Below are 81,796 nucleotides of genomic sequence, written 5' to 3' on the forward strand. Positions count from 1 at the left end.
TTTTTGACGCTATTTTGCAGTTCGGCCACGACGAAGACTATTCGCCGCGTGTGACCGATGATTTCACCCCGACGGACGCTCCTGCCGGTTCCAATGCGAAATTGGATTGCTTGGCTCGGCGTATCGCTTTGGGCTTGCCGCTGTGGCACCCTGAAGATCGTTCGGATTACAGCGGCCTGACCGGCGCCGTTCGTCCGCGCGAGTAGTGGTGACTGGCCCGACTCGGATGGATTTCGGTTAACGAATAGGTTCAGTTAAATCGTCGAGAGGCCGCCGTAGCGCCTGCCTCTTGCCGCTTGGAATAGTGACGATATAAAGCGAGCGATGGTCCGAATTTCGGATCATCGCTCGTATCGTTTTAATAAGGCCGAGACTTGCAAGGCTTGATTCGGATTGCGCGGATCTTGTTCGCCCGCCTACCACCAGCCGCGGCTCGGGTTCCAGGGCCAATAGTTCCGTTTGCGTCCGCCGCCGAAGCGGGCCTCGATGCCGGCCGTGAGCGACCAGTTGTGCATCGTAGATTCCTGGCCGCTGGCGAAACCGATGTTGTCGACGAGGTCGACCCGCATGGCGATGCGCGTACTATGCCGATACTTCATTCCGAAGCCGATCGGAAGTTGTAAAACCGTGGAATGATGCCGTACGGAAAGCGCGTCGGAGAAGTCGATGTCGAACAGGCCGGTGCCGATCAACGCGAATGGCCGCCAGCGCGTATCGCCGGTGAAATACCACAGCCAGTCGATGTCGGCGTAAAAGATCGAAGCCGGAGACAGGCTCGTTCCTAGAAGCTGATCGACAACGCCGACGGACGCACCGCCGAGCCTGGTTTCGATGCCCCATTTGGGAGCGAAGTCCCAGCTGAAGCGGCCGCCGTAAGTAATGCCGGTGTCGCCGCCGACGAGCCCAGGGATCGGATTGTCGAGCGCTAGTCCGCCGACGAAGTAGCTCATTGCATACGGGCGATTGAGCCAGCTTTCGTTCTGCAGCGGAAGCTGTCGCGGGCGATTGTCGATGTAGCTGCGCACCCGATCCGCATGTCGCTGCAAATGTCCGCCGGGCCCCGCGGCTCCATAAGAGCCGTCGTCGTACGGCGGAGCATCGCCGGGATATTCGGGGCCGAGCTCGTCGGAGTAAGGCTGCGCCGCAACCGCGCCGCGGCGCGAACTCGGACTGAACGGTTTCTCTTCGAGATCGTCGCCGAATCGAGGTGTTTGCGGCGGTTTCGGAGATAAGTCGGGGGCGTCGGCGGGCTCTAACGATGGAAGATCACTCGTCCGCTCGATGCCGCTCGAATTCGATTTCGCGACCAGCTTGAGCGAGGAGGATCGATCGTCGGCGGCTGCGAGTCCATTCGCCAAGAGGGCGAAGATCAGCAGCGTCGAAAGTCGCGCCGGTTGGATCATGTGTCGAAAAAGGGGCGGCATGTGAGTCGAATCGAAGTCATTCACTTCGCTCCGTCGGCAGGCACTCGCAAGTCGCCGGAGGGGCGGGGATTATGACGAGAGTGGCTTGTTGCAGCAAGGTCGGTGCCGGAATCGAATGAATGGCCGGCAAACACGCCCGGTTCGTTGACAGCGTCAAAAGCCATCATTACGCTAAGTTCGTTCGACCTCTCATCTTCGCATTTCGCGAACGCCCGGCTATTTCTCCCGCGTTGTCGCTTTTTCCCAGCGGACCTATATGCCCGATTTCATCGAAATCCTTGTCCGCAACAAGCTGCTCGACGAGAAGAAAGTTGCCGAGGCCAAAAAAGCGGCTCGCAGCTCGAATACCAAGCTGAGCGATGCCATCGTGAAATTGGGGTTCTGCTCGGTCGAATTCGTGACCAAAGCGATAGCAAAATCTCAGGGGCTGGAGTACGTCAAACTCGAGGGAATCGAGGTTCCGCAGCAGGTCGTCTCGCTCGTTCCCGAGTCGTTTGCACGGGAACACGGAGTGCTAGCTCTGTCCGACGACGACGGCGTTCTCAAGGTCGTGATGGCGGATCCCGACGAATTGGAGACGATCGATAAGCTCCAGTTCATCCTGAATCGCAAGATTAAGGTGGCTCTGGCACCGAAAGAGACCATCGTTACGGCTGTGAACAAGCTCTACAACCGGGGCGATGAAACAGCCCGGATGATGCAGGAAGTTTCCGAGCAGGCGATCGATTTCAGCGAAGAGTCGGTCGGGCCGAACGACGAAGCGGTCGACGAAAATAGTGCGCCGGTGATTCGCCTTGTACAGATGATCATTACGGAGGCGGTAACGGCACGGGCTTCCGACATCCATGTGGAGCCATTTGAAGATCGAGTGCGGATACGCTACCGGATCGATGGGGTATTGAGCGAGCGCGATAGCATCCCCAAGCGATTGCTAGGTCCCGTACTTTCGCGGCTCAAAATTCTGGCAAAAATCGACATCGCAGAGCGCCGGCGTTGCCAAGACGGCCGGATTAAGGTCACGGTCGGAAAGAAGGATCTTGACCTTCGTGTCAGTGTCATGCCCACCAACCACGGCCAGTCGGTCGTGATGCGGTTGCTCGACAAAGACAACATCAAGGTCGGTCTTAAGCAACTGGGAATGTCGGAAGAAATCTTCCGGCAGGTGAACCAGCTGATTCGCCGGCCGAACGGAATCATCCTCGTTACCGGTCCGACCGGCTCCGGCAAAACCACGACCCTTTATGCCGGTTTGAACGATTTGAACCGGCCGGATCGTAAGATCATTACGGCGGAAGATCCCGTAGAATACTACTTGCCCGGCATCAATCAGGTCGAGGTGAAGCACAGTATCGGGCTCGATTTCGCGCGCATTATTCGAGCTATGTTGCGCCAAGCGCCAAATGTGATTCTTGTGGGAGAGATGCGAGATTCTGAAACGGCAGAGATGGGAATCCAAGCTTCTCTAACTGGACACTTAGTTTTCAGTACGCTACATACGAACGATGCGCCTAGTGCTATTACGCGCATGATCGACATGGGCGTGCCCGCCTATCTGGTTGCCAGCAGCATTATTGCCATCCTTGCTCAGCGTCTTGTTCGCAAGGTTTGCGAGAAATGCAAGTACCCTTATAGCCCCCCTGAAGCAGTGCTTGAACAAGCTGGGCTGACACCTGAGCAGGTGTCGAAGGCGCAGTTCATGAAGGGGAAAGGGTGCGCGCATTGCAACCGTCAGGGATACCGCGGTCGGGTGGGTATCTACGAGTTGAGGATGATGACCGCGCGGGTTCGTGAGCTGGCGTTTCAAGGGACATCTTCGCAGCAATTGCGACGAACAGCCGTCTCGCAAGGGATGCATACCTTGTTTGAAGATGGGCTCAACAAGGCGATGCGTGGTCAAACGACTTTGGAAGAAGTCTTCCGAATCGCCAAGCGGGCAGAAGAGTAAATACCGCTACGGTGGGTGGATCGATCTTTGTAGCTATGGGGTCCAATGTTCGGTTCGTGATGGTCGAGAAATCAACTTCGATAGTCATGTCATAAACGCCTCCTTTTCAGTTGCGAATCTGAACGAATCGGTATGCACCGTTGGGACAAGCCGGTTCTGCAAATGGCCTCAAATCCTCGGCGGTCAGTTTTTTCCTTTCAATTTTTTGAGTTATCTCGGAAGGCTGCGAATAATCCTCGTGCATAGGTCGGAGCCGGCTACTCCGCCCCCAACACATCTCACGCAGGTCATTCGACGGCGCTCCGGGTATTTCGGCTTCGGTTCTCGCATCCTCATACCTGGAAAGAGTAGGGACGGTTCGGCATGGGCACGATTCTCATCGACAAATTGTTGCAGACCGTCGTCAATCAAGGGGCGAGCGATCTCCATATCTCCGTAGGCCAACCGCCGGTCATTCGTTTGCATGGCCGGATGCGTCGTTTAGAGACGAAGTCGTTGACGGCCGACGACACCGTGGCGCTGATGAAGAGCATCACGCCCGAGCGCTGCCAAACCGAGCTTCAGGAAGCGGGCGGTAGCGACTTCGGTTTCTCTTTCGGAACGCAAACTCGCTTTCGCGTTTCGATCTTCAAACAGCGCGGCTTTATCGGGATGGTGCTGCGGCAGATCCCGAATAAGTTTATGTCGATGGAAGACCTAGGGCTTCCGCCGGTCTGTAAAGACTTGATTAATCGCCCTCGCGGTTTGTTTTTGGTGACCGGGCCGACCGGTTCCGGCAAGACGACCAGCCTCGCGAGCATGATCAATTGGCTCAACGAAAACACCGATCGCCACATCATTACGATCGAAGATCCGATCGAGTTTCAGCACGAACATAAGAAATCGACGGTCAATCAACGCGAAATCGGCGTCGATGTCGGTTCGTTCTCCGAGGCGATCCGCCGTGCTCTGCGGCAAGATCCCGACGTAATCCTCGTCGGTGAAATGCGCGACTTGGAAACGATCGAAGCGGCGATCACGGCCGCCGAAACCGGCCACGTCGTGTTCGGCACGCTCCACACGACCGGTGCTCAAGGAACCGTCAACCGAATCATCGACGTGTTCCCGACCAATCAGCAGGAGCAGATCCGTACTCAGCTTTCGACGGCGATCATCGGTGTGCTTTCGCAAACCTTGGTGCCGAAGATCGGCGGCGGCCGACGCGGCGCTTATGAAATGCTCGTCGTATCGCCGGGCATCGCGAACCTGATTCGTGAGAACAAAACGTTCCGCATCAACTCGGCGATCCAGACTGGTGCGAAGGTCGGAATGCGATTGATGGATGATTCGCTTTACAACCTGTGGCGAAAGGGAGACTGCACGAAGGAAGATGTTATCGAACGATCCGTGTATCCCGACGATCTAGCCGCTCGCATCACGAAAGCCGAGCGAGGCGTTTTCGACGACGAGGAATAAGCAAACGCGAATTGAGCTACAGATGGTCCGCAAGACTCGAACTTCGATTAGTCCGTGTAAGAAGATTTGAAGATGGCATTCAAACGAATCGGTCAGATTTTCGTCGACCGAAAATTCATGACTCGCGATCAGCTCGAGATGGTGCTCGAAGAGCAACGCTCGCGGCCGGGGGAATTGCTCGGCAAGATCGCCGAAGAAATGAATTTGATTACCGACGAGCAGCTTGTCGAAGCGCTCGCCGAACAGATGGGAATGCCCGCCGTTGCGCTGGGCGAAATCACGATCCCGATCGAGGTTTTGGCGCACGTTACCGAACCGATGGCGACGTTGTACCGGATCATTCCGTTGAGCTTTCGCGACGGCGTTTTGACGATCGCGATGTGCGATCCGCAAAAGCTGCAGATTCTCGATGAGTTGCGCAATTTTCTCGGCTATGAAATGCGCGGCGTCGTGGCTTCGGAGCGAGAAATTCAGCAAGCCCTGACGCGTTATTATTCGACTGCGGAAAGCGTCGAAGACATCATCGGCGATCTCTCGGGCGACTCGGAACTGATGGCTGCGCTGGAAGGGGCAAGCCGCGAAGGGGCCTACGATCTGACGAAGTCGGAAGAGCTTGCCGATAGCGCGCCGGTTCGCAAGCTGCTCAACATGATCATGCTGTTGGCGATCAAGGATCGTGCGAGCGATTTGCACTTCGAGCCGTTTGAAGACGAATTCAAAGTCCGAATCAAAGCCGACGGCGTGCTCTATGAAATGGTGCCGCCGCCGAAGCACTTGGCATTCGCGATTACGACGCGCATTAAGGTGATGGCGAACCTCGATATTGCGGAGCGCCGGTTGCCGCAAGACGGACGCATCGAATTGACGATCGGCGGTCATCCCGTCGACTTGCGCGTGTCGGTGCTCCCGACGATGTTCGGCGAGAGCGTCGTTATGCGGGTACTCGATCGCTCGGCCGTGAAGCTCGACCTGGAAGGGGTCGGGATGTCGCCCGAGACATTGCGGAGCTTCCGTGAGGTGATCGAAAAGCCGAACGGCATCGTGCTCGTTACCGGTCCGACGGGATCGGGGAAGACGACGACTCTTTATTCGGCGATCAGCGAGTTGAACGAAATCGCCGATAAGGTCATCACGACGGAAGACCCGATCGAATACGATATCGACGGCGTCATTCAGGTGCCGATCGATTCGACGATCGGAAACACCTTCGCCAATTGCCTCCGGGCGATTCTACGGCAAGATCCCGACATCATCCTCGTCGGTGAGATTCGCGATCCCGAGACCGCGGAAATCGCCGTGCAGGCTTCGCTGACCGGGCACATGGTGTTCAGCACTTTGCATACGAACGATGCCCCGAGCTCGGTGACGCGGTTGCGCGATATGGGTGTGCCGCCGTTCTTAATCACGGCGACGGTCGAAGCGATTTTGGCGCAGCGCTTGGTGCGGCGCGTTTGCCAAAAGTGCCGACACGAAGTGAAGGCGAGTATGGATTTGCTCGCTGAACTTCAACTTACGCCCGACGACATCATGGGAAAGAAATTCTATCGCGGCGTCGGGTGCGATGTCTGCAACGGCACCGGTTACAAAGGACGGGTCGGGCTGTTCGAGTTGATGATCTTCAACGACGACCTGCGCGAAATGGTGATGCGCAATGCATCGACGGACGAATTGCGCGACAAGGCTCGTAGTTACGGAATGGTAGCGCTTCGCGATGCCGGTTTGGAATTCGCATATCAAGGTTTAACGACGATCGAAGAGGTAGTGCGCGAAACGGTGCTTGAAGGTTAAGCGGCGCTTGCCTTCCGGCATGCGCCACCGAACGACATACATCGATTCTCGCTCGCGGTCTTCCAGTTATAAGGTTTACGACGATGCCTACGTTCCAATTCGAGGCGATGGATCCGACCGGCAAAGAGATCAAGGATGTGATCGAAGCCGTGAACGAGGAGGAAGCCCAGGCGACGATTCGCCAAATGGGCTACTACGTCACGAAGATCTCGGCGAAGAAGGTCCGAAAAGGGGCCGCGAAGAAAAGCGATAAAGGAAAGAATCGCAGCTTCGTGATCGGTGGTGTGAAGTCGAAAGATCTCACGACGTTTACTCGCCAATTATCGATCTTGCAGGACGCCGGTTTGCCGATTCTGCGCAGCCTGAAAATCTTGGAGACTCAGTCGAAGCCCGGCAAGCTCAAGAATTCATTGATGGACGTTTGCGAAGATATCGAATCCGGGTCGACGTTGTCGGAATCGATGTCGAAGTGCCCAAAGGTGTTCGATCGCTTGTACGTCAACATGATCAAAGCGGGAGAAGCGGGCGGTGCGTTGGAAGTGATCTTGCGCCGTCTGGCAGAGTTTCAAGAAAAGTCGCAATCGTTGAAGCGCAAAGTCAAAGGGGCGATGGTTTATCCGGTCGTCGTCGTGCTTGTGGCCGTCGGCATTTTGGTCTTTATCATGATCAAGATCGTGCCTGCGTTCGAGAAGATCTTCAAAGACTTCGATGCCGAACTTCCCGGCATGACGCAATTGCTCATCAACTTGTCGAACTGGGTAGCCAACTACTGGTTTCTCATACCGTTGTTTCCGATCTCGATCGTGTTGATGGTGAAGTTGATTTGTAAATTCAAAGCCGGCCGTATGGGCTGGCATTTATTTACCTTGAAGTTTCCGGTCTTCGGGCAGATCGTCGAAAAGAACATCGTCGCTCGCACGACGCGCACGTTGGGGACGTTGGTGTCCAGCGGCGTGCCGATTCTCGAGGCGCTCAATATCACGCGCGAAACGAGCGGCAACGCCGTATTCGAACAACTCTACGGCCGCGTTTACGACTCCATTCGCGAAGGAGAATCGATCGCCAAACCGATGCGCGATTACTCACGCACGAAATTCAACATCATCGCCGCATTCTTTTGGGTTGCGTTCGTACCGGTCGTCGGCATCTTGATTTACATCATGCGGGCCACGCAGCGCATCATCGACGATCTCGTGGTCAATATGATCGACGTCGGCGAAGAAACGGGCGAACTCGATAAGATGCTTTATAAAGTCGCCGACAACTACGACGAAGAGGTCGATGTATTGACGGAAAGCCTTGTCAGCTTGCTCGAGCCGTTGTTGATCGTGGTGTTGGGAGTCATGGTCGGCTTTATCGTGATCGCATTGTTCTTGCCGCTGGTCGCGCTGATTCAAAAGTTGAGTTAGTCACGGGATTCGATCGAGGGTTTGGTTCGGAAAACATTTCTCGTATTAGACGCGTTAGATTTCGGTCGTGCGACGATGTCCGCAGCGGTCGAGTTTTCAAGGAGATAGAGACATGGCGGCGCAGCAAAGTGAGTGGTTGGAAAACACAAGAATGCAAGTCGCGACCCAGAGGCGTCGCCGCGCCGCGAGCGGCTTCACGCTCGTCGAACTCCTCATGGTGATCGCCATTATCGGCACGCTGATGGCCATGCTCAGCGTGGCGGTGTGGAAAGTGCTCGATTTTGCGAAGCAAGGCAGGATCATCGTCGAAATACAGCAGTTGCAATCGGCGATGCAAGCGTACAAGGAAAAGAGCATTCAATATCCTCCTTGCCTCGGCGAGGCGCAGGACACTACCGCCAATCTCAATATTAGAAAAGTGCATTTTATGCGGCATATTCAAGCCGCTTTCGCGAACGCCAACTACGGCCCGACCGCGGGTAACTTCGACACGCTTCGAAATCAAATCGCATCGACAGCTTTCGGCACCGGAACGCAGATCTACCGCTATAGAAAAGCAGTAGGAACTATCACGGCTCTCGATCTCAATACGTTGGACCAAGCCGAGGCACTTGTCTTTTGGCTCGGAGGAATGCCGACTCCCGTCGATGGGACTACCGGACTTCCTATCGTCGCGAATCGGCTCTTCGGTTTTAACCGAGATCGAGATAACCCCTTCCGTCGCGATTCTACGGCGCAAGAACTGGTCGACGCGATGCGGTTTCGTACGGACTCGTTATTCGACTTCGTGCAAGATCGCTTGATCGACAACGATGACGACGGGTGGTTGGAGTATTCACCGACGAGTTATCGCGACGGAGAGTATTCGGCCCCTTACGTGTACTTCGATGCTCCCACTTATGTAGCTTCGACGACCGCGCCGGGAGTTTTGCCTTTCAATATTCCCAATCTTACCGGCTATCCTCGTTCCGGCGAGTTGTTGGCAGCTACTTTCTCCAATAGATGGGGGATGGCCGTTCCCATGGCGGACGTGTATGTGTCGGGTACCAAAACCCCGATTCGATGGAAGCGTCCTGAGAGTTTTCAGATCATTGCTCCCGGAAAAGATGGAATGTATTCGACCCCGACGAATGTTACTTCCAATGACCTGTCGACATTGATGCGTATGCCTCTTTTTCCGTCAGGCGATACCTACTCGAAGGCGACTTCTTATACGGCGAAGACTTCGTATATGAACCAAGAGTTAGATAACCTGACGAACTTGGCGGATAGCACTTTAGACGAAGCTCGCCAGGCGGTGAGGTAACGATGTTCGACTCTCGAAAAAGTCCGAAGCGTGAAAATCATCGGTATCGTGGCCGCCGCGGTTTCACGTTGATTGAAATGCTCGTCGTGATCGCGATCATTGCGATTCTGACTTCGATTTTTCTTGGCGCGCTATCGTCGTCGGAGCGACTTGCGAAAGCTTCGCGCACGCGCGCTCTGATCCAAAAGCTGCATAACGTGATGATGTCCCGTTGGGATGCCTATCGCACGATACGATTGCCGATTTCATTGGAGTCCAACGGTGCCTCGGCGTCGGCAGGCTACGCGGGAAGCGAGTCGACTCGGTTTCGACAGGACATGGCTCGGCGCAAAATGCTCGCCCTGCGTGAACTGGTGCGAATGGAAATGCCGGATCGATACGATGACATCCTCTTCGACTCGGCGAACTTCCCGGTGGTTTTGAAGTCGCCTTCGGGGGCGGCTATCCGTCCGTTCTTGTGGAGCGCTTATAATCGTAAGATTCTTTCCGTGAAGGCAGGTTCGACCGATCCGACGGTTTCAGGCATGTCTTCCTCGCAATTCATCAAAATGCTTGCGGAGCGTTATCAGTCGGCCGAATGCTTGTACATGATCGTGACGCTCGGCGTCGAAGACTCCAGTACTTCGACGGAGCACTTTTCCGCGAAGGATATCGGAGACGCCGACAGCGACGGCATGTTCGAGTTCGTCGATGCTTGGGGTATCCCGATCGAATTCCTTCGCTGGGCGCCGGGCTTCATTTCACCGATGCAGCCGATGTACAGCTATCCGATACCGGGTGCCGGTTCGTTCTTTGATGCTTCGAGCCAGCCTCGTGATCCCAGCAATCCCAACGCGGTGCTTAGTCATTGGAAGGTTCAGAACGAATACTTTAACGATACGAACGCACCTGCCGGAGCACTTAGTCAGAGATGGGTAGTGATCGATCAAGACGACCCGTTCAACCCGATGCGCGTCGGTCCTACACCTGATACGGTCGTTAACAAGGCATTAGTTAAATCGACTCGCTGGCAGCCGGGATATTCCGCGCCGGAACACGGTTTCATCCTCATTCCGCTGATCTATTCATGTGGGGGAGATTTCAAATCCGGAATCGACCATTGTTATGCGAGCGAAGGGTATACGCTCAAAACAAGTCCTACGGCAAGCTTAGGACCCATTAAAGACAGCGATCCTTACAATATCTACAAAAGCGCGACTGCGGACGGGAGTTTTCGCGGAACCAAGGTCGGCGGAGAACGTCTTGTCGTAGGCGAGGGGTACTACCCCGGGGACGGAAATAGTCTTGATAACATTCACAATCAAGATATTGGATCGCGATGATGTACGAAGCTAGTTTGATTACGTTGCGAATCAAGCCTCAAGCCGGCCGCAAGCCCGCTGCGCAAATTCGATTACGGTCGGGTTTCACGTTGATGGAGCTGATGGTCGTTATCCTGATTCTACTTTCAGTGACGGCCGTTTCCATTCCCTTGGTGACTCCGGCATTGTCAGGTCGACAGGTGCGTGAAGGAGCTCGGATGGTGAGCACCTTTTTTAATGCGGCTCGCAATCGAGCGATCGAAACGGGCCGACCGGCAGGCGTGTGGATCGAGCGAATGCCGAGCATGCGAGAAGCGGCCTCGACCATGTACTATGCCGAAATTCCCCCGCTCTATTCCGGCGACTTTCTTGATTCTCAAGTCGAGCTGTTTAATGTCAACGGCACCCCAAACGGCGATGTGATAAGTGGCGCGCTCTTTAAGGGAGAGAGCACCGACCCTACTTGTAAAGATTGTTGGAATATCGTGGTGCCTCGTGGTAGGACGACATTCAATTCCGACGCGTGGGCGAGTCCCGACCCTAAGGATCAGCAAATCGTTCGTCCGGGCGATTTGATCCAGATCGAAGGGAGTGATCTGCGTATTCCATTGAAGTCGGTAAGAATTAATTTCGGCAGTACAAGCGTCAGTACTCAGACGACACACTTGTGGTGGTATCTCTATCGCGGACGAAATTGCAATGCCGGCCCTGACGGAACTTACTCCGATGAACGGCGCATCGGCGGAGAATGGGTGATCAATTGGTTCGATCGAGCTTATAGCGTCGGTAGAGATGTGGTTCGCTCTACCACGAACTTTCCGATGAACCCGGGCGTCACCGGCTTGAAGTATAAGATTTATCGACAGCCTGTGAAGCTTCAGGCCGGATCGGTGAAGTTGCCGGAAGGAATCGTCATCGATCTCGGTTTTTCGGCAATTACGAACGGCACCACCACCGACCCGGGAATCCCCTTTCATCCCCGCTCGGAGATTGCGTCTCCTTACTACGGAGCCGAGGCCGTCCCGCAAGATGAAACTCCGGTCATTCTCGTCTTTTCGCCCGGCGGTCATGTCGAACGGTTGTATTTTCGCATGAAGGAAAACAACGCCGGAACGACGAATCTTCAATGGGTGTGGGGTGGGAACGAACCGTTCGGTCAAATTCATTTTCTGATCGGAAAACTAGAAAAGATCCTGAAGGATGAGTATTTCAGCTCGGGATATACCGCGACCGACAATTTCAACATTCAAGTAAAAAAGAACTGGCTCGACCTTGAGAACATTTGGGTAAACGTGAATCCGCAAACGGGATTTATTTCAACCAGCCTCATCGATGAATTGAATACTAATGCGTATTTCCTTAGTACGGACAAGACGGTCGGTGCATCGAATCCGGCGAATATCGCAGCCACGCGATCTAATGCGCGCTACGGTCGCGTCATAGGAGGAAATTAAAGATGACGACGGCCTTTCGAAATTCCGCTCGACCTCGTTTCAGTAGCGTACGCCGCGGGGTGACGTTGCTCGAAGTTCTGGTCGCGATGGGAGTCATGATCGTAGGTCTGTTGGGCATGGCGGCGTTGATTCCTTTGGGCCGTATGGAGCTTGTCGAAGCGGAAAAGCTCGACAACGCTTCGACGGTCGGTCGTTGGGCATTTCGCGACGTGACCATTCGAGGATATCTCCAGCCGGAAAATTGGATCGATCCCGCGAACGGCGAGCCGGTTTTCGGCCCAGGAGGGGGTGGCTACGATCTTGTTTCCGGAAGCATTGCTCCGATGAGAAGCTTCAAAATCAAAGGCGCTCCCAACGCGACCGTTCCCCCGTATGCACCGATCGTCATAGATCCGCTAATGATTGCGCCGCGAAAACTCTCGACTGCGAACGATCAGAAGCAGCGGGAGATTTGCGGTCTCTTTCCATATAGCTTGAATTTGCCCGGCGCTACGGCGGGAATGCCGGAACTGGCTGGGTTGGTGCCGAAGATCGCCCGCGTTTCCTTGCGAGCATTTCCTTCCGACATAACGGCACTTCCGGCGGCCCGGACGAAGCTCATCATGAATAGCGATGTGGCGAGCCGTTTCTTTCGCTCGACCGATGATTTGAATTTCCAGGTTCCTCAAGATACCACGCGTCGCCCGATTCAAATCTATTCGCAAACGAGTTCGTCGGACACTTCCTTTTACACCAACGACGGCTATACGACCGAAACGCAATTGACGTCGAGTGTCGCTGCTCGGCAGTTTACGGGAGCTTATAGTTGGTTTCTCGTTGCCGAGCCGAGCTTAGCGGAGTTTTATTCTTCCGCGCCTAATGCACCTGCCATGGGAGGCCCCAACGCGTCTGCCGTCGGTATCCGACAATTCCGGGTTTGGGTAGTAGTGTGTCATCAGCGAATTCTTAACCCCGTAGCCGAGCAGTCGTTCACGGACCCGCAGGGTATCAGCGAACGGCTTGTTTACGTGGACTTCATCGATCGTAATACCGCACGCATCCGAGTGAATGGAATTACCGATGAAGCGGCTGCCGCTAATGCACTCAACGTAAAAGCGAACCAATGGATCGCCGTCGTAGGGCGTTATAAAGAGCCGCTACTGGGTGACGACAATCGCTATGTCATGGAATGGTATCGCGTAAGCGGCGCTGCCGAGCGACCGACGCTTCTCCCGGATTCGCAATCGCAATGGTATCGAGAGGTAACGCTCGTCGGTCGCGAGTTCTCCGGACTCGGGTTTTCCTTCCTCGATGAAGATACCGACACGACGTACCCGGATCTTGCTACGACGTTGGCGGGCAACACGGGCGATGTTCCGCTAATGACCGGGTGGGGAATCATCGTGTCCGGGGTGCGAGGAGTTTACGAGAAGTCGATTTATCTGGATCGCCCCTCTATTTATTCGGTTCGGTACTAAATGCTTTCGTATGCCGATCGATAAAGATCGCTTCCTCGATCGAACTTGCGGCTACTCCATGCATCAAACAAATAACGATCCCATGCCGACGATGCGTCATGCAGGCGACGCGAATTTGCGGAGAAATCAGGATATGAATCGCCATCGGAACTTGAACGCGTACCGGAGGCCGATCGTGCGCAACCTGCGAAGCCCTTCAAAGGGCGTCATCTTGCTCGTCATGCTCGGGCTCCTCTCGATCTTTACGCTGGTCGCGGTGACCTTCGTCGTGTCGTCCGGTCATGCGCGTCGGGGAGCTGCGGCGGCATCGCGCGTCGAGCAAGTGGGCGATCCCTATGATGTGCTTTTAAACCAAGCGATGTTGCAGATCGCCCGAGGTTCGAACCATCCGCAATCGGCGATCGGGCATCATGGTCTGTTGGAGGATATGTACGGCAACTCCGACGCCGTATCGGGTTGCGTATACTTCGACCCCGACAACGGCTCCGTCGGCACAAGCATCTATTCAGGAGCGCCAAAATCGTCGCAGCGTTCGCAGTACAACGTTTCTGTTTCGGGCGAAAACTATTCTCCGCCGATGTTGATCGAAATCGGTGCCGTCAGTTTTGGCTGGGATCGCGAGCCCGGAATCGCGCTCGTAGACGACAACGGTAATTCAGTAGTGGATGACGTCGCCGAGAAGTTTGGCGGTAGCGACGGTAGTGACGATTGCTTCCTCGGGATGACAAGAGCCCATCCCGCCACGATGGGAATTCCTTTTGGGTCTTGGAGCTTGAGCTCCATGCCGATTATCGACAACGTCGACAACTTTTACGCCGGCCGCGTCATTACTTTCGTGACCGGAGAATGCGCAGGCCAAAGTTCCTATATCGTGCGCTCTAAGATCGCAACGGACGCGGATACCCCTACTGATTTTCGCACGGTGCTCTTCGTCAGCCCTGTCGGTACCGGGCACCAGCCGCAAAACGGCGATCGCTTCGTGATCAACGGTCGCCCCTTTAACGGGGCTGGAATCGGTTACAACCCATATCAAGTGGGCTCGGACGGGAAGCTAACGAGGAAAACCAACAAGGCGCTGTTGCGCGCATTGGATATGCCCTATAGCCCTAATTACATTTCCACGGCGGGGTACGGCTTCGACGAACTTGCCGATGATGTCGATCCGGAGCCGATTGCGATGTTGCCGAATCCTACGGATAGCGGAATTCGCGACTATCTGAATCGCTACGCTTCCATCGTCGATGCCGACGAGGACTACGACGCACCTGATGAACAGAATATGTTGTTGTCGTACACCGTGGCGACTACAACCGGATATAAAACACTCTTTCCGTCGCTTCACCGTCCCGATCTCATTCGGTATCACACGAATGAGCATCACATCACCGATCATCATGGTCCGCGGTGGCTGGATGTCGCTCCCTATATCCGACGTCGCTATATTCTGCGTCCCGATCCTTCCGACCATTTCGACTATGTACAAGACCCGAGCGGCGATGGTTGGACCCCAGGCGAACCCTATACGGATGTAAACAAGAATAGGCAATGGGACGCATTCACCGTCGATAGTGCGGGGAATGTGGGGCCGGAAGAGCCTTATGAAGATCTTCCGACGAAGAACCAAGCCTACGATGTCGGAGACCGGAGTTTCTTCAATACCGGTTTCGATGCGATGGACGGCCCTTGGGATATCGACAACGACGGCGACGGTATTCCGGATAGCATCTGGGTCGATCTTGGTTCACCCGTATCGACGACTCCCGAAGGTCGTTTCGTGAAGCCGCTTTACGCCATTATGGTGCGCGACCTCGACGGCCGCATCAACGTCAACGCGCATGGCTCGCCGAAGCACTATACGCATATTCATAACGACGTTTATAAAGCGGAAGGGGCGTATACTCCTAAGAATCGTCCTGGTTTGAGTTCCGGAACAGGGAAGATCGTATCCGAAGAGCGCGTTCGGATGGGCATGCATACCTACGCGCTGAATCAAGACAAGATTGCAGACACAATTCCGTCCGTTGTGATCGTAAAAACGCATTCCACCGGCGAAATCGATACCGACTTTCATAAGATGAGTCCGCAGGATGTCACGTTTAACCTCAACAAGCTCTTCGCTTTGTCGTATTACGGCGATAAGCCTGGTTCCAACTCCGGTCTCGCCGCCAAGGCCGCGTACCTGTTCGACCCGAGTTCGATAGGCGCTACCAGCGCTTCCACGACTTTTGATTACAGCAAAATCATTCGGGGATTCGAACCCGCCGTCGGCCAAGGTTATTCCGTCGCCGATATCAATATGGCGCAAATTCTCCCTGAGCTTCCAGCGCTCGGAGGCTTATTGCTGCCGACCGGTGGGTTGTCGGGATCGGGGCCATTCTATCGCATCAATTCCTATCGTCAGTTGTTGGAAGGGCAAGGCGATCACTCCGGAGATTCGGCTCCGAAGTTGGGGCGCTATGGCGAAGGACATTTACTCCGGCCGGACGGAGCGATTCCGGCGAACGATCCTTCAGGTTATTACCCGGGACTGGGGCTCGTTCCTCGCGCCGGAACGACCGACGTATTTATCCCGCGTAGGGATTATTACTCCGCTTGGAATGCCGATACGACGGCACCTTATTATGTGTCCACGGGGGCCCTGGTTCTCGATAAAACCGGTTCCGCAGGTGCCACATTAGCATCGTCGTTTTATCCTACTTCTAAGCCTCCTTACCGTGGCGACGACGACTACCCGCCTCTTCCGTTTACCAGCGAACGGCTCCAGAACTCGGTGTCGAACGTGAATTTCGTCTTAGGCTCCTCGGGTCGCAATTCATTCCGGCAAAGCGGTGAAACGGATTTCTTCGGCGATTACGGAACACCTGGCGATTTCGATTCCGACGGTTTCGTTGCGCTCGATATCATGGGGAATCCCGTTTATGAAAAGATGGGCACGTTGTATGAAGACGTCGATGCCCCGACGGAAATCAATTTAAATCGGCGCTATTTCGCTCAGACCTATTACGGTGCTACGGCGAATGTTACTACCACTGCCGGAAGGCCCATCACTGCCGATATCGATGCACAGTACACGCCGGCCGAATTGGAGAGGTTGCTTCGGTTTCGCGATTCAGCAGCCGCGTCTCTACCCACGCGTTTGGCGACTTATGTGAGTAACACCGCCGAATATAGTGCTCGTTCGCTTACTTCGGAGAGTTGGGATATTCCTTGCCCGCACATCGCGCCGACACCGGAACTTTCCGATGGTCTGCGGGTATTGGGTTTGCCGCTCAACAATCCGTCGCTGGGAGACCTGTTGCGAGCCCGGTTCTTCCTAGCCACCGGAAAAACAACCCTTTCCGATGGAGCAGCGTTTCAAATTCAATCGGCAAAGTTGGCGACGATGGCTATGCGCAGCTATCGGCTTGCCACCGCCGATATCGGCACAGCTCCTTATACGAGCGGACAGTTAACTCCCGAAGCGCGCAAGCGGTGGCAGACTCGTTTGTTGCAGCCTGATCTGGGAATGGGCTTGAGAATGGATTTGAATGCTCCCTTCGGAAACGGCAACGACGACGATAAAAACACGGTCGTCGATGAACCGAATGAAATTCCCGGAACCACCGGTTACAACGAACCGCTCATGGGGTCGTCGGGGTCGACTTACTTAAATTTCGACGGTAACCGCGACGGCAATTCTCTTCCTGTTCAATTCGGCGAAGAAGCGAGGCAGCAATACGCCAAAGAGTTGTATTGCTTGATGATGTTGCTCGTCGACCAAAACTACGTCGAACCGTTGCCGACTTCGGTAAACTCCCTCGGATCGGGTCCTGGTGCCGAAAGCGACACTGTTGGGAGGCTACCGACCTTAAAGGAGCCGAACAAAGTATTCCCCGGTCTCCCCGACAATAAGAAAACGCAGCGCTGGCTCTTTGCTCGCAAGATTGCGCAATGGGCCGTGAATGTCGTCGACTTCCGCGATCGCGACGCAATCATGACTCCCTTTGAATTCGATGTCGATCCTTTTTTCGATAACGACTCCCCTTCTGACACCGGTACGTTAAACCTCATGCAACCCGTGAGTAACGGCACTTGGGATGTCGACGGTTATCTGATCAAGAAAACATCGACCGGTGCCGTCGATCTCGCCGGCGACCCAGACATCAACCAGCCTTGGCGCGGATTGGTTTGGGGATGCGAATATCCCGATCTCATCCTCACGGAAACGATCGCATTCCATGATCGGCGCACTCAGAATCTGCGCGGAGACACGACCGCCGGCAGCAGCCTCAGCGGCTTGATCTTCTCGCCTAAGAACGAACTCTCCGATACTTCTCCCGCTACCGTGCCTCCGATCACGCCTACCCCCGACCCGCATTGGGATCAGCGTCGCGTTCCTCAAGGGACCGCGATGTTCGAGCTTTTCGCCACCGGCAATCGACACAACGCGGCGCTTCCTCGGGAACTGTATACGCCCGTCGGCAATGACTTGAAGCTTGATTTGGGACGGCTAGCCGGCCCCCCCACGACCGGCCCGACCGGGAGCGGTACGTGGTATCCCGTCTGGCGCCTGGCGATCACAAAGTCGCACACTCGGGGTGCGACTGATCCACTCGATCCGAATCTGAGCGTTGCCGAGCGCATCCAACAGTGGCCCGCAACCTGTTCGCTCGAACTCAACGATCCGGGCCTGTCACTTCTGAGCTCGACCACGTTCAACAATGTTTACAGTTTGCCGATGGCGATCGAGCGCGTCGTCCATTTCTCGACGAAAGACCCGACCAAAGTCAACATCGGTGCTGTCGCCGGTCTCAATCTCATCTCGACGACGATCGAAGTCTTCGCTAATCAATCAACCAATGCGTTAAGCGCCTTGTTGAGTCCCGGCGATTATGCGGTCATCGGCCCTTATCGTGCGTCGGTAGGAGGGCCGAAAAATATCACGACGATCGGCCGGACGGAAAAAAGAATGGTGCAACTCGTCGGGGGTGCGCCTAAGGATGTCGACTACACTCAGCCGCATGCGATCATCGATCTGGGAGATTTCGCCGCCGGTCGACCATTTCTGGCAACGAGCGTTAACGGGGTCGATGAGTATCCGATTACCGGGCTTTCCTCCGGCTTGGGTAATCTTGTTAAGGCCCCCTCCGGCACCGGCGCTGTTGATAATTCTGCGCTCACCGCAGCCGCGCTCTTGGATGCGCAACAGATTCGCCCGCCGTTGGGAATTGCCGTCGGTGCCAAGATCGTCAATCCCGCCGCACCTCCTCTCGTCTTGGTTGCCACGACGCGGACGGTGGGGCTGAACGTTTCTGAGCCTATCACAAGCAATGGTCCGAATTTTTATTATCCCCCTCCGAACGTCCTTCGCTCTGACGATTGGTTAACAAGTCTGACGACGACGGATCAGTATAGTCCCGTGCTGGACATACCGCTCGATATGGATTGGGACGGCAAAACTCCGATCGCCGCTACGAATATAAATCCTAATCTTCCGGTGGATGTTTCGGATCAAACGATTCTCAATTACAAGACGGTCTTCTTGCAACGACTCGCCAATCCCTTACTGGATTGGCATCAGTATGAGAACCCGTACTTAACGGTCGATTGGATGCCGATCGATCTGACGATTTTTAACGGCGAGCCATACTTCTTCAAGACAGGTTCGACGACGTCGGAAGTCGCTGGAAATCTTAAGTATTATGGCGAGCCCGGCATATCGGAATTTCGAAACCTAGACGCAACGGGGAACGTTTCGAATGCGATTCGCTTCGGTTCGCGCCAGCGCGGCGCTCCTCGGTTTCCGGTTCGCGGGCTTTATTCGCTGTTCGATCTTTGGTCGCAACCGAATTGGTTGGATCAATCGCCGGAATTCGATACCCGTCCGCCGTCGACCGGTAAAGTGTCGAATAGTCCGACCACGATTGCCGGGACGACGACTCTCTATAGCGACTATTACGCCGTCGGTCCGGTGAAGTGGCAGGATCCGCTCGACCATACGTTGGGCTATCTCAATCTCGGCTACCATGTATTGCGCGACTTGCCGAAAGAACCTACTCAGTCGCTTCAATTGGTGCCGGTTCGCGAGCCGATTCGCAGGCCTATGGGCACGGCCGGACCGACGACCGGTTGGTACACGGTAGCGGACGTAACCAAGGAAAATGATCGCTATATCGGTGCTCCACGCCGGCCGTTTAATTGGTTGACCTGGAACAATCGACCGTTTGCGGGATCGATGGAGCTCATGCTCGTGCCCGCGACGAGCCAAGCGCGGCTGATGCATGAGTATTCGATGCGTAAAACGATCACGCCGACCGTTCCGTATAGCGGCTCAACTACGGTGACTTCCGATGCCTATCCGGGTAGGCTTGCGCCGTTCGATGGTCGTCGTGCGGCGAACCACTATATGCCGAGCATACCGGTGCAGGGAAATACCAACTGGTACGTCGGAACCGGTGCCGAGGCGGCAACCCGAACAGGAAGAAATGCCGTTGGTTATTCCGTCACGGCGCCGTTTGCGCATCTGCTGAATTTTTTCGAGTCGTCGAAGTCCGTCGTGAGTGATTCGGCCTTGCCTAATTCGCAACTAGCGGCGAATTACTACCGGTTATTCGAGTTCGTGACCGTTCCTTCGCGATTTTCCGGCACCAAGACGATGCACCTTGCGGGCTCGTCGGGTACGGGCCGCAACAATGCGATGACTCCGCGGAGCGGTAGCGTGTCGGCTCCGAATGGAGGCGACTACGAGCACTACGGCTGGCCGTTCACGGCACCTTTCAATTACATTCCGCTCTACCGCGAGCCCGGGCGGATCAATATCAACACGATCATTCCTCTCACGGAGCGTGGAGTCTCGCCGGGAGGTACGCATCCGACTGAACGGACCAGCGACAACGGTGCGGCCATTTGGCGCTCGGTGACGAACGACTTCCATCCGAGCGTTCGTTGGCTAGTTGCGGTCGATGGAGCCGGCCAAAGCGGCGCCGCCGCCCTTCACTTCGACGCGTCGAATATTTATCGAGCCCGCGATATGGTTGGTGCGACGAAGTTTCAGCAACATAAATACTTTTTCAACCCCAGCGAAGATTACTCGGATAATTTTTACTCCGCGTTCGCGAGTATGTTCAGCGACAACCCCATTTACGACCCACGTGGGACGGACGGGGCGTTCGGCGCTGACGATCCCAAAAGCACCAATAATCCCGTAACCGATAATAGAGACGATGCATTTAACGAACCGTTTGCGGATTTCGCCACGAGCTCAGGTAAATCGCGCCATGATAAAAGCCGTATTTCTTTGTTCACGAACCCCTTCCGATCGTTTATGTCGGACTATTCCGATGTGATCCCAAGCGGGAATAAGCATCTCTCCTCGTCGGGAGATTCGCTCTTGGCAGTCGATGCCACGCTCTTGCGGCGTCGCGATACGACGTGGTCGCCGTGGAACACGAACTGGATGCCGACTTCCGCCGATAGTAATAATCCGACGGATGGCTTTGAAACAGCTTCTACGACGGGGCCTTCGAATAAGCTCTTTACTCCTGCGCAAATCGACCCGCGTTTCGACCCCATGTTTACCCTGAACTATCCGCGGCCGTTCCGGCAGCCGGGCCTTACCGGTCCGGCATGGTGGCAGCATTCGGGATATTCATCTCCGTTGATCGATGCGCGCTTGGGAGTCGATACGACTTACGGCGGCACGGCCATCCCAACGATGCGGGTCAGAGATACCGACTATCGCAATACCGATCGAAGCCCGTTCTTTCGATACCAAATGTATACGAAGCTTAGTAACACGGTTACGACTCGATCGAACGTATACGCGATCTGGGTTACCGTAGGCTATTTCGAGTGCGAACGGGTAAATCCGAACGGACCAACGCCTCCGGTGCAAACTAAATTCAGTAATGAATATAATCCGAAGCACCGCTATCCGGACGGTTTCCGCATCTTGAGAGAGATGGGAAGCGATAGCGGCGAAGTTCAGCGACATCGCTCATTCGCGATTTTGGATCGCACGATCCCGGTTGGATTTCTGCGTGGCGAGAATTTGAATGTCGAGCGAGCATTCATCGTCAAGCATGTTCTCGACTAGCGCATTCACGGAAATGAATACGCGTTGAGACCGTTCTCTAAGCCCGATATGAGTAAGGTACTTCGATGAATAAAATATCCCGAGATGTCAATCACGATCGACGATGTTCATCGTGGGTTCGTCGTGCGCGGAACGGATTTACCTTATTGGAAGTCGTGGTCGCTTTGACGATCACTTTGATTTTGATGGGGTTAGTCGTCGAGATTTTTTCCAAAATCGGAAAAGGGGTGAATAATAGTCGCGCCAATATGGAATTGAACGATCAGCTTCGTAATGCCAAGCATCGTCTGATTCAAGACTTGCGCGGTGTAACTGCCCCCATGACTCCGCCCTTGAGTCCGTATATGAATCACGGCTATTTCGAATATGTCGAAGGCCCTCGTTGTGCATCGACTCAAACCTATGCCGGTTCGTCGGGTGGGGACATCGGCGAAGAGCTTGGCACTGTCGGCACGAATGCGCACTACGTCAATTCCGTCATCGGCGACTCCGACGATATTCTGATGTTTACGACACGAAGCGTCGACGACGAGCTATTTATCGGTCGTGGAGGAGCGAAAAACGGTCTCGGAATCGCCGCCACTTCTCGCTATGCCGAAGTGGCTTGGTTTTTACGGCGAGTAGGGTCGGAATTCGTGGTTTCGAAAACCAACGATGTTCATCCGGAGTTCTTCAATCTTCATCGTCGAGCTTGGCTGATCGTTCCCGGAGGGACCCCCTACGGAGGAACGACCTACGACCAAGTCGATCTTTCGATGCGGCCATCCGGTGGAAATTTCGATTCGACCGATATGCCTCCGAACAGCAATATGATTACGAATAACTATAAAGACGCTCGCAAGATCGCTCCCTCCGCTCTCAATAATTCGCTCGGCGATCTGACACGTCGAGAATGCCGCTCGTTGCATCAACCATATATTTGGCCTTATGAGATGATGTATGTTCCCAATCTGGATGCGAGCAAAAACTTCTTGATTAATACCAGCTATCAGGCTTGGGGGCGATATGCCCATCTTTCGTTGCCGACCATGGCAGAGCAATCCAACGGCACTTTTCCCGGTCCGGCTATGGAAAAGTCTTCTCCGACGAGCACGGGCGTGGTCTATGTTCCCAAGAACTTCGTTACGGCCAACGCGGCTCCGGTCGGTATCGCATTTCCCGGCGCGATGACGACGACGAACGTACATTCCCAACTTAGCGCCGGCACTCGCATCGGCGAAGACATCATTCTTACCAACGTCGTCAGCTTCGATGTGAAAGCATGGGATCCCGGTGCCCCTGTGTTCTCAGGTCTGCCGCCAACGAATAGTGACACATCGAACGTAATCACATCTCTCTTGGTTCCAGGTGATGGAGGTTATCCCGGTGCGGTGGATAAATTCAACGGTAATGCAAGTAACACCATTTATCAGCCGGTCGCCTTCGGAGCTTATGCCGATTTGAACTACATGGGAACGGACGCTTCTTATAGTTCGCCCGATTTTCTAGCGGTGGATCGTTACAATAAGTATTGCGTGAATTCGGGCAACGCATTGCGCACGATGGAAACGGGATCATCTTTTTCAGGAAGATTGCCTCGCCCTCATTACGCTCATCCCGGAGAAGGGGCATTGGCCGGGTTGCCGAAGGTTATCGCTCTTGCTGCCGCAGCAGATTCTTCATTGCCGCGACCGTGCGTCTACGACACATGGTCGACGCACTATGATTTCGATGGACTTGACAACGACGGCGACGGAAGCATCGACGAACTGACGAATGGAGCGGATGACAATCTCAATGGCTTAATCGACGAGCCGAATGTCTACAGCAACGGCACTCTCAGCGGCGAACAAGATGCCCCGCCTCCATATCGCTCTTCGTTGCGCGGTATAAAGATTACGATTCGCGTGATGGAGCAAGAAAGCAAACAAGTGCGCGAAGTAACCATCGTTCAAGAGTTCATTCCGCTTTAATGAGACGGATCGATTCAAGTCGGCAGATGGACTTTTACGACTTGCCGTTCATCGCATGTCCGCGTTGCTCCAACGCCGATTTTAAGTCTCCCAACGCCGCCTCCAAATCGGCTTGCTCCGTCGCGCTAAGCGCTTGGCTACCGAAACGAACCCGATAGTAAGCATCGACGATCATCCGAGGAACTGCCGTAACGCTCTTCGATCCTGCATTGCTCGCGAGCTTGTCTCCGGCTGCCGCGGCGAATTCTCGCTGCGTCTGATTCCCGGGACGTCCGAAAGGGATACTTTGTAGCGCTTTTTCGAGCCGCACGTAAAAATCGACCTCGGGGCTCGACACAGCCCCCTTTCTATAAGTTCGTCCGGGTGGCGAAGTCGATTTTCGTCGGATGCGAATTTTGCGACCGTAGATGATCGCGAAGAGAACGAACAACGTGATAAGACCCACGATTGCGCAATAGAGTCGGGCGTCGTCGAATGTCCTGTTCGAAGGATCGAGAAAATCTTTCGTCTCGACAAATCGTTTTTCCCAGGCGGCGCTGGAAGTGAGCGTCGACCACGATTCCGAAGCGGTCTCGATCAGCGGTTGATAAATCGATTCCTGTTGCAGCATGGAATCCATGCCCACGACGTAATTGTTCCATAAGTAGCCGATGTAATCGCTCATTTGGATCAATTCGAACCAGCGAGAATCCGTGGTTCCGCTTTGCTCGACGGAAGCGCTCGGCGTGCCGTCGAGTTGTAGCCAAGCACCGAATTTTTCTCCGTCTTGAATCAATGCGGCGCTGGTTAATCGTCCGGGCGGAACGTTGTCCGGCGGCAGATATGCTTCTACCCAGGAATGAGCATGCAGTTGTTGAAATTGATAAAAGCTTCCGACGACGTTGAATTCTCCTCCTCGATATCCCAGCACGACCCGAGCGGGAATATTTACGGATCGCAACATCAGCGCGAGTGCTCCCGCAAAGTATTCGCAATGCCCTCGCGGACGATTCGTGATGAAGTCTTCCAACGGATCGATCTTTTTAGGGCGCTCTTCGGCAGATAGTGAATAAGAAAACCGGCCGGAGTCTCGCAGATAGGACTCTAAGCGTTTCGCTCGTTCGTAAACCTTTTCCGGAGGAACATCGGCGACGATCGCGGCCGCCGTTTCTTTGAGCCCCCGTAGCGGATCTTCGTTTCCCGCTATGGGCAACTGCAGCAGGTCGGCATAGGCGCGCGTAAAGAATCGGGAGCTGATATCGTGGGCCAATGGGACGATCGCGACTTGCTTGTGCAGCGAGAAGCCCGGCGTAATGAGTTCATATTGAAATCGCTTCGTTCGCAGGCTGTCTTGCCGGGATATTTGTCCTGTGACGGAGTTATGCAGCATCGATTTCAGGGCATCGTCGCGCGTCGTCGCATAGGCCGGTGCGCTGGAAAATAGTGTGTTCGACGATAGCGGTTCGATCGTTACGATCTGTCGAACAAGTTCTCGGTCATAAGCCGGAGTTGCCGCATAGGTCGGAAGTCCCGGTTGCGTGAACGAGCGAATGGTGCTCCGCTCCCACCGGCCTTGGGAATAGCGCGAGACCGTGGTCCCGCGCATATAGAGATCGCCGTCGATCTGATAGGGTTGGTTCGTTCTCACATCGACGAAGCGTACTTGCATCACCATTTCCGGATCTTCGATAATCTCGCCGCTCCGAGCCAAATTGATTTCCGGTGAGAAGCCGACGGTTCGCTCGCCGACGATTCCGCCCGGAGACCAATTCGATTGTCCGACGCGCGGCACGGCGACGAAGAAGATCGCCGATAAGACGATCGTTCCTAGAACGATGCCGGTCATGCGGCCTGAGAAGTCGCCGCTTAATGTTCGGTTGGTTTGTTTGGACCCGAGATTCCCCGAGAATCCGTAGCCTCGTTTCCCGAGGAGCGTCTTCGCTTTTTCCGATTCCGCATCGAAGCGAATTTGTTCGCGATAAAAGTAGAAATAGCCGAGAAAAAACACACCACAAAACAAATACATCGTCAGCATCACGGCAAAGGTCACGCCCATGTGCAAGGCCGCGGCCACGCACGTCTGCAGGAAGCTGACGAGCAGCAGCAGCCAATAGTTGCGAACCGTCTTGACGCGAAATTGCAACACGAACTGGAGATATCCCAGGAGGTCGGCCATCACCAAGACTCGCCCCTCGGCGACTGTCGTGCGAAGTTGCCCGATGGCGATCGCCAGCATAAGCATCGCGGCGATATTGGAACCGACGGTATTGAGGCGGAACCACTTCTTAAGATCGCACAGCACCAGCGCGCCGACCGAAACGATCACGGCCGCGAAGGTGAGGGTGTAGTTCTCCTCACCGATGCCGAGCATCGCCGTCCCCATGCAGGCGATCGCAGCGGCGACGATTTGTAATGAGCGTTCGACGTTCATGGGGCACCGGGATCGAATAATTCTCGCCACCGTGGTTCGACGGGAGACACCGAAGTGATTTTGTTTAGCGATGCTTGCGTTTCCGTTTGCTTTCCAAGCAGTGCGAATCGCTCATGGTCCATCAGGTCGTTTCGTCGGGTCGCCGCGATCACGACCCCGGCTCCGCGGTCCCCTTGTTCGGTTACGCCGATCAAGATTTTCGGTAGGCGATCTTCTCGAGTCGGTTCGGCCGCCGCCAGTAATTTAAGCCCCTCATGCAAAGCTTGTTGAGTCGACGTTGCTTGCAAGGTTCGTGGCGTCTTGCCGACGATTTCCAGCCGCAACTTCCGACTCGGCTCGCGACAGAGTTCATGTAAGACCGTCGCCGCGAATCGGATCACTTCTTCGACGCGATGTCGGTCCTCGGCGTTTGGGTTCTTGGGCTCCCATAGATCGACGATGAGCACCAATTCGCTCTGGCGTCGACGTTCGAATTGTCGAACGGTCAGGCTTTGTCGTCGGGCCGAGGTGCGCCAATGGATCCGGCCGCGGGAATCGCCGGCTCGCCATTCGCGTAGGCCGTAAAAATCGCCGTCGGCCGAGCCTTGGCTTCGCTGTCGGCCGTTCGGAGCGTCTCCGTCGGTCGCCAGCAAGCGATGCCACACCGGAGATAGCTTGCCGATGCTCGGCAAAACGACGAGTCGCTGCGGCTTATCGACCCGAATCATTGTGCGCAGCAGGCCGAGCGGAAATCGCGACGAAAGCTTCACGGGCTGGAAGTCGTATACGCCGCGAATGTTGAGGATGCCTTGATAACTCGATTTTCTCGATTCACCGGCGGGAACATACGGGAAATATAAATCGGTTGCGATCGGCTTTTCGGAACCGGCACTTCGGCGCTGTAATTCGTCGCGGATCCAAACCGCGAAGCTGCCGCCGCGTCGCTTCTTGTTCGTGAGTTCCAGTTCGATGGAAAACGGCCGGCCGGCGAACACCGTTGGCGGAAGGTGCCTCGCGATCTCCAGGTCTTTTACGGCCTTGCGAACCAATCGCCACGACAGCAGCAGCGGTCCGGCCATCACGCCGTACAAGATCATCAGCAGGTTGATTTGCCTAGTCACGGCCGCAGTAAGAACCACGCCCATCACGAGGAGGTAGATCACCCCTTCGAAGGAAATCGACATGTGCTGTAGACGCCGCATCGATCATCGACCTCGGAACCGGAAGTCAGCGCGGTACGGTCGTTTCGCCCACGATTCGGCGCATGATACTTTCAAGATAATCACGACTGTTGCCGTGTTGAAAGCCTTTCGCAATGACACGGTGTGAAAGGACGGGCACTGCCAATCCTTTCACGTCGTCGGGCACGACGTAGTTGCGCCCTTCGATAAAGGCAGACGCTTGAGCGGCCCGATACAGAGCGAGCGCGCCGCGCGTACTCACGCCGACGTTTAAGTCTTCGCAACTGCGAGTCGCTCCGACTAGGTCCAACAAATACTCATGGATCGAGTCTTCCACCGCGACCGTCCGAACCGCTTCCTGCATGCCGACGACCTGCTGGGTATCGACCACCGACTTCAACTCTTCGACCGGCTCGCCGCTCCGGTGGCTCGTCAGCACGCGCAGCTCGTCGCTCCGCTCGGGATAGCCGACGCTGGTACGCAAGAGAAACCGATCGAGCTGGCTTTCCGGCAGGGGGTACGTTCCTTCGAACTCGAAGGGGTTCTGCGTCGCGATGACGAGAAACGGCTTCGGCAACGGGTAGGTGTGTCCATCGGCCGACACTTGGTTGTCGCTCATCGCTTCGAGCAGTGCGCTTTGTGTTCGCGGCGTCGTCCGATTGATTTCGTCGGCGAGGACGATGTTGGCGAAGATCGGGCCGTGGCTGTAAAAGAATTCGTTCGTCTTACCGTTGAAAATGCTACTGCCGATAATGTCGCTCGGCAGCAAGTCCGGCGTGAATTGGATCCGGCAGAACCGTGCATCGACGCTCTTCGCCAGTGCTTTCCCGATCAGCGTCTTCCCGACGCCGGGGACGTCTTCGAGCAAAATATGCTCTCCTGCAAGCAAAGCGATGACGCACAGGCGTATCACCTCCCGTTTGCCGAGAACCACTCGTCCGATGTTTGCTTCCAACGAAAGAACTAGCTGATGCAGCTCAGGCGACATTCCGCTTCCCTAGGTGTGTGTCCATAGTATGTCGGCTGCCGCGGCTGATCTCGTTCGGCATCGGCGAACCAGGGGAAATGCGTAGGGTTTCCCGGTCGTTCGCTCAGACTCGTTCAGTCTAACCAAATGCGGCTGCCGAACAACTCTAAGCCGCTTGCTAAGTCTATTTATTGCATAACACTTGCTCGCCGCTGTAGACTGAATAGTGTTCGACACTTCCAGCCAATTCTCGGCAGCGATTTCATGGCGTCGACGAGCGGTAGCGATTCGTCCGTAGATCGGCGCATGATCGGCGACTCGTTCGCGCGATCGCAGCCGACGAACGTACCGCATGCCTCTCAAATTTGGCTCGACGGCGAAGTGCTTTCCTGCGCGTGTCCCGAGTGCGGCGCGCCGATGTCGATTCGGGTTTGGCTCAGCCTCGCCGAATGTCGGATGTGCGGCGCACAGGTCGAGCTTACGGAAGAGCAAGAGCGGCTTGCGCGGCAATTGTTAGCCGATCGTGAGTCGTCGAAGGGGCCTCTCCCACCGGCGGCTCGAACTAGCTTGCCGGTCTGGGCGAATCCCGTGGTTCGCGATGCCCCTCAGCCGAACCTAAGACCGGTCGAGATTCTTGCGCCGCCGCCCGCGTCGCCGTCACCACCGGCGATGCCGAGTAAAGGTGCAACTCCGCCTCCTGTGCCGCGGCTCGTCCCGCCGGCGATCCCGAAGCCGCTCATTGCCGAAGTGGTCGACGCGCCCCCGCGGCTGTTGATTGCGCGACCGGCCGACGCTCTCCCGCTGCCGACACCGCCCGAAGAGGAGAAGCCGCGACTGTTCGGCCGAGGTTGGCTTCAGCACGCGATCGCCGCGCTCGTGAGCCTGATCGTGAACATGATGTTCATCATTCTCTTGGGCCTATTCCAGTTTCAGTTTCCGGCGAAGCCCGACCTCGTGATTCTCGAGGTCGACATGAAGCCCGCCCCGGCCGGCGCAGTCGGGGGCGAAGTCTTTTTGAAGGCCCCTGCCAAACAACCGGCCGTCGCCGAACCGAAAACCAATGCGCCGCTTCAGCCCAATACGAGTGAGAAGCCGCAGATGCTCGCAGCGGTAACGGCCATCGAGACGAAAGAGTTGATCGAGAAGCTGCGTCCGGCCATCGAGCCCGCACCGCTTCCTTTGCCGTCGTCGGCGTCGGGCGGAGGAAGCTTCGCCATCGGTACTTTGCTCGCCGGTCGCGACCAGAGCGTGCGCGCGAAAGTGCTGAATATCGAAGGGGGAACCGAGCGTACCGAGATGGCCGTCGCGATGGGATTGAAGTGGATTGCCTCTCATCAGAATCGGGATGGAAGTTGGAGCCTCGATGGCTTTCCGACCGCGGGGGAATGCCGCGGCCGTTGCGAGCATATCGGTCTCTCCAGCGACACGGCGGGAACGGCCCTCGCGCTCCTGCCGTTTCTGGGGGCGGGGTTCACACATCGGGGCGAGCATGAGTATCGCGAAACCGTCGACAAGGGCCTCATGTGGCTGGTCTCGCACCAAGAAAAAGATGGCGACTTGCGAGGCCCAGGGGGCGGTCGCATGTATTCCCATGGTCAGGCGGCGATTGCGCTTTGTGAAGCGTATGCCTTGACGCACGATTCTAAATTGCGAGAGCCGGCTCAGAAGGCGATCGATTTCATCGTCAAGGCACAGCACGCGCGCGGCGGTTGGCGCTATTCCCCGGGCGAGGCAGGCGACACCAGCGTCGTCGGCTGGCAGATTATGGCCTTGCGCAGTGCTCAAATGGCGAAGTTGAACGTGCCCGACGCGGTCTTGAGAAAGAGCGACCTGTTTCTCGCGTCGGTACAAGCGAGCACATCGCAAGGACGGTTCTCGTACATGCCCGGCTCCCACATTAGCGAAGTCATGACCGCCGAAGGCTTGCTCTGTCGATTGTACTCAGGCTGGAGAACGAATTTCCCGCCGCTCGTCAACGGCGTCGATTGGCTGCTGAAGAGCCATCTGCCGACCGCCGAGAACATCAACATGTATTACTGTTACTACGCCACGCAAGTCATGCATCACATCGGCGGCGATCGCTGGAAAAAGTGGAACGAGCGCACGCGCAAGGTGCTTGTGGAATTGCAAGCGACGGAAGGACACATGGCGGGAAGCTGGGCGCCGATGGAAATACACGACCGCGTCGGCGGACGGCTTTATATGACGGCGCTCGCGGTCTGTACTCTCGAGGTCTACTACCGGCACTTACCGCTGTATAAAAACGCGGTGACGATGCAAGGGAAATGAGTGCCGCTCCGGAGCCGTCGCCGGAGGAGAAGTCTCTGTCGAGCATCGCGGCTCCGCATGCTCCGGTCTCGCCGTGGCGCGGTTGGATTCCGTTGTGGCTCCTATCGCTCGGCGTTGCGAGTTCGCCGCTGCTGCCGTTCGGCTATCCGACCGATCGGCCTCGCTGGGAGCTGGCGTGGCTCTACGTGTTCGCGTTCTTCGGCGCAATGAAGTGGCTCACGTGGCGTCGAACCACGGCTCCGGCGGCATCGCGGCTCCGTCACCTCGGATACTTGATTGCTTGGCCGGGGCTCGATGCTCCGACGTTCCTTAGGAGTACGGCTGCTCGCAACTCCGTCGTCGATCCGCGCGAAGGAGTCGTCGCGTTCGGCAAGATATTCTTAGGGGCGACGCTGTTTTGGGTAGCGGCTCGTTGCGTTCCGCCCGACTGGCCGATCGTGCAAAGCTGGGTCGGCCTCACGGGACTCGCGATCGGTCTGCTCGGCGGCTTTTTTCATTTGCTGAGTTGGCTTTGGCGCGCCGGCGGAATCGATGCCCAGCGTTTGATGATCGCGCCGCTGAGGTCGGTGAGCTTGGCGGAGTTTTGGGGGCGCCGGTGGAATACGGCCTTTCACGATTTCGTTCGTCGCTTCGTGTACCAGCCGATTGCGTTGCGCTTCGGCTCGCTGAGCGGCACCACCGGCGTGTTTCTCTTCAGCGGCGTATTGCACGACGCGGTTCTTTCGCTTCCCGCCCAAGGCGGATACGGCCGACCGACTCTGTACTTTCTAATCCAACTCGTCGGGCTCGGCTGCGAACGCTCGTCCCTCGGACGACGGGTGCGCCTCGGCCATGGCTTGCGCGGTCGCATATTCACGGCGCTCGTCGTCGTCGGGCCCGTCGGGTTGTTGTTTCACCGGCCGTTCGTCGAGCACATCTGGTTGCCGTTCATGCAAGCCGCGGGTGCGTTATAGCCTTGCGGGGCGGGGTTAAAAAACGGTTGATAATCCGCTCCGGAAGCTTGCGGCAGGGCGTGGCTCTTGCGATGCTGTCGGCATTCGGATCGTCTCACCGTCTTGGAGAATCACGCATGGCCCGTTCTCGTTCCGCAAAGCAAACCTCGTCGCGTCCGTCGCGCCGCGACTTCTTGAAGACCTCGGCCGTCGTCGGCTCCGGATTCTTCATCGCCGATAGCTACGCTCAGGTTCCCTCGAAGTCGGCCAACGAACGGGTGCGTCTCGCGTGCATCGGCGTCGGCGGCAAAGGGGGCAGCGACACCGATCAAGCCGCCGACTTGTGCGATCTGGTTGCCTTGTGCGACTGCGACGAAAACACTTTAAACGGCAAGGCCAAAGCGCTCGCCACGAAAGACAAACGCTTCGCCGATGCCAAGCTCTACACCGACTACCGCAAGCTGTTCGACGAAGTCGGCAAGAGCATCGACGCCGTGACGATCAGCACGCCCGACCACACGCACGCCGGCCCGGCGATGCGCGCCTTGAAGTCGGGCATTCATACCTACGTGCAAAAGCCGTTGTCACACACGGTGTTCGAGGCTCGCATCATGCGCGAGACGGCCGCCGAGAAGAAACTCGTGACGCAGATGGGGAACCAAGGTTCCGCCGAGAATGGTTTGCGCGAAGCGGTCGAGGTGATTCAATCGGGCGCGATCGGACCGGTGCGAGAAGCCCATATCTGGACGAACCGACCGATTTGGCCGCAAGCTCCCGACGTCATGGCGCGACCGGACTACACCGACGAAATCCCTAAGACACTCGACTGGGAATCGTTCATCGGCCCGGCGCCGATGCGTCCGTATGTCGCTCGGTATCGCAACACCGAAGGCCCGCTCAAAGGGAAGAACGTCTATCATTCGTTCGCTTGGCGGGGTTGGTTGGACTACGGCACCGGCGCGCTCGGCGACATGGGGTGCCACACCGCGAACATGACGTTCCGGGCCTTGAAGCTCGGTTCGCCGATCAGCGTCGAAGCGCAAGCGCTCGACGTCAACGGCGAGACGTTCCCAAGTGCATCGACCGTCACGTTTCAATTCCCGGCACGCGGCGACATGCCGGCCTGTAAGGTCGTGTGGTACGAAGGCAAAGTGAAAGATAAGGAAGGGAAGCTCGTCAAGAATCTGCCGACGCCGGAACTGCTCCAAGGCGAAACTCCGCCGGGAAGCGGATCGCTGTTGGTCGGCGATAAGGGAACGTTATATTCCCCGAACGACTACGGTGCGGCCTACGTGCTCTATCCGAAAAAGGAATTCGTCGGATATCAAAAGCCATCGCCGACGATTCCGCGCAACGGCGGCGGCGACAAAGGGATGAAGCAAGAATGGGTTACTGCGATCCAAGGGGGCCCGGCCACTTACTCCGGTTTCGATGTGGCGGGCATGCTCACCGAGTTCATCTTGCTCGGCAACGTCGCCGTGCGCACCGGCAAGAAGCTCGAATGGGACGGCCCAGGCTGCAAGGTGACGAACTGTCCCGAGGCCGAGCAATATATCCGCAAGGAATATCGCAAGGGCTGGGAGTTGTAAGCCACGATCGTCGATCGTTTCGCGACATCAATAAAAAGGGAGGAAGAGGCGAACTGCCGCTTCCTCCCTTTCTTTTTTTACTAACGGAACGCCGGGCGATTACTTCTTCGCCAGTTCCTTTTCGATCGCCGCGATGACTTCCGGCGCGTCAGGGCTCACGCCCGTCTTGAAGCGAGCCACGACTTCGCCGTTGCGACCGATCAAGAACTTCTCGAAGTTCCAGCCGATCGGGCCGGGGAACTTCGATTCCTTCGTGATGTACGCATAGAGCGGGCAAATGCCGTCACCCTTGACGACGACCTTCGACAACATATCGAATTCGACGCCGTAGTTCGACTTGCAGAAGGTCGCGATCTCGGCATCGCTGCCCGGCTCTTGCGCGCCGAACTCGTTGGCCGGCACCCCGACGACGGCGAGCCCTTCGCCGGCGTATTTCTTGTGCAAGGATTGGAGTTGTTCATATTGCGGAGTGGCGCCGCAAGCGCTGGCGACGTTCACCAGCAGCACGACCTTCCCTTGATATTGCGACAGCTTGACCGGCTTGCCGGTGAGCGACTTCATTTCGAAGTTGAGACTGGCAGGCACTTTGTCGGCTCCTTGAGCTGCTGCGGCAAGACAGGACAGCAAACAGACGGCGATGGAAAAGCGAAAAGACATTCGTAAATACTCCGAGTCTAAGCGTGGAAGGAAACCCCGAGGCGGGACCGTTACGTTACTTGCTCCGGCATGGCGAATCAACACTCCGCGCGGAGTATCGGGACCGCATTATCAAACCATTTCGCACGCCGTGAGCAGCGCCGTTTGCACGGCAAGATCATGGTCGAGCGAGTAGTCGGGCGTTTTCCTACCGGACGCAACGGCGACGAACTCCCGTAAATCACGGATCTGCAGCGTCGCTTGCGGAAGCGGGAGTCGTTCCCAAGTCGAGGCTCCGCGCGCGAGAATATCGAGCGGTTGCATGGCCTCGTTCGTGAGATGTCCGGACCCGAGATGCGGAATAATGAGCGCTCCCTCGGTGCCGTAAACTTCGACTCGTCGCTGATCGGGCGTGACTTCGAGCGCCGGAACTTCGACGATGCCGACGGCGCGCTCGAAGCCGAAGATCGCGGTGCCGGTGTCTATGAAATCATTTGTAGAGGCGGCACTTTGCGTCGGATGATAGTGCCCGACGATCGACTTTACTTCGCGCGGCGGACCGAGCAGCGCGCACATGAAGTCGATCAGATGCCCGGCCATCTCGAAGAAAATCCCGCCGCGATAGCGGCCGAGCGTAGCGACGTGCTCGTCGTAAAGTCGCAGGTCTTTCGGGAGCCGGCCGCGAAATTCGTAGATGTGCCCGAGGTCGCCGCGACGAGCGCGCTTGAGCATTTCTTCGACCGCCGACATGTAGCGAAAAAGATAGATCAGTTGCAGGTGCAAATTTTTGCGTCGCGCGAGTTCGTAAACATCTCGCATTTCGTCGAGCTTACAGCCGGCAGGCTTTTCCAGAAGCACAGGCAAGTTGCGCTCGAGCGCCATTCGCGCGTACGAAAGATTCTCGGAGATCATTCCCTCGACGACGACGCCGTCGAGCTGTTGATCGAGTAAGTCCGCCGGCCTCGCGAACACCCGCAGGCCCGGAAACAACGAACTCCATTCGATTCGCCGACGTTCGGAAACTACCGGATCGGGATCCCACACGCCGCATAGCTCGAACTCGTCCGGGTGCGCCGCGATTTGCTGCGCGAGCCCAGGAGCGTGAACATGCCACATGCCGAGCATCACTAGACGAAACGGCATGCAACGACCTGCTAAATCGAGATCGAGGAACGGATTTACTTAACGTTGAGCATGCGCTCGAGCGCGGTCAGCGACCAGCGAGTCGTGGCGTCGTCGACCCGTACGATATTCACCGGCGTACCGGCGGCGAGATTTTCCAAGCTCCAGCAAAGATGTGCTAAGTCGATGCGGTACATCGTGGCGCACATGCAGACGAACGGCGAGAGAAAATAAATCTCTTGCTCGGGATGTTCTTGCTTGAGCCGATTGACGAGATGCAGTTCGGTGCCGATCACCCACTTCGTTCCCGGCGGTGCGGCTTCCACTTCTTTGATGATCTTTCCGGTCGAGCCGTAGACGTCGGCCATGGCGACGACCTCGCGCGGACACTCCGGATGCACTAGCACTTTGATGCCGGGATGCTTGGCGCGGAACAGGTCGACATGCTCCGGCTTGAACACGGCATGCACGCTACAGTGCCCTTGCCAAAGGAGAACCTTCGAGTTGCGGATCGCGTCGGCCGTATTGCCGCCGAGTTCTTCCGCATGCGGATTCCAGACCGGCATTCGCTCCAGCGGAATTCCCATCGCGAAAGCCGTGTTGCGGCCGAGATGCTGGTCGGGGAAGAACAGGACGCGGCTGGTGCGTGCGAAGGCCCATTTCAAGACGGCCGCGGCATTGCTCGACGTGCAGACGATGCCCCCATGTTTGCCGCAAAACGCTTTCAGCGAGGCCGCCGAGTTGATGTAGGTGACGGGCGTGATGTCGCCGGTGTCGATCAACTCGCCGAGTTCTTCCCAAGCCGATTCGACTTGCTCGATGCCTGCCATATCGGCCATCGAGCAGCCGGCGGCCATGTCGGGCAACACGACCGGCACGCGCTCGCCGGCGCGCTCGGCAAGTCGCTCCGGGCGATTGACGAGCATGTCGGCGGTTTCGGCCATGAAGTGAACGCCGCAAAACGCGATCTGCCGGCAAGCGGTGTTCTCCGCCGCCATCTGGCTTAGCTGATAGCTATCGCCGGTGAGGTCGGCCAGCGCGATCACTTCGTCTTGCTGGTAGTGATGGCCGAGGATCAAGAGCTGTTTACCGAGGTCCGCCTTCACGGCGCGAATCCGCTCCGTGAGCGTCTCGTTGTCGAGCGACTTATACGGCTTCAGCTCGTAAGCGGGGGCCTCGGCGGCAGGTGCAGACACTCGAAATGATCCTCAAGGGGGAGATGACGGCTCGCGAACTCGGTTCGCCGAGCGACCAACTTCACTCGTATTATAGTCTTCCATCGCCGGCGGGGCCGGCCGCTGCCGAAACGACGTAAATCCGGGGCTTTTTCCCGACTCTCTCGCCGCAGCAACTCGCCGCGGTACGCAAGCGGCGACGTTACCGACTTCGTTATCGGAAAATCCGGCGTCTTGAGCAAAGTCTGCCGCCTGCCGATCCGATGAACAACGATGACGGCTTCTCCGGCGCGTAGGTTCGCGATCGCTGCCGTTGCAGGCAGCAATAGCTATGTCCGACGAAAATCTTCTGACCGAAGCGGATCTCGCGGCGCTCCAAGCGTCTGCCGTGGGAAGCGCCGTGCTTGATGAAGGAGTCCGAGTCTCCGCGGAAAAGCCGGCGGGGGTGCTGCGCGGCGACGACGCCGTTCGGGCCGTGGCGAAAGCGGCTGAAACGATTGAGGCGGAGACGCACCCCGCGCACGCAGCACCGGCTACGGCCGAGAGTCTTTCGAACTACACCAAGAATCTCTTGCGGATTCGGGTGCCGGTGATGGTCACGTTGGCGCGAAAGAAACAGCGCGTGTCGAGCATCATCGAGCTGGGGCCCGGCACCATCCTGCAGTTTCAAAAATCGTGCGAGCAACTGCTCGAGATCGAAGTCAACGGCCATGAGATCGGGCAAGGAGAAGCGGTCAAAGTCGGCGACAAGTTCGGCCTTCGCGTCTCGAATCTCACGCTGCCCGGCGAGCGGTTCAAAGCGATCGGCAAAGACGAATAGTGCCGCTCAGCGCCGGTAATTCGGCGCGCCGCCCCCTAGAAGCCGCGCCTCTCGCGGCGGTAAAATAGCTTTCGTTCACTGAACCGACGCGCATGCCAGGTGTCGTGTACATTGGCTCCCAGTACGATGCTCCGGCCGTGCCCGACATGATTCTTCTGATCGACAACTACGATTCGTTTACCTACAACCTCGTGCAACGGTTGGGGGAGATCGACGCTTCGCTCGAGCTCGAAGTGCATCGCAACGATCAGATCTCGCTCGATGAAATCGAACGGCGTAAACCGAGTCGCATCATTATTTCGCCGGGGCCCTGCACACCGACCGAAGCCGGAATTTCGTGCGACGTGATTCAACGGTTCTATCGCACGGTGCCGATCTTGGGCGTTTGTCTCGGTCATCAATCGATCGGCCATTCGTTCGGAGCCGACATCGTGCGCGCGAAGCGTTTGATGCACGGCAAGATCGACAAGATTTATCACGACGGTCGCGGGCTGTTCGAAGGGATCGAGAGCCCGATGCAAGCGACCCGTTATCACAGCCTGGTGATTCAACCCGGCACATTGAGCGCTGAGTTTGAGGTCTGTGCTTGGGCCGATGGGCCTGACGGCGAACGGGAAATCATGGGGGTGCGGCATAAGTCGTATCCTTTGCACGGCGTGCAATTCCATCCGGAAAGTTTTCTCACGCTGCGCGGCAATGAAATGCTCCGACGGTTTCTCACGCTCTAAGCGCTCGAGAACGACGCGGCAGCGAAAGCTTGAGGAAGTCGCGATGCTTACGGTTGCCGAAGCGTTGGAAGCGGTGCTCGCTCATGTCGCGATGGGGCCGCAGCGCCGCGTGCCGCTGGTTGAAGCGCTGGGACTAGTGTTGGCCGAAGACGTGGCGAGCGATATCGATTCGCCGCCCCACGATAAATCGGTCGTCGATGGCTATGCGATTCGCTTCGACGACCTTGTCGAAGGGCGGACCGAACTGCGCGTGCTCGAGGAAGTAACGGCCGGCCAAGTGCCGACGTGGCCGCTCGCCGCCAGCCAAGCGACTCGCATCATGACGGGAGCCCCGATTCCGGAAGGGGCCGATACCGTGGCGATGGTCGAACGCTCGACGCTCGTGGCTGCCGACACGGTGCGACTGGTGGATCCGAAGCTGACGCGCGGCCGCAATATCACGCGGCGCGGTTCGTCGATGCGCGTCGGCGATGTCGTGCTGCGGGCCGGCGCGACGATCCGAGCGAGCGAAATCGGCTTGCTGGCCGAAGTCGGCCGCGCGACGGTCGCCGTGGTCGCCGCTCCGCGCGTGGCGGTGCTTGCGACGGGGAACGAACTCGTCGCGCCGGACACTAAGCCTGGACCCAGCCAAATTCGCAACTCCAATGGTCCGATGTTGTGCGCGATGGTCGCCGCCGCCGGAGGCGTGCCCGTCGATCTCGGCGTCGGGCGCGATGATCGTGAAGAGCTGCGCCGCGCGATCTCGGCCGGCCTCGCGGCCGATATGTTGATTCTTTCGGGAGGTGTTTCCGCCGGGGTGTTGGATTTGGTGCCGGGCGTGTTGGCCGAGCTCGCTGTGCGCGAGGTCTTTCATAAGGTGAGCGTGAAGCCGGGGAAGCCGATCTGGTTCGGACTTTTCGAGGTCGATGGTCGCGCGAAGCCGGTATTCGGCCTGCCGGGGAATCCGGTGAGCGGATTGGTTTGCTTCGAGTTGTTCGTCAAGCCGGCGTTGCGAAAGATCGAGGGCCGCGACATCGCTGCGCAGCGCACGCTCCGGGCTCGGCTTACGCAAGCGTTTCGGCATCAGGGGGAACGTCCGACTTATTGGCCGGCGGTTCGTAATTTGGTCGGCGCTGCGGAGGGCGTCGTCGAAGTCGCTCCGCTGCCTTGGCACGGCTCGGGAGATTTGCGTGGAGTCGTGCCGGCGGATTGTCTGGTCTGTTTTCCATCGGGCGATAAGCAGTATGCCGTGGGAGACGAAGTCGAAGTCCTGCCGCTCGACTAAGGGGCAAGCCTAGCGGGCTTTCGGCATTTACTCGCTGCGCGCGGCGTCGTACTCTTGCGGGCTATGAAACCCGCCGCCAAAAAAGAGCCGACCGAAAGCGTTCGCGAGGACGTCGTGAAGCAGTCGCGCCTGGCGAAGCTCGCGTCGGATGAGACGTTACGCGTCAGCTTGCTCGGGGCGGTCTTGATGTGGGCCGCGCTTCCTCCGCTCGGCATCGGCGCACTGGGTTGGATCGCTCCGGTCCCTTGGCTTTGGCTGGCGCGGCAGCGCGAAATGTCCGGCCGACACCCTTATCGGGCGTTGTGGTTTTCGAGCCTCGTCTTCTGGCTTGCCGCGACGCATTGGCTCCGGCTTCCGCATTGGGCGACGAGCTTCGGCTGGGTGGCGCTTTCCGTTTATCTGGCTTGCTATACGCCGCTTGTCGTGGCGCTGGCGCGGGTAGCTGAGCGGCGATTGGGCGTCGGCATCGTTCTGAGTGCGCCGATCTTGTGGACTGCCTGCGATCAAGCGCGCGCGTATGTCTTCACCGGCTTCAGCATGGCGAGCTTGTGCCATAGCCAGTATCGCTGGACGAGCATGATTCAAGCAGCGGATCTATGCGGCGAGTTCGGAGTGACGTTTCTCATGGTGCTCGTCGCGGCTGCGGTCGCGCGGGCCTTGCCGATGCGTGAGACGAAGGCCTCGTGGCACTGGCTCACGGTTGCCGTCGGTGTGATGGTATTGATGTTCGGCTATGGAGAATGGCGTCTCGGCGACGTCGCAGCGCGAACGAAGCCCGGCCCGAAGATTGCTCTGATCCAAGGTTCGATCGATACGGAATTCAAATACGATCCCGCGGCGCCGCCGAAAATTCACGAACACTACATGGACCTCTCGAAGCGGGCTGTGGCCGCGGAGCCCGACGTGCAATTGGTCGTTTGGCCGGAAACGATGTTTCCGTTTTCGACGTTGTCGTGGAGCGACGATGCGGAGCCGGGGCCCGACGATACTTGGCTGATGGAAGATGTGCGGAACGCCGGACCGATTTATCAAGAGTGGATCGCCTCGACGGCGGAAACGCTCCGCAAGCCGCTCTTGATCGGCATCGATGCGACACGCTTCGTCAAAGGCCGTGCCATGCGCTGGAACGCGGCACTCTATACCGATGCGCGTGGCAATGCCTTGGGACGGTACGACAAACGCCATCCCGTGCTGTTCGGCGAGTACACTCCGTTTGCGAAGACGCTGCCGTTTCTGTATGCGCTGACGCCATTGACCGGCGGCATCGAAGAAGGGGAACGGGCCGAGGCGTTCGACCTCGCCGGGACGAAGCTTGTGCCGAGTATCTGCTATGAAACCGTGTTGGCGAGATTGATCCGACGGCAAGTCATCGAACTGCGCGAGCGAGGGATCGAGCCCGACGTGTTGGTGAATGTGACGAACGACGGTTGGTATTGGGGCACGAGCGAGCTCGACATGCACATGATCTTCGGCGTGTTTCGAGCCGTCGAGTCGCGGAAGCCGCTGGTCATCGCCGCGAATACCGGTTTTTCGGCCCAGATCGATGCCGATGGCCGGATCGTCCGGCAAGGGCCTCGCCGGGAAGCGGGGTTCATCAACGCGGCGGTGCTGCTCGATTTGCGGAGAAGTCCCTATCTGGCCTGGGGAGACTGGCTAGCGAACGGCTGCCTGATTTGCCTGGGGCTGGTCAGCGCGGTCGCGCTTTATTACCGAGGTAAGAAAACGGTTTGAGCGGCAACATACAGATTGAGGTCGGATCTTGCCGACAACTTAGGTAGCATCGCTCTAATCGCTCTATTTACCGCATCCTAAACGCCCTTCTTTCTCTAGCTTCGCGATTTTCCCGTCGATTTGTTGACTTGGCTCCCTGGGCGAAGTTATACTCAATGGACTTATCTTGCGATCTATCTTGTTTGATAGTAGTTGTTTGAGTCGTGCCGCAAAGGACGAATTTGCGGGTCGTAGCTAAAATAACGGCTACGATAGATTTCCCGTCCGTCGACACCGTTCGACGCCGAGCAAACTTTTGCATATCGCGATTTTTGCGCCGGTCCCTAAGTGCCTCGATCTGAGGATTTCCCATGAATTTGTTCGGTAAGATTCTCGTCGCGCTCAACTTAGTGATGAGTCTCGTCTTTATGGGATTCGCCGTTGCGGTCTATTCGACGCACCAGAATTGGCGCGAGGTCGTGCAGCGCGATCCGGCCGTCGCGACTCCTTCGCAACCGAAGGGGTTGATCTTCCAAGTCGAAGAGGCGCTGACCAAAAACTTAGCGTTGAACGAGCGGATCAAAGCGCTGACGAGCGAGATCGCGCAAGAACGTAAGTTGCGCGACAATCGCCTCGCGCTCTTGGAAACCGAAAAAGAAAAACTCAAGACGGAAGTCGCCGGGAAAACCGCGGAGATCGTCACGATCACCGAAGACAAGACGAAGACGACAGCCGCGATCGAAGCGTTGACGGCCGAAGTTGCTAAGAAGACCGCCGACAACGACGTGCTTGCGAAAGCGGTCGACGACGCGAAGTTCCAAGCCGAGAACTTCTATAAAGACGTCCTCGTACGCACGGACGAACTCGCCAAGCTCGGCGCCGAAATCGCGAAGGTGAAGAACCAAACGAAAGACGTCGTCGGCGAGAACACCCGGCTGAAGACCGTGCTGACGGCCTACCATATCGACCCGAACGCTCCGATCGCGAACACGCCGCCGAAGGTAGACGGCTATGTGAAAGCCGCGACGACCGATGGCCTGGTGGAGATCTCGCTCGGTTCGGACGACGGCCTGTCGCGCGGCCACACGCTTGAAGTTTATCGACCCGGCCCGACGGCCGGTGCGACGAAGTATCTCGGACGGATCGAGATTTTGCAGACCAAGGCCGACGTCTCCGTCGGGAAGGTCATTCCTCAGTTCCGCCGTGGCAATATCGAGAAAGACGACCGTGTCGCAACCCGATTTAATTAACGCCGGCGGCATCTACGAAGATAAGCCGCGAAGCAACATCTACACCGCTCTGCTAGGCATCGCGTTCTTGTCGCTGTGCGTAGCCTCGACGTTGTTGTCGTTAGAATTGCAACACTACGACTACGACTACAAGGCCGAGCAAGCGAAGAAAGTCACCGTACCGACGGTCGCGCCTTCGAAGGTCGTTGCAGCTCCGGTGGAAGCCGAAGCGACTCCGGAAGCGACGCCAACGGCCACGCCGACCGCTACACCGTCGGGCACGGCGCCGATGGATCCTGACGCCGTACCGGCCACGCCGGCCGCGACACCTACCGCTACTGCGGCTGCTCCGACCGCCACCCCCTCGGCGACCCCAGCGGCCATGCCTGCGGCGACCCCTGCCGCTACGCCCGCGTCCACACCGGCCGCGACTCCTGCGGCCACGCCCGCGGCTACCCCGGCTGCGACGCCGGCCGCAACTCCCGCTGCCACGCCGGCGGCGACCCCTGCGGCAACTCCGGCCGCCACCCCTGCGGCAACGCCCGCTGCAACTCCTGCGGCCACGCCCGCCGCGACTCCGACTGCCACCCCGACCGCAACTCCCACTGCGACTCCTACGACGTAGTTTCGCAGGTTGCAATTAGGGACGGACGACGAGATGCATCGCGCAGCTGTTGAAGCCCGACGGCTTCGTCAGCGCGTGGCTCCCTTCGCTATTCTTCCGCGAAGTAGTCGGCATCGATCCGCTTGATCGTGCGTGTCGATTGCGGCGCGACGCCGACATCGTGTTCGATCATGAGCTCGGCGAGCAAGCCGCCGTCGATCAGCACGATCTTGGCCTCGAGCGACGTCGCGTACCGGATCGCGTCGCCGGTGAACGACGAGGTGGTAATGAAGACTCCCTTCTTGGAGCGATTGCCGGCCAGCGCGCCCATGAACTTCTGAATCTCGGGGCGCCCTACGGTTCCTTCCCAGCGTTTGGCTTGGATATAAATCAAGTCGAGCCCGAGCTTGTCTTCCTTGATGATCCCATCGATGCCGCCGTCGCCGCTCTTACCGAGGGCGCGACCGGCGTCTTGAAAGGAACCGCCGTAGCCCATTTTCAGTAGCAAATCGACGACAAGACGTTCGAAGAAGCCGGGAGTGCTTTGCGCTATCTGATCGAGTAATTCGCGGGCGAGATCATTTTCGAGTTCTTCGAACGCGCTATCGATTCGTTCTTCAGGCGTGAGGTTTCCCTGCTCGGCTTTGCTCGACGATGTCTTCCCTGGAGTCGAATTCCAGTTTTCCTTAAAGCCCGGAATTTTGGTCAAATCCGCTATCGTTAGCGCTCGAGGCTTCGTTGCGAGAAACGCTTTTCCCTTCGGAGTGAGCTTCATCAGACCGTGCTGCGGGTAGTTCACCAACTCCGCCATCTTTAGATAAGTACGAGTCCAACCGACGCGATGCGCGATGACGCGTTGACCGGATGGAAAACGGAGCCGGCGCTCCGATTCCGAAAGGCCCACATGATTTTCAATATAGTCGACCGCTTCCTTAAGCGAATGCGCTTGTTCGTCTTTGAGGAACTCCAGCAACGGCAGGAGCAAGGCTTGATACGTCGGAATCGGCATAGGGTGGGCTCATCCGAAGCGGAAGGCGAGTGGGATGCGCCAATGTAACGAGCTGGAGCCTGGGCCGCACGTGAGTTAATTCAAACTGCCCTGATGCAACGAAAAACGGCGGGCCGGTTCTTGCGAACCGGCCCGCCGCCGCTTTTCCAGATCGATCTTCCGACTTACGATCCTCGGGGGAGAATCGTTACTTCCAGAGTTACTCCGCTCCGCACGTGTCGCAGCAATTCGGCACCGGGCAGCAAACCGTGACCGGAACTTGTTTGCAGACGACTCGCGGGCAGCAGCGCGTCACCGTGTACGAGACTTGCTTCGGCACGCAACGCTTGACCATGATGGTCTTCGTCGCATGGACCGGCTTGCAGACCGTATACGGAACTTGCTTGCAGACCTTCTCGCTGAGCATTTGGCAAGTCGTGTAGGGCACTTGCTTCGTGCAGCATTGCTTTTCCATCCGGCAGGTCGTGTAGCAGACCGTCTTGCAGCGTTGTTCGGTCGTCATGTGGCAGACCGTGTAGTTGCAAGTCCGAACGCGTTGCTCCGGCACCATCTTGCAGGTGGTGTAGCACACGTTCTTCACGCGTTGCTCCGGCACCATGCGGCAGACCGTATAGTTGCAGGTACGCATCCGTTGTTCCGGCACCATGCGGCAGGTCGTATAGGTGCAGGTCTTCGTCCGTTGTTCCGGCACCATGCGACAGGTCGTGTAGGTGCAGGTCTTCACACGTTGCTCCGGCACCATCCGGCAGGTCGTGTACGAGCATTGCTTGGTCCGTTGCTCGGCAACCATGCGGCAGGTCGTATAGCAGCAGGTCTTCGTCCGTTGCTCGGCAACCATCTTGCAGACCTTGTAGGTGCAGGTCTTCACGCGTTGCTCCGACACCATCTTGCAGACGGTGTACGAGCATTGCTTCACGCGTTGCTCGGGCACCATGCGGCAGGTCGTGTAGGTGCAAGTCTTCGTCCGTTGTTCCGGCACCATCTTGCAGACGGTGTAGGGGATGCGCTTCTCGCGGCATTCCTTGACCATCGTGCAAACCTTGTAGGTGCAGGTCTTCACGCATTGCTCCGGCACCATCTTGCAGACGGTGTAGGAGCATTGCTTCACGCAATTCTCGCGAACGTAGCGGACGCACGTGATTTGCTTCTCACGCGTTTCCGGAATCCAAACTTTCTTGCAGCAGCGAACCGGCGGGCACTGCACTTGGCACTTGCGAACGCAGCCCGGCTTGTAGACGCAGCGGCAGCAGCAAGGATCCCAAACCCAGCAGCCCGGGTCTTGGACGCACTTGGTAACGACCGGGCCCGGCTTTTCGCAGACCTGAGTTTCCCAGCGGCCGCAGCAGACCTGAACCGTCTTGGTTTCATGAACCGGCTTGCAAACGGTGTAGCAGATGTTCTTCGTGCGGGTCTCCATCACCGGCTTGCAGACCGTATAGCAAATGTTCTTCGTGCGAGTTTCCCAGACCGGCTTGCAGACCGTGTAGTGGCAAACTTTTTCGTGCGTCTCATAGACCGGCTTGCAGACCGTATAGCAAATGTCTTTCGAGTGGGTCTCGTAGACCGGCTTGCAAACGGTGTAGCAGATGTTCTTGGTATGGGTCTCATAGACCGGCTTGCAGACCGTGTAGCAGATGTCTTTGGAACGGGTCTCCCACACCGGCTTGCAGACGGTGTAGCAGATGTTCTTGGTGTGGGTCTCGTAGACCGGTTTGCAAACGGTATAGCAAATGTTCTTGGTATGGGTCTCGTAGACCGGTTTGCAAACGGTGTAGCAGATGTTCTTGGTGTGGGTCTCATAGACCGGCTTGCAGACCGTGTAGCAAATGTTCTTCGTGTGCGTCTGATAGACCGGCTTGCAGACGGTGTAGCAGATGTTGCGCGTGCGTGTTTCGTAGATCGGCTTGCAAACGGTGTAGCAGATCTGACGCGTGTGCGTTTGGTACACCGGCTTGCAGACCGTGTAGCAGACTTGGCGCGACTTCGTTTCATAGACCGGTTTGCAGACCGTGTAGGTGATCTGCTTTTGGCAGGTCTGGTAGATCGGCTTGCAGATCGTGTAGTTCACCGTTCGGTAGTGGGTCTCATACACCGGCTTGCACACCGTGTACTCGCAGTTCCGATAGCAAACTTCTTTGACGTAGCTCACGCAGTTGATCGTCTTCGGCTCGCAAACCGTTTCATAGACGGTCTTGCAGCAGGTGTACTGCCGCTGGTCGTAGACGACTTCTTTGCAAGTCTTCATGACCGTGTGGCACTGCTTCTTGCAACCGGCGTACTCCACCGGATCGCAACTTGCCGTGCAGGATTTGTACCGTGCCGCGCCACATAGGCCGGCCTCGGCTTTCCCGACGCTCAGCGCCGTTAATACGGCAATGAGGATCGGAATTCCCCGAATCGCTTTCATTGTTGGTGTCTCCCCGAAAAACATCGATCGATTGGAAAAGTCTGGAACGGCGATCTGGTTCGCCATAGCAATCTTCGTCCCTCACAGACTTCGTGCGTTAGCTGATTTGCCTAGGCAATACTGCCTTTGCACGTCAACTATAGGAGCCAGTTAACGTATGCTCTCAATATTTCGACAATGCCGGCAGCGGAAGCATAGGTCCGGGTGGAATCGGCGGAGAAGCACGGTCGTCGGTGTTCTAAGGAGAAGGCCCGTAACGCCGATTGCGTCGGCTACGAAGAGCGCAGGCGACGAGTTGCTTACCCGCGAAACGATATGAGCAGCGGCTCATCGACGGTCCGGATCGAAGTGAACGATCGTCCGGATCGTGCCGGTTATGCGGCCGTGAAGCGGCATTCGAGCGGTTTACTTGCGGCTCACTGGCCTGCGAAAAACCGTATTCACTCTGCGCCCCGCCATTTTTTTTGACCGACCGTTTATCTCAACCTAGGTATCTAAGACGAGTTTACCGATCCGTCGTTCGGGGTACTTCGAGACCGACGAGACGATTGTGGTAACTCGCCGAGATTTGGTTCGCACCATGTTTCGCATCCGATGATTCCGTTGCAAAACTTTTCGAGTACTTTATCTAAAGGAAGCCGCTCTATGTCGAAGGCAAAGAAGCAAGGGTTTACGCTGGTCGAAGTTCTGATCGTCGTCGTGATCATGGCCATTTTGGCCGCGACGATCATTCCGCAATTCTCGGACAGCACCAAAGACGCGAAGAACAACACCAGCAAGTTCAATCTGCACACGATCCGTTCGCAGATCGAATTGTATAAATCGCAACACGACGGCAAGGTTCCGGCCGCGTTGAGCGATCTCACCGTGAAGACCAACACTGCCGGCACCATCGGCACGACGACTGCGTTCCCGTACGGTCCGTACTTGAGCACCCTGCCGGCCAACCCATTTACGGGCAGCAACACGGTTGCGGTCGCCGCCACGAATCCTCCGACTGCCGCCACCGGTTCGACTACGGCCGGTTGGCTCTACCACGCTGCTTCGGGTAGCGTGTACATCGACAACACTGATTTGCTCACGCAATAACTCGGTTCGGACTTTCTCACCAAGTCCTCGCCGCTCGAAGTTTTCGCAACGGACCCCTCGGACGAATTTCTCGTCCGAGGGGTTTTTGTTGCTATCCGAGGTCGCTTCGCCTTCGATACGGGCTTGTGAATTCTCGATCGTTGCGATAAAAATCGTCGTAACCGTCTTTCCCACGAAGGGGATACGCTCTGTTTTTAGCGACAAGGTCATGAGCGATTCGCAGTCCAAGTCGAACGCAGGCGAGCCGGAATCCACGGTGCCGAAAGCGGTCGTGAGTCGGCTGAGCCTGTATCTTCGTCAGCTTCAACAAGAAGTTCGCGACGGCCAGGCGACGATCAGCTCGAAAGAACTCGGCCAGCTACTCGGCTTCACCGACGCGCAAGTACGCAAAGACTTGGCCTATTTCGGCCATTTCGGCTATCCCGGCATCGGCTACCGCTGCGACGAACTCATCGCCGCGGTGAAGAAGATTCTCGGCACCGATCAACAGTGGCCCGTAGCATTGGTCGGCGTGGGCAACCTCGGCCGCGCGCTATTGGGCTATAAAGGTTTCTCGCAGCGCGGCTTCCGCATCGTCGCCGCATTCGATAGCGATCCGGCGGCGATCGGCTCCGAGATCGAAGGGATTCCCGTTTACCATTTAGACAGCTTGCCGGAAGTGGCGAGAGAAAATAGAATACGCCTCGGAATGATCGCCGTGCCCGGTGCGTCCGCCCAAGCGGTGGCCGATCGGTTGACGGCGGTGGGAGTAGATGGAATTCTGAACTTTGCTCCGGTTACGATCACGTTGCCCGACGGCGTCAGCCAAGTCGGCGTCGACCTCGCGATCGAACTGGAGCAGTTGACGTTTTCCGTCGTCAATCGAACCTCTTAACCGAGGCCGATTCTCAAGAAGCGCCGAACTTCTTGCGTCCGAAGTCGCTCATAATGAGCGACGAACCTGGGAAAGCAACTTTCCAGCATGCGATACCCGATGGTGTAACGGTAACACTGGAGATTTTGGCTCTCCCATTCTAGGTTCGAATCCTAGTCGGGTAGTTTTTCATTCGCAGTTGCGGATCTGCCGTTTAAGACGCATATCCGGCTGTTTCTTCATCGCCACGCGCGAATTGCGTGGCTCGAAAGCGTCTCTGCCGATGATCGGCGTGTTACGCGGCTCTTTTCGGGCGTCGGCCCTTTGAAAATTGAAGCCCGGCTTCGCGCGCGATCTTTAATAGCGTCGAGACGGAGACTTGCCGACCGGAAGCCTCGCGTGCGCCCCGTGCGCCATGGATGCGAATCAGCTCCAAAAGCCGACTTCGTTCTTCCGGCAGAAAGGTCGGCGGTCGGCCTCGCTGTTTCCGTTCCCAACTCGGCTGCGCGGCTTGATCTTGTTGGGGCATCGATCGCAATTCCAGATACGAAATAAGAGCCGTCCGTTCGACCGATTCAGTGGAATCCGTGCCCTTTACCAGCGCCAGCAGAAGCCGGTTCCTCCGAAAAAGTCGTCTGCCGCCTGATTTAACCCCACTCCGGCGTGAATATCGATTTGCACGTTCGGCATGAGGAAGATGTGAACGCCGGCGTGTTCGTAGTATTGAGTCGCGGCGGCCAGCGCACCGTTCGGCCAGATGAGCACGAACTCGTTGAACAACATCAATCGTTCGCACAAGTCGTACTCGAAATTGAACGTCTGAAAGACTTCGGTGTAGTAGTGATCGAGACCGAAATCGCCGCGGCGATTGACGTTCGTATTCGCTTCCAACTCCAGCTTCTCGGTCACCATCCAGGCATACACGAAGTTCATGCCCGGCAAAACTTGGCCGGAAGTAAAGTTCGGGTGCCCACTCGGCACGCGCATCTGCGGAAACACCGTCAGCTCCGGCAGAATGCCCGATTGCTTCGTCAGCGCGACCTTCGCCCCGAGGTAGATGTCGTCGCTGCCCCCCATGGTCAAGCTCTGCCCGGTGAGCGTCTCCTTCTCGACGAAGTAGTTGTATCCCAAGCGAAACTCGAACCACTCGCGAAACATGCCGACGCGCAATAACGTCTCCGGAAAGGAATGCGTTTGGACGCGTGTTCCACCTTGGTCGTCGCGGTAGTAGGTGTAACCGGTCTCGACTTGCACGCGGCCGAGCCCGACGGTCGTGGCCGCTTCGGCGAAGTGCGGCCGATCGGTGATGATGCGAGGATTCGGATCTTCCGGTTCTTCTTCATGGGGCACACCGCTCCATTCCAGCAGCGTCTTAGGATAGGAGCGTCCCGCCACGGCGAAGTAATCGAGAGGATCCGCAGCTGCCAAGCTCGGTGTCGACAGAAGTGCCGACAGCGACAGAACAAGCAGAGAATTATGGAGGTTTTTCATAGGTGCAATCTTCGCGCTGGCGTGCTGCGGTTGGGAGGCGGAAAACAGCATGCAGGAATCGACTAGTACGAACTGATGGTTAATTTATCGACAGATTTTATGACTAAGGGGAGCTAAAAAAAGATTTTTGGGCAATCAAAAATCTTGAGGTTGCTAGCATCGGCTACTACTTGCTCATGCCGCGAAGATTCGGCAGCGACTTCATCGCGTTCACGGACGAACGCGTGGCTCAAGGACTGCAAACCGAGGCGTCTTTTGCCGCGGCATTAGATGCGGCTCAAGACCTCGGCCGTCTCACGGCAGAGCCTGGCCGCTTCCTCTTCCGTAGGTGCCTCGGCGATCGCCCGCACGACCGGTTCGGTGTTGCTTGCGCGAACTAGCAGCCAGCTCTTCGGCCAGTCGAGCCGGAGGCCGTCGAGTGTGTCCACCTCGGCATCGGAGAAGTGCTTTCGCAGTGCCGCCAAGCCCGGAGCGAGTTTCTCGGCCGGGAGCGTGATCTTCGTTTTCACGATCTCGTAGCGAGGCAATTCTGCTGCGAATCGGCTCAGCGAAAGTTGTCGCGAGGCCAGCGCATCCAGCATCAGCGCCATTCCGGCGAAGCTGTCCCGCACATAGCCGACGCGCGGATCAATGACTCCGCCGTTTCCTTCGCCGCCGTAAACGGCACTTCGCTTTTTCATTTCATCGACGACATTCGCTTCCCCCACCGCCGAGCGCGTGAACGTCGCACCATGTTTCGCGGCGATGTCTTCGATCATCCGACTCGTCGAGCAATTCGTCACCACGGCGCCGGCCGAGCCCGAGTCTCGTTTGAGCTTGGCAAGCACGTGCTCGGCGCAAAGGGCGGGCGTATATTCCTCACCGATGTAGTTGCCCAGCTCATCGATGAGTGCCAGGCGATCGGCATCGGGATCCTGACAGAAGCCGATATCCGCCCGAGCTTCGACGACCTTCGCTGACACCCCGACCAAGTTCTCCGCCGTCGGTTCCGGCACATGCGCGAATTGCCCGTCGGGCGTGCCGCCGAGAATCGTCGTCGTGCAACCTAGTTCGTCCAGCAATCGCTTGCCCAGCACGCTACCCGAACCGTGGTTCGCATCGAGTAGCACGCGAAACTTCCTCGCCCGGATCGCCGCGACGTCGATCGTCGCCAGCACCGTTTGCAGATGTGCGGTGGTCGTGTCTTCCAGCACGACGACGTCGCCGAGTCGGTCGTGCGCGACCCAAGCCGGCTCAATGCCGCTTCGATAGCGCTCCAGCACGAGCAAGCCTGCGTTCGCGGGAGCGACGCGCCCTTCGCCGGTGAAGAGCTTGATGCCGTTATATGCCGGCGGGTTGTGGCTGGCGGAAATCTGAATGCCGCCGGCGGCACGATGCGTGCGCACCAGGATACCGGTCGTCGGCGTGGCTGCGACTCCGCCGTCGAGGCAGCGTCGTCCGCAGGCCGCGATCGCCGCTCGGATGGCGTCGCACAGCATCGGCCCGCTCGCGCGGCCATCGCGCGTCACGACGATCGGACCTTCCGGAAGCGTGCCGACAAACGCAGCGACGTAGCGCATCGCCGTCGCCGGCGAAAGGCTTTCACCGATGATTCCTCGCAGGCCGCTGACGCTGATGATCGGTTCCGGCATCGTGATTTTCCGAAGGAAGTCGCAGGTGTTTAAAGTCGGAATCGCTCACGCGAAGTATACGAATCGGCCGCGGCATGTAAACGCGAACCTCATGCCGACGCTCGGTCGCATGCCGCGGCACACGTTTCCCGGTTTCGCTCGCCGATGCGTCGCCGGCCCTTTTCGCTTCCGCGATCATCGGCCACAATACCGACTTCTCTCACTCACGTCGCACGAGGAGGCTCGTCCTAGGCCATGTCGCTCGATCTCAAGTCCCTGACGTCGCAAATTCAACAGTCCGTCGAAGCGGGCCGGCTTACGAAATCGGCCGCCGAAAACATCCACGTGTGGCTGACGGAGCCCCGCTACGGTGAATATGCGGCCGAAGTTGCTTCGCATGTCGTGGCCGGCAAGTGGAAAGAACTCGACGACGCGTTTTGGACGATCATCCCTTTCGGAACCGGCGGACGCCGCGGTCGAATGTATCCGATCGGTTCCAATGCGATCAACGACCGCACCATCGGCGAAAGCGCGCAAGGGCTCGCGAACTACGTGAAACGGCACATGGCTCCGGGCACGAAGCAAGCCTGCGCCATCGGCTACGACACGCGGCACCGCTCGCGTCAGTTCGCCGAACTTTGTGCCGAAGTGATGGTCGCGGCCGGCTTCCAGGTTTTCTTTCTTGATGGATATCGAAGCACGCCCGAGGTGTCGTTCACGGTTCGCTACAAGAACTGTGCGTGCGGTCTGATGGTGACGGCGAGCCACAATCCCCCGAGCGATAATGCCGTGAAGGCCTATTGGGCCGGCGGCGTGCAGGTGATCCCGCCGCACGACAAAGGGGTGATCGACGAAGTCATGGCTTGCACGAAGATCGAGCGCACTCCTTTCAAGGAAGCGCTCGCCGCCGGCACCGTCGTTTATTGCCAAGACGAAGTCGACGCGGCCTATTTGCAAGCGGCGCATACGCAAAGTTTCGCCGGACCGCGCGAGCTCAAGATCATCTACTCGCCGCTGCACGGCGTCGGCGCAGCGACGATCATGCCGCTCTTAGATCGAGACGGTTTCAAAAACGTCGAGTTGTTCGCACCTCAGGCCGAGCCCGACGGCGACTTCCCGAATGTGCCGGGCCATGTCTCGAATCCGGAGAATCCGGCGGTCTTCGATTCGATGATCGCGCGTGCGAAGGAGACCGGCGCCGAGTTTATCCTTGCGACCGATCCCGACGCCGATCGAGTTGGCTGCGCCGCGCGAGTAAAGGCCGGCGGGGAATGGCGCACGTTTACCGGCAATCAGATCGGCGCACTGCTGACCGATTACGTGCTCGAACGTCGCAAAGGGGCCGGCTCGTTGTCACCGAAACACTATGTCGTAAAGACGCTCGTCACGACCGACATGGTTCGCCGCATCGCGGATAGCTACGGAGTCCGTACGATCGGCGATCTGCATGTCGGCTTCAAGTGGATCGGGCGGGCGATCGATCTCGAAGGCCCCGCCGAATTCGTGCTCGGTACGGAAGAGTCGCACGGTTATCTCACCGGCACGCACGCACGTGATAAAGACGCCAACGTCGCGGCCATGCTCTTGGCCGAGCTCGCCGCGCGCGTGAAGTCGGAAGGAAAGACGCTGCATGAGAAGCTCGACTCGCTCTATTGGCAACATGGTTGCCATGTCGAACGGCTTTACAACCAAAGCCTGCCCGGCAGCGAAGGAATGGCGAAGACGCGCAAGCTCATGGAGACCTTGCGAACTACGCCTCCGGCCACGCTCGGGGGCTTGAAAGTGCGGCAGGCGCGCGACTATCTTAATCTCACGATCAAGACTCCGTCCGGCACGTCGAAACCCCTCGTCGCGGAAAAGGGAGATATGATCGTGCTCGATTTCGCCGACGAAGGAAACTTCGTCGCCGTTCGCCCGTCGGGCACGGAGCCGAAAGTGAAATACTATATGTTCGCGTATGAACCGGCCGAGCAGTTGGCGAATTTAGAAGTCGCGAAGCAAGAGCTCACGGAGCGATTGATCCGCATCGAAAAGGATTTCCAAGCAATCGCCGCCTCGCTTTGATTATCGAGCGCTTAAGCAATGAAAAAGGGAGCGGAAAGCCTCGGCTTTCCGCTCCCTTTTCTTATCGGCAGTACGCGCAGCGCGTTTAGCCTTGCTGAACTTTCTTCGCCGAAGCTCGCGCCACGGCGAGGCATTCCTTAATGTCGGCGATCGGATCTTTCGGGTTCTCTTCGTACTCGAGCGACAGCGCTCCGTCGGCCGGGAACTTCACCTCGCGCAAAGCGACGAAGGTTTGATCGACGTTCATGTGCCCCTTGCCGAGGATCACCCCCTTGGTCTTGTCCTGCATGTCGGCGAAGTCCTTGAGATGCACGCCGTAGAGCCGGCCCTTGAGGGCGCGGATCACGTCTTCCGGCTTCTCGCCCGAGCGGATGTAGTGGCCCAAGTCGGCACAAGCGCCGATCCGTTCGTCGTGCTTTTCGATCGCATGCAAGACGTCGGTCACTTTGTTGTAGCGATGCGTCGGGCCGTGGTTGTGGATCGCCACGCGAATGTCGAACTCCTTGACCAGCGAGTCGAGATTCTCGAACGAATCGGGATCGGGATCGGCCGTGATGTTGCGGATGCCGGCGGCCTTGGCGAACTGGAACAACTTCTTGTTCTTTTCGTAGTCCTTCGTCAGCCGGTTCACGCCGTGCGCCGAGATCACTTGGCCGTATCCTTCGAGCTTCTCCTTGAGCGCCGCGATTTGCTCTGCGGTGCTGTCCGGGCTGAACATGCCGCCGAAGAATTCGATGTCGCGAACTTCGAGATCGTGGCAATGTTGCAACGCATTGTCGAGGGCGTAGCCGCGGAGCGAGTAGATCTGCAACCCGACTTCGAAGCCCTCGAAGTCGGCAGCTTGTAGCACGCGCGACATGAACGAAGAGGCGGCCAATCCGCCCGCAGCGACCGCCGCAGTTTTCAGAAAGCTTCGACGTGGGACGTTCCGCGACATAAGGACGACTCCGAGTGCAAGAGAAATGGACTGCTGGGATGCAGCGAATGATTGGAGAACTTACGAATCGGCTGCGGAATCGCAGCCGACCGGCCGATCGTGCCTGAAAGCCGAATCGGAAAGTTTCCCTATACTAACGCGCCAAGATCGCATCCGCCGGCCGCGCAGGTCGAGGAATTGCGGTACGCTAGAGATCGCGATTCCGCGCGGCGGGCTTCAACACGGCGGGATGCAACGGGCCGACGCGGCGGTGCTGCCGACGGCGCTCGAAGCGCTGTGGCGCAGCGGAAAGAAGGGGATTGCGGCGAGGCCGTCATGCCCGGCCGATCCGGGGCACTACCCTTGCGGGCGTGGGGCCGTGATCAGGTCGAGCGAGAGAAGAGCCAAAACGCCCATTCCGAAAAACAATACGGCCGACATCGTTAATCCTTAGCCCCCGCGGGCGGTAATCCATTCGTCGAAACAGCGGCAAATCACACTGAGCATTCCGCTTTCGACTTCTCGTTAGGTATGTTGCCGTCGTGAAGACGAGCGTCACACCTATTTAGCAACTTCCGAATAATCTAGAAGTGCTAGCACTCGAAGCCGGTGAAACCCGAGCGAACTCGCCTTCCGAAACCTCTCTCCGATAAAAACCGCATATCCGTTGCAGCCGGTCTTTCTCGGAGCAGTCGGATAGAATGCGCTATATCCTCACAACACGCAAGTACAGCCCTAACAGTTTTTTCGAGGGAATCGTGGTTGACGACGGTCCGATCGAAGGGGAGCCGAAAAAGAAAAAAACTCGCGGTAGCCGCGCGTCGGATCCGGCAGCCCAACTCTCCGCAGAAACACCGGCCGAAGAAGCCGTGATCGCCGACGATGTGACGTTGCCGAAGCCTGAAGAACAAGCCACGGCCGACGCGGTTGATTCCGAGACTGTCGATCCCGAAACGAAGTCCGTGATCCTCGAATTCGGCCTAGGATACGGCCGCGCAGCCGCACGCGTGAAGGAGTTTCCGCACAAGCCGGGGGTCTATCTGATGAAGGATAGCACCGGTCGGGTCATCTACATCGGCAAAGCGAAAGACCTACGGAATCGGGCTTCGAGCTACTTCCTCAAGGTCGCCGCCGTCGAACGTCGGACGGCGGAACTAGTCCGCGAAATCTGCGACATCGACTACATCGAGTGCGACAGCGAAGTCGATGCGCTCTTGGCCGAGTCGCGGTTGATCAAAGACATTCAACCGAAATTCAATCAAGACCTGAAAGACGACAAGTCGTTTCCGTATCTCGAAATCTTCGTGCGCGAAGACTTTCCTCGCGTCGAATTCACGCGCGAGCCGCAAGACCGCGGCACGAAGCTTTACGGGCCGTTCGCCTCGGCCGGAAGCTTGCGCGGCGCGATCGCCGTGCTGCAAAAAGTCTTCAAGTTCCGCACCTGCTCGCTCGATATCGCGGCCGACGACGATCGTTGGCGTTGGTTTCGGCCCTGCCTCTTGGCGAGCATCGATCAATGCACCGCGCCATGCAACATGCGGATCTCGAAAGAGGAATATCGCAAAGACATCGACCGGCTCCGGATGTTCTTAGACGGCAATAAGAAGAAGCTTTTGACGGAAATGCGGGCTGAAATGGCCGTAGCGGCGAAAGGCTTGTTGTTCGAGAAAGCCGGCCGCTTGCGCGATGAGATCCGCATGCTGGAAACTCTTGACGACCGGGGCGAGCTCGATACGCATGAGCAGCCCGAGGTGTTCTTCATCGATCCGAAGAAGGGGCTCGCCGGATTGAAGAAGGTGCTCGGCATGGACAAAACTCCGCGGACGATCGAAGGAGTGGATATCGCACACTTGCAGGGAGGAGAGACGGTCGCTTCGCTCGTGCAATTCATCGACGGCCTGCCGTTCAAGCCGGGCTACAAGCGCTACAAGATCCGAAGCGTGACCGGCATCGACGACTTCGCGAGCATCCATGAAGTCGTCGCTCGGCGCTTCAAGCGGCTCGAAGACGAAGGAGGATTGTTTCCCGATATCTTGCTCATCGACGGCGGCAAGGGACAACTCAACGCCGGCCTCGCGGCGTTTCGCGCGCTCGACATCACGCCGCCGACGATCATCTCGCTCGCGAAGCGCGAAGAGGAGATTTACATTCCCGGCGCCGACGAGCCGCTCAGGCTCAGTCGACATGCCTACGCGCTACGGCTCTTGCAATACGTGCGCGATGAGGCGCATCGGTTCGCGCAGCATTATCATCACATGCTGCGCCGCAAAACGACCTTCGGCGACGACACGAAGTAGCACTGCAAAGTAGCGGCGCATGCGCTCGCTTGAATTGTGCTTCTTCGTTCGCTTCGGCAGCTTGTGAAGTGGCCCGACCACAGGCTTTCGTGCAGTCTTCCGATGCGCGCAAAAGGCCACGATTTCGGACTTTTTTCCCAGCGAAGCTTGCAATAACGAGATCCGCCGATATGATCTGAATCCGTGGGAAACTTGCCCATGCAGTTTCGGTAAGCTGAGACTGTGTGGTTTTAGAGCCCATTGCTCTTAGGCAGTTCGGAAACGGAGTTCCGCAATAAACCGTCGACTCGGTTGCCGTAAGGCATCCGGCTCGACGATGACGGGCGCTTCGATCTCGAGTACGTCGACCCATGGCCGCTTCGGCAGCAGACTTGATCCTCGGAGAATTTTCCCGCACGCTCGATGAGCGCTTTCGCGTGGCGGTGCCGAGCGAAATGGTCGCGCTGTTGGGAGCGACGGATGGTCGCTGTGTGCTCGCGAAAGAACGGCCCGGGTGTCTCAGCCTTTGGGAAGCGAAGGCTTGGACCGAACGCATGCAGGCCGGCGTCGAATTGATTCGGGCCAAGATGCGGGCAGGGAAGTTGGATGGGCGCTCGTCGCAAGTGCAAGTGCTCGGGCGCTTGCTTTCGACCCGACATGCCGAAGTGCAACTCGGCGATCGAGGGCGTTTGTTGGTGCCCGACGGTTTCCGCGGCTTTCTTAAAGCCGTGGGAGGAGGAGAAGTGATGCTCGTCGGCGCCGGCGTCTGTATCGAGATTTGGCATCCGCCGTCGTGGCTCGATTATCTCGAACGGCGCATGCCTCGCTTCCGAAAACTATTCGATCAACTCGCCGATTGATTTTTGGCCGATTGATTTTTGATTGTGCGATCCGCAATCGGTTTTTAACACGTTTACGATATCCGGCTCGGTGCGGAGGGTTTGCTCTTCGTTTTGCTCCCGTTGTCACCCGGTGCAGCTTGGCGAATCCAGGGATTGGAAAATTGGCTAGGACGGCCTCAGAGTCTCCTCCCCCGAGCCGGATACTTTTTCAAGCAGTGGTCGGTGGTCAGTTGTCAGTGATCAGATAGGAAGTTCGCTTCCCAAGCTGAACACTGAACACCGGCCACTGACCACTTCCCGCAGCACTCAATCGATGATCGTTTGCGTTTCCAGTTCTTTGCCGCGTGGGTCGCCGCCGCGGCTGTTGCGGCGTTGAATCGCCGCCGCGATGAAGTCGCGGAACAGCGGGTGTGCGGCGATCGGCTTGCTCTTGAATTCCGGATGGAATTGCACGGCCAAGAACCACGGATGGGCCGGGTATTCCAAAATTTCGACGAGCGCTCCGTCGGGGCTTTTGCCCGTGAAACGGAGCCCGTGTGCCTCAAATTGCTGACGGTAAACGTTGTTGAACTCGTAGCGATGGCGATGGCGCTCGGTGATTTGCGCCGCGCCGTAAGCCGCTTCGGCCTTGCTGCCGGCTTCGAGCATGGCGGGCTGCGCGCCGAGACGCATCGTGCCTCCCATGTCGGTAATCGTCTTTTGTTCGTTGAGCAAGCAAATCACGGGATGCTTGGTGTCTTTGCTGAACTCGGTCGAGTGTGCTCCTTCGAGACCGATCACGTTACGGGCGAATTCGATCGCGGCGCATTGCATGCCGAGGCAGATGCCGAAAAACGGGATGTCGCGCATCCGCGCAAAGCGAATCGCCTCGATCTTTCCTTCGATCCCGCGCTCGCCGAAGCCGCCGGGAATGAGAATGCCGTCGTAGCCCGACAGGAGGCGTTCGGGCCCTTCGCGTTCGACTTCTTCCGCCTGAATCCGTTGGATGCGCACTTGCGCGTGGTTGGCGATGCCGGCATGGTCGAGCGATTCGTAGATCGATTTATACGCGTCGCGATGCTCGGCGTATTTGCCGACGACGGCGATGCTGATCTCTTCGCGCGGATTGCGCAAGCGATGCAGTAGCTCTTTCCACTGGTCGAGCTTCAATCGACCGGCTGGCAGGTTCAGCCGTTTGCAGATCAACTCGTCGAGTTTGTTTTCGACCAAGCTGAACGGCACTTCGTAGATCGAGAAGTCTTTGTCTTTCTCTTCGATCACGGCTTCGAGCGGCAGATTGCAGAACAGCGCGATCTTTTCGCGGTCTTCGCGGCTGATCGTCCGCTCGGTGCGGCAAATCAGCACGTCGGGCTGGATGCCGATCTCGCGCATCTGGCCGACCGAGTGCTGCGTCGGCTTGGTCTTCAATTCGCCGGCCGCTTTGAGATACGGAACCAGCGTGAGATGGATGTAGAGGCAATTCTCTTTGCCGATATCAAGCGAATATTGCCGGATCGCTTCGAGAAACGGCAGGCTTTCGATATCGCCGACCGTGCCGCCGATCTCGGTGATGACGACATCGACGTCGTCGGCCGCGAGCTTCGCCACGCACGACTTGATCTCGTTCGTGATATGCGGAATGACCTGCACGGTCTTGCCGAGGAACTCGCCGCGCCGTTCCTTATTAATGACCGAAAGATAGATCTGACCGGTCGTGTAGTTCGAGTCGCGCGTGAGGGGGCCGTTCGTGAAGCGCTCGTAGTGGCCGAGATCGAGGTCGGTCTCGCTCCCGTCGTCGAGCACATAGACTTCCCCGTGCTGATAGGGGCTCATCGTGCCGGGATCGACGTTGATATAAGGGTCGAACTTTTGCAAGCGAACCCGTAGGCCGCGCTGCTCGAGCAGCATGCCGACCGACGCGCTGGTCAATCCTTTTCCCAACGAACTGACGACGCCGCCGGTTACGAAAATATGTTTCGTCATGCGATTATCGGCCCCTTGCGTTTCGGCTTCTGGGTAAAAGCCGATTCTATCAGCTAGCGGAACTTCCGCCATGAGGCCCACGGCGCTTCGACGGAAACACTGTTAGCCGCAATACTTCGGAAGTTTTACGGCGAGTTTCACTCGCCGCAAGCCAGGCCATTCGCTTAAGGCCTGTCGCGTTAGGCTCGGCCGGCGCGCGCCACGAACGCCGCGTAGTCGGCCGGGGTATCGATGCCGCGCGTCGGTTCGTCGACGACCCCCACGCCGATTTCGTAGCCCGCTTCCAGGACTCGGAGCTGTTCGAGCTTCTCGATCTGCTCGAATCGCGACGGGGGAAGCGCCGCGATTTGCATTAAGAACTCACGCCGATAGGCATAGAGCCCGATGTGTTGCAGGAACGGCGCAGGCTCGGCTGCCAGGAGCGCATCGTCCCATTCGCGCGGATGCGGCACGACGCTCCGGCTGAAATAAAGCGCGCGGCCGCGCCGGTCGCACACGACCTTCACGACCGCCGGATTTTCCAGCATGGCCCGAGTCCGAATCGGAGTCGCCAGGGTCGACATCACGAGCGATGGATCGCGCTCTAAGATTTCGATCGCCAGATCGATCGAGCTCCCCGCGATCTCCGGTTCATCCCCTTGCACGTTGACGATAATCTCGACGTCGTCCGGGAGTTGCCGTGCCACCTCGGCCACGCGATCGGTGCCGCTGGCGCAATCGACGCTCGTCATCTGCGCAAGGCCGGCAAACGCGACGACCTCGCGCCGAATCTCTTCCGCGTCGGTCGCCACACAGTAGCCCGACGGGCGTCGTGCTCGTCGCGCCGATTCATAAGTGTGTTGAATCAGCGACTTGCCGGTCTCGCGAAGCAGAAGCTTTTGCGGTAGCCGAGTCGAAGCCAACCGCGCGGGGATCACGACGAAAGATTTCACGAACCGGGCTCCTGAAGGGCAGAGGTATCGGCATCGAACCGCCACTCGTATTTCGAGAGTGTCTCGTCGCACGGTGTCGATGCCCAATGTCGATGCATCGACGTTAGCTGGTGTAAGCGAGAAAATCCGCTTAATCCGAGGCAAAGCCGCGATTGTAGCCGTCGACAAGCAGCGGTCTACGGCATTTACCGCCGTTCGCGCGTCGACTGCCGGCATACGGTTCTCTAGCGGCGATTCCGCGGGTTTGATACAGTCCGCGGCCCAATCGGTACGTTGGGATCGGGAATTTATTTTCTACGTCGAGCAGTGAGGTCGATCATGTGCGGCATCGTCGGATATGTAGGAAGTCGCGAGTGCATCGATTTTCTCGTGCATGGCTTGCGCCGGCTTGAGTATCGCGGTTACGACAGTTCCGGCGTGGTGACGCTCGGCGATGCGACTCCGCTGACCGTCGTGAAGGCGGCCGGCCGCATCGACAAACTCGTCGCCAAGCTCGCGCAGACGCCGACCAACGGCACGACCGGCGTCGGGCACACGCGCTGGGCCACACACGGTCCGGCGACCGACGTAAACGCGCATCCGCATCTCGGCGGCAACGGCATCGTGGCCGTCGTGCATAACGGCGTGATCGAAAACTTTCGACCGTTGAAGCAACGCCTCGAATCGCTCGGCTACTGCTTCCGTTCCGCGACCGATACGGAAGTGGTCGCGCATTTGGTCGCCGAACAACTCACGAAAGAATTGGCCGCGGAACCGATCGCGACGATCGAAGAGATGGCGGCGCGAAACTACGAACCGTTGGTCAACACGGTCCGTGCCGTCTTGTTGAAGTTGCATGGCACTTACGGGTTGGGCGTCGTGTTTCGCGATTTCCCCGGCGTGATCATCGCGGCGAAGCTCGGCAGCCCGCTCGTCGTCGGCGTCGGACAAGGCGAACACTTTCTCGCGAGCGATGCCTCGCCGCTCGTCGGGAGCACCGACAAGATCGTGTACCTCAACGATCACGAGATCGCCGTCGTCACGGCCGACTCGCTGCGCATTCTTCATCGCGACATGGGAGAGACGACGGCCGACGTTCGTACGCTCGACGTGCGCTCGAACGATGTCGACAAAGGGGACTTCGAGCATTTCATGCTCAAGGAGATCTTCGAGCAGCCCGACACCTTGCGCAACACGATGCGCGGACGACTCTGCGTCGACGAAGCGACGGCACATTTCGGCGGCCTGAATCTTACCGCCAAGGAACTTCGCTCGGTGAAGCGCATCGTGCTGACCGGTTGCGGCACCAGTTGGCATGCAGGACTCGTGGGTAAGTATCTGATCGAAGAACTGGCGCGCATTCCGGTCGAAGTGGAGTATGCGAGCGAGCTGCGGTATCGCAATCCGCCGCTCGACGACGGCACGCTCGTCTTCGCGATCACGCAGTCGGGCGAAACCGCCGACACGTTGGCCGCGATGCGCGAGATGAAGCGCATGGGACACATGACCTTGGCGATCTCGAACGTCGTCGGTAGCACGATCGCCCAGGAAGCGCACGGCGGTATCTATCTGCATGCGGGCCCCGAGATCGGCGTCGCTTCGACGAAGGCTTTTACTTCGCAATGCGCCGCGCTGACGATGCTCGCGCTCTACCTCGGACGGATGCGGCACCTGAGCCATACGCAAGGTGCGCGGATCATCGAACAGTTGCAAGCCTTGCCCGAGCATGTTCGGCAAGCGCTCGAGACCGATGCCGCGATTCGTCGGATCGCCGCGAAGTATGTCGACTGCCGGACGTTCCTCTATCTCGGCAGGCAGTTCAACTTCCCGGCTGCTCTCGAAGGGGCCTTGAAGCTCAAGGAAATCAGCTACATCCACGCCGAAGGTTATCCGGCCGCGGAGATGAAGCATGGCCCGATCGCGCTCGTCGATGCCGAGACTCCGAGCGTGTTCATCGTGCCGAAGGGTGCGCTGTTCGATAAAGTGATGTCGAACATGGAAGAAATAAAAGCCCGCGGCGGACCGGTGATTGCGATCACTTGTCCGGAGGGGGCGAGCGCCGTCGAATTGGCCGACGATGTGATCGAGATCCCGGCGGTTGCCGACTTCTTGCAGCCGATCGTTTCGGCGATTCCGCTCCAGCTTTTGGCGTACCACATCGCGGTTCTCCGCGGCTGCGACGTCGACAAGCCCCGCAACCTCGCGAAGAGCGTGACTGTCGAGTAGCTCTTCGAGAGGCGGGCGAATCGACCTCGGGCGCTTGAGCAAACCACACGATCTGCCATACTAACGGCTCGATCGGCGACGGCCTCTATAAACGCCGCCGATCCATCAGGGCCCGTAGCTCAGCGGTTAGAGCAGGGGACTCATAATCCCTTGGTCCACAGTTCGAATCTGTGCGGGCCTATCAAGAAAACCCTCGTATTCTTTGGTGGATACGGGGGTTTTCGTTTTTCACGGCTGAAGCGTCGTTGGCCGTTGAGGCGTGTCGGACGCGAGGCATCGCAGGGCCGCAACGGAATTTGCGGGAGGCGGTGAACTTCCTCGGCGCCGGTATGCAATTTCCATTCATACCGACATGGAGTCGTCCTGGTTCACCAGACTTCGCCGCAGGCGCGGGCAATGCATGGAGTTTAACGATTGTAGCAATTGTATGGATTCTCCGGGCTTCGCCAGCCGATGTGGTCCCTGTCGGTCATGGTTGTTGAATGTTCATACAAGGCGGGGCTATTGATGTTGATTCGATTGGGCAGGTCGGTACTTTGCACGGCTGCGTTGTTCCTCTGGGGGGCGATCTCGGGTCCTGCGGCATCGAACGCTCAGGAGCAGCCAGTGGAAACTCCGGCTGCTGTAGCCCTGCCCAGTCCAACCCCGTCCGTCGAGGCCCCAGCCGTTGAAACACCGCCGGTTGACGTCCTGCCGATGCTCCCGGACCCGACGTATGCTGCACCGTCGCGCGTCGGAGTTCCATTGTCGGTCTACGTGCCGAACCTAAATCCCGGCTGGGAATTCACTGCCGGCGCGTTGTTGATGAAGCCGAGTGCCGACAACCTGGGCTTCGCGACCATCACGACGTTTCTGCCACTGCAGAATCCGCAGTGGGCCGTGCAGTCGCTGGATCCGGGGTATCAGCCCGGCTTCAATGTGGGAGCCCGATATGTGATGCCCGGTTCCGGCACCGACTTCCGGATGAATTGGGACCACCTCCGCACGAGCGACTCCCGGTCCGTGGCGGTCGGCAATCCGAACACGCAATGGATTTCTCCGTTCAGTCAGACCGGGCCGTCTACGTCGGAGGCTCCGAACAACGTCGGGATCTTCCACTTCAAGTCGGCCGATGGGCAAGTCGACTTCGGCTATGACATGGCTAACTTCGATCTGGGACAGACCGTGAACGTCGGACCGCATTCCCAGTTTCGGATCTTTGCGGGCTTGTCGTACACACGACTGAAGGAGCGCTTGGTCTCGAGATTTTATAACAACCCGAACATCAACCCGGTGCTTCCGGTCGTTGCGATTCCCGACCCGACGCTGCAGTACATCTCGCTCGATAATACGTCGACTTATTCGGGCGTGGGACCGCGCCTCGGCCTGAGCACGGACTACCGACTGTTTCGAGGGCTCAGCTTCATCGGCGAACTAAGCGGCTCGATTTTCGCGGGCCGGATGCAGCCCGCTCAATACAAATTCGCGGGCGTTTTCCAGAGTCGAACCGACAATGAGCAGATCGCCGGCGATGCCGTGACCCAGGTCGTGTACGGCGGCGATGCGAAAGTGGGGCTCGGCTACAAGCGCCCCGTGCTCAACGGTTCGATCTTGAATGTCGAATCGGGGTTCAGGGCCGCGATGTTCATCAACCCGTTCTCCACGTACGAGACAAGCACTAATGTCTTGCCTCTCGATATCGGTTCACTTTCGACCAACAGCATGCGGCATACGACGAGCAACTTCATGCTCAGCGGCTTTTACTGGAACTGCAGTTTGCAGTGGTGACCGGCATGGTATTGTCTCTCGTTTCGATGCCGACCACGACCGACGAACGATCGCCCGCGAAACCGGCGCTGAGGCGTGTTCGTCGCCACGCATCGTAGCGGCGTCGTGGTTAGCTATTTCCCTTCTTTCTTCTCGGTCGAGGCTGGAGCGATACCTGCTTTGGCGGCGTCGGCGGCTTTCTTTTTGGCTTCTTCGTTCATCATCAAAAACGGATTGGGCTTGAGCTCGATCTTCTTGACCGTTTGCAGATAGTCGAGCACGCTCGCCGATTGATCCCCGCCGACTTGCGCATGAAAGTGCAGCGAGAAGCCATGCGGTCCTTTCACGTCGATCAGCTTCGGCTGGTGCGTGATGAGCGTGCGGATCACATCCACTTGGCCCAGCATCGCCGAGCAGAAGATGTCGGGACGCGCTCCCCGTTCGAGTAACAACTCGACGATGTCGTGGCGGCCGCAATGGGCCGCAGCGCCGAGTCCGCTTTCCCAATCGCCGGCGCCCCAATTCATGATCGAGAGCACCAGCGCCGCCTCTTTCTCCAGTAGCTTTTTCACCATGTCGAGATCGGTGTGCGCAAACATCACGAAGTCTTGAATCAGCAACCGATTGATCTGCGCGTTCTTCCACTTCGGCTGAAACGTAGGGGCCGGGTAATCTCGCTCGAACGGCGCTTCGCGCGGCCCCGGCGGCGGTGCCTGAGCGGCCGTTGACTTCGGTGTAGCGTCCTTCGGTGCGGCCGCCGGCGTCTCTTCCGCTCGCAGCGTGGAAGCGGAAGAAACGAATGCTCCGGCCGTCAGCGCGGCGAACGAGCGACGGGTGTACTTGTCGGTGGGCATGAAATCCGATTCCTTCAGCAGGAGACGAGCGGTGAGATCAATGGGCGAGCCGGCGATTTCGAACTTCGTAAACCTGGTATCAGAGCAATTCGTGAATTTACCATGCTGCGAACATAGAAGCGACGAAGCACCTGGGGGAGATTCCCGACTCGTTCCGGACGGACGATCCCAGTCGGCTGCGGACGGCGAGTGCTCTAACATCGGACTCTCGACTTTCCCCAACCTGAGCGAAATCGATCGTTTGACGCAACGCTGACTTTGATCGATGATCCAGGGAACGATCGATGTTGCTCGGCGGGCCTTCACCGAAGTCTCTTTTCGAGCAGCATCCCGCTGAGTGTGTCGGACCATCCGCAGGCTTCTTGTCCGCAGCCATCCTTGAGCAGCGCCATGAATCGCAACTCTCGTATCGTTTCTCTCAGTGTGCTGCTGTTAGGATTAGTCTTGTCCGCTAAGGCCGAGGAGGTGGGGGCGCCGGGTTCTTATTCGGCAGCGTTTGTCGTGCCACTCGAGGCCGGTTGGGCTTGGCTTCGCGAAGAGCCGCAGGGATGGAGAGTTGAGCAGGGGAGCCTGGAGATTCTCGCGCAGCCGGGGCATGTGTTCGCTAAGTACAACGATGCTCGCAACGTATTGTTGCGCAAGGCTCCGGAGTCTGCGAAAGCGTGGTCGGTCGAGGTGTTCGTCGAGAGCCGGCCGACGACGCAGTTCGAGGAGGCGACTCTCTACTACTATCTCGACGACGACAACTACGTCGGGCTGTTCCGAGAGCAACTCGGCAACGGAACGTATGTGCGGATGATTCGCGAGCAGGCGGGAACGGCGTCGTTTTTGTTCGAGAAGAAGTACGACGCGCCTGGCGTCTGGTTTCGCCTCGTCGTCGACGGCACGAAAGCGACAGGCTTCTATCGACAAACGGAAAACGATCCGTGGCTCGCGATGAGCCGTACCGAGTTGCCTGCGAAGGATGGTGTGAAAGCCGGCGTGAAGGTCGGTGTGAATGCGTCGGGCGGGCCGAAGGGAACGAATCGCTGGGCGAAGTTTCGCGACTTCCGAGTTCGAGTCCCAGCGGAGTAGCTGCACTACTCGCGAAACCGGTAGCCCAGGCCACGTACCGTTTCGATGTGGCCGCTCCACTTGCCGAGCTTCTTACGAAGGCCGCTTAGCTGCACGTCGACCGACCGCTCGGTAGCCGCATGCTCTTCGCCTTGCACCGCGTCGACGATCTGCGCACGGGTGAAGGCCCAACCGGGCTTCGAAGCCAGGAAGTGCAGCAGCCTGAATTCGATATTCGTCAGCGCGATGGGTTCGCCGGCCGCAGTCACTTCGCGCGTGATCGGGTCGATGATGATTTCTCCGACGCGCAGCGGTTGCTCGCTCTTCGCCGAACCGTTCGCCTTCTTGCGAAGCACCGTTTTAATCCGCGTGCCGAGCACCTTCGTGCTGAACGGCTTCGTCACGTAATCGTCGGCGCCGCATTCGAGGCCTGCGACGACATCGTTTTCTTCCCCTTTGGCCGATAGCATGATGATCGGAATCGCTTGGGCCACGGCATCGCTCTTCAGCAGCCGGCAGATTTCCAAACCGCTGAACGTCGGCAGCATCACATCGAGCACGATCAGGTCGGGACGTGATTCCTGCACTACGCTCACGGCTCGCTGGCCCGAGTTCTCGCAGATTACTAAGTACCCTTGCCGCGTCAGGTCGTACATGAGCAATTCGAGAATGTCGTCGTCATCGTCTACAACGAGAATTTTCTCGCCGGCCATGGGTTGGTCGATTCATCGAAGTTGTGTCGTCACGGTGCGCCTATTACCAAAATAGCACGCTCCGAACGAAATTGATCGCTAGCGTATTGTTAGGGTTTCGTGAGCGCGCTCGACGTCGGAGTCGTTGACACTGCGGATCTGCTTTTCGTAACGGCGCTCATCGAAATCTAACCGCTTGGCGAACCGCTCTAGGCATAGAATCGGCACGGTTCGCCACATCGACGTACGTCTTACAACAGGAGAATGGTATGCAACTTACACGCCTAGCATGGTCGGTCATCGCACTGGTTGCGACCTCGACGGTCTATGCCGAAGACCAACTCGTGAAGATCGACGGCTCCAGCACCGTGTTTCCGATTACGGAAGCGGTCGCCGAGGATTTCCAAGCCGAATCCGGCGGCAAGGTCAAAGTCACGGTCGGCATCTCCGGCACCGGCGGCGGCTTCAAGAAGTTCGTTCGCGGCGAGATCGACATCGCGGACGCTTCCCGGCCGATTCTCGCTAAGGAAATCGCGGACGCTCGAGCCAACGGCATCGAATACATCGAACTGCCGATCGCCTTCGATGCGCTCACGGTCTTGGTGAGCCCGGCGAATACCTGGGTCGATCATCTGACGGTCGACGAATTGAAAAAGATTTGGGCGCCGGAAGCCCAAGGGACGGTCAAGAACTGGAATCAGGTTCGCGACGGCTTCCCCGACGCACCGTTGACCCTCTTCGGTGCTGGTTCCGATTCGGGCACGTTCGACTACTTCACCGAAGCGATCGTCGGCAAGGCGAAGTCGAGCCGCGGCGACTACACCGGCAGCGAAGACGACAACATCATCGTCCGCGCCATCGAGGGAGATAAGAACTCGTTGGGCTATTTGGGTTACGCCTACTACGTGGCGAACAAAGACAAGCTCAAGGCCGTGCCGATCGTGAAGGGAACGGCAAAGGCAGTCGGTCCCTCGCTAGAGACGGTCGTCGACGGCAGCTACCAGCCTTTGTCGCGGCCGATCTTTATCTACGTGAATAAGAAATCGCTCGAACGTCCGGAAGTCCGTAAGTTCGTCGAGTTCTACTTGACGCACGCCGAAGCCTTGGTGAAGGAAGTCTCGTATATTCCGCTCCCTTCGGAGAGCTATAAGAGCGGTATGGAGCGCCTCACGGCCGGCAAGACGGGGAGCGTCTTCGGCGGCAAAGCCGAAGTCGGCGTCCACATTTCCGATCTCTTCTCGCGAGAGTTGAAGAACTAGAACGGTCTGCGAACGAGCATGATCGGCAGCGATTGTCTACGAGGGTTGGTCGAGACGAGAACGTCTTGACCAACCCTCATTTTTTACCCCGGTAAGTCGGGCCGAATGCTCAAGCCGGCAACGCGCGCAGTTGCTTAATTTTGCAAGCTCGCTGCACCTTGCGATCCGGCTTGCTCGCGCCTGAGGGGGCAACTACACTTCTCGCCCCTCCCAGCGAGCGGCGTGCCCGATGGTTCGGCATCGCGCGCGTGCTTGGTATTTCGTGAGAGCGATTCCCCGATGAATTATCGACCCGACATCGACGGTCTTCGCGCCGTGGCCGTGGCGAGCGTGGTGCTGTGCCATGCCGGCCTGGGGTTTCCGGGCGGCTTCGTCGGCGTAGACGTCTTCTTCGTCATCTCCGGCTACCTGATCACCTGCCTGATGCTCAAAGATTTGGATGCGGGCACCTTCTCGCTCGCGCAATTTTGGCAGCGGCGCATTCGCCGCATTCTTCCGGCGCTGGTCTTCGTCGTCATGGCGTCGTTCGTCGCCGGCTGGTTTCTGCTCGGGCCGACTGCGTATCATGCGTTCGGCTGTTCGGTCGATGAGTTGGTGATCCTTAAAGCGAACATTCACTTCTCGCACGACATCGGCTACTTCGCCGCTTCCGCCGAGGATAAGCCGCTGCTGCATACATGGTCGCTGGCCGTCGAAGAGCAGTTCTATCTCGTCATTCCGCTGCTGTTTGGGATCGTCGTTCGTTTCGGTCGACGAAGTTGGTTGGAGCCGATCGTCGCCCTGATCACGATGCTCAGCTTCGCGGCCGGTTTCTATGGAGTGTTCAGCGAGAACCAAGCCGCGTATTTCAAACTCTCGACCCGAGCCTGGGAGCTCTTGGCCGGGGTAGCGCTAGCGATTCGTTTGTACAACCGCTCGCCCGTCGCCGGCTTCCCTGTCGCTATGCGGTGGCGCGAAGCTTTCGCGGCTCTCGGCCTGGCGGGGATCGTGCTGCCATGCTTGTGCTACGACGCTCGGACTCCGTTTCCCGGCTTGGCCGCGCTGCCGCCGGTCGTCGGCGCGATGTTGCTCATCGGCTTAGGAGCCGATACCCAGCGCAAGACCTGGGTGCATCGGCTGCTCGAGTCTCGCAGCGCCGTGTATATCGGGTTGATCTCTTACTCGCTCTACCTTTGGCATTGGCCGTTGATCGTTTTCTTTAAGCAAGGAAACGTCGCGCCGCCGACGAACTTCGAGCGCGTGTTATTGGTTGCTATGTCCCTGGCGCTGGCCGTCGTCACGCAGCGTTGCATCGAAACGCCGTTTCGCCAACGACGCTGGCTCGCCTCGCGATCCAGCCTGATCGTAACGACTGCCGTGGTGTTGATCGCCTTGCATGCCGGTGGAAAAAAGCTGCGCAGCACGAACGGTTGGGTCGAGCGCTTGCCGCCGCATGCCCGAATCATCGCCGACACCGGAGTTTGCGATCCACGGTTTATGACCATTCACTTCGCCGCACACGTGCCGGATCAGTTGCTCAAGGTCGGTGCCGAAGGATCGGAGCCGGAGTTGCTTGTGTGGGGCGATAGCCATGCGATGGCGATCATGCCGGGAGTCGACGAAATCTGTCGAGCGTCGGGTGTCGTCGCGCGCGGCGTCGTGCATACCGGACTGTCGCCGATCGCCGCGCATCTCGCGTCGGATTCGCCCCGCATCATCGCCGACACGAACGCTCTGAGCGATGCAGTGAAAAACTATCTCAAGTCGAGCAGGATTCGGGCAGTGATCTTGGCGGCTCGCTGGGGCGTTTATCAGCCGCATCCTCGATTTACCGAATCCCTTCTGCAAACGGTGGACGAACTCAACTCGTTCGGTTGCCATGTCTATTTCATGAAGGATGTGCCGGAGTACGACTGCGACGTCGTCGCCAGGCTCACTCAATCCGCTTGGCACGGGCATGCCTCAGCGCCCCTTTCGGTTTCTGTCTCGCCGCAAGAGTATGCAACCAAGAATCCATTTTATGAGACCTTGCTTCCTCAGTTGATCGCGCACGGCGCGACGATCCTCGATCCCATTCCGGTCTTGCAGGCTCGGACGAACTCGCTCGAAATTCCTGCGAGCGACGCCGGCGGATTATTCTATCGAGATACGCATCACCTGAGCGGATACGGAGGTAAGGCGATCAAGCCGATGTTTACGCCCGTAGTCGATACGCTGCTCGCGCAGCGCTCGATCCCTCCGATACAGTCGACGGAAACGGCGCAGCCGATTCTCACAGCGGACGGGGCGCGCGGCATGACGAAGCAACGGTGACCTGTTGAAGTATGTCCCACCTCGCCGCTACTCGTTCGCCGGCGATGACACCGGCCGGCCCTCTGCCTCTCTCGATTCCCACGCCGAGAATTTAGGATCTCGGGAAGCCGAACCGAGTCGCGATTACGAATTACGGGCGAGAAGCATATCGTCATCGTTGCGGTACTGCGAAATACCCGCCTGTTTCCGGTCACGAGAGTTGTGGTAGAATGTCTGCGACCCGATCGATGCGAGAGTGGCGGAATTGGCAGACGCGCTGGACTTAGGATCCAGTACCGCAAGGTGTGCAGGTTCAAGTCCTGTCTCTCGTACTTTAACCTGATAAGCTCCGCGAGCATCGCTGGCCGCGACTTAGCGCGCTCCCTGAGCCACGTCGCTTTTATCTTTGGCCGCGTCCTGTTTTTTCGCGTCTTCAGCGACGGCCGGAGGCGCTTTCTTGCCATCGTCGGGTAGGCCCAGCACGAGCCAACCGTCGTGGAAGTCGACGTCCATCGCCGCTTGAGTGCCCGAGATCGGCAACGCCAACGCGGTGAGGATCTTGGTTTGCGCGAGCAACGGAAGCGGCACCTCGGGCTTGATCAGTTTCAACAGGGCCGCGACCGGTTCGCTCAAGAGCGAGGCGTGGACCCAGATCTCCATCGGAGCCGGCTTGCCTCGGCTCGCCGGCATTTCGGCCATCGGAGCATACTTTTCCCCTTCCGGCCCGACGCCGATGTAAATGAAATCCTTGGTCGACTTGGCGTGGAGTTGCAACGCCTTCTGGTCTCCGAGGAAACCGTTGACGTAGCGGACGAGATCGAGCCCTTCATTCGCCGCCTTGATTTGTTGATCGGATTCCTTAACGAACGATTCGGCCACTTCCTTTTTATTGTCGCGATCGGCGATCAGCCGCGCTTGCTCGGAAATCTGATAAGACTTCTTTTCCGTGATCCGCGTAATCAACCGATGTCCCAAGTTGCGCGTTGAGCCGAACTGGTCGTACACAAGCTTGGTTTTGGTTTCGATTTCATTTTCTCCGACGACCACGAACCCCTTACGAGGTTCGAAAATGATTCTTCGCTTCGATACGAAGTCGGTGAACGTCCGGCTCCAGACGACGCCAGGCTCTTGCACCGCCTTGGTTTTGGAAACCGTGCGCCCGCGGAAGTACATGTCGAAAGCCGCTTCTTGCGAGTCGGGCAGAAGCTCCGCTCGAATCGTGCCGGTGGTGTGGCTGTCTCCCGTGCAGTGCGACCCTAAGACCATCTTGTTAACTTCACCCTTGCGGTCGATATCGCTATCGGAATAGCGGGTGAGAGCCGTCTTGTCGATGCGCAGGACGAGCGGAAACGGCGATTGCTCGGCCGGCTTCGTGGGAACTTCCGCGGCCGGATCGAGCACGGCGTAATCGTTCAAGCGCTCGGCGGCCGTTGCGACTTCAAAACTTGCCGCGGTCCATAGAAATCCGAATAGCGCGAAGATTGATCGGTATGAACGCATTGTAAGCTGCCTTATCGAAAATGGGGCGTTGCGCGGCGATTGTGTGTGCCGACGATTCAATGCCAATTCGTAAAGCAATTGCCGTGCCGCATTCTTACGGCCTGCTGCATCTTCCGCTCGATAAGGCATGGAAGCGTCGGCGTCCTTGTTGATGAGAACTGATGCTGAGTGCCCGATGCGTGGTAGCACACGCCGCCTATTCAAACGGCCGGCGATGACATACGATCGATAGCCACATCGACGCCGGACGTTCGCGAGCGCGGCGTCTCTGATTCGCAATCGACCTGAGGAGAACAACGAGATGACCGAGGCTCCGGCACGCTTTGCGCCGCCGAAGGCCTACGCCGTCGCCCTCTTGCTGTCGGCGATCGTGATCGCGATCCGTTTCGCGGCCGATCCTTGGCTCGGAGTGAAGTCGCCGCTGTTGGCGTTTCAATTGGCGATCTTCTTGGCCGGCATCTACGGCGGCTTCGGGCCGGCCATCACGGCGACGTTTCTCTGCAGCCTCACCGGTTGGTACTTTTTTCTCGAGCCGACGTATTCGTTCCGCATTGCAGCATCCGAAGACGTCATGCGGCTGCTGATCTTCGCCGCTTCCGGCGTCGTCATCGGGTATTGTTGCGGCCGCATGCTTTCCGATCGCCGGCGGGCCGATGTCGTCGAGCGTGCCTTGTCGGACAAGATCGTCGAATTGCGCAAGTCGCAAGCTACGCTCGCCATTCAGGCCAGGCTTATGGAGTCGATGGCGGAAGGGGTCAGCTTAGCGAGTGAAGACGGATACTTGGTGCATACGAACGCGGCGCACGATGCGATGTTCGGCTACGATCGAGGGGAGCTGATCGGCAAGCACATCTCGATCCTCAACGACTATCCGCCTCAGGAGAATCTGAAGCGCGTGGCAGGCGTGATCGAAGTTTTACGCAGCGAAGGAACGTGGTCGGGCGAGTTTCACAATCGCCGCAAAGACGGCAGCGGTTTTTTTACGTTTGCGCGCATCTCCACGTTGAAGGCCGACGGCACGACGCATTGGCTGTGCATACAAGAAGACATCACGCAACGGAAAGCCGACGAGGCCTCGCTGCAAGATTTGAACCTCGACCTGCGCCGCAAAGTGGCGGAGCTCGAAACGCTGCTCGAAGTGCTCCCGATCGGCATCGGCATCGCCGAAGATCGCGATTGTCGTGTCATTCGCGCGAACCCGAGCTTGGCCGAGATGCTCAAGATGCCGACCGGCAAGAACGCTTCGCTCACGGCTCCGGCCGAAGAGCGGCCGACGACGTTCAAAGTCTTGCAACGAGGCGTTGAAATTCCTTCGGACGAACTGCCCATGCAGCTCGCGGCTTCGGCCGGCCGGAGCGTTCGCGATGTGGAAATCGATGTCGTGTTCGCAGACGGGCGCATCACTCGCCTGTTGGAATCGGCTTCGCCGTTGTTCGATGAGCAAGGGAGCCCGCGCGGCAGCGTCGGCGCGTTCGTCGATATCACCGATCGGATCGTGGCGCACGAAGAGCGTCAAAAGCTGATCGTGCAACTCACGCAAAGGAGCAGCGAGCTCGCGGTCCTTTCCCAAGCGACGCAAGACGTCAATCAGGTGCTCAATGCCGAGTCGATCTTGCGCACGCTCGTCGCCGCGGCGTTGCAGATGACCGGGGCCGAAGGGGGCATGGCAGGACTCGTCGAGAACGACGTCGTCCGGTTTTCCGATTATCATCGTCGCGGCGAGCGCATCGCGATCGACTTGGAGTTCCGCAGCAACGATCCTCGCGGCGTGCCGACTTGGATCATGCTGCATCGCAAGCCGTATCTCAGCGAAGACGCTTTCGCCGACGACGTGATCCGATCCGACGTGCGTGCGGCTTACGGCGTACATGGCTTCGTCGCGGTCCCCATCTTCGGTCGCGACGATCGCCTGCTCGGTTGTCTGGAGTTGCACAATAAGCCTGCTCCCGAGCAGTTCACTCAGCACGACATCGAGAAGCTGCAAGGCCTTGCCGCCGGGGCCGCGATCGCGCTGGAAAACGCCGGCTTATTGCAGCAGGTGCGCGATGCCGACCGCCGCAAAGACGAGTTTCTCGCGATGCTCGCCCACGAATTGCGCAACCCGTTGGCACCGGTTCGCAGCGCCTTGGATGTGATTCGCTTAGACGAACGCCCGGACGATCCCTCGCAAGCGTTATTCGAGATCATGGATCGTCAGGTCTCGCACATGGGCCGGCTGATCGACGACTTGCTCGACGTCTCGCGCATCACGCGCGGCCGGATCGAGCTGCAGCGCAAAGAACTCGACCTGACGGCCTTGGTCAATGCGGTCGTCGTCGATCATCGGCAAGTCACGACCAACGCCGGGCTCACGCTCGTAGCAAATGTCGCTGCGGAGCCGCTGTGGATCTCCGGCGACGAAACACGGCTCGCGCAAGTGCTTGATAACTTGTTCTCCAACTCCGTGAAGTTCACCGATCGTGGCGGCAAGATCGAAATCACGCTCGCGGCAAGTCCCGACGACGGTGAAGCGGAACTTTCGATTCGCGACACCGGTATCGGCATCGGCGCGGAAGACCTGCCACGTATCTTCAACGCGTTCGCGCAGGCGGATCGCTCGCTCGATCGCCGACGGGGCGGCCTCGGGCTCGGCCTCGCAATCTCGAAAGGGATCATCGAGCTCCACGGCGGAAGCGTGCAGGCCGCGAGCACCGGTCTCGGCAAAGGGAGCACGATCACGTTGCAATTGCCGCTGATTCAAAAGCAGGCCGTCGCAATGCCTACGCCCGCCTCGCCGCAATCGGCTTCACATGCATCGCTGCGCGTGTTGATCGTGGAAGACAATCGCGATGCGGCGGATACGCTGCGATTGCTATTGAAAGCGCATGGCTATGCGGTCAGCGTCGCTTACTCCGGACCGGAAGGGGTCGAGGCCGCCGCGCTCTCGAGGCCCGAAGTCGTCTTATGCGACATCGGGCTCCCCGGCATGGACGGTTACGCCGTCGCGTCGGCCTTGCGCGCCAGCCCCGACAACGCCCACCTGCGCCTGATCGCGTTGAGCGGTTACGGCCGCGAAGAAGATCGCCGGCGAGCCCTCCAAGCCGGGTTCGACGACCACATGACGAAGCCGGCCGACGTCAGCAAGTTGCTCGTGAAGCTACTGGCTTATGGTTCACCGGCCCCCGAAAGCGCCGAACCGGTGGGCAACTAATGCTGCTTGCGCGTACAATCGGTCTGTGATGCATACCGAGTTGCTTACCGTCGACCCGCAGCGGCCCGAGCCGGAGCGCATCGCGCGCGCCGCGGCGATCATTCGCCGCGGAGGGCTCGTCGCGTTTCCGACGGAGACGGTCTACGGACTCGGAGCGAACGCGCTTGATTCCGCGGCCGTGCAAAAAATCTTCGCCGCTAAGGGCCGGCCGAGCAACAACCCGTTGATCGTGCATGTGACGACGCTTGCCGCCGCGAAAAGCCTGGCTTCGGCCTGGCCGGAAGTTGCCGATCGACTCGCCGCCCGCTTCTGGCCGGGACCGTTAACCTTCGTCTTGCCGAAAAGCGATGTAGTTCCGGCGCTCGTCACGGCCGGAGGACCGACGGTTGCGTTGCGCATGCCCGCGCATCCGGTGGCGCGAGCGCTCCTCGATGCCGCGGCGACTCCGCTGGCGGCACCGAGCGCGAACCGTTCGACACAGGTCTCGGCTGTCCGTGCCGAGCATGTCGTTCGCGCGCTCTCAGACCGTATCGAGATGGTGCTTGACGGAGGCGCAGCGTGGGACGGCTTAGAGTCGACCGTCGTCGATCTGACGAGCAATGTGGTTCGTATTCTGCGGCCCGGTCCGATCGATTCCATTTTGCTTGGCGAAGTGCTCGGCTATGAGCCGTCGCAAGTCGAGGTTCGCGCCGAGGAACGAGATGGTGCACTGTCGTCGCCCGGGCAACTCCGTAAGCATTATTCTCCTTCGGCGACCGTCGAACTCACGCTCGACGACGGTCGCGCGAGCGCCCTCCGTTCGGCAACTGCCGGGCTGCGCGTCGGGTGGTTGCCGATGCCGAGAGAAGATGCGCCGCCGAAAGAAGCAGCGAATGTCGTCTATTGCCCGATGCCGCGCGATCCGGCTGCGTACGGGCGACTGCTTTACGACGTGTTTCATCGTCTCGAAGCGGCCGAAGTCGACGTGATCGTCGTCGAGTCGCCGCCGATGACGAGCGCTTGGGCCGCGGTGCTCGATCGCTTGACGCGCGCCGCCGCAACGTAGGTCCGGTTCGTCGGCTCGATTCGTCCTCCGGTCGTGTCGTTGCCGGTCGGAAGCGTTGCCGTTATTATCGAAGGCGGATCGTTCGCTCGGCCCCCATAGCTCAACTGGATAGAGCAGCCGCCTTCTAAGCGGCAGGTTCCTGGTTCGAACCCAGGTGGGGGTATTTGTTATAATGCCTACGTACAACTTGGTTTCTGAGTCGGGCCGCATGTCTTTTGTCCGACGCAGTTCTCTTCGGAATCTTGGTAGTCCTACCAAGATTGGGAGGATTCTGTGTCTAGACGGAAGAATGACGTTCCCACCTATGGCCTGCACAAGCCCTCGGGCCAAGCCCGCATCGTCGTCGACGGGCAATCGATCTACCTTGGTAAGCACGGCTCGCCGGAGAGCCTGCAGGCCTATTCTCGCTGGGTCACGAAGCTGGCCGCTGCACCGGCGGCCGGCCGTGCCTCGAAAGCGAAGCTCCTCGCGGAACCGGCCGACGACCTCACGATCAACGAGTTGATCGTTCGCTATCTCCATTTCGCCGACGGGTACTATCGGATCGACGGCAAGCGGACGAGCGAATACAAGTCGATGGTCGAAGCCGCCGGTCCTTTGCGGCGACTTTACGGACTCTCGCCGGCGCGCGAGTTCGGCCCGAAGGCCCTCAAGCAGGTGCAAGAAGCCTACGTGCAACATGGCCTTTGCCGGAAATCGGTCAACAAGCATGTGTTTCGCGTTCGCCGGATCTTCCGTTGGGCAGTGGCGGAAGAGTTGGTCCACGAGTCGCTCGCTCACGGTTTGGCTGCCGTCGAAAGTTTGCGCCGCGGCAAGACGGCGGCTCCGGAGACGTTGCCTACCGCGACCGTCGATCTCGCCGATGTCGAAGCAGTGATTCCCTTCGTCAGTGACGAAATCGCCGCGATGATTCGCCTGCAGTACCACGCGGCGATGAGACCGGCCGAAGTCACGATCATGCGGCTCTGCGACATCGACCGCAGCGATCCGGAGCTTTGGCTCTACCGACCCACAAGCCACAAGACGGCTTATCGAGACGGCGACCGAGAGATTTATCTCGGCGAGGAGTGTCGAAAGGTCTTGGGACCGTTCATGGATCGACCGGCCGATGCCTTCCTGTTCAGCCCGGCCATCGCGGAGCGGCGACGTAATGAGAAACGAAACGAGGATCGGGATCCGAATCGCAAGACGAAGATCTTCGACTGCGAACTCCGGCATCGAGTGCGTCGTCGCGAGGCGGCAGCGCGCCGGCAATCGATGCGCCCAAAACGTGACCACTACGACGCCGACTCCTACCGCCGAGCGGTTGCGTATGGAATCAGGCAGGCCCGGAAGCACGGGATCGAAGTTCAGGAATGGTCACCGCGCAGACTTCGTCACACGATGGCGACGAAGGTCCGAGAAAAATGGGGCGTCGAAGGAGCGCAGATCTATCTAGGTCATAGCAAGTGTTCTGTCACGCAGGTCTATGCGCAGCGTGACCGCAAGCTCGGTCGCGAAGTCGCTCTCGATGTCGGATAAATATCCATGGCCGCCGGTTCGGATGAATGCTCCTGCCGGCGGCCGCCTTCTCAAGAAAACCTTTGACGAAACGGGGCAGTTCGCGCTAGAACGATCTTGTTCACGTTTTTTCCGACTAGATCGGAACGAGCGTCCTGTGAACCGGCTCCGCTTATGAGCCGACAAACCGAGGCTCCGGCCGCAGTTCGCGAAGCGAGGCCTTCGGGTCTTCTTCGGTGACGCTACCTCATAGGGTCGTGGCCGAGCGTTTCGGCCGACGACCATCGCGGAACTTTTCCGCCGTTGCCTGCCGACCTCGGCGTCGGGCAGGACGCAGTGTTTGCTTGGGCCTGTCGTCGGCCCACTCCGTCGTTCGCCGGCTTCGCGGCGCCCTTCTGCGCCCCCGGAACGACGGCACTCGCACATGAGGATAAGAGATGATCGACATCACCAACGAGCAACTGATCTCGCTCGCCGAGGCCGCCGAGATGCTCCCGTGCGGTCGCAAAGGTCGCTACCCGAACGTGAAGACCGTCTACGCCTGGACGATCAATAACGGCTGTCGCGGAGTTGTTTTGGAGAGTCTGAAGTGCGCCGGCCGCCGCATCACATCAACGCAGTCAGTCGAAAGATTTCTTCAAGCGTTGACGGCCGCGTCCGGCACTCCTCGCCCCGTTAACGGCCGTCGCACGAGTACGGTTCGCGACGCGGAAATGGCCGCGGAGCTCGACCGGCTCGGCGTTCGTTAATAGGAATGGCAGCAAGCAACGCCGGCGAAACTTTCCCAACGACCTGTTCAGAAAAACTTGCCGGCGCGCACTAGCCGCTCGAAAGCCTTGAACGGATGTCCCTTAGCGATGCTGTCGCCCTGTGCCGGCGATCGTCGGCCGGTGCGAATTACCAGAAATCTTTCGAACTCGGTGTAACGATTTGCCCTTCTCGCGCAATTACGTAGCCGAGGGAACGATTGATTCAGACGATCGTCGTCCCGTCAGGAATCGCGGATGGACATACCGCAACCGTTTTGGACTCCGCTTCATCTCGTTCGACCGCTTGTCGACCGAAGCGTGATGCGAGCCGAGCGGCACCAGGAATTGGTTCGGATTGCAGGAATGATCGCAGGCTACGCGACTTAGGTCGCGCCGGGGTCTGCTGCGCAATCAACGAAGGGTGCCGAATCGAGCTCGTGTCGTGAGAGGATCTAAGCATGTTCGAGAAACAGCGTGTCGTCGGCAAGTATGCCGGCTTCCGACCCACGGTCCGACTTCGCAAGCCTTCGTTCTTGCGCAGCCGGCCGTCGAGTCGTTGCCGGCGAATCGACATCGGCGCCGCGCCGCCTACCAACGGCCATCGTATGCAGGCCCGCACCACGGCTGCCTCGCTTCGTTCCAACTAGTTCGACATCTGCGCATCGTGGGCCCTGCAGGCGGGCTCAGCGAGCCGACCTCATCCACGAACAGCTTGGAACGACGCACAGCAGGAGAAGCACAGGAAGAAGCGTCCGACAGGACAGTCACACAAGAACGAGCTGCGCGGCGGTGTACGTCGCGTGAATGAAAGATTGCTGAGCTCGGGCACCAACATTTGCCGCGTCGAGAAACTCCGCGGCCCATAGAAAAGGTAGGAATATGAAGTACGAAAAATTGAAAAAGGTTGTGGAGTCGTTTGAGAGCGAAGAGGATTCCATGGAGTGGCGTTTTACGACCGGAACGAAGATTAACGCGGCGATCGAGATCCCCGACGGAAATCGCTATCGCCAGCGGGAATTGAGCAAACTACGGGATGATCTTTTCGGCTATCTTCCCGAGGAGGACGTGCCCAGCTTACGACAGCTTTATCTCTTCGGTCGCCTTGCTTATCTGTTCAAGCCCGAGGATATTTTGAAACTGTCGGAGGTGCCCTTCGCCCACTTTAAGGAGGTGATGTCCGTTGTCGACCATGAAGAACGATTGTCGTTATTGAAGCGTGCGCAGAGCGAAGAGCTGAGCTTGCCGCAGTTCCGCAATTTGGTCCTGGAGAGTCGGCAGGAGAACGGCAACCGGACAGATCGAACGTTCTACGACTCGAAGGTCAATGTTAAGGCGATGGCGAGCTCGGTCGAGCGATGCCGCGCAGAGCTGCTCGCCAAGCGAGAAGTTCATCGACGGCTGATGAAAGAACTTTCCCCTGAAAGCAGGGCATCGCTTGCTGAAATTGCTCAGCGTACCCAAGAAGTGTTCGAAGAGTTAGGCGACCTGTTCAACGAACTCAACGCCGAATTCTCCGAGCAATAAGCCACGGTCATTCAAGTCGCCTCGGGATGAGATGTTTAGGAGTAGAGCGAAGCCAAGGGTGGCCGGCGACAATCGCCGGCCACCTGCTTCGACAAGATCTCGCGGTCCAATGCGTTCGGCAGTTCGGCTGTCTTCGAACGATTCACTGGAGCAGCCGAGTCTATTGCTCGTGAGACACTAAGGAACATAGCGACCGCGCGTTCGGGATCTTTCGTTGCGATATGAAGAAGAGGTCAAAACTCAGAAACGACCCCTTGTTCATCCGGAACGACCCGAGAGTCGTCTCGACCCTCAGGATCGCGTCAGCGGGGCGCTAATGCGCTTTAAACGAGTGCCGCCATGGACGTCGTCGATTCGAACCGGTCGACGCCTGAGTGATCCGGCCAGCACGAACGAATGGTCGCGATGGATAGAGTCACGGATTCATTGTTTCGGCGCAACGAACGACGTTTCGTTCGCAGCACGCTCCGTCGAACGGTTCAGGTTCGCGCGGACGTCAGGCTGTAAGGTCAGCGCGCCTATTTCTTCACTTCAAGTATTCAACCTTGGCCGAATGCTCGTACCGGCCAGGTCGAATCGCGTCGTTTCGAGCCGTCCAGCGTCGTCTGTGTGTAAGAGGTTAAATTAACCTCTCTACAGTACTACGTACTGTCAACAGAGACGGGTTCTCGGCCCGGTCCAGAGGACCGTGCCTTCAAACCAATCGAGCCTGTCTCGACAGGCTCGTGATGAAAAGAACTTCGCACCTGATCAGAAAACGACGCCACTTCGTACGACTCGCTGCGACGTTTCTACGACCTGTACTCATCAATTGAGCTGACCGGCTTCATCGATGGGACTCATTGCTCGACGGCGCGATGCTGCTCGATCACGAACTGCAGCAAACTCGGTCGCTCATCGACACGCAGGACTTCATGACGTCAGCGCGTCTCGTTAATCCTCCCACGGCTGCCGTATTATGAGTCATCGGCAATGCGCGATGTTCGCCATCTTCAAGGGCACGTCAGCAACACGCCGAACATAGCGATCGCGTGTCGTTGCCTCGTGGAGAATCGAGTCGGCGCGAGCACAGTCCTTTGCACTGGATCACGGCTCATCGGCCGGCTGCAAGATGCCCATCGTTAGGAACTCAGAAACGGGCACTTCGCCGTCCGAAACGACCCGCAGGTCGTGCCGGCCCCTCGGAACGCGTTAGCGAGGCGCTAATGCGATTTAAACGAGTGTCACTACGCCCGTCGTCCGCTTAAACCGGCCGAGCACGTGCGTGAACGGGCCGGAGCCGCCGCATGGTCGCGATGGATCGAAGCCGCCGGTTCATCATTCCGACAACGAACATCATTTTCTCTGCGTCACGTTCAATCGTTCGATTCAGGTTTGCGCAGACGTCAGGCTTCAAAGCCGGCGAGCGTCCTTCGCCACTTCAACTGAGTTGACCTTGGCCGAAAGCTCGTACCGGCCATGCCAAATAGTCTCATTCCGAGTCGTCCAGCGGCGTCTGTGTGTGAGGTTAAATTAACCTCTCTACAGTACTACGTACTGTCTACAGAAACTGGTCCTTCGGCCCAGCCCCGAAGGGCTGGACCTTACGGACCGATCGAGCCTGTCTCGACAGGCTCGTGATGAAAAGGACTTCGACCCTGATCGAACCGCAACGTCATGTCGTGCGTCTCGTTCCGACTACCTGTTCCATGAAATGATGCAACCGGATGATTTAATACGAACTCCTCTATCGGCAGGCTGTGCGACTCAGTTCGACCACGGCCTGACAAACTCGGTCACTCATCGAGATGCGGTGCTGCCTCCTGTCGGCTCCGATCGTCTCTTGATTCACGCAGGTTATCGGTGACGCGCTTTTGACTCGCTCGCATGATTGATCAGCTACCAAGATCGGAGTCTTCGGCGACGTGCGACCTTCCTCTGCTTCAACGGCATGGCATGTTGCGTCGAACCAGCCGGATGAGGTCGGCGGGGGCTGGCCAGCCTTAAGCTCATTCCGTTCACTGAGACGGAGCATGACGAACATAGCGAACGCGCGGTCACTATCTCTTGTGGAGGTTCGAGTCGGCGCGCAAGTCCGGTTGCGAACTTGATCACAACGCCTCGGCCGGCCTCAATATGGTTACATCGAAAACACTAAAACGCCCCGTTGCCTGTCCGGAACGACCCGGGAGTCGTCTCGACCCTCAGGATCGCGCTAGCGAGGCGCTCAAGCGCTTTAGGTGAGCCTAGTGTTGGAGGCCGTAACGACTCGAAGCGGCGATTCATGCCTGATCGTGTCGGTGCAGCCGAACCGTATCATGGGAAGGAAGTCGCCGGTTCACCGTCTCGGCACCGCAAACGTCGTCTGTTCACGGTACGTTCTGTCGAACCGTTTGGCTTCGTGGACAATGTGACTGCAAGGCCGGCGCGCATTCTTCCGGCGTTCCGCGCCGCGATTACAGCGGCGAACTCGCAGCAACCGTGTCCGATAACCGTCGTTTCGAGCCGTCCAGCGTCGTCTGTGTGTAAGAGGTTAAATTAACCTCTCTACAGTACTACGTACTGTCAACAGAGACGG

Annotated in this window: 53 protein-coding genes, 3 tRNA genes and 1 pseudogene; 39 read left to right on the top strand and 18 right to left on the bottom strand. The window is 58.1% G+C overall.

The window, feature by feature from the left end; translation table 11 throughout:
• Window positions 1-206, top strand: a 206-nt coding sequence (locus K8U03_07445; GenBank protein MCE9604723.1) for a hypothetical protein, incomplete at its 5' end; no start/stop codon positions are given.
• 210 nt (window positions 207-416) lie between these two features.
• On the opposite strand, the gene K8U03_07450 is transcribed toward K8U03_07445, so the two are convergent.
• Window positions 417-1,424 (bottom strand): porin family protein, encoded by a 1,008-nt coding sequence (locus K8U03_07450; protein MCE9604724.1) that lies wholly within the window; start codon window positions 1,422-1,424, stop codon window positions 417-419.
• A gap of 256 nt (window positions 1,425-1,680) precedes the next feature.
• Here K8U03_07450 and K8U03_07455 point away from each other — a divergent pair, with 256 nt between their 5' ends.
• From K8U03_07455 to K8U03_07500, 10 genes are all read left to right on the top strand, one after another.
• A complete protein-coding gene (locus K8U03_07455) occupies window positions 1,681-3,369 on the top strand; it encodes a GspE/PulE family protein (GenBank protein MCE9604725.1) in 1,689 nt (562 codons plus the stop codon).
• A 363-nt stretch (window positions 3,370-3,732) separates the two neighbouring features.
• Window positions 3,733-4,824, top strand: coding sequence for a type IV pilus twitching motility protein PilT (locus K8U03_07460; protein MCE9604726.1), 1,092 nt, complete (start codon window positions 3,733-3,735; stop codon window positions 4,822-4,824).
• 72 nt (window positions 4,825-4,896) lie between these two features.
• Entirely contained in the window at window positions 4,897-6,612 is a 1,716-nt protein-coding gene (gene tadA, locus K8U03_07465; protein ID MCE9604727.1) for a Flp pilus assembly complex ATPase component TadA, read from the top strand.
• A gap of 83 nt (window positions 6,613-6,695) precedes the next feature.
• Window positions 6,696-8,021: a type II secretion system F family protein gene (locus tag K8U03_07470; GenBank protein MCE9604728.1), complete on the top strand. Its 1,326-nt coding sequence runs from the start codon at window positions 6,696-6,698 to the stop codon at window positions 8,019-8,021.
• A gap of 112 nt (window positions 8,022-8,133) precedes the next feature.
• Complete coding sequence (locus K8U03_07475; protein ID MCE9604729.1) at window positions 8,134-9,327, top strand: type II secretion system GspH family protein; 1,194 nt, start codon at window positions 8,134-8,136, stop codon at window positions 9,325-9,327.
• Window positions 9,328-9,329: 2 nt separating this feature from the next.
• A complete protein-coding gene (locus tag K8U03_07480; protein ID MCE9604730.1) occupies window positions 9,330-10,649 on the top strand; it encodes a type II secretion system GspH family protein in 1,320 nt (439 codons plus the stop codon).
• A gap of 89 nt (window positions 10,650-10,738) precedes the next feature.
• Window positions 10,739-12,082, top strand: coding sequence for a hypothetical protein (locus K8U03_07485; protein MCE9604731.1), 1,344 nt, complete (start codon window positions 10,739-10,741; stop codon window positions 12,080-12,082).
• 2 nt (window positions 12,083-12,084) lie between these two features.
• On the top strand, window positions 12,085-13,539 hold the full coding sequence (locus tag K8U03_07490) for a hypothetical protein (protein ID MCE9604732.1): 1,455 nt from the start codon (window positions 12,085-12,087) through the stop codon (window positions 13,537-13,539).
• Window positions 13,540-13,672: 133 nt separating this feature from the next.
• Entirely contained in the window at window positions 13,673-21,613 is a 7,941-nt protein-coding gene (locus K8U03_07495) for a hypothetical protein (protein ID MCE9604733.1), read from the top strand.
• 65 nt (window positions 21,614-21,678) lie between these two features.
• Window positions 21,679-23,565, top strand: coding sequence for a prepilin-type N-terminal cleavage/methylation domain-containing protein (locus K8U03_07500; protein ID MCE9604734.1), 1,887 nt, complete (start codon window positions 21,679-21,681; stop codon window positions 23,563-23,565).
• Between the two features lie 34 nt (window positions 23,566-23,599).
• Here the strand turns inward: K8U03_07500 and K8U03_07505 are convergent, their stop codons facing one another.
• Genes K8U03_07505 through K8U03_07515 form a run of 3 tightly spaced genes read right to left on the bottom strand, consistent with a single transcriptional unit; the run spans window position 23,600 to window position 28,123 of the window.
• A complete protein-coding gene (locus tag K8U03_07505; protein ID MCE9604735.1) occupies window positions 23,600-25,975 on the bottom strand; it encodes a DUF3488 and transglutaminase-like domain-containing protein in 2,376 nt (791 codons plus the stop codon).
• Entirely contained in the window at window positions 25,972-27,138 is a 1,167-nt protein-coding gene (locus K8U03_07510) for a DUF58 domain-containing protein (GenBank protein MCE9604736.1), read from the bottom strand. Before K8U03_07510 ends, K8U03_07505 begins: the two co-directional genes overlap by 4 nt.
• Before the next feature lie 43 nt (window positions 27,139-27,181).
• Complete coding sequence (locus tag K8U03_07515) at window positions 27,182-28,123, bottom strand: MoxR family ATPase (GenBank protein ID MCE9604737.1); 942 nt, start codon at window positions 28,121-28,123, stop codon at window positions 27,182-27,184.
• A gap of 243 nt (window positions 28,124-28,366) precedes the next feature.
• On the opposite strand from K8U03_07515, the gene K8U03_07520 reads away from it, so the two are divergent.
• From K8U03_07520 to K8U03_07530, 3 genes are all read left to right on the top strand, one after another.
• The gene (locus tag K8U03_07520) at window positions 28,367-30,391 is read left to right on the top strand and encodes a terpene cyclase/mutase family protein (protein MCE9604738.1); all 2,025 of its coding nucleotides are present in this window, start codon (window positions 28,367-28,369) and stop codon (window positions 30,389-30,391) included.
• Window positions 30,388-31,344 (top strand): membrane bound O-acyl transferase family-domain-containing protein, encoded by a 957-nt coding sequence (locus K8U03_07525; GenBank protein ID MCE9604739.1) that lies wholly within the window; start codon window positions 30,388-30,390, stop codon window positions 31,342-31,344. Before K8U03_07520 ends, K8U03_07525 begins: the two co-directional genes overlap by 4 nt.
• Window positions 31,345-31,460: 116 nt before the next feature.
• Window positions 31,461-32,912 (top strand): Gfo/Idh/MocA family oxidoreductase, encoded by a 1,452-nt coding sequence (locus tag K8U03_07530; protein MCE9604740.1) that lies wholly within the window; start codon window positions 31,461-31,463, stop codon window positions 32,910-32,912.
• Window positions 32,913-33,011: 99 nt separating this feature from the next.
• Here the strand turns inward: K8U03_07530 and K8U03_07535 are convergent, their stop codons facing one another.
• The 3 genes from K8U03_07535 to nadA all read right to left on the bottom strand — a co-directional run bounded on the left by K8U03_07535 (window position 33,012) and on the right by nadA (window position 35,866).
• Complete coding sequence (locus K8U03_07535; GenBank protein ID MCE9604741.1) at window positions 33,012-33,569, bottom strand: glutathione peroxidase; 558 nt, start codon at window positions 33,567-33,569, stop codon at window positions 33,012-33,014.
• Window positions 33,570-33,680: 111 nt separating this feature from the next.
• The gene (locus tag K8U03_07540) at window positions 33,681-34,691 is read right to left on the bottom strand and encodes a Gfo/Idh/MocA family oxidoreductase (GenBank protein MCE9604742.1); all 1,011 of its coding nucleotides are present in this window, start codon (window positions 34,689-34,691) and stop codon (window positions 33,681-33,683) included.
• A gap of 35 nt (window positions 34,692-34,726) precedes the next feature.
• Window positions 34,727-35,866 carry a quinolinate synthase NadA gene (nadA, locus tag K8U03_07545; GenBank protein ID MCE9604743.1) on the bottom strand — a complete coding sequence of 380 codons (1,140 nt, stop codon included), beginning with the start codon at window positions 35,864-35,866 and terminating at the stop codon, window positions 34,727-34,729.
• A gap of 310 nt (window positions 35,867-36,176) precedes the next feature.
• Here nadA and K8U03_07550 point away from each other — a divergent pair, with 310 nt between their 5' ends.
• From K8U03_07550 to K8U03_07575, 6 genes are all read left to right on the top strand, one after another.
• Window positions 36,177-36,665 carry a FliM/FliN family flagellar motor switch protein gene (locus K8U03_07550; protein MCE9604744.1) on the top strand — a complete coding sequence of 163 codons (489 nt, stop codon included), beginning with the start codon at window positions 36,177-36,179 and terminating at the stop codon, window positions 36,663-36,665.
• A 146-nt stretch (window positions 36,666-36,811) separates the two neighbouring features.
• Window positions 36,812-37,393, top strand: coding sequence for an aminodeoxychorismate/anthranilate synthase component II (locus tag K8U03_07555; GenBank protein MCE9604745.1), 582 nt, complete (start codon window positions 36,812-36,814; stop codon window positions 37,391-37,393).
• 43 nt (window positions 37,394-37,436) lie between these two features.
• On the top strand, window positions 37,437-38,657 hold the full coding sequence (locus tag K8U03_07560; protein MCE9604746.1) for a molybdopterin molybdotransferase MoeA: 1,221 nt from the start codon (window positions 37,437-37,439) through the stop codon (window positions 38,655-38,657).
• 63 nt (window positions 38,658-38,720) lie between these two features.
• Window positions 38,721-40,388, top strand: a complete 1,668-nt coding sequence (gene lnt / locus K8U03_07565) for an apolipoprotein N-acyltransferase (protein ID MCE9604747.1) — start codon at window positions 38,721-38,723, stop codon at window positions 40,386-40,388.
• A 350-nt stretch (window positions 40,389-40,738) separates the two neighbouring features.
• Complete coding sequence (locus K8U03_07570) at window positions 40,739-41,617, top strand: hypothetical protein (protein MCE9604748.1); 879 nt, start codon at window positions 40,739-40,741, stop codon at window positions 41,615-41,617.
• On the top strand, window positions 41,595-42,221 hold the full coding sequence (locus K8U03_07575; GenBank protein ID MCE9604749.1) for a hypothetical protein: 627 nt from the start codon (window positions 41,595-41,597) through the stop codon (window positions 42,219-42,221). Before K8U03_07570 ends, K8U03_07575 begins: the two co-directional genes overlap by 23 nt.
• An 88-nt stretch (window positions 42,222-42,309) precedes the next feature.
• Here the strand turns inward: K8U03_07575 and K8U03_07580 are convergent, their stop codons facing one another.
• Both K8U03_07580 and K8U03_07585 read right to left on the bottom strand, forming a co-directional pair.
• Complete coding sequence (locus K8U03_07580; protein MCE9604750.1) at window positions 42,310-43,209, bottom strand: restriction endonuclease; 900 nt, start codon at window positions 43,207-43,209, stop codon at window positions 42,310-42,312.
• Between the two features lie 199 nt (window positions 43,210-43,408).
• A complete protein-coding gene (locus K8U03_07585) occupies window positions 43,409-45,616 on the bottom strand; it encodes a hypothetical protein (GenBank protein ID MCE9604751.1) in 2,208 nt (735 codons plus the stop codon).
• A gap of 645 nt (window positions 45,617-46,261) precedes the next feature.
• On the opposite strand from K8U03_07585, the gene K8U03_07590 reads away from it, so the two are divergent.
• Complete coding sequence (locus K8U03_07590; protein MCE9604752.1) at window positions 46,262-46,705, top strand: type II secretion system GspH family protein; 444 nt, start codon at window positions 46,262-46,264, stop codon at window positions 46,703-46,705.
• Between the two features lie 208 nt (window positions 46,706-46,913).
• Window positions 46,914-47,579 (top strand): redox-sensing transcriptional repressor Rex, encoded by a 666-nt coding sequence (locus tag K8U03_07595; GenBank protein ID MCE9604753.1) that lies wholly within the window; start codon window positions 46,914-46,916, stop codon window positions 47,577-47,579.
• Window positions 47,580-47,853: 274 nt separating this feature from the next.
• Here K8U03_07595 and K8U03_07600 read toward each other — a convergent pair whose 3' ends face one another.
• The 3 genes from K8U03_07600 to glmM all read right to left on the bottom strand — a co-directional run bounded on the left by K8U03_07600 (window position 47,854) and on the right by glmM (window position 50,680).
• On the bottom strand, window positions 47,854-48,087 hold the full coding sequence (locus K8U03_07600; protein MCE9604754.1) for a hypothetical protein: 234 nt from the start codon (window positions 48,085-48,087) through the stop codon (window positions 47,854-47,856).
• A gap of 65 nt (window positions 48,088-48,152) precedes the next feature.
• A complete protein-coding gene (locus K8U03_07605) occupies window positions 48,153-49,049 on the bottom strand; it encodes a transporter (GenBank protein MCE9604755.1) in 897 nt (298 codons plus the stop codon).
• A gap of 266 nt (window positions 49,050-49,315) precedes the next feature.
• Window positions 49,316-50,680 carry a phosphoglucosamine mutase gene (gene glmM / locus K8U03_07610; GenBank protein ID MCE9604756.1) on the bottom strand — a complete coding sequence of 455 codons (1,365 nt, stop codon included), beginning with the start codon at window positions 50,678-50,680 and terminating at the stop codon, window positions 49,316-49,318.
• 234 nt (window positions 50,681-50,914) lie between these two features.
• Between glmM and K8U03_07615 the strand changes: the two genes are divergently transcribed.
• Window positions 50,915-52,723: a phospho-sugar mutase gene (locus K8U03_07615; protein ID MCE9604757.1), complete on the top strand. Its 1,809-nt coding sequence runs from the start codon at window positions 50,915-50,917 to the stop codon at window positions 52,721-52,723.
• 85 nt (window positions 52,724-52,808) lie between these two features.
• On the opposite strand, the gene K8U03_07620 is transcribed toward K8U03_07615, so the two are convergent.
• Window positions 52,809-53,660 carry a sugar phosphate isomerase/epimerase gene (locus K8U03_07620; GenBank protein ID MCE9604758.1) on the bottom strand — a complete coding sequence of 284 codons (852 nt, stop codon included), beginning with the start codon at window positions 53,658-53,660 and terminating at the stop codon, window positions 52,809-52,811.
• 680 nt (window positions 53,661-54,340) lie between these two features.
• On the opposite strand from K8U03_07620, the gene K8U03_07625 reads away from it, so the two are divergent.
• On the top strand, window positions 54,341-55,936 hold the full coding sequence (locus tag K8U03_07625; protein ID MCE9604759.1) for an excinuclease ABC subunit UvrC: 1,596 nt from the start codon (window positions 54,341-54,343) through the stop codon (window positions 55,934-55,936).
• Window positions 55,937-56,286: 350 nt separating this feature from the next.
• Entirely contained in the window at window positions 56,287-56,775 is a 489-nt protein-coding gene (locus K8U03_07630) for a division/cell wall cluster transcriptional repressor MraZ (GenBank protein ID MCE9604760.1), read from the top strand.
• 288 nt (window positions 56,776-57,063) lie between these two features.
• On the opposite strand, the gene K8U03_07635 is transcribed toward K8U03_07630, so the two are convergent.
• Window positions 57,064-58,719, bottom strand: coding sequence for a CTP synthase (locus tag K8U03_07635; protein ID MCE9604761.1), 1,656 nt, complete (start codon window positions 58,717-58,719; stop codon window positions 57,064-57,066).
• A 179-nt stretch (window positions 58,720-58,898) separates the two neighbouring features.
• A complete protein-coding gene (gene kdsB / locus K8U03_07640; GenBank protein ID MCE9604762.1) occupies window positions 58,899-59,651 on the bottom strand; it encodes a 3-deoxy-manno-octulosonate cytidylyltransferase in 753 nt (250 codons plus the stop codon).
• 318 nt (window positions 59,652-59,969) lie between these two features.
• On the opposite strand from kdsB, the gene glmS reads away from it, so the two are divergent.
• The 3 genes from glmS to K8U03_07655 all read left to right on the top strand — a co-directional run bounded on the left by glmS (window position 59,970) and on the right by K8U03_07655 (window position 63,623).
• Entirely contained in the window at window positions 59,970-61,856 is a 1,887-nt protein-coding gene (gene glmS, locus K8U03_07645) for a glutamine--fructose-6-phosphate transaminase (isomerizing) (GenBank protein MCE9604763.1), read from the top strand.
• Between the two features lie 108 nt (window positions 61,857-61,964).
• Window positions 61,965-62,037 (top strand) — tRNA-Ile (locus K8U03_07650).
• Window positions 62,038-62,552: 515 nt separating this feature from the next.
• On the top strand, window positions 62,553-63,623 hold the full coding sequence (locus K8U03_07655; protein ID MCE9604764.1) for a hypothetical protein: 1,071 nt from the start codon (window positions 62,553-62,555) through the stop codon (window positions 63,621-63,623).
• A gap of 245 nt (window positions 63,624-63,868) precedes the next feature.
• Here K8U03_07655 and K8U03_07660 read toward each other — a convergent pair.
• Window positions 63,869-64,201: pseudogene (locus tag K8U03_07660) on the bottom strand (ankyrin repeat domain-containing protein).
• Window positions 64,202-64,957: 756 nt separating this feature from the next.
• Here K8U03_07660 and K8U03_07665 point away from each other — a divergent pair.
• On the top strand, window positions 64,958-65,530 hold the full coding sequence (locus K8U03_07665; protein MCE9604765.1) for a hypothetical protein: 573 nt from the start codon (window positions 64,958-64,960) through the stop codon (window positions 65,528-65,530).
• 5 nt (window positions 65,531-65,535) lie between these two features.
• Here K8U03_07665 and K8U03_07670 read toward each other — a convergent pair whose 3' ends face one another.
• Entirely contained in the window at window positions 65,536-66,222 is a 687-nt protein-coding gene (locus K8U03_07670) for a response regulator (protein ID MCE9604766.1), read from the bottom strand.
• Window positions 66,223-66,470: 248 nt separating this feature from the next.
• Between K8U03_07670 and K8U03_07675 the strand changes: the two genes are divergently transcribed.
• From K8U03_07675 to K8U03_07685, 3 genes are all read left to right on the top strand, one after another.
• Entirely contained in the window at window positions 66,471-67,460 is a 990-nt protein-coding gene (locus K8U03_07675; GenBank protein MCE9604767.1) for a PstS family phosphate ABC transporter substrate-binding protein, read from the top strand.
• A 279-nt stretch (window positions 67,461-67,739) separates the two neighbouring features.
• Window positions 67,740-69,752 carry an acyltransferase gene (locus K8U03_07680; protein ID MCE9604768.1) on the top strand — a complete coding sequence of 671 codons (2,013 nt, stop codon included), beginning with the start codon at window positions 67,740-67,742 and terminating at the stop codon, window positions 69,750-69,752.
• Window positions 69,753-69,981: 229 nt separating this feature from the next.
• Window positions 69,982-70,063: transfer RNA gene (locus K8U03_07685), tRNA-Leu, on the top strand.
• Between the two features lie 40 nt (window positions 70,064-70,103).
• Here K8U03_07685 and K8U03_07690 read toward each other — a convergent pair.
• Window positions 70,104-71,231, bottom strand: coding sequence for a hypothetical protein (locus K8U03_07690; protein ID MCE9604769.1), 1,128 nt, complete (start codon window positions 71,229-71,231; stop codon window positions 70,104-70,106).
• Between the two features lie 301 nt (window positions 71,232-71,532).
• Here K8U03_07690 and K8U03_07695 point away from each other — a divergent pair, with 301 nt between their 5' ends.
• From K8U03_07695 to K8U03_07725, 7 genes are all read left to right on the top strand, one after another.
• Window positions 71,533-74,421: a response regulator gene (locus K8U03_07695; protein ID MCE9604770.1), complete on the top strand. Its 2,889-nt coding sequence runs from the start codon at window positions 71,533-71,535 to the stop codon at window positions 74,419-74,421.
• Window positions 74,422-74,449: 28 nt separating this feature from the next.
• On the top strand, window positions 74,450-75,466 hold the full coding sequence (locus K8U03_07700) for a threonylcarbamoyl-AMP synthase (GenBank protein MCE9604771.1): 1,017 nt from the start codon (window positions 74,450-74,452) through the stop codon (window positions 75,464-75,466).
• 89 nt (window positions 75,467-75,555) lie between these two features.
• Window positions 75,556-75,629: transfer RNA gene (locus tag K8U03_07705), tRNA-Arg, on the top strand.
• 110 nt (window positions 75,630-75,739) lie between these two features.
• Window positions 75,740-76,987 carry a tyrosine-type recombinase/integrase gene (locus K8U03_07710; protein ID MCE9604772.1) on the top strand — a complete coding sequence of 416 codons (1,248 nt, stop codon included), beginning with the start codon at window positions 75,740-75,742 and terminating at the stop codon, window positions 76,985-76,987.
• Window positions 76,988-77,403: 416 nt separating this feature from the next.
• Window positions 77,404-77,715, top strand: a complete 312-nt coding sequence (locus K8U03_07715) for a DUF1580 domain-containing protein (protein ID MCE9604773.1) — start codon at window positions 77,404-77,406, stop codon at window positions 77,713-77,715.
• 458 nt (window positions 77,716-78,173) lie between these two features.
• Entirely contained in the window at window positions 78,174-78,362 is a 189-nt protein-coding gene (locus K8U03_07720; GenBank protein MCE9604774.1) for a hypothetical protein, read from the top strand.
• 232 nt (window positions 78,363-78,594) lie between these two features.
• On the top strand, window positions 78,595-79,239 hold the full coding sequence (locus K8U03_07725; GenBank protein MCE9604775.1) for a hypothetical protein: 645 nt from the start codon (window positions 78,595-78,597) through the stop codon (window positions 79,237-79,239).
• The last annotated feature ends 2,557 nt before the right edge of the window (window positions 79,240-81,796 follow it).

The organism is Planctomycetia bacterium (genome assembly GCA_021413845.1).
Lineage (GTDB): Bacteria > Planctomycetota > Planctomycetia > Pirellulales > PNKZ01 > PNKZ01.

Coding starts and splice junctions, on each gene's coding strand:
- K8U03_07450 (MCE9604724.1), bottom strand. CDS start 1,424: ATGCCGCCCCTTTTTCGACACATGATCCAACCGGCGCGACTTTCGACG.
- K8U03_07455 (MCE9604725.1), top strand. CDS start 1,681: ATGCCCGATTTCATCGAAATCCTTGTCCGCAACAAGCTGCTCGACGAG.
- K8U03_07460 (MCE9604726.1), top strand. CDS start 3,733: ATGGGCACGATTCTCATCGACAAATTGTTGCAGACCGTCGTCAATCAA.
- tadA (MCE9604727.1), top strand. CDS start 4,897: ATGGCATTCAAACGAATCGGTCAGATTTTCGTCGACCGAAAATTCATG.
- K8U03_07470 (MCE9604728.1), top strand. CDS start 6,696: ATGCCTACGTTCCAATTCGAGGCGATGGATCCGACCGGCAAAGAGATC.
- K8U03_07475 (MCE9604729.1), top strand. CDS start 8,134: ATGGCGGCGCAGCAAAGTGAGTGGTTGGAAAACACAAGAATGCAAGTC.
- K8U03_07480 (MCE9604730.1), top strand. CDS start 9,330: ATGTTCGACTCTCGAAAAAGTCCGAAGCGTGAAAATCATCGGTATCGT.
- K8U03_07490 (MCE9604732.1), top strand. CDS start 12,085: ATGACGACGGCCTTTCGAAATTCCGCTCGACCTCGTTTCAGTAGCGTA.
- K8U03_07495 (MCE9604733.1), top strand. CDS start 13,673: ATGAATCGCCATCGGAACTTGAACGCGTACCGGAGGCCGATCGTGCGC.
- K8U03_07500 (MCE9604734.1), top strand. CDS start 21,679: ATGAATAAAATATCCCGAGATGTCAATCACGATCGACGATGTTCATCG.
- K8U03_07505 (MCE9604735.1), bottom strand. CDS start 25,975: ATGAACGTCGAACGCTCATTACAAATCGTCGCCGCTGCGATCGCCTGC.
- K8U03_07510 (MCE9604736.1), bottom strand. CDS start 27,138: ATGTCGATTTCCTTCGAAGGGGTGATCTACCTCCTCGTGATGGGCGTG.
- K8U03_07515 (MCE9604737.1), bottom strand. CDS start 28,123: ATGTCGCCTGAGCTGCATCAGCTAGTTCTTTCGTTGGAAGCAAACATC.
- K8U03_07520 (MCE9604738.1), top strand. CDS start 28,367: ATGGCGTCGACGAGCGGTAGCGATTCGTCCGTAGATCGGCGCATGATC.
- K8U03_07525 (MCE9604739.1), top strand. CDS start 30,388: ATGAGTGCCGCTCCGGAGCCGTCGCCGGAGGAGAAGTCTCTGTCGAGC.
- K8U03_07530 (MCE9604740.1), top strand. CDS start 31,461: ATGGCCCGTTCTCGTTCCGCAAAGCAAACCTCGTCGCGTCCGTCGCGC.
- K8U03_07535 (MCE9604741.1), bottom strand. CDS start 33,569: ATGTCTTTTCGCTTTTCCATCGCCGTCTGTTTGCTGTCCTGTCTTGCC.
- K8U03_07540 (MCE9604742.1), bottom strand. CDS start 34,691: ATGCCGTTTCGTCTAGTGATGCTCGGCATGTGGCATGTTCACGCTCCT.
- K8U03_07550 (MCE9604744.1), top strand. CDS start 36,177: ATGTCCGACGAAAATCTTCTGACCGAAGCGGATCTCGCGGCGCTCCAA.
- K8U03_07555 (MCE9604745.1), top strand. CDS start 36,812: ATGATTCTTCTGATCGACAACTACGATTCGTTTACCTACAACCTCGTG.
- K8U03_07560 (MCE9604746.1), top strand. CDS start 37,437: ATGCTTACGGTTGCCGAAGCGTTGGAAGCGGTGCTCGCTCATGTCGCG.
- lnt (MCE9604747.1), top strand. CDS start 38,721: ATGAAACCCGCCGCCAAAAAAGAGCCGACCGAAAGCGTTCGCGAGGAC.
- K8U03_07570 (MCE9604748.1), top strand. CDS start 40,739: ATGAATTTGTTCGGTAAGATTCTCGTCGCGCTCAACTTAGTGATGAGT.
- K8U03_07580 (MCE9604750.1), bottom strand. CDS start 43,209: ATGCCGATTCCGACGTATCAAGCCTTGCTCCTGCCGTTGCTGGAGTTC.
- K8U03_07585 (MCE9604751.1), bottom strand. CDS start 45,616: ATGAAAGCGATTCGGGGAATTCCGATCCTCATTGCCGTATTAACGGCG.
- K8U03_07590 (MCE9604752.1), top strand. CDS start 46,262: ATGTCGAAGGCAAAGAAGCAAGGGTTTACGCTGGTCGAAGTTCTGATC.
- K8U03_07595 (MCE9604753.1), top strand. CDS start 46,914: ATGAGCGATTCGCAGTCCAAGTCGAACGCAGGCGAGCCGGAATCCACG.
- K8U03_07600 (MCE9604754.1), bottom strand. CDS start 48,087: ATGCCCCAACAAGATCAAGCCGCGCAGCCGAGTTGGGAACGGAAACAG.
- K8U03_07605 (MCE9604755.1), bottom strand. CDS start 49,049: ATGAAAAACCTCCATAATTCTCTGCTTGTTCTGTCGCTGTCGGCACTT.
- glmM (MCE9604756.1), bottom strand. CDS start 50,680: ATGCCGGAACCGATCATCAGCGTCAGCGGCCTGCGAGGAATCATCGGT.
- K8U03_07615 (MCE9604757.1), top strand. CDS start 50,915: ATGTCGCTCGATCTCAAGTCCCTGACGTCGCAAATTCAACAGTCCGTC.
- K8U03_07620 (MCE9604758.1), bottom strand. CDS start 53,660: ATGTCGCGGAACGTCCCACGTCGAAGCTTTCTGAAAACTGCGGCGGTC.
- K8U03_07625 (MCE9604759.1), top strand. CDS start 54,341: ATGCGCTATATCCTCACAACACGCAAGTACAGCCCTAACAGTTTTTTC.
- K8U03_07630 (MCE9604760.1), top strand. CDS start 56,287: ATGGCCGCTTCGGCAGCAGACTTGATCCTCGGAGAATTTTCCCGCACG.
- K8U03_07635 (MCE9604761.1), bottom strand. CDS start 58,719: ATGACGAAACATATTTTCGTAACCGGCGGCGTCGTCAGTTCGTTGGGA.
- glmS (MCE9604763.1), top strand. CDS start 59,970: ATGTGCGGCATCGTCGGATATGTAGGAAGTCGCGAGTGCATCGATTTT.
- K8U03_07655 (MCE9604764.1), top strand. CDS start 62,553: ATGCTCCCGGACCCGACGTATGCTGCACCGTCGCGCGTCGGAGTTCCA.
- K8U03_07670 (MCE9604766.1), bottom strand. CDS start 66,222: ATGGCCGGCGAGAAAATTCTCGTTGTAGACGATGACGACGACATTCTC.
- K8U03_07675 (MCE9604767.1), top strand. CDS start 66,471: ATGCAACTTACACGCCTAGCATGGTCGGTCATCGCACTGGTTGCGACC.
- K8U03_07680 (MCE9604768.1), top strand. CDS start 67,740: ATGAATTATCGACCCGACATCGACGGTCTTCGCGCCGTGGCCGTGGCG.
- K8U03_07690 (MCE9604769.1), bottom strand. CDS start 71,231: ATGCGTTCATACCGATCAATCTTCGCGCTATTCGGATTTCTATGGACC.
- K8U03_07695 (MCE9604770.1), top strand. CDS start 71,533: ATGACCGAGGCTCCGGCACGCTTTGCGCCGCCGAAGGCCTACGCCGTC.
- K8U03_07700 (MCE9604771.1), top strand. CDS start 74,450: ATGCATACCGAGTTGCTTACCGTCGACCCGCAGCGGCCCGAGCCGGAG.
- K8U03_07715 (MCE9604773.1), top strand. CDS start 77,404: ATGATCGACATCACCAACGAGCAACTGATCTCGCTCGCCGAGGCCGCC.
- K8U03_07720 (MCE9604774.1), top strand. CDS start 78,174: ATGTTCGAGAAACAGCGTGTCGTCGGCAAGTATGCCGGCTTCCGACCC.
- K8U03_07725 (MCE9604775.1), top strand. CDS start 78,595: ATGAAGTACGAAAAATTGAAAAAGGTTGTGGAGTCGTTTGAGAGCGAA.